General features: G+C 55.6%; 97 protein-coding genes and 4 tRNA genes. 39 read left to right on the plus strand and 62 right to left on the minus strand.

Translation table 11 applies throughout. The annotated features are described in order from the left end of the window. Positions 1-886, plus strand: an 886-nt coding sequence (fbp, locus tag ACI2JR_RS14180; RefSeq protein ID WP_462478812.1) for a class 1 fructose-bisphosphatase, incomplete at its 5' end; no start/stop codon positions are given. Between the two features lie 44 nt (positions 887-930). Here the strand turns inward: fbp and yjfF are convergent. The 4 genes from yjfF to ytfQ form a co-directional block, all read right to left on the minus strand. Further along, entirely contained in the window at positions 931-1,929 is a 999-nt protein-coding gene (yjfF, locus tag ACI2JR_RS14185; RefSeq protein ID WP_462478813.1) for a galactofuranose ABC transporter, permease protein YjfF, read from the minus strand. Beyond that, positions 1,916-2,941, minus strand: coding sequence for a galactofuranose ABC transporter, ATP-binding protein YtfT (ytfT, locus tag ACI2JR_RS14190; RefSeq protein ID WP_462478814.1), 1,026 nt, complete (start codon positions 2,939-2,941; stop codon positions 1,916-1,918). The genes yjfF and ytfT overlap by 14 nt, the downstream gene beginning before the upstream one ends. Positions 2,942-2,952: 11 nt before the next feature. Beyond that, positions 2,953-4,455, minus strand: a complete 1,503-nt coding sequence (gene ytfR / locus ACI2JR_RS14195) for a galactofuranose ABC transporter, ATP-binding protein YtfR (RefSeq protein ID WP_462478815.1) — start codon at positions 4,453-4,455, stop codon at positions 2,953-2,955. A gap of 79 nt (positions 4,456-4,534) precedes the next feature. Then, positions 4,535-5,491, minus strand: coding sequence for a galactofuranose ABC transporter, galactofuranose-binding protein YtfQ (gene ytfQ, locus ACI2JR_RS14200; RefSeq protein WP_462478816.1), 957 nt, complete (start codon positions 5,489-5,491; stop codon positions 4,535-4,537). A gap of 403 nt (positions 5,492-5,894) precedes the next feature. Between ytfQ and ppa the strand changes: the two genes are divergently transcribed. Continuing rightward, positions 5,895-6,425: an inorganic diphosphatase gene (ppa, locus tag ACI2JR_RS14205; protein ID WP_008460444.1), complete on the plus strand. Its 531-nt coding sequence runs from the start codon at positions 5,895-5,897 to the stop codon at positions 6,423-6,425. A 137-nt stretch (positions 6,426-6,562) separates the two neighbouring features. Here the strand turns inward: ppa and ACI2JR_RS14210 are convergent, their stop codons facing one another. From ACI2JR_RS14210 to tamA, 3 genes are read right to left on the minus strand one after another with little or no spacing between them, the layout of a single operon-like run. Next, on the minus strand, positions 6,563-6,907 hold the full coding sequence (locus tag ACI2JR_RS14210; RefSeq protein WP_004857174.1) for a gamma-glutamylcyclotransferase family protein: 345 nt from the start codon (positions 6,905-6,907) through the stop codon (positions 6,563-6,565). A 2-nt stretch (positions 6,908-6,909) separates the two neighbouring features. Further along, positions 6,910-10,686 carry an autotransporter assembly complex protein TamB gene (gene tamB, locus ACI2JR_RS14215; RefSeq protein WP_462478817.1) on the minus strand — a complete coding sequence of 1,259 codons (3,777 nt, stop codon included), beginning with the start codon at positions 10,684-10,686 and terminating at the stop codon, positions 6,910-6,912. After that, complete coding sequence (tamA, locus tag ACI2JR_RS14220) at positions 10,683-12,416, minus strand: autotransporter assembly complex protein TamA (RefSeq protein ID WP_132730170.1); 1,734 nt, start codon at positions 12,414-12,416, stop codon at positions 10,683-10,685. Before tamA ends, tamB begins: the two co-directional genes overlap by 4 nt. Before the next feature lie 210 nt (positions 12,417-12,626). Here tamA and msrA point away from each other — a divergent pair, with 210 nt between their 5' ends. Both msrA and ACI2JR_RS14230 read left to right on the plus strand, forming a co-directional pair. Next, on the plus strand, positions 12,627-13,265 hold the full coding sequence (gene msrA, locus ACI2JR_RS14225; RefSeq protein ID WP_132730171.1) for a peptide-methionine (S)-S-oxide reductase MsrA: 639 nt from the start codon (positions 12,627-12,629) through the stop codon (positions 13,263-13,265). A 171-nt stretch (positions 13,266-13,436) separates the two neighbouring features. After that, on the plus strand, positions 13,437-14,780 hold the full coding sequence (locus ACI2JR_RS14230) for a polyamine export protein PaeA (RefSeq protein ID WP_132730172.1): 1,344 nt from the start codon (positions 13,437-13,439) through the stop codon (positions 14,778-14,780). Between the two features lie 73 nt (positions 14,781-14,853). Here ACI2JR_RS14230 and ACI2JR_RS14235 read toward each other — a convergent pair whose 3' ends face one another. Beyond that, positions 14,854-15,060 (minus strand): DUF1107 domain-containing protein, encoded by a 207-nt coding sequence (locus ACI2JR_RS14235; RefSeq protein WP_004857160.1) that lies wholly within the window; start codon positions 15,058-15,060, stop codon positions 14,854-14,856. A gap of 318 nt (positions 15,061-15,378) precedes the next feature. Here ACI2JR_RS14235 and ACI2JR_RS14240 point away from each other — a divergent pair, with 318 nt between their 5' ends. After that, on the plus strand, positions 15,379-15,936 hold the full coding sequence (locus tag ACI2JR_RS14240) for a YtfJ family protein (RefSeq protein WP_132730173.1): 558 nt from the start codon (positions 15,379-15,381) through the stop codon (positions 15,934-15,936). Here the strand turns inward: ACI2JR_RS14240 and cysQ are convergent. Then, a complete protein-coding gene (gene cysQ, locus ACI2JR_RS14245; protein WP_132730174.1) occupies positions 15,926-16,669 on the minus strand; it encodes a 3'(2'),5'-bisphosphate nucleotidase CysQ in 744 nt (247 codons plus the stop codon). The two genes, ACI2JR_RS14240 and cysQ, sit on opposite strands and share 11 nt — an antisense overlap. Positions 16,670-16,859: 190 nt before the next feature. Here cysQ and ACI2JR_RS14250 point away from each other — a divergent pair, with 190 nt between their 5' ends. Next, complete coding sequence (locus ACI2JR_RS14250) at positions 16,860-18,803, plus strand: bifunctional 2',3'-cyclic-nucleotide 2'-phosphodiesterase/3'-nucleotidase (RefSeq protein ID WP_132730175.1); 1,944 nt, start codon at positions 16,860-16,862, stop codon at positions 18,801-18,803. A 108-nt stretch (positions 18,804-18,911) separates the two neighbouring features. Here ACI2JR_RS14250 and ACI2JR_RS14255 read toward each other — a convergent pair whose 3' ends face one another. After that, a complete protein-coding gene (locus ACI2JR_RS14255) occupies positions 18,912-19,292 on the minus strand; it encodes a winged helix-turn-helix transcriptional regulator (RefSeq protein WP_462478852.1) in 381 nt (126 codons plus the stop codon). A gap of 90 nt (positions 19,293-19,382) precedes the next feature. Between ACI2JR_RS14255 and ACI2JR_RS14260 the strand changes: the two genes are divergently transcribed. The 4 genes from ACI2JR_RS14260 to ytfE all read left to right on the plus strand — a co-directional run bounded on the left by ACI2JR_RS14260 (position 19,383) and on the right by ytfE (position 22,931). Continuing rightward, on the plus strand, positions 19,383-20,231 hold the full coding sequence (locus tag ACI2JR_RS14260) for an SDR family oxidoreductase (RefSeq protein WP_132730177.1): 849 nt from the start codon (positions 19,383-19,385) through the stop codon (positions 20,229-20,231). A gap of 80 nt (positions 20,232-20,311) precedes the next feature. After that, on the plus strand, positions 20,312-21,136 hold the full coding sequence (locus tag ACI2JR_RS14265; RefSeq protein WP_462478818.1) for an AraC family ligand binding domain-containing protein: 825 nt from the start codon (positions 20,312-20,314) through the stop codon (positions 21,134-21,136). 75 nt (positions 21,137-21,211) lie between these two features. Next, positions 21,212-22,186 (plus strand): DMT family transporter, encoded by a 975-nt coding sequence (locus ACI2JR_RS14270; protein WP_132730179.1) that lies wholly within the window; start codon positions 21,212-21,214, stop codon positions 22,184-22,186. Between the two features lie 82 nt (positions 22,187-22,268). Next, complete coding sequence (gene ytfE, locus ACI2JR_RS14275; RefSeq protein WP_462478819.1) at positions 22,269-22,931, plus strand: iron-sulfur cluster repair protein YtfE; 663 nt, start codon at positions 22,269-22,271, stop codon at positions 22,929-22,931. Between the two features lie 118 nt (positions 22,932-23,049). On the opposite strand, the gene cycA is transcribed toward ytfE, so the two are convergent. After that, positions 23,050-24,453 carry a D-serine/D-alanine/glycine transporter gene (cycA, locus tag ACI2JR_RS14280; protein ID WP_132730181.1) on the minus strand — a complete coding sequence of 468 codons (1,404 nt, stop codon included), beginning with the start codon at positions 24,451-24,453 and terminating at the stop codon, positions 23,050-23,052. Positions 24,454-24,759: 306 nt separating this feature from the next. Beyond that, positions 24,760-25,380 (minus strand): FKBP-type peptidyl-prolyl cis-trans isomerase, encoded by a 621-nt coding sequence (fklB, locus tag ACI2JR_RS14285; RefSeq protein ID WP_462478820.1) that lies wholly within the window; start codon positions 25,378-25,380, stop codon positions 24,760-24,762. 352 nt (positions 25,381-25,732) lie between these two features. Between fklB and ACI2JR_RS14290 the strand changes: the two genes are divergently transcribed. Continuing rightward, positions 25,733-26,395 (plus strand): LysM-like peptidoglycan-binding domain-containing protein, encoded by a 663-nt coding sequence (locus ACI2JR_RS14290; protein ID WP_462478821.1) that lies wholly within the window; start codon positions 25,733-25,735, stop codon positions 26,393-26,395. Here the strand turns inward: ACI2JR_RS14290 and ACI2JR_RS14295 are convergent. From ACI2JR_RS14295 to rpsF, 5 genes are all read right to left on the minus strand, one after another. After that, positions 26,379-26,546: a hypothetical protein gene (locus tag ACI2JR_RS14295; RefSeq protein ID WP_462478822.1), complete on the minus strand. Its 168-nt coding sequence runs from the start codon at positions 26,544-26,546 to the stop codon at positions 26,379-26,381. The genes ACI2JR_RS14290 and ACI2JR_RS14295 overlap by 17 nt on opposite strands. Positions 26,547-26,675: 129 nt before the next feature. Further along, positions 26,676-27,125, minus strand: coding sequence for a 50S ribosomal protein L9 (gene rplI / locus ACI2JR_RS14300; protein ID WP_132730183.1), 450 nt, complete (start codon positions 27,123-27,125; stop codon positions 26,676-26,678). Positions 27,126-27,166: 41 nt separating this feature from the next. Beyond that, a complete protein-coding gene (rpsR, locus tag ACI2JR_RS14305; protein WP_000135199.1) occupies positions 27,167-27,394 on the minus strand; it encodes a 30S ribosomal protein S18 in 228 nt (75 codons plus the stop codon). Between the two features lie 4 nt (positions 27,395-27,398). Next, complete coding sequence (priB, locus tag ACI2JR_RS14310) at positions 27,399-27,713, minus strand: primosomal replication protein N (protein WP_132730184.1); 315 nt, start codon at positions 27,711-27,713, stop codon at positions 27,399-27,401. 5 nt (positions 27,714-27,718) lie between these two features. Then, on the minus strand, positions 27,719-28,114 hold the full coding sequence (gene rpsF / locus ACI2JR_RS14315; protein WP_004098001.1) for a 30S ribosomal protein S6: 396 nt from the start codon (positions 28,112-28,114) through the stop codon (positions 27,719-27,721). A gap of 347 nt (positions 28,115-28,461) precedes the next feature. Between rpsF and ACI2JR_RS14320 the strand changes: the two genes are divergently transcribed. Beyond that, entirely contained in the window at positions 28,462-28,737 is a 276-nt protein-coding gene (locus tag ACI2JR_RS14320) for a YdgH/BhsA/McbA family protein (RefSeq protein ID WP_132730185.1), read from the plus strand. Between the two features lie 63 nt (positions 28,738-28,800). On the opposite strand, the gene yjfP is transcribed toward ACI2JR_RS14320, so the two are convergent. Next, positions 28,801-29,517: an esterase gene (gene yjfP / locus ACI2JR_RS14325; protein ID WP_462478823.1), complete on the minus strand. Its 717-nt coding sequence runs from the start codon at positions 29,515-29,517 to the stop codon at positions 28,801-28,803. Between the two features lie 212 nt (positions 29,518-29,729). On the opposite strand from yjfP, the gene bsmA reads away from it, so the two are divergent. Both bsmA and yjfN read left to right on the plus strand, forming a co-directional pair. Next, positions 29,730-30,038, plus strand: coding sequence for a biofilm peroxide resistance protein BsmA (bsmA, locus tag ACI2JR_RS14330; protein WP_243655227.1), 309 nt, complete (start codon positions 29,730-29,732; stop codon positions 30,036-30,038). Positions 30,039-30,179: 141 nt separating this feature from the next. Next, entirely contained in the window at positions 30,180-30,455 is a 276-nt protein-coding gene (yjfN, locus tag ACI2JR_RS14335; RefSeq protein ID WP_165905733.1) for a DUF1471 family protease activator YjfN, read from the plus strand. On the opposite strand, the gene ACI2JR_RS14340 is transcribed toward yjfN, so the two are convergent. Further along, the gene (locus ACI2JR_RS14340; RefSeq protein ID WP_132730189.1) at positions 30,446-32,083 is read right to left on the minus strand and encodes an isovaleryl-CoA dehydrogenase; all 1,638 of its coding nucleotides are present in this window, start codon (positions 32,081-32,083) and stop codon (positions 30,446-30,448) included. The genes yjfN and ACI2JR_RS14340 overlap by 10 nt on opposite strands. A 195-nt stretch (positions 32,084-32,278) precedes the next feature. Between ACI2JR_RS14340 and ACI2JR_RS14345 the strand changes: the two genes are divergently transcribed. Beyond that, positions 32,279-33,571: an MFS transporter gene (locus ACI2JR_RS14345; RefSeq protein ID WP_462478824.1), complete on the plus strand. Its 1,293-nt coding sequence runs from the start codon at positions 32,279-32,281 to the stop codon at positions 33,569-33,571. 30 nt (positions 33,572-33,601) lie between these two features. Here ACI2JR_RS14345 and rlmB read toward each other — a convergent pair whose 3' ends face one another. The 25 genes from rlmB to nnr form a co-directional block, all read right to left on the minus strand. Beyond that, positions 33,602-34,333, minus strand: a complete 732-nt coding sequence (gene rlmB / locus ACI2JR_RS14350; RefSeq protein WP_462478825.1) for a 23S rRNA (guanosine(2251)-2'-O)-methyltransferase RlmB — start codon at positions 34,331-34,333, stop codon at positions 33,602-33,604. A 106-nt stretch (positions 34,334-34,439) separates the two neighbouring features. Continuing rightward, entirely contained in the window at positions 34,440-35,240 is an 801-nt protein-coding gene (locus tag ACI2JR_RS14355) for an ABC transporter ATP-binding protein (RefSeq protein WP_132730191.1), read from the minus strand. Continuing rightward, positions 35,237-36,226 (minus strand): ABC transporter ATP-binding protein, encoded by a 990-nt coding sequence (locus ACI2JR_RS14360; RefSeq protein WP_462478826.1) that lies wholly within the window; start codon positions 36,224-36,226, stop codon positions 35,237-35,239. The genes ACI2JR_RS14355 and ACI2JR_RS14360 overlap by 4 nt, the downstream gene beginning before the upstream one ends. Then, on the minus strand, positions 36,219-37,079 hold the full coding sequence (locus ACI2JR_RS14365) for an ABC transporter permease (RefSeq protein ID WP_132730193.1): 861 nt from the start codon (positions 37,077-37,079) through the stop codon (positions 36,219-36,221). The genes ACI2JR_RS14360 and ACI2JR_RS14365 overlap by 8 nt, the downstream gene beginning before the upstream one ends. Beyond that, positions 37,076-38,032 carry an ABC transporter permease gene (locus tag ACI2JR_RS14370; RefSeq protein ID WP_462478827.1) on the minus strand — a complete coding sequence of 319 codons (957 nt, stop codon included), beginning with the start codon at positions 38,030-38,032 and terminating at the stop codon, positions 37,076-37,078. Before ACI2JR_RS14370 ends, ACI2JR_RS14365 begins: the two co-directional genes overlap by 4 nt. 12 nt (positions 38,033-38,044) lie before the next feature. After that, a complete protein-coding gene (locus tag ACI2JR_RS14375; RefSeq protein ID WP_462478828.1) occupies positions 38,045-39,607 on the minus strand; it encodes an ABC transporter substrate-binding protein in 1,563 nt (520 codons plus the stop codon). Positions 39,608-39,628: 21 nt separating this feature from the next. Then, a complete protein-coding gene (locus ACI2JR_RS14380; protein ID WP_132730195.1) occupies positions 39,629-40,846 on the minus strand; it encodes a M20 family metallopeptidase in 1,218 nt (405 codons plus the stop codon). Positions 40,847-40,899: 53 nt separating this feature from the next. After that, positions 40,900-41,676: an ABC transporter ATP-binding protein gene (locus ACI2JR_RS14385; RefSeq protein WP_132730196.1), complete on the minus strand. Its 777-nt coding sequence runs from the start codon at positions 41,674-41,676 to the stop codon at positions 40,900-40,902. Beyond that, positions 41,676-42,446, minus strand: coding sequence for an ABC transporter permease (locus tag ACI2JR_RS14390; protein WP_132730197.1), 771 nt, complete (start codon positions 42,444-42,446; stop codon positions 41,676-41,678). The genes ACI2JR_RS14385 and ACI2JR_RS14390 overlap by 1 nt, the downstream gene beginning before the upstream one ends. Continuing rightward, a complete protein-coding gene (locus ACI2JR_RS14395; protein WP_132730198.1) occupies positions 42,443-43,450 on the minus strand; it encodes a taurine ABC transporter substrate-binding protein in 1,008 nt (335 codons plus the stop codon). The genes ACI2JR_RS14390 and ACI2JR_RS14395 overlap by 4 nt, the downstream gene beginning before the upstream one ends. A gap of 74 nt (positions 43,451-43,524) precedes the next feature. Continuing rightward, complete coding sequence (locus ACI2JR_RS14400; RefSeq protein WP_462478829.1) at positions 43,525-44,232, minus strand: aspartate/glutamate racemase family protein; 708 nt, start codon at positions 44,230-44,232, stop codon at positions 43,525-43,527. Beyond that, positions 44,225-45,241 (minus strand): D-cysteate sulfo-lyase, encoded by a 1,017-nt coding sequence (locus tag ACI2JR_RS14405; RefSeq protein WP_132730200.1) that lies wholly within the window; start codon positions 45,239-45,241, stop codon positions 44,225-44,227. The genes ACI2JR_RS14400 and ACI2JR_RS14405 overlap by 8 nt, the downstream gene beginning before the upstream one ends. A 290-nt stretch (positions 45,242-45,531) precedes the next feature. Continuing rightward, complete coding sequence (gene rnr, locus ACI2JR_RS14410; RefSeq protein ID WP_132730201.1) at positions 45,532-47,976, minus strand: ribonuclease R; 2,445 nt, start codon at positions 47,974-47,976, stop codon at positions 45,532-45,534. 37 nt (positions 47,977-48,013) lie between these two features. Then, a complete protein-coding gene (gene nsrR, locus ACI2JR_RS14415; protein ID WP_132730347.1) occupies positions 48,014-48,439 on the minus strand; it encodes a nitric oxide-sensing transcriptional repressor NsrR in 426 nt (141 codons plus the stop codon). 228 nt (positions 48,440-48,667) lie between these two features. Then, entirely contained in the window at positions 48,668-49,966 is a 1,299-nt protein-coding gene (locus tag ACI2JR_RS14420) for an adenylosuccinate synthase (protein ID WP_132730202.1), read from the minus strand. Positions 49,967-50,068: 102 nt separating this feature from the next. Further along, on the minus strand, positions 50,069-50,266 hold the full coding sequence (locus tag ACI2JR_RS14425) for a DUF2065 domain-containing protein (RefSeq protein WP_132730203.1): 198 nt from the start codon (positions 50,264-50,266) through the stop codon (positions 50,069-50,071). A 220-nt stretch (positions 50,267-50,486) separates the two neighbouring features. Beyond that, positions 50,487-51,491 carry a protease modulator HflC gene (gene hflC / locus ACI2JR_RS14430; protein WP_132730204.1) on the minus strand — a complete coding sequence of 335 codons (1,005 nt, stop codon included), beginning with the start codon at positions 51,489-51,491 and terminating at the stop codon, positions 50,487-50,489. A 2-nt stretch (positions 51,492-51,493) separates the two neighbouring features. Continuing rightward, complete coding sequence (hflK, locus tag ACI2JR_RS14435) at positions 51,494-52,750, minus strand: FtsH protease activity modulator HflK (RefSeq protein WP_132730205.1); 1,257 nt, start codon at positions 52,748-52,750, stop codon at positions 51,494-51,496. Between the two features lie 65 nt (positions 52,751-52,815). Then, on the minus strand, positions 52,816-54,096 hold the full coding sequence (gene hflX / locus ACI2JR_RS14440) for a ribosome rescue GTPase HflX (RefSeq protein WP_132730206.1): 1,281 nt from the start codon (positions 54,094-54,096) through the stop codon (positions 52,816-52,818). Positions 54,097-54,351: 255 nt separating this feature from the next. Next, positions 54,352-54,660 (minus strand): RNA chaperone Hfq, encoded by a 309-nt coding sequence (gene hfq / locus ACI2JR_RS14445; protein WP_004857035.1) that lies wholly within the window; start codon positions 54,658-54,660, stop codon positions 54,352-54,354. A gap of 92 nt (positions 54,661-54,752) precedes the next feature. After that, positions 54,753-55,703: a tRNA (adenosine(37)-N6)-dimethylallyltransferase MiaA gene (gene miaA / locus ACI2JR_RS14450; RefSeq protein ID WP_132730207.1), complete on the minus strand. Its 951-nt coding sequence runs from the start codon at positions 55,701-55,703 to the stop codon at positions 54,753-54,755. Next, a complete protein-coding gene (gene mutL, locus ACI2JR_RS14455; protein ID WP_462478830.1) occupies positions 55,696-57,558 on the minus strand; it encodes a DNA mismatch repair endonuclease MutL in 1,863 nt (620 codons plus the stop codon). Before mutL ends, miaA begins: the two co-directional genes overlap by 8 nt. Positions 57,559-57,568: 10 nt before the next feature. After that, positions 57,569-58,906, minus strand: coding sequence for an N-acetylmuramoyl-L-alanine amidase AmiB (amiB, locus tag ACI2JR_RS14460; protein WP_462478831.1), 1,338 nt, complete (start codon positions 58,904-58,906; stop codon positions 57,569-57,571). Positions 58,907-58,917: 11 nt separating this feature from the next. Then, entirely contained in the window at positions 58,918-59,376 is a 459-nt protein-coding gene (gene tsaE / locus ACI2JR_RS14465; RefSeq protein WP_132730210.1) for a tRNA (adenosine(37)-N6)-threonylcarbamoyltransferase complex ATPase subunit type 1 TsaE, read from the minus strand. Beyond that, entirely contained in the window at positions 59,369-60,880 is a 1,512-nt protein-coding gene (nnr, locus tag ACI2JR_RS14470) for a bifunctional ADP-dependent NAD(P)H-hydrate dehydratase/NAD(P)H-hydrate epimerase (RefSeq protein ID WP_462478832.1), read from the minus strand. The genes tsaE and nnr overlap by 8 nt, the downstream gene beginning before the upstream one ends. Before the next feature lie 13 nt (positions 60,881-60,893). Between nnr and queG the strand changes: the two genes are divergently transcribed. Beyond that, a complete protein-coding gene (queG, locus tag ACI2JR_RS14475) occupies positions 60,894-62,033 on the plus strand; it encodes a tRNA epoxyqueuosine(34) reductase QueG (protein ID WP_132730212.1) in 1,140 nt (379 codons plus the stop codon). A gap of 270 nt (positions 62,034-62,303) precedes the next feature. On the opposite strand, the gene ACI2JR_RS14480 is transcribed toward queG, so the two are convergent. From ACI2JR_RS14480 to ACI2JR_RS14490, 3 genes are all read right to left on the minus strand, one after another. After that, a tRNA-Gly gene (locus ACI2JR_RS14480) sits at positions 62,304-62,379 on the minus strand. Positions 62,380-62,403: 24 nt separating this feature from the next. After that, positions 62,404-62,479 (minus strand) — tRNA-Gly (locus ACI2JR_RS14485). A 23-nt stretch (positions 62,480-62,502) separates the two neighbouring features. Continuing rightward, positions 62,503-62,578: transfer RNA gene (locus tag ACI2JR_RS14490), tRNA-Gly, on the minus strand. Between the two features lie 289 nt (positions 62,579-62,867). On the opposite strand from ACI2JR_RS14490, the gene ACI2JR_RS14495 reads away from it, so the two are divergent. After that, positions 62,868-63,599, plus strand: a complete 732-nt coding sequence (locus tag ACI2JR_RS14495; RefSeq protein WP_462478833.1) for an arginine ABC transporter substrate-binding protein — start codon at positions 62,868-62,870, stop codon at positions 63,597-63,599. Between the two features lie 38 nt (positions 63,600-63,637). Here ACI2JR_RS14495 and orn read toward each other — a convergent pair whose 3' ends face one another. Further along, positions 63,638-64,183 (minus strand): oligoribonuclease, encoded by a 546-nt coding sequence (gene orn, locus ACI2JR_RS14500; RefSeq protein ID WP_132730214.1) that lies wholly within the window; start codon positions 64,181-64,183, stop codon positions 63,638-63,640. A 160-nt stretch (positions 64,184-64,343) separates the two neighbouring features. On the opposite strand from orn, the gene rsgA reads away from it, so the two are divergent. From rsgA to mscM, 3 genes are all read left to right on the plus strand, one after another. Then, positions 64,344-65,405, plus strand: coding sequence for a small ribosomal subunit biogenesis GTPase RsgA (gene rsgA / locus ACI2JR_RS14505; protein ID WP_132730215.1), 1,062 nt, complete (start codon positions 64,344-64,346; stop codon positions 65,403-65,405). A 96-nt stretch (positions 65,406-65,501) separates the two neighbouring features. Continuing rightward, the gene (gene asd / locus ACI2JR_RS14510) at positions 65,502-66,428 is read left to right on the plus strand and encodes an archaetidylserine decarboxylase (protein WP_462478834.1); all 927 of its coding nucleotides are present in this window, start codon (positions 65,502-65,504) and stop codon (positions 66,426-66,428) included. Between the two features lie 23 nt (positions 66,429-66,451). Then, positions 66,452-69,778 carry a miniconductance mechanosensitive channel MscM gene (mscM, locus tag ACI2JR_RS14515; protein ID WP_462478835.1) on the plus strand — a complete coding sequence of 1,109 codons (3,327 nt, stop codon included), beginning with the start codon at positions 66,452-66,454 and terminating at the stop codon, positions 69,776-69,778. A gap of 86 nt (positions 69,779-69,864) precedes the next feature. Here the strand turns inward: mscM and epmA are convergent, their stop codons facing one another. Further along, positions 69,865-70,842 carry an elongation factor P--(R)-beta-lysine ligase gene (gene epmA, locus ACI2JR_RS14520; RefSeq protein WP_132730218.1) on the minus strand — a complete coding sequence of 326 codons (978 nt, stop codon included), beginning with the start codon at positions 70,840-70,842 and terminating at the stop codon, positions 69,865-69,867. 276 nt (positions 70,843-71,118) lie between these two features. Between epmA and frdA the strand changes: the two genes are divergently transcribed. The 5 genes from frdA to ACI2JR_RS14545 all read left to right on the plus strand — a co-directional run bounded on the left by frdA (position 71,119) and on the right by ACI2JR_RS14545 (position 75,059). After that, complete coding sequence (frdA, locus tag ACI2JR_RS14525) at positions 71,119-72,909, plus strand: fumarate reductase (quinol) flavoprotein subunit (protein ID WP_462478836.1); 1,791 nt, start codon at positions 71,119-71,121, stop codon at positions 72,907-72,909. Beyond that, positions 72,902-73,636 (plus strand): succinate dehydrogenase/fumarate reductase iron-sulfur subunit, encoded by a 735-nt coding sequence (locus tag ACI2JR_RS14530; protein ID WP_132730220.1) that lies wholly within the window; start codon positions 72,902-72,904, stop codon positions 73,634-73,636. Before frdA ends, ACI2JR_RS14530 begins: the two co-directional genes overlap by 8 nt. A gap of 10 nt (positions 73,637-73,646) precedes the next feature. Next, positions 73,647-74,042 carry a fumarate reductase subunit FrdC gene (frdC, locus tag ACI2JR_RS14535; RefSeq protein ID WP_132730349.1) on the plus strand — a complete coding sequence of 132 codons (396 nt, stop codon included), beginning with the start codon at positions 73,647-73,649 and terminating at the stop codon, positions 74,040-74,042. A gap of 10 nt (positions 74,043-74,052) precedes the next feature. Beyond that, entirely contained in the window at positions 74,053-74,412 is a 360-nt protein-coding gene (gene frdD / locus ACI2JR_RS14540) for a fumarate reductase subunit FrdD (RefSeq protein ID WP_462478837.1), read from the plus strand. Between the two features lie 113 nt (positions 74,413-74,525). Further along, positions 74,526-75,059, plus strand: a complete 534-nt coding sequence (locus ACI2JR_RS14545) for a lipocalin family protein (RefSeq protein WP_132730222.1) — start codon at positions 74,526-74,528, stop codon at positions 75,057-75,059. Positions 75,060-75,070: 11 nt separating this feature from the next. Here ACI2JR_RS14545 and sugE read toward each other — a convergent pair whose 3' ends face one another. The 4 genes from sugE to efp all read right to left on the minus strand — a co-directional run bounded on the left by sugE (position 75,071) and on the right by efp (position 76,607). Then, a complete protein-coding gene (gene sugE / locus ACI2JR_RS14550; RefSeq protein WP_462478838.1) occupies positions 75,071-75,388 on the minus strand; it encodes a quaternary ammonium compound efflux SMR transporter SugE in 318 nt (105 codons plus the stop codon). Between the two features lie 137 nt (positions 75,389-75,525). Further along, positions 75,526-75,672 carry a lipoprotein toxin entericidin B gene (ecnB, locus tag ACI2JR_RS14555; RefSeq protein ID WP_004097935.1) on the minus strand — a complete coding sequence of 49 codons (147 nt, stop codon included), beginning with the start codon at positions 75,670-75,672 and terminating at the stop codon, positions 75,526-75,528. Positions 75,673-75,847: 175 nt separating this feature from the next. Further along, on the minus strand, positions 75,848-75,979 hold the full coding sequence (locus tag ACI2JR_RS14560) for an entericidin A/B family lipoprotein (protein ID WP_132730224.1): 132 nt from the start codon (positions 75,977-75,979) through the stop codon (positions 75,848-75,850). A 61-nt stretch (positions 75,980-76,040) separates the two neighbouring features. Further along, positions 76,041-76,607, minus strand: coding sequence for an elongation factor P (gene efp, locus ACI2JR_RS14565; RefSeq protein ID WP_004856970.1), 567 nt, complete (start codon positions 76,605-76,607; stop codon positions 76,041-76,043). Positions 76,608-76,647: 40 nt separating this feature from the next. On the opposite strand from efp, the gene epmB reads away from it, so the two are divergent. Beyond that, a complete protein-coding gene (epmB, locus tag ACI2JR_RS14570; protein ID WP_462478839.1) occupies positions 76,648-77,679 on the plus strand; it encodes an EF-P beta-lysylation protein EpmB in 1,032 nt (343 codons plus the stop codon). Between the two features lie 108 nt (positions 77,680-77,787). On the opposite strand, the gene ACI2JR_RS14575 is transcribed toward epmB, so the two are convergent. The 5 genes from ACI2JR_RS14575 to ACI2JR_RS14595 all read right to left on the minus strand — a co-directional run bounded on the left by ACI2JR_RS14575 (position 77,788) and on the right by ACI2JR_RS14595 (position 83,845). Then, entirely contained in the window at positions 77,788-78,141 is a 354-nt protein-coding gene (locus ACI2JR_RS14575) for a DUF4156 domain-containing protein (protein ID WP_132730226.1), read from the minus strand. 259 nt (positions 78,142-78,400) lie between these two features. After that, positions 78,401-78,637 carry a hypothetical protein gene (locus tag ACI2JR_RS14580; protein ID WP_462478840.1) on the minus strand — a complete coding sequence of 79 codons (237 nt, stop codon included), beginning with the start codon at positions 78,635-78,637 and terminating at the stop codon, positions 78,401-78,403. Positions 78,638-79,053: 416 nt separating this feature from the next. Next, positions 79,054-80,751 carry a group II intron reverse transcriptase/maturase gene (ltrA, locus tag ACI2JR_RS14585; protein WP_462478841.1) on the minus strand — a complete coding sequence of 566 codons (1,698 nt, stop codon included), beginning with the start codon at positions 80,749-80,751 and terminating at the stop codon, positions 79,054-79,056. A gap of 1,114 nt (positions 80,752-81,865) precedes the next feature. Continuing rightward, a complete protein-coding gene (groL, locus tag ACI2JR_RS14590; RefSeq protein ID WP_462478842.1) occupies positions 81,866-83,512 on the minus strand; it encodes a chaperonin GroEL in 1,647 nt (548 codons plus the stop codon). 39 nt (positions 83,513-83,551) lie between these two features. Next, on the minus strand, positions 83,552-83,845 hold the full coding sequence (locus ACI2JR_RS14595) for a co-chaperone GroES (RefSeq protein ID WP_003855929.1): 294 nt from the start codon (positions 83,843-83,845) through the stop codon (positions 83,552-83,554). 231 nt (positions 83,846-84,076) lie between these two features. Here ACI2JR_RS14595 and yjeH point away from each other — a divergent pair, with 231 nt between their 5' ends. Further along, the gene (gene yjeH, locus ACI2JR_RS14600; protein ID WP_462478843.1) at positions 84,077-85,330 is read left to right on the plus strand and encodes an L-methionine/branched-chain amino acid transporter; all 1,254 of its coding nucleotides are present in this window, start codon (positions 84,077-84,079) and stop codon (positions 85,328-85,330) included. 58 nt (positions 85,331-85,388) lie between these two features. Here the strand turns inward: yjeH and ACI2JR_RS14605 are convergent, their stop codons facing one another. Beyond that, on the minus strand, positions 85,389-85,859 hold the full coding sequence (locus ACI2JR_RS14605) for an FxsA family protein (RefSeq protein WP_132730229.1): 471 nt from the start codon (positions 85,857-85,859) through the stop codon (positions 85,389-85,391). Between the two features lie 338 nt (positions 85,860-86,197). Between ACI2JR_RS14605 and aspA the strand changes: the two genes are divergently transcribed. The 12 genes from aspA to ACI2JR_RS14665 all read left to right on the plus strand — a co-directional run bounded on the left by aspA (position 86,198) and on the right by ACI2JR_RS14665 (position 103,480). Then, positions 86,198-87,634, plus strand: coding sequence for an aspartate ammonia-lyase (gene aspA / locus ACI2JR_RS14610; protein WP_132730231.1), 1,437 nt, complete (start codon positions 86,198-86,200; stop codon positions 87,632-87,634). Between the two features lie 117 nt (positions 87,635-87,751). Beyond that, entirely contained in the window at positions 87,752-89,053 is a 1,302-nt protein-coding gene (locus ACI2JR_RS14615) for an anaerobic C4-dicarboxylate transporter (protein WP_132730232.1), read from the plus strand. Positions 89,054-89,146: 93 nt separating this feature from the next. After that, positions 89,147-89,470, plus strand: a complete 324-nt coding sequence (cutA, locus tag ACI2JR_RS14620) for a divalent cation tolerance protein CutA (RefSeq protein ID WP_132730233.1) — start codon at positions 89,147-89,149, stop codon at positions 89,468-89,470. Then, positions 89,446-91,170: a protein-disulfide reductase DsbD gene (locus ACI2JR_RS14625; RefSeq protein ID WP_462478844.1), complete on the plus strand. Its 1,725-nt coding sequence runs from the start codon at positions 89,446-89,448 to the stop codon at positions 91,168-91,170. Before cutA ends, ACI2JR_RS14625 begins: the two co-directional genes overlap by 25 nt. 20 nt (positions 91,171-91,190) lie before the next feature. Then, entirely contained in the window at positions 91,191-91,781 is a 591-nt protein-coding gene (locus ACI2JR_RS14630) for a transcriptional regulator (protein WP_165905735.1), read from the plus strand. A gap of 180 nt (positions 91,782-91,961) precedes the next feature. Continuing rightward, positions 91,962-94,049: a DUF1176 domain-containing protein gene (locus tag ACI2JR_RS14635; RefSeq protein ID WP_462478845.1), complete on the plus strand. Its 2,088-nt coding sequence runs from the start codon at positions 91,962-91,964 to the stop codon at positions 94,047-94,049. A gap of 115 nt (positions 94,050-94,164) precedes the next feature. Continuing rightward, positions 94,165-94,240 (plus strand) — tRNA-Phe (locus tag ACI2JR_RS14640). Between the two features lie 195 nt (positions 94,241-94,435). Further along, positions 94,436-95,692: a tyrosine-type recombinase/integrase gene (locus ACI2JR_RS14645; protein WP_462478846.1), complete on the plus strand. Its 1,257-nt coding sequence runs from the start codon at positions 94,436-94,438 to the stop codon at positions 95,690-95,692. Positions 95,693-96,371: 679 nt separating this feature from the next. Beyond that, on the plus strand, positions 96,372-97,889 hold the full coding sequence (locus tag ACI2JR_RS14650) for a recombinase family protein (RefSeq protein ID WP_462478853.1): 1,518 nt from the start codon (positions 96,372-96,374) through the stop codon (positions 97,887-97,889). 1 nt (position 97,890) lies between these two features. Continuing rightward, positions 97,891-98,757, plus strand: coding sequence for a ParB/RepB/Spo0J family partition protein (locus ACI2JR_RS14655; RefSeq protein ID WP_462478847.1), 867 nt, complete (start codon positions 97,891-97,893; stop codon positions 98,755-98,757). A gap of 15 nt (positions 98,758-98,772) precedes the next feature. Beyond that, on the plus strand, positions 98,773-99,666 hold the full coding sequence (locus tag ACI2JR_RS14660; protein ID WP_462478848.1) for a plasmid partitioning protein RepB C-terminal domain-containing protein: 894 nt from the start codon (positions 98,773-98,775) through the stop codon (positions 99,664-99,666). Between the two features lie 610 nt (positions 99,667-100,276). Continuing rightward, positions 100,277-103,480, plus strand: a complete 3,204-nt coding sequence (locus tag ACI2JR_RS14665) for an Eco57I restriction-modification methylase domain-containing protein (RefSeq protein WP_462478849.1) — start codon at positions 100,277-100,279, stop codon at positions 103,478-103,480. A gap of 132 nt (positions 103,481-103,612) precedes the next feature. Here the strand turns inward: ACI2JR_RS14665 and ACI2JR_RS14670 are convergent, their stop codons facing one another. From ACI2JR_RS14670 to ACI2JR_RS14680, 3 genes are read right to left on the minus strand one after another with little or no spacing between them, the layout of a single operon-like run. Continuing rightward, the gene (locus tag ACI2JR_RS14670; RefSeq protein WP_462478850.1) at positions 103,613-105,946 is read right to left on the minus strand and encodes an AAA family ATPase; all 2,334 of its coding nucleotides are present in this window, start codon (positions 105,944-105,946) and stop codon (positions 103,613-103,615) included. Then, on the minus strand, positions 105,921-106,586 hold the full coding sequence (locus tag ACI2JR_RS14675) for an ABC-three component system middle component 1 (protein WP_280029513.1): 666 nt from the start codon (positions 106,584-106,586) through the stop codon (positions 105,921-105,923). Before ACI2JR_RS14675 ends, ACI2JR_RS14670 begins: the two co-directional genes overlap by 26 nt. Continuing rightward, entirely contained in the window at positions 106,567-107,799 is a 1,233-nt protein-coding gene (locus tag ACI2JR_RS14680; protein ID WP_462478851.1) for an ABC-three component system protein, read from the minus strand. Before ACI2JR_RS14680 ends, ACI2JR_RS14675 begins: the two co-directional genes overlap by 20 nt. Between the last annotated feature and the right edge of the window lie 172 nt (positions 107,800-107,971).

Raw genomic sequence — 107,971 nt, forward strand, 5'->3', positions numbered from 1 at the left:
CGATATCAACAAGGCCGGTCTGGTCGATATCCTGGGTGCCAGCGGTGCTGAGAACGTTCAGGGTGAGGTACAGCAAAAACTCGACCTGTTCGCCAATGAAAAATTGAAAGCTGCACTGCGAGCGCGCGATATCGTCGCCGGGATCGCCTCTGAAGAAGAAGATGAGATCGTCGTCTTTGAAGGCTGTGAACACGCGAAATACGTGGTGCTCATGGACCCTCTGGATGGTTCCTCTAACATCGACGTTAACGTCTCCGTGGGGACGATCTTCTCCATCTACCGTCGCATAACTCCGGTTGGCACACCGGTCACCGTTGAAGATTTCCTGCAACCGGGCAGTCAGCAGGTCGCCGCAGGCTACGTGGTTTACGGCTCCTCCACCATGCTGGTCTACACCACCGGCTGCGGGGTACACGCCTTTACCTACGATCCTTCACTCGGCGTGTTCTGCCTGTCCCAGGAGCGCATGCGCTTCCCGGAAAAGGGCAACACCTACTCGATCAACGAAGGCAACTACATCAAGTTCCCGCTGGGCGTGAAGAAGTACATCAAATTCTGTCAGGAAGAGGATACCGGAACCCAGCGCCCGTACACCTCGCGCTATATCGGCTCGCTGGTGGCGGATTTCCACCGCAACCTGCTGAAAGGCGGGATCTATCTGTATCCAAGCACCGCCAGCCACCCGGACGGTAAGCTGCGTCTGCTGTACGAATGCAACCCGATGGCGTTCCTTGCCGAACAGGCGGGCGGTAAAGCCAGCGACGGTAAAGAGCGTATTCTGGACATTATCCCGACCAGCCTGCACCAGCGCCGTTCTTTCTTCGTCGGCAACAACCACATGGTTGAAGACGTCGAAAACTTTATTAAAGAGTTCCCGGACGCGTAAGGCATCCCTGTTCCCCTCTCGCCTGGCGGGAGGGGTCTCTGCCGCTAACGGTGCGCCGTGTCGCTCACCCGCGTGACCGGCGAGTTCTGCCGATTCTCCCACAGCACCGTCAATCCGCGCTGCAGCGCGATAAAGATAAACAGCAGGATGCCGATGGCGATTTTCGTCCACCACGAACTGAGGGTCCCGTCGAAGTTGATGTAGGTCTGAATCAGCCCCTGAATCGCCACCCCGAACAGCGTTCCCAGCACCGTACCGACGCCGCCGCTCAGCAGCGTGCCGCCAATCACCACCGACGCAATCGCGTCCAGCTCGACGCCGACGCCGGCGAGGGCATAGCCGGCCTGGGTGTAAATCGAAAACACGATCCCCGCCAGCGTCGCCAGCCCGGTGGACAGCATATAGATCCGAATCGTGGTGCCGCGGGTCGAAATCCCCATCAGGTTAGCCGAAATCGCGCTGCCGCCGAGGGCATACACCTGGTTGCCGAAGCGGGTACGGTGGGCCATAAAAATGCCCGCCACCACCACCAGCAGCATCAGCAGCCCCATCGCGCTCAGGCGACCGCCGCCGGGAATCGTCCACGCCAGCCCGGACAGAGTGTCATACAGCGGGTGATCGATAGGAATCGACTCTTCGGACACCAGATAGCTGACGCCGCGCAGAAAAAACATGCCGGCGAGGGTAATGATGAAAGCCGGGATCTTCAGGGTATCGATGAGCCAGCCCATCAGCGCGCCGAAGACGCAGCCCATCGCCAGCACCAGCGGGAACGCCAGCAGCGGGTCGATCCCCCAGGTACCAATAGCTTTCGCCAGGAACACGCCGGTGAAGGCGATCACCGACCCCACCGACAGATCGATCCCGCCGGAGAGGATCACGAAGGTCATCCCCACCGCAATGATGCCGAGAAAGGCGTTATCGGTGAGAATATTGCAGATGACCCGCGTCGAAGCAAAGCCGGGAAACTGGGTTAAGCAGTAGAGATAGCCCAGCGCGAAGACGGCGAGGGTGATCATCAACGGTAAATTACGTTTTATCATGGCCGCGCACTCCTTTCAGTAAGCCGATAAAGCGCGGCGACTGGACGATCAACACGCACAGTACCACCACCGCCTTGACGACCTGGTTCAGCTCCGGCGGGAACCCCGACAGCAGGATCCCGGTATTCATCCCCTGGATGATCAGGGCCCCAACCACCGACAGCAGCAGGTTAAAGCGACCGCCCATCAGCGACCCGCCGCCGATCACCACCGCCAGGATGGCGTCGAGCTCCAGCCACAGACCGGCGTTGTTGGCATCGGCGCCGCGGATATCCGCCGTGACGATAACCCCGGCAATGGCTGCGCAAATCCCACTCAGCACATAGGCCAGCATCACCACAATCCGGGTATTAACCCCGGCGTTTTTCGCCGCCCGAATGTTGATCCCCACCGCTTCGATAAACATCCCGAGCGCCGTTTTACGGGTAAACAGCCAGAACAGCAGCAGCGTCATGGCGGCGATCAGCACCGGCATCGGCAGCAGCAGCAGCGAGCCGCTGCCGAGCCATGCCAGATGCGGCGAGTCAAAGGTGACAATTTGCCCGGAGGTGATCAGCTGGGCGACGCCGCGTCCGGCCACCATCAGGATCAGCGTGGCCACGAACGGCTGGATCTTCAGCACCGCCACCAGTACACCGTTCCATAGGCCGGCCAACGCTCCGGCCGCCAGCGCCGACAGCAGCACCACCGGCAGGCTGTGACTGGAGACGGTCATCGAGGCTGCGGTGGCGCCGGCAATCGCCATCACCGCGCCGACCGACAGGTCAATCCCGCCGGTGGCAATCACCAGCGTCATCCCCATCGCCAGCAGCGCTACCGGCGCGGCGCGATTGAGAATATCCACGGGGCTGCCGAACAGACGGCCATCCTGCAGCACAATCTGGAAGAAGTGCGGCGACACCAGGCTATCCACCACCAGCACCAGGATCAGGGCGATAAGTTGCGGCATGCCCTTCGGCCAGGTGAAGCGCCGTTTGGGCTGGCCGGTTTGCGGAAGAGATCGAGGCATCATGGTTTACTCCTTTATGCCGCAATAGCGTTCATGATCGCCGGCACGGAGAGCTCGGCGAGGGGGATCTCCGCCACCTGTTGGCGATCGCGCATGATAATCACCCGATCGGCATAGCCCACCAGCTCCTCCAGCTCCGAGGAGATCACCAGCAGCGCCAGGCCGTCGGCGCACAGGGTTTCAATCAGCCGGATGATCTCCGCATGCGCGCCGACGTCGATACCGCGCGTCGGCTCATCAAGGATCAGAAATTGCGGCCTGGTCAGCAGCCAGCGGGAGAGCAACACCTTCTGCTGGTTGCCGCCGGAGAGAAATTCAATCGGTTGTTCGCGGCTGGGGGTACGAATACCCAGCTGGCGGATAAAGCGATCGGCAATGTCATTTTGCTCGCGCCGGGGGATGGGGCGCAGCCAGCCGCGCTGGGCCTGCAGCGCCAGCACGATATTTTCCCGCACCGAGGCCGCGGCGATAATGCCGTCGGTCTTGCGATCCTCAGGGCAGAAACCGATTCCCAGGCTGGAGGCCTGATGTGGCGAGCGCAACGCCTGCTGTTTCCCTTTGATCCACGCTTTGCCGCTGTCGGCCGGTTTAATCCCGAAAATGACCTCCGCCGTTTCGGTACGCCCGGAGCCCAGCAGCCCCGCCAGGCCGACAATCTCGCCGGGGCGAACCTGCAGATCAAACGGGGCGATGGTGCCTTTCTTACCAAAACCGGCGAACGCCGCCACCGGTTTGTCGCTGAGCAAGGTACGGCCCGCACGATGCAGGGCATCATGCTCCAGCTCGCGGCCAAGCATCATTTTCACCAGCTCGATCTGCGGCAGCTCGGCGGTTTCCCGGCAGCCGACAAAACCGCCGTTGCGTAAAACGGTAATCCGGTCGCTGACGGCATACACCTGGTCAAGGAAATGGGTGACGAAAATCAGGCTGACGCCGTCATCGCGCAGCTGGCGCATCAGGGTGAAGAGCATCTCCACCTCCTGGGTATCCAGACTGGCGGTCGGCTCGTCGAGGATCAGCACTCTGGCCGAGAGGTCAATAGCCCGGCAGATGGCGACAATCTGCTGCATCGCCACCGAAAAGCGGTTAAGCGGTTCGCGGACGTCGAGGGAAAAACCGTAGGAGGCCATCAGCGCCGTCGCGCGCTTTTCCATCTCTTTGCGCCGCAGCAGGCCAAAGCGACGGGGTTCACGACCGATAAACAGATTGTCCGCCACCGACATGTTGGGCAGCAGATTCACCTCCTGATACACCGTGCCGATGCCCAGCTGCTGGGCATGAGCGGTATTTTTCGGCGATATTTGCTCTCCTTCCAGCCATATCGCCCCACGATCGGCATGATAGACGCCGGTGAGCGCTTTGATCAGCGTCGACTTGCCCGCCCCGTTTTCGCCCAGCAGGGCCATGATTTCGCCGCGCCGCAGGCTGAAATTGACGTTATCCAGCGCTTTAACGCCGGGGAAGAATTTGCTAAGTCCTTCCGTGCGAAGGATTTCCTGGCGTGCCTCGGCGTTCATATTCGCTCTCACCCTCCCAGTATTTCAGGCTAGCCCGGGCGGCGCAGCGCCCCGCCCGGCTATCGGTTTCGCACACCACTCAGTAGCCCATATTTTTCTTCTTCTCGAGCTCTTCTTGCGCCGTATCCGGCAGGTAGAGCATCGATTTGGTTAGGGTCAGCTTCTCAGGCACGGTGCCGCCTTTCTTATATTTCTCCAGCGCATCAAACGCCGGGCCGGCCATGTTCGGCGTCAGTTCGACGTTAGCGTTCGCCTCGCCCGCGATCATCGCTTTATAAATATCCGGTACGCCGTCAATCGAGCCGGTGAGGATATCTTTGCCCGGTTTCAGCCCCGCTTCTTTAATCGCCTGGATAGCGCCGATCGCCATGTCATCGTTATGGGCGTAAACCATGCAAATGTTCTTGCCGTTGTTTTCGGCTTTGATAAAGCTCTCCATCACCTCTTTCCCTTTGCTGCGGGTAAAGTCGCCGGACTGAGAGCGAATAATTTTGATGTTGGAGGCTTTGGCAATCGCGTCGGCAAAGCCTTTCTTACGGTCAATCGCCACGCTCGCCCCGACGGTCCCCTGCAGTTCCACCACGTTGCACGGCTTACCGGCGACGGTTTTCACCAGCCAGTCGCCAATCAGCTGGCCTTCCAGCACGTTGTTGGCGGTCACGGTGGTCATGTAGAGATCTTTGTCTTTCACCTCAATCGAGCGGTCGAGCAGGAACACCGGAATTTTGGCCTCTTTGGCCTCTTTCAGCACCGGCTCCCAGCCGGTGGCCACCACCGGAGCGATAAAGATGGCGTCGACGCCCTGAGCAATAAAGGAGCGGACGGCCTTAATCTGGTTTTCCTGTTTTTGCTGACCGTCGGCAATCTTCAGGGTGATACCGCGTTTAGCGGCCTCCTCCTTCGCGACGTTGGTTTCGGCCGCACGCCAGCCGGATTCAGATCCGACCTGCGAAAATCCTACGGTCAGAGGGGCAGCCATTGCCATAGACGACATAGCTGCGGAAACTGCTGTGACAAGAAGTAAGCGCTTCCACATAAAATGATCCTCGTCGGGTTGCTGTAAGTTAAATCGTCATCTGCGGACAAACTATAGACAACCCGTGATGTAACTGAATGCGTTACATCACACTTCGAAAAAGTAAATCAAATGTTAAGTTCCGCGATTTACTGTCGCTGAGAGCGGATAAGGCTTCGCGGCTCTCGCTGCCAATATCGTGTCAGTCAAAATTTTTCACCGGTTGTGATAGCAAACAGATGCAGTGTAAGCGATTACATTATTTTATTCAGGATGCGGCTATGTTTATGGATTTTCAGGTTGTTTTGCGCTGAAAAATTCAGACTTCTTCCCGGCGCCCGGAAGAAAAAGAAGCGAAGACATTCGATGTGAGTTGGCTATAATACCGGGCACTTGTTTGCCATACATTTTAAAGGAAACAGACATGAGCTTACTCAACGTACCTGCGGGTAAAGATCTGCCGGAAGATATCTACGTCGTGATCGAGATCCCGGCTAACGCGGACCCAATCAAATACGAAGTCGACAAAGAGAGCGGTGCACTGTTCGTCGATCGCTTCATGTCCACTGCGATGTTCTATCCGTGCAACTACGGCTATATCAACCACACCCTGTCTCTGGACGGCGACCCGGTTGACGTGCTGGTCCCGACGCCGTATCCGCTGGAGCCAGGTTCAGTGATCCGCTGCCGTCCGGTTGGCGTTCTGAAAATGACCGATGAGTCGGGTGAAGATGCGAAGCTGGTTGCGGTACCGCACACCAAGCTGAGCAAAGAGTACGATCACATCAAAGATGTGAACGACCTGCCGGAACTGCTGAAAGCTCAGATCACTCACTTCTTCGAGCACTACAAAGATCTGGAAAAAGGCAAGTGGGTGAAAGTTGACGGTTGGGACAATGCTGAAGCGGCGAAAGCTGAAATCATTGCTTCCTTCGAGCGCGCTGCGAAGAAATAAGTTCGCTTCTGCGTCACAACCCTGAACGCCGGTCTCCCGGTCAGTAGGGGTTTTTTTATGCCTGCGATTTACCTGCGCCGCGCCAATCCGCGATAGCCGCAAAAAAACAACGCCACCCGAGGGTGGCGTTGCCGTGGTTAATACTGGTCTCTGTCTAACCAGTTGCCGTTCTCTATCAGCGTGAAGCCCTCAACGGGGCGTTGATAGACATACATCCATGCGCTGCCATAAGGCGTCTGGATCAGGTGACGTGCGTATTCACCGCCTTTAGTGCGCAGGGCGTCCAGTTCGGCCAGCGTCGATGCGTCAATACGATACACTTCACCATGTACTGTGCCCTCACCCGGCACCGCGCCTGGATAGTGGCCCAGGCTGTACAGCTGATAATCGTTGACACTATGATCGCCCAGCCACTGAGCGTTAGTCATCCAGTGGCTGTTGCCTTGTTTGCGTCGTAAACTGCCGTAAACAAATATTCGCATTGCTAAAACTCAAACTGATAGAGCAAATCGAGAGCCTGGTCTACGCCAGACACCGCTTCCATATATAGCTTAGGCATCAGGCGATAGCGTAATGTCAGCGTCGCCAGGGAATCAAAGATACCGACCCCATATTTTACCTGCAGACCTGGCAGTACATAGCCGCTGACTACCACCTGGGAGGAGTCGCCTACTCCCTGGGTATCCAACGCCAAATTGCTTACGCCAAACGTCTCGCCGATTTTACCCACAACCTGACCACTTTGTGCAACCCCCATCCCAATAAGCATTGATGTCATTGCGGCACTATCGCTCTGTCCGCTGCTTAAACCCTGGCCACGCAGCAGGTAAGAAAGCGCTTCCTGTTGCGACATCGCCGGGTCGGAGAAGATTTCCGCCTTCGGCTGATCGGCAGACCCGGTCACCCGTACGCCGGCAATCACATCGTCCTCCGTCGAATCCGGGTTACGAATCGCTTCGATATTCAGCAATGGCTGATCCGGCGGGCCGGAGAACAGCAGCTCCCCTTTCCGTACGATCAGGTCCTGACCGTAAGCGTGGAAGCGGCCGTCCGGGATATTAATCTGCCCGTTCAGCCCCAGGCCCTGTTTATCCTGGGCGACCTTCAGATCGCCGGTCAGCCGCGCCTTCAGGCCAAAGGCGTCAAGACGGACGTTATTGCCGACGTGGATCGTCAGATTACTGTTAATCGGAATACCGGCGCTCTGCTTCTCGATCGGCTGCAGATTTTTATCCAGCATCACCTCATCTGAAGAGACCCCGACGGCGCTCTCCGGCACATCGTTAACGACAATACGCGCCCACGGTACATCCACGCTGCCATCGAGGCTGAACAGGCTCGGGGTGGCGGTAAAGACCACGTCCGGCGACACGTCCAGACGCACCATCGGCGGCACGGTAATCCGGACCCGATTGCCTTTGGCCGCCACCTGCGCGCGCCAGTTGTCGATCTGGGTCCAGTCGGCGTTGCCGCTCAGGCTAATTTGCCCCTGTCTGGTATTCACGGTGCCCTGGAGCGTCGAACGGGTGCCGGTGAAATTCATCGCCAGCTGGCTCGGCTGCATATCGAACGGCATAAAGTTACCGTCGATCTCCACGCCGTTGAGCTGCATCTGGCCATACAGCTGCGGGCTTTGCAGGTTGCCGCCGAGGCGCAGACGAGCGTTGAGCATCCCCGCCGCTTTTTCTCCCCGGGAGAAGATCGGGTTAATCATGGCCAGCGAGAAGTTACTGATGTTCACATTGCCGCCGAGGTTACGTCGGCCCTGCGGGTCGCTGATCTGCACCTGCCCATCCAGCTGTCCGTTGTTGGTCAGGCGGATCAGCCAGCCGAGCTGGGCGCGGTTGTTATGCAGATCGGCGGTGAGGTTCAGAGTATCAAAGGCCACCGGCAGCGGCGCATCGTTGACCGTCTGGGTCACTTTCACATTCCGCCCGCTCAGCGTCACCTTGCCCTGCGGCAGCCCCTCTTTGGTGGTGTCCCAGCTGACATCGGCATTACCGCTGAACACGCCGCTGGCCTGGGTCTCCTGCGGCATAAACGGCTTCAGCATCGCCAGATCAAAGCGGTTGAGATTGACGACCGCCCGCCCGGAGGCGCCGGCATCGATGGTTTGCGGCACGCACAGCTCGGCATTCGGGTTGCTCCAGCAATGCGGCCCGATACTGATTTTTTGCTCGCGGTTACGATAATCCAGCGCGATATTGCGCGTCAGGGAAAGCGGACCGACCGGCGTCTGGAAACGGGTGTTGCTCAGCGTCCCCTTCCAGCGCTCTTCTTTACGATCGAAGCTCCCCGCCAGCGACAGCTGCCCGGAGACCGGATCGCCCTGTACCTTCAGCTGCAGGTCGTGCTGTTTTTCGTTGCCTTTGGCGTTCAGCTGCACCAGGCTGATGTTCACGCCCGGCTGGCTGATACGATCGACGCGCACGTCGAGGTTGCCGCCAATCTGGTCGCTGGACTTCACGTCCCCTTTGACGTTGACCTGGGCGATGGTCAGCTCCTGCCAGCGCAGCGCTCGCGCGGTAATATCCGCCAGCAGCTGCGGCGCCTCGACGGTACCGCGAACTTTCAGCAGCCCCTTCGCCGTTCCGCCGAGACCCGGCAGCGCATTGTCCAGATTCGGCGCATCGATGGTGGCATCCAGATTCAGATCTTTAACCCCCAGCTCGCCCTTCACTTCGGCGCTGTTCTTACCGAGCGCCAGATGCAGCCCGGGGATTTTCCACTGCATGTAGCTGTTACCCTGCAGCGAACCGCTGACGTCGACCTTATTCTGTTTCACGTTACCGGCGATCTTCAGTTCCGGCACCGACATCTGCCAGCTCCCGCCGTACAGGCTGCCCTGCGTTTTAATCAACCCGTTCAGTTTCGACGGCCAGTCCGGTACCTCTTTCGCCGTATTGATGCCGTCGAGGGTCAGCTCGCCGCGCCAGCTAATCGCCTGCTGCCAGTCCAGCAGCGCCTTCAGCTCGGTTTTCCCTTCCAGCGCGGCGATAGTCAGCTTATCAAGATTGATCTGCTGTTCATTGCCCTTCGCATTAAGGGTAATTTTGGCCGGCGGCAGCGACTGCCCTTTTACCGCGGTGCTGAAGGCCATGGTGTAGTCGGTCATCTTGCCGCTAAATGTCAGATGCAAATCGTCGGCCTGGAACTGCTTTTCTCCGCTAAACGGCCAGTACAGCTGTTTGCTCTTCAGCGTCATATTCAGCGGCAGGCCGGCTTCCGCCAGCTGCGCTTCGGCACGCAATGTCATCGCCACGGAGCCGGCTAAATCAACGCCGACCTCCAGCTTTTTGCGCACCTCGCCGGCCACTTTCACCGTCACCTTCTCCCCCTTCAGCGGATCGATGTTCAGCGTGCTGTTGAGGGTGATATCGACCGGCCAGTTGTCCTGCAGCTGGGCGGTTCCCGAGGCGGTTACTTTACCCTGGTCAGAATCGATATCCAGCGTATCCAGCTTCATCTGTCCGTCGATGCTGCTGACTTTCAGCAGCATGTTATAGACGGTCATATCGGTGTCGCCGGTGACCCACAGCTGCTCGCCACGGAACTCCTGAATATTGAGGTTCAGCGGCAGGTGGACGTCGGCCATTTCCGGCAGTAACGGCTGCGAGAACAGCGCTTTCATCGTCTCGCCGAGCGGTTTTTCCTCCGGCTGCGGATTCTCGATCTTCGGCTCAACCACCTGCTCCTGCGCCACTTTCGCCACCTTCGGCAGGGCGATCAGCAGCCCCTGCAGCGACGTTGGCGTCAGAGTCAGGTTTTTTTCCTGCCACTGAAGGCCGGTGGCGAAGTCGCGGACCGAAACGGCGGTGTCATCGATTTTAACGTTCACGTTGTGCAGCGCGACGCGGCTCAGGGTGATGGGATACGGAGTTGCAAGGTTCAGCGGCTCCGCATCCTTCTCTTCCACCGGCGCCGCAGGCGGCATTTTGCTGGTATCGATCGCCACGTAGATATCGCGCAGCGAAATGTCGTTGACGCACAGGCTGCTGTCCCACAGGCACTGTACTTTGACCGCCAGATGGAACTGCCCGGCGGTGACCGCCACGCCAGGCTGAGCAAAACGCACGTTCTGTAGCGTCAGGTCACGCCAGCCGCCGGTTACCTTGCCAATTTCCAGACCGGGAACCCAGCGATCCGCCGCCTTCAGCACCAGATGCAGGCCGCTGGTGGTTCCGACCAGCAACGCCACCGTCCCCAGCAGCAGGACTAAAAAGACCAGTACCCCGAGGCTTATTTTCTTCCATAAACTCATAATTCAGGCCCCAGACCGATGTAAAACTGTAAACCGTGCTCTTCTTTGTCGCCGATCGGTGCGGCGATATCCAGCTTGATAGGCCCCACCGGCGACTGCCAGCGAACGCCGACGCCGGTGCCGGTTTTAAAATCGCTTTTGCGGATATCGCTGACCGCTTCGCCGCCGTCGATAAACACCGCGCCCCACCATTTCCCGCTGACGTTGTACTGATACTCCAGCGAGCCGGTTGCCAGCTTCGAGGCGCCAAGCAGCTTGCCATCGTCATCTTTTGGCGAGATGGATTTGTATTTATAGCCGCGAATACTGCGGTCCCCCCCGGCGAAGAAACGCAGGTCCGGCGGCACTTTGTTGAAGTCATCGGCCTCAATCCAGCCGAGGTTGCCGCGCACGACAAAGCGGTGGCGGTCGTAGAGGGTACGGATCCACACATCCTGCGCCTGGGCGACGACGAAGTTAATATCCGACCCCCACAGGGTGTTGGAATAGTCCACCGAGTAGCGCTGGGAGTCGCCCCAGGTCGGCATCAGGCCGCCCCGCGAGCGGGTGCGGTTCACCGAGACCCCGGGATAGATAAGCATGGTGGTGTTGGTGACGTTCGCCTGGGTAAAGTGGTCAAGGCTCCAGCGCAGGTTGATGGCGCGCTGCCAGCCGCTGGAGAGCTCCCAGTAACGCGAGACCGCCAGCGTCGAGGAGTCGGCTTTAGTATCGTTGAGATCCGTACGCTTAAAGCCGCCCTGCATCAGGTAATACTGTTCCAACGGGTTCTTCAGCAGCGGGACTTTATAGCTAAAATCGAGCTGTTGTTCGGGCGCGGAAAGGCTCAGGCTGGAAGTTAAGCTGTGGCCATAGGAGTTGATCCACGGTTTTTTCCACGTCGCTTTGACCCGCGGCCCGACGTCGGTCGAATAGCCGACCCCGGTTTCCACGGTGTTTTCTTTCCGCGGCGACACCACGCCATGCAGCGGCAACACCTTGGTTTGACGCGCTTGCGCAAACTCCGGCGCCACCACCACCGAACTGAACCAGCCGGTGGCCGACAGGCGGCGGTTCAGCTCCGCCAGATCCTCAGAGGTGTAGTAATCCCCCTGCTTAAAGGGCACCAGATTTTGCAGATACTCTTCGCGGATCTGCGAGCCGCTGAAGGAGACGGGGCCAAAGCGGTAGCGTTCGCCGCTGTTGTAATCGATATCCCAGAAGGCCTGATGGCGATCGAGAGAGACGCCGAGCTGGCTTTTATTGAATTCGCTGTCAAAATAGCCTTTGCGCAATGCGACGCGGGTAAGCGAACCCTTGAAGCCGTCATAATCGGCGTGATTCAGCACGGTGCCGATAGCCGGACGTTTTTTTAACAAATCCAGATAGTCGCGATCTGTACGCGCCCCGCCGCGCAGAATGACCTCCGTGCCGCCAATACGCACCGGTTCGCCGGGCGTGACTTTGGCAATCAGCACCTGACGGCCTTTTGCCGGTGGCGGACGTAAGTCGAAATCGATCGTCGGTTCGTAGTACCCCAGGGCTTTCAACCCTTCGCGGATGGCATCATCAACGCGCGCGCGAAAGCGTCGATCCGGCGTGACTTCATCGCTCTGGATCGTGGATAGCTGAGCCCGGACGTTTTTTTCCAGCTCCCCGGATAACCCCTCAACCTGCAAACGCACGCTCGCGGCGCTAGCGACCCCGCTGACCAGCAAAAGGCTGGTGACACATAACTGGCGGATTTGTAGCACGTTTTCTCCTGAATATCCTTGTTTCCCCCCGCAGGAAACGAAAGCGCCGTTCCACGGCTTAACAAAACCCCAACAACTTAGGGTTGAAAAAGTGACGCTAACCCAAATAATTCTTATGTTTAAATCTAGACGTATCGCGCGTGTTTATTGTGTTAAAAGACACGCTTCGTTACAACCTTAACCACGACTTATGTTTTTGAGAGGCCAACCGTGAGTCTATTTGATAAAACGCATCTTGTCGCCCAGGCCGATGCGCTGCCAGGACGCAACACTCCCATGCCGGTGGCAACACTCCACGCTGTCAATGGCCACTCCATGACCAACGTTCCGGCCGGGATGGAAGTTGCGCTGTTCGCCATGGGCTGCTTCTGGGGAGTCGAGCGCCTGTTCTGGCAGCTGCCCGGCGTTTACAGTACCGCCGCAGGCTATACCGGGGGCTACACGCCGAACCCGACCTACCGTGAGGTCTGTTCCGGCGAAACCGGGCATGCCGAAGCCGTACGCGTCGTGTACGATCCGCAGGTCATCAGCTACGATCAGCTGCTGCAGGTATTCTGGGAAAATCACGACCCGGCCCAGGGGATGCAGCAGGGCAATGACCATGGCACCCAGTACCGCTCTGCCATCTATCCGCTGACCCCGGAGCAGGACGAAGCGGCGAAGGCCAGCCTGGCGCGTTTCCAGGCGGCGATGCGCGATGCCAACGACCAGCGCGCGATCACCACCGAAATCGCCACCGCCAAGCCGTTCTACTATGCCGAAGATGACCATCAGCAGTACCTGCACAAAAACCCGTACGGCTACTGCGGTATCGGAGGGATTGGCGTCTGCCTGCCCCCACAGCCATAACAGGGATTATCGTCAGGTGAGTCATTAACGCTCTGGCGGCTTTACAGTCGCTTACGCTATACTACCCTGTGTTATAGCCGGTCCAGTGCCTTCGGACCGGTTTTTTATGTGTTCCACATGAGAGTTATCAACTTCCCTTCCGAGGATCTGGCCTCAACGGCTGGATAAACTATGTTAAATAGTATTTTAGTCATTCTTTGTCTGATTGCCGTCAGTGCGTTTTTTTCGATATCGGAGATCTCACTGGCAGCCTCACGTAAGATCAAACTCAAACTGCTGGCTGATGATGGCAACGTGAACGCTCAACGCGTTCTCAAAATGCAGGAAAACCCGGGCACTTTCTTTACCGTCGTGCAGATCGGCCTCAACGCCGTGGCAATTCTCGGTGGTATCGTCGGTGACGCGGCCTTCTCGCCGGCTTTCCACAGTCTGCTGAGCCAGTACATGTCTGCCGAGCTTTCAGAGCAATTGAGCTTTATCATCTCCTTTACCCTGGTCACCAGCCTGTTCATTCTGTTTGCTGACCTGACTCCGAAACGCATCGGTATGATTGCGCCAGAAGCGGTGGCTTTGCGTATCATCAACCCGATGCGCTTCTGCCTGCTGATCTTCCGCCCGCTGGTGTGGCTGTTCAACGGCATGGCGAACAACATCTTCCGCCTGTTCAAAATACCGATGGTGCGTAAGGACGATATCACTTCCGATGATATTTACGCCGTAGTGGAAGCCGGTGCGCTGGCCGGGGTGCTACGTAAGCAGGAGCATGAGCTGATCGAGAACGTTTTCGAGCTGGAGTCACGTACCGTTCCGTCCTCCATGACCTCACGCGAAAATATTATCTGGTTCGATCTGCACGAAGATGAGCAAAGCCTGAAGAACAAGGTAGCGGAGCACCCGCACTCCAAATTCCTGGTCTGTAACGAAGATATCGACCATATCATCGGCTATGTGGACTCTAAAGATCTGCTCAATCGCGTGCTGGCGAATCAAAGCCTGGTGCTGACCGGCGGCGTACAGATTCGCAATACGCTGATTGTTCCCGATACCCTGACGCTATCAGAAGCGCTGGAGAGCTTTAAAACCGCCGGTGAAGACTTCGCGGTGATCATGAACGAATATGCGCTGGTGGTGGGGATTATCACCCTTAACGACGTCATGACGACCCTGATGGGCGATCTGGTCGGCCAGGGGCTGGAAGAGCAGATCGTCGCGCGTGATGAAAACTCGTGGCTGATTGACGGCGGTACGCCGATTGACGACGTCATGCGCGTGCTGGATATCGACGAATTCCCGCAGTCCGGCAACTACGAGACCATCGGCGGTTTTATGATGTTTATGCTGCGTAAGATCCCGAAACGCACCGATGCGGTGAAATTCTCGGGCTACAAGTTCGAGGTGGTGGATATCGATAACTACCGTATCGACCAGCTGCTGGTGACGCGCATCGATAACAAACCAACGGTGCTGGTACCGAAGCAGCCGGGTGCCGCGGAAGATGAGCAAGGCGTGGCATAACGCTCAACGCTAAAAACACTAACGGCTCCCATCAGGAGCCGTTTTTTTACCGCATAGCTATATCACTTTCAGGTTAAGCCATCTCCGTTTGCAGACGCAAAACCTGACGATTGACTTCAGACATCACAGACAAATGCTGCTTGTCTTTGACCTTCGGGATAAGGATTTTGCCCTTATCAAACTCAAAAGCGCCAACGTCCTTGATATATAACCGTCCACGGAACAGGATCTTCACGTACTTCGCTACTTGTAGCGGATTGTAGCGTTGGAAAATTTTCATTGTTGTCTCCTGCCAGGGTTACGCTCTTGTGGTACCACATCCGGACCACGATTCGGGAGCGCAAATTTTAATGCCCTGAAACTATAGTCCAGAACTTCTGTAATACCCAGCATGCATAAGTTTATTTACCTTTTGATGACAATAATTAAGAACTTTCTTTTCAAACATACGTAGAAGCTAGTATAAGTCGCCGATTTCCTTCGATTATGTGCGTTAACACGCAAACTGGCACCCTGATTGCGTGTAATGCCGGTAAATCGCATTTATGCTTAAGCAAGACCAAGTGGTCGGATCACCTGCATAAAATAAGGACCCATCATGACCCTACGTAACCTACTGGCGGCTTCATGTCTGCTGTTGCCGCTGATGGCCTCAGCGCATAATTTTGTCGACGGCCAGCGCGTCGCGCCGGTTGGCATTGCCGACCGGGGAGAATTAATTCTGGATAATGATAAGTTTAGCTATAAAAACTGGAATAGCTCACAGCTGGCGGGAAAAGTACGCGTCGTGCAGCACATCGCCGGACGCACCTCGGCCAAAGAGAAAAACGCCACCCTGATAGAGGCGATCAAAGCCGCGAAATTACCGCACGATCGCTATCAGACCACCACCATCGTCAATACCGATGATGCCATCCCGGGTTCCGGGGTATTTGTGCGCAGCAGCATTGAAAACAACAAGCAGCTCTACCCGTGGTCGCAGTTTATTGTCGACAGCAACGGTGTGGCCCGCAAAGCCTGGGATCTGCAGGAAGAGAGCTCAGCCATTGTGGTACTGGATAAGGATGGACGCGTCCAGTGGGCGAAAGACGGGGCGCTCACCCAAGGGGAAGTGCAGCAGGTCGTCGCGCTGCTGCACAAGCTGCTTAGTAAATAGAGACCCGGAAGCCGGGGTTAAGGAACGATTCACGCGGCGTATAGTCCAGACTCCGCCCCTGCCAGTCATGAACGTGCGCCCCGGCGGCGACCGCAACGGCGTGGCCGGCGGCGGTATCCCAGGTACTGGTCGGCCCGAAGCGCGGGTAGAGCTGGGCCTGGCCTTCCGCCACCAGGCAGAATTTCAGCGACGAACCGATCGACGTCGTCTGGTGCTCGCCGATCTGTTGCAGATACTCCTCCAGCTCCGGATCGTTGCCGTGAGAGCGGCTGATCACCACCAGCGGCGGCCGGGCATCACGCACCTGAATCTGCTTACGCACCCCGCATTCGTCCTTCCACGCCTTGCCGCCTTCCGCGCTGTACAGCACCTTTAACACCGGCGCGTACACCACGCCCAGAACGGGTTTCCCTTGTTCAATCAACGCAATATTGACGGTAAATTCACCGTTACGTTTAATAAATTCTTTGGTGCCGTCCAGCGGGTCCACCAGCCAGTAGCGCTGCCAGTGCTGACGGACTTCCCATTCGGGAGGATCTTCTTCAGACAGCACCGGGATGTCGGGCGTCAGCGCCTGCAGGCCGCTCATAATCACTTTGTGTGCGGCGATATCCGCCGCGGTCACCGGAGAATCATCCTTCTTACTGGCCACCTCCAGCGGTTGCTTACCATCATAGACGTCCATGATGGCATCCCCTGCGGCTCGTGCCAGCTGACATACTTGTTCTAACATTCTCCACCTCGTCTGGTTACAGTGGCGTTAACTCGTTGTTTTAGTTATATCGCATCGCTGCGAGTTCCGCTATCTGTGATAGCGATGGCGGTTTCATAACTCATTTTTCTGGCATGATTCACACTTCTGTAAGCAACAGAATGTACATACATTTCCTTCTGTGCCATTGCTCATAAAAAGGACGCCTCTGATGATTAAGTTTAGCGCAACGTTACTGGCCACGCTGATCGCGGCCAGCGTGAATGCCGCGACGGTCGATTTGCGGATCATGGAAACCACCGATCTACACAGCAACATGATGGATTTCGACTATTACAAAGACGCCGCAACGGAAAAATTCGGCCTCGTGCGTACCGCCACGCTGATTGAAAAAGCCCGCCAGCAAGCCAAAAACAGCGTGCTGGTCGACAACGGCGACGTCATTCAGGGGAGCCCGCTGGGCGACTATATGGCGGCCAAAGGGCTCAAAAGCGGCGATGTGCACCCGGTGTATAAAGCGATGAACACCCTCGACTACGCGGTGGGCAACCTCGGTAACCACGAGTTCAACTACGGTCTCGATTTTCTGCACAAAGCGCTGGCCGGGGCGAAATTCCCCTACGTAAACGCCAATATTATCGATGCTAAAACCGGCAAACCGATGTTTACGCCGTACCTGATTAAAGAGACGATGGTAAAGGATAACGACGGCAAAACGCAGACGCTGCGCATCGGCTACATCGGGTTTGTGCCGCCGCAAATTATGACCTGGGATAAAGCCAATCTCAGCGGCAAAGTCACCGTCAACGACATTACGCAAACCGCCCGTCAGTACGTGCCGCAAATGCGCGAGGAAGGGGCCGATATCGTGGTGGTGGTCGCCCACTCCGGCCTTTCCGCTGACCCCTACCAGGCCATGGCGGAAAACTCAGTTTACTATTTAAGCCAGGTGCCGGGCGTGGATGCCATCATGTTTGGCCACGCGCATGCGGTGTTCCCGGGGAAAGATTTCGCCGACATTAAAGGCGCGGATATCGACAAAGGGACCCTTAACGGCGTTCCGGCCGTGATGCCCGGCATGTGGGGCGACCATCTCGGCATCGTCGATCTGGTACTGAACAACGATGGCGGAAAGTGGCAGGTCACCGGGGCCAAAGCCGAGGCGCGCCCGATCTATGACGCGGTAGCGAAGAAATCGCTGGCGGCGGAAGATACGCGGATGGTGCAGGTGCTGAAAGCCGACCATGAGGCCACCCGCGAGTTCGTCAGCCAGCCCATCGGCCAATCTTCAGACAACATGTATAGCTACCTGGCGCTGGTCCAGGACGACCCCACCGTGCAGGTGGTGAACATGGCGCAGAAAGCCTATGTTGAACACTTTATCCAGGGCGATCCGGATCTGGCGAAGCTGCCGGTGCTTTCCGCCGCCGCGCCGTTTAAAGTCGGCGGCCGTAAAAACGACCCGGCCAGCTTCGTTGAGGTGGAAAAAGGCCAGCTCACCTTCCGCAATGCCGCCGACCTGTATCTCTATCCCAACACCCTGGTGGTGGTGAAGGTCAGCGGTAAAGAGGTCAAGGAGTGGCTGGAGTGCTCCGCCGGGCAGTTTAATCAGATTGACCCTGAGAGCAGCAAACCGCAGTCCTTAATCAACTGGGACGGTTTCCGCACCTATAACTTTGATGTGATTGACGGGGTGAACTACCAGATTGATGTCAGCCAGCCGGCGCGCTACGACGGCGAATGCCAGATGATTCACCCGCAGGCGGAGCGGATTAAGGAACTGACCTTTAACGGCCAACCGATCGATCCTCAGGCCACCTTCCTCGTCGCCACCAATAACTACCGCGCCTACGGCGGTAAATTTGCCGGTACCGGCGATAGCCACATTGCTTTCGCCTCCCCGGACGAGAACCGCTCGGTGCTGGCGGCGTGGATCGGCGCGGAGTCGAAAAAAGCGGGCGCGATCCACCCGGCGGCCGACAACAACTGGCGGCTGGCCCCTATTCATAGCACAGCGCCGCTGGATATCCGCTTTGAGACCTCCCCGGGTGAAAAAGCGGCGGCGTTTATCAAAGAGAAAGCGCGGTATCCGATGCATCAGGTCGCCACCGATGATATCGGCTTCGCGATTTACCAGCTGGATTTGAGTAAATAACGAATTGCATTCCCCGCTCGCGCTGCGCTTCGCGGGGCTACAAAGCAGGAGTCCAACGCGCGGCGACAGGCCGGAGCAGGTACTGCCGCCGCGATCCGGCTTCTCGCGTCAGGCGACAGCCTGCTCGTGGTTCGCCAGAATCACGGGCAGATTCAGTTCAATCCAGTCGGCCAACGCCGCAACTTTCTCACTCACCTGCTCACCGAGCGGGGTCAGACTATACTCTACGTGCGGCGGCACCACCGGATACGCAACCCGGTTGATAAAGCCGTCCTGCTCCAGCGCCTGCAGCGACTGTGCCAGCATCTTTTCACTGACGCCGCCCATCTTGCGGCGTAAATCGCTGAAGCGGTGGGTTCCCGTACGCAGCGCGATCAGGATTAACACTCCCCAGCGGCTGGTCACATGTTTCAGCACGTCCCGTGATGGGCACTCTTCCGCAAACAGATTGCCATCGCGCATCTGTTCGCTCAGCGTCGGATTCGCCATTTTCATACTTACCTTTTTGTACGTACTTACTAAAAGTTAGCTAAGGTGTTAGCTTACCACAACTGCCACTCGACACGAAGGAGAATACTGATGATCGCTATTACCGGCGCGACCGGCCAGCTTGGCCACCTTGTCCTGCAGCATCTGTTAGAAACTGTCCCCGCCAGCCAGATTGTGGCGATTGTGCGTAATCCGGCAAAAGCCGAAGCGCTGAGCCAGCAGGGCGCGATCGTCCGCCAGGCCGATTACACTGACGAAGCGGCATTCACCGCGGCGCTACAGGGCGTCGACAAGCTCCTGCTGATCTCTTCCAGCGAAGTGGGCCAGCGGGCAGCGCAGCATCGTAACGTGATTAACGCCGCCAAAGCCGCCGGGGTGAAATTTATTGCCTACACCAGCCTGCTGCACGCCGATAAGTCGCCGCTAGGCCTGCACGTTGAGCATGTGGAAACCGAGCGAATGCTCGCCGACTCCGGCATTCCTTATGCTCTGCTGCGTAACGGCTGGTACACCGAGAACTATCTCGCCAGCGCCCCGCCGGCGCTTGAGCATGGCGTGTTTATCGGTGCCGCCGGTGACGGCAAAATCGCCTCGGCGACCCGCGCCGATTATGCCCAGGCCGCCGCCCGCGTCGTCGCGGAAGAGGGTCACGCCGGGAAGGTCTATGAGCTGGCCGGTGACGAGGCCTGGACGCTCAGCGAGCTGGCCGCCGAGCTAAGCAAGCAGAGCGGTAAAAACGTGGTCTATCAGAACCTCAGCGAAGCCGACTTCGCCGCGGCGTTGAAGGACGTTGGCCTGCCGGCTGGGCTGGCGGATATGCTCGCCGACTCGGATATCGGCGCGTCTAAAGGCGGTCTGTTTGACGACAGCCGTACCCTGAGCGCGCTGATTGGCCGCCCGACGACGCCGCTGGCTGAGAGCATCAAAGGCATCCTGTAACAGTTGCAAAAAGGTTAATTTTTGTAGCATCCCGGCGGGTCATCCCCAATAATGACAGGATGTCCGTCGGGAGTAATTTGATGCAGGGCGTACCGGAACAGTTCAACGATGAAAGAGACAGCGCGCGTTTTCGCCATCTGGCGCAGGTGCCCGGCGTTGAGCTGTATCATGCCCATATTTCCCGCTACGCCTTCGAACCGCATACCCATGAAGCCTTCGGTATTGGCGCGATAGAACTGGGGGCCGAGCGTTTTCGCTATCGCGGCAGCCTGCACGTGGCTGCGGCGAACTCCATCGTCACGATGAACCCGGACGAGCTGCACACCGGCGAAGCGGCCACCGCCGACGGCTGGCGCTATCGTATGGTCTATCTCGATCCCCGGATGCTGGAAGAGGTGACCGGCGTACGCCATTGGTGGTTCAGCGAAGTGGTACGACAGGATCCGCAGCGCTCGCAGCAGCTCTGCGGGCTTATTTATGGCCTCTGGCACACCGACGATCCGCTGGCCCAGCAGGGCCTGCTGCTCGATGTGATCGATACCTTCCGTCCGCTGGCGCACCACGCCCCCGTCCAGGCGGAAGCGGCTCACCGCTTTGAACGCGTGCGCGACTATCTGCACGACAACTATATGCGGGCAATTTCCCTCGATGAGCTGGCGCAGGTTGTCGCCCTGAGTCCATACCATTTTCAACGCCAGTTTAAGGCCCATTTCCACGTTACTCCCCACCAGATGCTGATGGCCATTCGTCTGTGGCGGGCGAAAGCGTTTCTCACCCACGGCATGCCCGCCGCCGAAGTCGCCGCGGCGACCGGCCTCACCGACCAGTCGCATCTGACCCGCGCCTTTACCCGCCGCTACGGCATCACCCCGGTGCGCTATCAAAAGCAGGTCGCCCGGCGCTAATGCGCAACCTCATACAATATTCCCGGCGTCGCCTCTTCTACACTTTCGCCAACGGAAACGAGTGTGGATGGCGTGATGATTAGTGGCGTGTTGTATGCCCTGCTGGCAGGGCTGATGTGGGGACTGATTTTCGTCGGCCCCTTGCTGGTGCCGGAATACCCGGCGCTACTGCAATCGATGGGACGCTATCTGGCGCTGGGACTGATCGCCCTGCCCCTGGCGTGGCTTGGCCGCGCGCGACTGCGGCAGCTTTCCGGGCGAGACTGGCGGACGGCGCTCGGGCTGACCATGATGGGCAACCTGATCTATTACGTGTGCCTCGCCAGCGCCATCCAGCGCACCGGCGCGCCGGTCTCCACCATGATTATCGGTACCCTGCCGGTGGTGCTGCCGGTGATGGCGAACCTGCTCTACAGTCAGCGCGACGGTAAACTGCCGTGGCGACGGCTGTTTCCGGCGCTGACCTGCATCGCCATCGGCCTGCTGTGCGTTAATATTGCCGAGCTTCGCCAGGGCCTGCCCAATTTTACGCTCTGGCGTTACTTTTCCGGCATTAGCCTGGCGCTGATCTCGGTAGCCTGCTGGGCGTGGTACGCCCTGCGCAATGCCCGCTGGCTGCGGGAGAACCCGGACAAACACCCGATGATGTGGGCGACGGCGCAGGCGCTGGTCACCCTCCCGGTGTCGCTGGCGGGCTACCTGGTGGCCTGCGGGTGGCTACATAGCCAGCAGGTCGACTTCCCCCTACCGTTTGGCCCACGCCCGGCGGTCTTCGTGACGCTGATGCTGGCGATTGCGGTCCTTTGCTCCTGGGTGGGCGCGCTGTGCTGGAACATCGCCAGTCAGAAACTCCCCACGGTGATCCTCGGGCCGCTTATCGTTTTCGAAACGCTGGCAGGCCTGCTGTATACCTTCCTGCTGCGCCACAGCATGCCGCCGCTGCTGACGCTCAGCGGCATCCTGCTGCTGGTCCTCGGCGTGGTCTCCGCGGTGCGCTCACGACCAGAAAAACCGCTGCTGCTGGAGCGGGTCTGCGACCACAAAAAATAGCCTGGTATCCGAAAGGGGTATTTCCTTGCCAATAAGATGCATTTAAAATACATTTTATGTTCTTCAAGACGAGGTATTCGCTATGGCTTTTCGTGACCAACCTTTAGGCGAGCTGGCGCTGACGATCCCCCGCGCCTCCGCGTTGTTCCGTAAATATGATATGGACTACTGCTGCGGCGGTAAACAGACGCTGGATCGTGCCGCATCGCGCAAGGAGCTGGACGTCGCGGTGATTGAAGCCGAGCTGGCCAGACTGGCGGAAGAGCCGGTCGAAAAGGACTGGCGCGTCGTGCCGTATGCGGAAATCATCGATCACATCATCGCTCGTTATCACGACCGCCACCGCGAGCAGTTGCCGGAGCTGATCCTGCAGGCGACCAAAGTTGAGCGCGTGCATGCCGGCAAAGCAGGCGTGCCGGCCGGCTTAACCAAATACCTGACCATGCTGCACCAGGAGCTCTCCAGCCATATGATGAAAGAGGAGCAGATCTTGTTCCCGATGATCAAACAGGGCATGGGCACCCACGCCGCCGGGCCCATCAGCGTCATGGAAAGCGAACACGACGAAGCGGGTGAACTGCTGGAAGTGATTAAGCATGTCACCAACAATGTGACGCCGCCGGCGGAAGCCTGCACCACGTGGAAAGCGATGTACAACGGCATTAACGAACTGATCGACGACCTGATGGAACACATCAGTCTGGAAAACAACGTTCTGTTCCCGCGTGCCCTCGCGGGAAAATAAATAAAAAAAAGGCGCCCGCAGGGCGCCCTCGATATTGTCAGTCTTATTGGCCACTTCGGTGGCCCTTTTTATGACGGGCCGTTGCAAACAACGTTAAACATCTCTCCCGAAGATTTTTTTATTGCGCCAGACGTTTCTTACCGGCGAGGAACCAGCCCGCCGCCAGCAAAATGAACCACAGCGGCGTGACGATCAGCGCTTCGCGCGTATCGCTTTCCAGGGTCAGCAGCACCAGAACGAAGACGAAGAACGCCATACAGACCCAGCACATCAGTTTACCCAGCGGCATCTTATATTTGGACTGCTCATGCAGATGCGGACGCTTTTTGCGGTAGACCAGGTACGAGCAGAGAATAATGGTCCAGACGAACATAAACAGAATGGCCGAGACCGTGGTAATCATGGTGAACGCCGCAATCACGCTCGGATTAACCATCAACATCACCACGCCGCCCAGCAGGCACATGCAGGAGAAGGTCAGTCCTTTCGCCGGTACCGCTCGTTTCGACAGTTTGGCGAACATCGACGGCGCCTGACCATCCTGCGCCAGACCGAACAGCATACGGCTGGTCGAGAACACGCCGCTGTTGGCGGAAGAGGCGGCCGAAGTCAGCACCACAAAGTTAATCAGGCTGGCGGCAGCCGGCAGGCCAACCAGTACGAACAGCTCGACGAACGGGCTTTTGCTCGGCACCACGGAGCTCCACGGCGTCACGGACATAATCACGATCAGCGCGAAGACGTAGAACATAATAATGCGCAGCGGGATAGAGTTAATCGCGCGCGGCAGGGATTTCTCCGGATCTTTGGTCTCCGCGGCGGTGGTCCCCACCAGCTCAATCCCGACGAATGCAAAGACCGCGATCTGGAAACCGGCAAAGAACCCGCTGATGCCTTTCGGGAACCAGCCGCCGTCATTCCACAGATGAGCGAAGGAAGCCTCGACGCCGGTCGGCGATTTGAAGTGCATCAACACCATCACCAGGCCGACGACAATCAGCGCCACGATAGCGACAATTTTGATCATCGCGAACCAGAATTCCATTTCACCAAACATTTTTACGGTGGCGAGGTTAAGGCTCAGCAGCAGCAGGATCACCGCCAGCGAGGCCACCCAGTCGGAAAGCCCGGGAAACCAGAACTGGGCGTAGGCGGTAATCGCCACCACGTCAGCCATCCCGGTCACCACCCAGCAGAACCAGTAGGTCCAGCCGGTAAAATATCCCGCCCACGGCCCCAGCAGATCGGCGGCGAAGTCGCTGAATGATTTATATTCCAGGTTCGACAGCAGCAATTCGCCCATCGCACGCATGACGAAAAACAGCATAAAGCCGATGATCATATAAACAAAAATAATGGATGGCCCGGCGAGGCTGATGGTTTTGCCGGAGCCCATAAATAGCCCGGTACCGATGGCGCCACCGATAGCAATAAGCTGAATATGCCGGTTCGTGAGATTTCGCCGTAGCGATTGTTCAGTCGGAGCCTGCTCTTCGGCAGCGACTTTGACCTGATCTACCATGTGATTTTCTTCCTGTTGTACCTGTCTGTGTTGTTCAGGCTCTGATGGCCCGTCATCTGTCATAACCCCGGAAAAGGGTTTATCGATATTAGGTAAGAATCGGAGGGATGAATACTATGATTTAGATATAATGTTAATTTTATGTTTAAAGTGAGTGTTATATCACTCCGGTTGCGCGAAACAGCTCACAAAAATACACCCAAAAAGCAGATATGCAATATAAAATTCCATCAAATTCTTGAGTTAAGGATTTTGCGCTACTTTTAGTCGCTCCCTCCCCCTTCAGGGAGAGGAAGCATCTGCTGATTAGATAATATCCAGCAGTTCAACTTCAAAAATCAGGGTGTTGAACGGAGGAATAGACGCCCCCGCGCCACGCTCGCCATAAGCCAGATTGTGCGGAATCGTCAGTTCCCATTTGGAACCTACCGGCATCAGGGTCAGCGCTTCAATCCAGCCGCCGATCACCCCGGTAACCGGGAATTCAGCCGGCTCGCCGCGGGCGACGGAGCTGTCAAATACGGTACCGTCAATCAGCTTACCGGTATAGTGCACACGTACGCGGTCGGTACGCGCCGGGATAGCGCCCTCACCCTGAGTCAGGACGCGGAACTGCAGGCCGGATTCGGTGCTGTTTACGCCTTCACGTTCGCGGTTTTCATCGAGGTATTTCTGCCCATCGGCCGCCATTTCCTGGAAACGCTCGCGGCGTACCGCATCGGCACGTTCGTGGATCTCACGCAGCGCGCGATGAACGGCTTCCACCGGCACCTGCGGCTGGTTACCTTCCAGCGCATCGGTAATGCCGGCAACCAGTGCTTCAGGCAGCAGCCCCTGCAGGCCGGATTCGCTCAGCTGTTGTCCAACCTGCAAGCCGATACCGTAACTTGCCTGCGCTTCAATAGTGTCAAAAGTCGGGGTTGCCATCTTCTTTCCTTATTTATCGGGGGAAAATTTCATACTCGCAGGATTTTGAATGGCCGAAGCGGGCAGGTTCATGGATTCCCGACAACCTGAGTCACGATGTGACCGCAGGCTGCGGGCGCAGCCTGCGCTCCAGCGACTCGAAAGACGACGAGTATAAAGTGGTGGGCAGCATATCAGCCATCGTCCGACGGGTAAAACTTTGTCGCAGAGATGATGACAAATCTGAGGGAAACAGAAACAATAGGAGATATCAGGTTAACCTCACGAAACATATCTTTGTCTCGGCCATCAGGAAGTTAGCCATCTATACTCTACGGAGCAGGATAAAAATATGCGGAGCAGGAGGAAAGCCATGCCCGGGCGCTTTGACATCACATCTACCCTGGCGAAGATCTGGCACGCCCCGGATCAGATTCGCATTATGGATCCGCTGCCGCCGATGCATCGCCGGGGCATTATTGCCGGCGCCTTGCTGGTGATTATCGGCATACTGCTCCCGTCTGAGGATAGCGGCAGCCCGGCGCAGAGCGCGCGTGAGGCTAACCTTGACCTGCGATCGCAGTCCCAGCCGTCATCCTCATCCCAGCAGGCCATGCCGCTGCCGCCCATTACCACCACGCCGACGGTCAATGATGCCGATCAGATGGCGCCGGTGGCGCCGGAGCCCGTCCAGGACGAGCCGGTGGAACAGAGCCAGAGCCAGGCCTACTCGCAACCGCAGCAGCAACAACAATCGACTCCGGGTATTGAACAACAGTGGCGCACTTACCGCATCGAAGCCGGCAAAACGCTGGCTCAGCTGTTCCGCGATCATAACCTGCCGCCGACCGACGTGTATGCCATGGCGCAGGTGGAAGGCCCCGGTAAACCTTTAAGCTCGCTGCAAACCGGGCAAACGGTGCAGATTCGCCAGAATGCGAACGGCGTGGTCACCGGCCTGACGATCGATACCGGCGGCGGGCAGCAGGTGCTGTTCACCCGTCAGTCAAACGGCAGCTTTATCCGCGCGCGATAGCCCGCCACATAACCCACGGCCAATGCCGGGTATCTCGCCCGGCCTGGCGGGACAGATTCATCCCCTCGCCTCCCTGCCCTCTGCGCATCAGTACGCCGCCCGTCGACCAGCGGATGTGTGACATCGCGACGCCAACGCGCGCTTTGAGCATGATGTTTTTACCGCCAGAGGCTTATCCGCCGTCGGCAACAGCGATTTTTCGGCAAGGTGCAAAGCGGGGAATGCAGAAAAGCAAAACGCCGGCACAAGGCCGGCGTCTCGACGCGAACGGAGTAAAAAATTACTCAGCTACAACGTTAACAACCAGTTTCGCGAAGACTTCGCTGTGAACCTGGAAGTCCACTTCGTGCTCACCGGTGGTGCGCAGAACGCCGTTCGGCAGACGAACTTCGCTCTTAGCGACGGCAACGCCAGCTGCAGTTACAGCGTCAGCGATGTCGCGGGTACCGATGGAACCGAACAGTTTACCTTCGTCGCCAGCTTTAGACGCGATGGTAACGGTGCCCAGTGCGTTGATTGCTTCAGCACGTGCGTTAGCAGCGGCCAGAACGTCAGCCAGTTTGGCTTCCAGTTCAGCACGGCGTGCTTCGAAGAATTCAACGTTTTTCTTGGTAGCAGGAACAGCTTTGCCCTGTGGTACCAGGAAGTTACGAGCATAGCCCGCTTTAACGTTAACCTGATCACCCAGGCTACCGAGGTTTGCTACTTTATCAAGCAGAATAACTTGCATTACCTTATCCTCTCAAAGTCGTATTAATGGACCGTGACCGATTACTGATGACGATCAGTGTACGGCAGCAGGGACAGGTAGCGAGCCCGTTTGATAGCGCGTGCCAGCTGACGCTGATATTTTGCACGGGTACCGGTGATACGGCTCGGGACAATCTTACCGCTTTCGGTGATGTAGTTTTTCAGCGTAGCGATATCTTTATAGTCGATCTCTTGAACGCCTTCCGCGGTGAAACGGCAGAACTTGCGACGACGGAAATAACGTGCCATATGGCTAGTCTCCAGAATCTATCAATTCAATCTGCTCGGCATGCAGAACCATTTTGCTCAAGCCGTTCTTTGCCTTGTGGCAAGAAATGAACCCTCGAACGGTTACTGCGCTACCGACCGTTATACTGTGAGTAATGGCCTGGTTCTGCTGTCCGCTAATAATAACGGGCATCTGACACCATGCCTGCCGGTGAAAACCGGCTTCCTCCTGCACTGAACGATGCTCAAGCACGAACTGGCAGTGTGGAATTCCTGACGGGCTGACCTTACGAAGTGGAGTCCTGCATACAATGCCGGACAGCTCCAGACGGTTGGTCATCAGGATTACTCTTCAGAATCCCCAGCTTCAGAATCATCTGCGGTTTCGTTAGCGAAATCTTCGCGACGCTCACGGCGCTCGTCTTTCGCTTTAACCATCGGAGATGCTTCGGTAACAGCGTGCTTAGTACGCATTACCATGCTGCGGATAACGGCGTCGTTGAAGCGGAAGTTAGTTTCCAGCTCATCGATCGCTTCCTGCGGAGCTTCAACGTTCAGCAGAACGTAGTGCGCTTTGTGCAGTTTGTTGATCGGGTAAGCCAGCTGACGGCGGCCCCAGTCTTCCAGACGGTGGATCGTACCTTCTGCTGCAGTGATTGCACCAGTGTAACGTTCGATCATACCCGGAACCTGTTCGCTCTGGTCAGGATGGACCATAAAAACGATTTCGTAATGACGCATCGAATTGCTCCTTACGGATTATTCAGCCTCCTGTCTGGGTCAGCCGCGGCCCATGGAGGCAAGGAACGTGTTAAAGGGCGGCCGAAAAATTGACGCGTCATTCTACTTTCGCCGCCCTGGGAAGACAAGCGAATTGCGCAAATAATTCGCACTAACCGCTAAGTCGCGCTAAGTCAGTGATTTAAAATTAATCAACGACAGCAGCGACACTTTTTTGAACAACTTCATCAGAAATGGTCGCGATGCACCCGCCAGGCAGCGATTACACTTAGATCAACACTATCGATAACCGAAGAGGAGCCTGAGTTAACGCCAGAATGGCCGGCTGAACGTAAGGAGCGTAGAGTATGAAATACATCATCATTGCCGTTATGGCTGCGCTTTTATTGAGCGCCAACGCGCTCGCAGCCATCAAGATCGATGGGCGCCAGGCACGAAACATGGACGATGTGCAGAGCCTGGGCGTGATCTATATCAACCACAACATGGCGACTGAACAAGAAGCCGATCAGGCGCTGAGTCAGCAAAGCGACGCTGAAGGCGCGAAATATTTCCAACCGATCCTGATTCACGAGCCGCAAAGCAACGGCGCGATCCACGCCAGCGCCGTAATTTATCGCTAACGGTCGCGTTTCCCGGCGCCTCCTGAGCGGGGCGCCCGCCTCGCGCGGCGTAAAACGTCGCGTTTACAGATGCTGCTGGAAGAAAGTCACCGTCGTCGCCAGTGCTTCCGGCGTGATCCGGTGGCGAACGCCTTTCTGCCAGACGCAGGTCAGGTTGTTCGCCAGCGCGTTTTGCCGCAGCGCCTGCTGCAGCCGGAACGTCTCTGCCGCTGGCACCACATCGTCCTCATCCCCATGCCACAGCAATAATGGCCGCTCGCCAAGCGTGCTGAGCTGCTCACTGACATCCCATTCCGCCAGCTGTTCGGCGCCGACCGCAGGCGAAGGAAACAGGCTCTGCGAGAGGTGCGTAAAGTAGCCGGAGCCCATCAGACAGGCCACGCTTTTCAGCTGCGGATGATGGGTCATGATCCCCAGCGCCGTCATTCCGCCCATCGATGCCCCCGCCACCGCCAGACGATCGCCGTCCACCCAGCCCTGCTGGATAGTGGCTGCACGCAGCGCAGGAAACTCGGCAAAATTTTGCAGCAAAATCGGCCAGAAGCGCTGCATCCGCCCGCGCTCATCGCCGTCGTAACGGGCGCCATGCTCCGCCGCATCGGGCATAACCACGCGAAATCCCGCTTCCGCCAACGCGACGGCAAAATAGCTGTAAACCATCTTCGACGAGGTAAATCCGTGATAAAAGATGATGCAGGGCAACGGTTTATCCAGCGCATTCTGCGGACAGGCGTGCAGGACTTCGCCCCCCGCGAGGCGACGTATCTCGAGTGCAATCATTGATCATCTCCTTTCACACTTTAGTGCTGGTATGCCATGGGCTAACATATTCCGCAAGCAAATAGGTCCCCCCATGATTCATAATGTTGAGAACTCGGTTACGCTTTCACGATATTTTCATTCGAAAATCGCGTCAGAGATAACACTTCGGGAACATTCCCCGGAAATGAGATTCAGGCTACCACTACACTATGACTATCAGGAAACGAGATATGGTTATGCGCAGGTTAACACCGTGGTTTCTGGCTATCGCGTTAAGCGGTTGTAGTGTCCTGCAGGGGACGCCAGAAGCACCGCCATCCGCGACCGATCATCCGCAAGAGATTCACCGTAACCAGACGAACGGGCTACAGAAAATGGGGACGGTGAGCGTGTTGATGTACGGTTCGCCAATGGATGTCGAAGCGGCGTTGAAAACCAAAGCAGAAGCGGCGAAAGCGGATTACTACGTCATCGTCATGATTGATGACACCCTGGTTCCCGGCCAGTGGTATTCGCAGGCGATTCTGTACCGTAAATAACGGTACACGGTCTTTAAGTCAGCTTTACACTGCTTTGCGTCCATTCACGTTCTCCTGTGCATAATAACGTTCGGCCAGCCAACCTGGCAGGACGTTAGCAACGGACTGCCCTCGGGACTACGTGAAATGGAGCTGACGACGATGAAACGATCTTTTAACTTACCAGGCCTGCTGCTAACCGCAGCGACGGCAAACACTTCTGCACAGTCAGCGGAATTCGCCAGTGCGGATTGCGTCACCGGTCTCAATGAAATCGGCCTGATTTCCGTCAATAATATTGCCGGCAGTCCGCAGGACGTTGAGCACGCCATCGCCGTCAAGGCCGATGAGCAGGGCGCGTCGTGGTATCGCATCGTCCAGATGTACGAGGAACAGCAGCCGGATAACTGGCGGGTACAGGCCATTCTCTACGCCTGAGGCGCCTGGCGCCCACGGCCCATGGCACGCAGCAGCAGATCGTCCAGCGTCGGCGCATCCAGGCGCATACCGCCGCGGGTGTCGAGCATCATGCGACACCAGGCTTCGGCCAGCGGCGGCGACGCGTAGCGCAGCACCTGCGCGCCGACGCCAAGCATATACACCCGTCGCGTAATTTCTCTGCCCAGCTCTTCCGCGGGCCGCCGCAGCAGCTGCTGGAGCTGTCGCCACGTACGGTCGAAATGCCGGTTGCGCCCTTTCACCTCCGCACACTCCGCCGCCAGCAGCTCCAGCGCCGCCGGATGTTTACTCAGCACCCGCATCACGTCCAGACACATAATATTGCCGGACCCTTCCCAGATGCTGTTGACCGGCATCTCGCGATACAGACGCGGCAGTTCGCTCTCCTCGCAATAGCCGATACCGCCCAGCACCTCCATCGCCTCAGCGACAAACGGAATGGCGGATTTGCAGATCGCAAACTTCGCCGCGGGGGTAAACAGGCGGGCCCACAGCGCCTCTTTGACATCATCGCGGCGATCCCACGCCCGCGCCAGGCGAAACAAAAAGGCGGTCTGCCCTTCAAGACGTAGCGCCATCTGCCCCAGCACCTGGCGCATCATCGGTTGATCGACCAGATTCTTACCGAAGACCTGCCGCTGTAGCGCATGATAGAGCGCCACAGAATAGCCGCGGCGCATCAGGGCGTGACTGCCCAATGCGCAGTCGAAGCGGGTCAGGCCGCCCATCTTCAGGATCTGCCGAACCCCGTCCCCCTCTTCGCCCACCAGCCAGCCGCAGGCCTCAAAGAACTCTACTTCACTGCTGGCATTGGAGCGGTTACCGAGCTTATCTTTCAACCGTTCAAGGTGCAGCGCATTGCGCTGGCCGTCAGGGAGAAGGCGCGGGACAAAAAAGCAGGAGAGACCGGCCGGCGCCTGCGCCAGCACGAGGTGCGCATCGCTTTGCGGCACCGAGAAAAACCACTTATGACCGACCAGATGATAACAGCCTTCGGCGGTTTTTTCCGCCCGGGTGGTGTTAATCAGCACGTCGGAGCCCCCCTGTTTTTCCGTCATCCCCATGCCGATCAGTAGCCCGCGCTTCTGATTCCCTGGCGCAAGGTGCGGATCGTAGCGATCGCTTAGCAACGGCGGCAGCCAGTCGCTGAACGGTTTGGGCAGCGAGCGCTGCAAGAGCGGCGTAGCGGCGAAAGTCATGGTTATTGGACACAGGGTGCCGGCCTCCACCTGCGCATGCAGCATAAAGCGGGCCGCGCGGGCGACAAAAGCTCCCGCCCGCGCCTCATCCTGCCAGGCGAGATTATGCACCCGGTTTGCGCACAGACCCTGCATCAGCAGATGCCAGGCGGGATGAAAGCGCACATCATCCAGCCGGGTCCCGGTCGCATCGTAGCGCAGCAGTTCCGGCGGGTTGCTGTTCGCCAGCCTCCCCAGCTCCAGCGATTCCGCCGTCCCCAGCTGCTGGCCGATACTGGCCAGCAAATCGCTATCCCAGCCCGCCCCTTCCCGCGTCACCGCCTCTCGCAGCGCGCTATCAGAGAGGAACAAATTGCTGTTCATCAGCGGCGCAGGCTGATTGAACACGGTATGCGTTTGCCAGTCCATGTTGTCTCCTTCCGTCATTGGCGTTGCTATTCAGTATGGCTACCCTTCTCCGACCTAGCCCGCGAATCCGGTCACAAAAAAACCGCTCTCCCTCCGTGAAGCCCATCACAGGCATAAGAATTTTAAATTTTATGATCTGAAATGTATGGAATAATTTATTCACCTGTGACTGTTTTGCGCACTTCGGGATGATTTATGCAGACCGCAACAATGACAATGGGCGCCCACAGGCGCGCGCTGATCGCCGGTTCTATCGGCAACTTTATTGAATGGTATGAGTTTGCCGTCTATGGTTTCCTGGCGACGGTCATCGCCCAAAACTTCTTCCAGCTGGCAGGGGAAGCCCCGCTAATCGGCCTGATCCTGACCTACGCCTCCTTCGCGATCGCTTTTTTCTTTCGTCCCCTGGGCGCCATCGTCTTTGGCCGGATCGGCGATCGTATCGGCCGTAAGCCGACGCTGATTATCGTGCTGGTGATGATGACGCTGGCGACGACGGCCATCGGCGTGGTGCCGACGTATGCCAGCATCGGTATCGCCGCCCCGCTGATATTAACGGGGCTGCGGATTTTGCAGGGGCTGTTTGCCGGCGGAGAATACGGCGGCGCGGTCTCGCTGATGACCGAGTTCGCCCCACGCGGCAAACGCGGATTGTATGGCGCATGGCAGTCCTTCACCGTGGCATTGGGCCTGCTGGCCGGAGCGGGCGTCGTCGCCCTGATTTCAGCCGTCCTGAGTCCGGAAGCGCTGCATGCCTGGGGCTGGCGTATTCCGTTCTTCCTTGCCATACCGATGGGGGTGGTAGCGCTCTGGCTGCGGATGAAAATGGAGGAGACGCCGGGGTTCCTGCGCCAGCAGAAGCAGCAACAACCGCAGGCCAGCGCAAACTTCAGCCATACGCTAAAAGCCATTATAACCGGCATTGGCCGCCTGATGGTCTGGTCCGCCGCCGGGTATACCTACCTGGTGATTATGCCCGCCTATCTGCAATCCTCGCTGCATACCGGGTTTAATCAGGCGCTGTTGATTGCGGTAATCTCCAATATCGGCTTCGCCATCACCATTCTGCCCGCCGGCATGCTCAGCGATAAATGGGGCCGTCGTAAGGTCATGGTACTGGCTGCCGTACTGCTGCTGGTGCTGGCGCTACCGCTGCTGAAAATTTTGCAGGCGGAATCCAGCACGCTGCTGGTGAAGGGAATCGTGGTGCTGATCGCCGGGGGACTGGTGGGGGTGCTGGCAGGACCGGGGCCGGCGATGCTGGCGGAAATGTTCCCGACGAGGGTGCGCTATACCGGGCTCGGGCTGGCCTACTCGCTCTCTAACGCCGTGTTCTCCGGCTGCGCCGGGCTGATTATTACCGGTCTGATCAAACAGACCGGTAATCTTGATATTCCGGCGTACTACGTCATGGCGACGGCGGTGGTGAGCATTGTCGCGCTGATGACGCTCAATAAAAACGATCATCTCCGCGCGCTGGACGAGTAGCCGCCATCCGCGGCGTGCGCCCGGCGTGAATTAGCTACGCTGGCGCACCGCTTCAAACAGGCAAATGCCGGTGGCCACGGAGACGTTCAGCGAAGAGACGCTGCCGGCCATCGGGATGCTGATCAGCTCATCGCAGTGTTCGCGGGTCAGGCGGCGCATGCCTTCGCCTTCAGCCCCCATCACCAGCGCCATCGGGCCGGTCATTTTGCTCTGGAACAGGGTGTGGTCCGCTTCGCCGGCGGTGCCGACGATCCAGACTTTCTCTTCCTGCAGCAGGCGCATGGTACGCGCGAGGTTGGTGACGCGGATAAGCGGGACGTTCTCTGCCGCGCCGCAGGCCACTTTTTTCGCCGTCGCGTTCAGCTGGGCGGAGCGGTCGCGCGGCACAATCACCGCGTGTACGCCGGCCGCGTCGGCGCTACGCAGGCAGGCGCCGAGGTTGTGCGGATCGGTGACGCCATCGAGGATCAGCAGGAACGGCTGTTCGAGTGAGGCAAGCAGGTCCGGGAGATCGTTCTCCTGATACTGGCGCCCCGGCTTCACGCGGGCAATAATCCCCTGATGCACGGCGCCTTCGCTTTTCTCATCGAGAAACTGGCGGTTAGCCACCTGAATCACCACGCCCTGCGCTTCAAGGGCGTGGATCAGCGGCAGCAGGCGTTTATCCTCGCGGCCTTTCAGAATATACACTTCCTGAAAACGCTCTGGAGCGCGCTCGAGCAGGGCCTGCACCGCGTGGATGCCGTAAATCATTTCACTCATTAAAGGTACTCATCTGGGGCGGTATGCGCCGGGTTAATTGGGCCGTGAACCACTTCACTTGCGCCTATTATAACCGACATGGCGTTCAAATCGACTCCTGTCCGCGTTAACCGTTGGCCAACGCGCGCCTCTCGCCCGCCGCCGCCGGATGGGCAGGTAAAATGGCGTTCAGTAAATAGCGCGTATAGTCATGCCCGGCATGGGTGAAAATACGTTCCGTCTCACCCTGCTCAACGATCTTGCCCCGGTACATCACCCCCACGCGGTCAGCAACGTGTCTGACCACGTTTAAGTCATGAGAGATAAACAGGTAAGCCAGCCCATATTCGCGCTGCAGCGCCATCAGTAAATTGAGTATCTGCGACTGGATCGACACATCTAAGGCCGAGACCGGTTCATCGCAGACAATCAGTTTCGGTTTGAGGATCAACGCTCTGGCAATGCCGATGCGCTGGCGCTGTCCCCCGGAAAACTCGTGCGGGTAGCGGGCGGCATCCTGCGGGCGCAGGCCAACCTGCTCCAGCATTTCGGCGACCCGCATTTTACGCTTGTCGATGCCGTGAATAATGAGCGGCTCTTCCAGGCTGTAGCCAATACGGCGCCGGGGATCGAGCGATGAGAGCGGATCCTGAAAAATCATCTGCATATCCCGGCGCACGCTGCGCCAGCCTGCGGCATTGAGCCCCATCAGCGAGCGCCCCTCAAACACCACGTCACCGGCGGTCGCCGGCGTTAACCCCAGAACCAGCCGCCCGGTGGTGCTTTTACCGCTGCCGGATTCCCCCACCAGCGCCCAGGTCTCGCCCGCATGGAGATTGAAGCTCACATTATCTACCGCACTCACCGCATCCCCGCGGCGCAGGAACGTCTTTGATAGCTGGTTGACTGTCAGCAACGGTGTCGTCATCGCCAAATACCTCCTTCTTCCGCTCGCCAGCAGCGAACCTGGTGTCCCTCACAGTCAACGGGGCGCAGCGCTGCTGCCTGCGTCCGGCATCGGGGCTGCGCCAGCGGACAGCGATCGGCATAGGCGCACCCGGCGGGCAACGCGTGCAAAGAAGGCACCTGCCCGCGAATTTCCGCCAGCGGCGTTTTCGGCGGATGATTTGCCGAAGGCCGCGCCGCCAGCAGCGCGCGGGTATACGGATGGCGCGGTCGCTCGAAGAGCGTGTACACATCCGCTTCCTCCACCACCTGCCCGGCATAGAGCACCACCACGCGCTGGCACAGTCGCGCCACCACGCTGAGATCGTGGGTGATAAAGATAATGCCCATCCCGGTCTGTTGTTTTATCTCATCGAGCAGATCGAGAATCTGCGCCTGAATCGTGGCGTCCAGCGCCGTGGTCGGTTCATCGGCAATCAGCAGCGAGGGAGAGGTCGCGATAGCCATCGCGATCATCACGCGCTGGCGCATCCCGCCGGAAAGCTCATGCGGCCAGGCGCTGGCGCAGCGCGCCGGCTCAGATATGCCGACCTGCGCCAGCAGACTGAGGATTTTCTCCCGCCGCTGCGCACGAGAAAGCGGCGTATGCAGTCGCAGGCTTTCATCAATCTGCAGCCCAATGGTCATCACCGGATTCAGGCTGGCCAGCGGGTCCTGAAAGATCATCGCCATCTCCCGACCGCTTATCTGTCGACGCGCCTTTGCCGGGAGCGAATGCAGCGCTTTACCTGCCAGCACAACCTCACCCTCGACGCGGCTGGTACGGGGGGATAACAGCCCCATCAACGCCTGGACGGTGACGCTTTTGCCACAGCCGGACTCGCCAATAATACCGAGCGTTTCATGAGCATTGACCTGAAACGACACCTCCCGCACGGGGGAAACCACCCCCTGATGGGTCGCGAAGCTGACGTCCAGCCTGTTAACACGCAGCAAAGTCTCAGCCATAACGCCCCCCTTGTTTCAACAACCGCAGTACCCGACTCGGCAAGGGCTTAAGCCCCGGATCGGCGCTGTCACGCAGATCGTCGCCAATGATATTCAGCCCCAGAATCAGCAGTACGATGGCTAATCCAGGGAAAAAGGTCATCCACCAGGCGCTAAAAATCACCGTCTTTCCCTCCAGCAGCAGGTTGCCGAGACTGGGCATCGGTGCTGGTACGCCGGAGCCGAGAAAGCTCAGCGCCGCCTCGGTGAGGATGGCGACCGAAAACACCCAACTGACCTGAACGATAAACGGTGAAATAACGTTGGGCAGCAGGTGCAGCCAGATAATGCGCGACGAGGTGGCTCCCTGCGCCCGCAGCGCTTCGATAAAATTTTTCTCTTTAATCACCATCGCCGCTCCGCGAATCACACGGGCAATCGACGGGACATACACCAGCGAAAGCGCCAGCACGACGTTGGCAATATTCGGTCCCAGTACGCCGACGATCGCAATCGCCAGCAGCAGAGAAGGAAAGGCGAACAGGCCGTCGCAAACGCGCATCAATACCCGGTCCAGCGGGCGATACCAGGCGCACAGCAGCCCGATGACCATCCCCGTCACCCCGGCAATAGCCGCCACGGCGGCCCCCACCGAAAGTGATACCTGAACCGCCAGCGCCACCCGGACGAACAGATCCCGACCGAAGTTATCGGTACCGAACCAGTGGGTGGCGGAAGGGGGTTTCAGGCGGCTTAGCGGATCGATGCTGTAGGGATCCCAGGGGCTGAGGGCGCTGGCGAAAAAGGAGAGCAGCACGATAGCCAGCAGCAGGCCGGGCCAGATTAGTCGCGCGGGATGCTTTATCACCATCATTTTTCCCCTTCATCGACGGAAAGACGCGGATCGGCCAAATAGCTCAACAGATCCCCCGCCAGATTGATCAACACATAGCAGACGGTGATCAGCAGCACGACGCCCTGGATCACCGTCACGTCCCGGCGTTCGATGGAATCCACGATCAGCGAGCCCACGCCAGGAATGCCAAATACGCTTTCAATCACAATCGTACCGGTGACCAACGAGGCGAACGATTCGCCGCAAATCGTCAGGATCGGGATCAGGCTGTTTTTCAGCGTGTGGCGCAGCAGTACCAGTCGCTCCGGCACCCCCTTCGCCCGTGCGGTGCTGATAAATGCTTCCTGCATTACATCCAGCATGACCGCACGGGTCATCCGCGCGATCAGCGCCGCAATGCGCAGGCCAAGCGCCACAGCGGGCAGCGTCAGATACCAGATGTTTAACCAGAAGGATGTATTGGTGGAACGATAGCCCACCACCGGGAACCAGCGCAGCTGCACGGCGAAAAAGAAAATCAGAAACAGGCCAAGCAAAAAACCCGGTACCGACATGCCAAAGGTCGCCAGCATACGAATAACGCGGTCCGTCGCGCTTCCGTGCTGCCAGGCGCTGATGACGCCGCCCGCCAGCCCCAGTGCCAGCGCCAGCGCCTGGGCATACAGTGCCAGCGCCAGCGTTGGCGTCAGGTGCTGTAAAAACAGGCTCATCACGCTGGTATTTAAAAACAGCGACTGCCCCAAATCGCCGGTAAGCACCTCGCCAGCCCAGCTGGCGAACTGGACCAGCAGTGGCCTGTCCAGCCCCATCTGCTGGCGCAGCGCGGCAATATCCTGCGGACTGGCGTCATTTCCCAGAATAACCAGCGCCGGATCGCCCGGCGCCAGGTGAATCAGACAAAACACCACCACCGCCACCACCGCCAGTACCGGCAGGAGCGCCAGCAGACGGTGAAACAGGTATCTTTTCATCGCCCTCTCCCGTCAGGGTGCGGTGACGCTAACGTTCCACAGGATCGGTCCAATCAAATCCTGGTAGCCTTTAACATTGTTTTTGATTGCCACGGCATCCGGCGTGGTGCGTCCCAGCACAATCACCGGCAGATATTGCCAACTCAGCTCGTTGAGTTTATCCACCAAGGGTTTCGCCGCCTGCAATGACGCGGCCTGTTTGATCTCATCGAGAACGGCGTCAATCTCCGAGCTGTTGCTCAACCCCGGGAACTTCGCACGGGAATCGAGGAAAGGATACTGGTGCAACACCTGGCGCATGGAGAACTCCAGCGCACAGAGATCGAAGTTTTTCGGATCCTGACGACGCTGCAGCACCGTTGGCCAGTCGTATACATCCAGGCGGGACTTCACGCCAATCTGCTTAAGAACCTGCTGGGCAACAATCGCCAGGTTATACAGCTCGGCATACTCTTTGGTGGCAATAATCACCACTTCCTCACCCTTATAGCCGGATGTTTTCACCAGCTCGCGCGCCTCATCCAGCTTGCGCTGGTTCCAGTAAGGTTTTCCGGCCTCGCTGTACCAGTCCACCTGTTCCGGAAAGCCCAGCGAGGGATCCTCTTTAAAGAAACGCGGGTCACTGTAGCCCGCCAGCAGCGTTTGATGTACGTCGAGCGCAAGGTTGAAGGCCTGACGCAGCTTCAGGTTGGCAAACGGCCCCTGATGTTTATTAAACAGATAGGTGATCAGCGATCCGCCGCTTTGCGGCTGGAACAGCGACAGATCCGGCGCGCGGCTCAGAGTTTCGATATTGTCTTTTGGCAGCTGGAAGACAAGGTCGTATTCTCCGGTCATCGCCCCCGCCAGACGGGTAGATTCATCGGTAATATAGCGGAACCAGATATCCTTCACGTCGGCCTTTTTCTGCCCGGACAACCCGCTTGCTGGTTCTGACCGCGACTGATACTGGTCATAGCGCGTTAAATGCAGATAGTCGCCAGGCTTAAACTCCGCCAGCTTGTAGGGGCCGGTGCCGATCAGTTCAGTCACCGGCTTCTTGCTGCCGTTCGCTTCATTGATAATGCGCGCGGGCATGATCGCGGCGATATTTTTCACATCCGCCAGCACATTGAGGGTAATCAGCGATGGGGCGGGTAGCGTGAACCGCACGGTTTTATCATCAACCCTGGTGAACTGAACGCCGGGCAGATTGGCTTTGCCCTGGGTGGATACCGCCAGCCAGCGGTTCATGGAGGCCACCACGTCGTCCGCCGTCAGCAGCTGCCCGTCATGGAAATGAATCCCCTCGCGCAGCACAAGCGTGTAGGTTTTACGGTCGTCGCTGAGGGTGTAGCTCTGCACCAGCTCGGGCACCGGCTCGAACTTTGCGTTAATCGTGAACAGCGTTTCGAAGATATGGCGGTCGACATCCGACGTGGCGTTATTAGTCGTCAGGTAGGGATCCAGCGTTCCCGGACGATTGCCATAGGCGATATTCAGGGTGGCATTGCGATCGACGCTTGCCGCCTGCGCGCTTCCCAGGGGTAAAACCGCCGCCAGCATCAGCGCGGCGGCAGAAAACAGCATTTTCATTATGATAGTACTCCGATGAGATCAGGCGGCCCGCGTGGCGGCTGTGCGCCCGGCAAACTCATTTTTGGCATCCGCCAGCAGCGCGGCGTCCGTCAGTAAACGCAGTCCGGTCCGCGCCAGCACCAGCGCCCCGGTGACCAGGGCATCGTATCCCTGAGACGAGTTAGCGGCTTCGCGAAAGGCCACGGTATGACCGATCAGATCGTCCGGGCCGATCTTGATATACGGATGCGCGGTGGGGACGGCGTGGCTGATATCGCCGGCGTCGGTGGAACCCAACCCCTCTTTCTCTTTCAGCTCGACGCTTTCGCCCGCAACGGTGAACTCTTCCAGCAGCACGCCGTTGAGGGTGTGATTGATATTGAAATCGCGCGGCCCCACCTGATGTTCAATTTTCACCGTGGTACCCGTCGCCAGCGCAACGCCTTCGGCGATGGCCCGAATACGCGGCTCCAGCGCAACCACCTCTTCACGCGTGTGGGCGCGGATGTAGTAGTGGGCGGAGGCGTACTCCGGAATGACGTTCGGTGCCTGCCCGCCGTTGGTGATAATACCGTGCACGCGGATGCCGTCCGGCAGCTGCTGGCGCAGTACGCTGATACCGTTGTACAACAGCACCAGCGCATCAAGGGCATTCACCCCCTTATGCGGCGAGCTGCCCGCATGGGACGGCTTGCCGTAGAAGTGAAAGTAGAGGTGGTTATTGGCCAGCGATGGGCCGGAGAGCCGGGTTTTACCCGCCGGATGAACCATCAGCGCGACATCCACATCCTCGAGGAAACCGTGCTCCACAAAGCGGGCTTTCACGTTGCCGTTCGGCCCGCCTTTACCGCGTAGCCCGCCCTCTTCCGCCGGGGTGCCCAGCACCACCACCTTGCCGCCGGTACGCTCCAGCGTTTCGCCGAGCGCCACGGCCGCGGCCACGCTGGTAACGCCGATAATATTGTGTCCGCAGGCGTGACCGATATCGATCAGCGCATCGTATTCCGCCAGATAGGCAATAGTCGGGCCCGGTTTACCACTCTCTTTAACCGCGAAAAACGCCGTTTCGTGCCCGGCGACGTTAGTGGTAACGGTAAAACCGTGTTTTTCCAGCAGCTGCGTCAGCAGACCGCTGGCGTAATACTCGTTATTGCCGGTTTCAGGATGGGCGTGAATATCTTTGGCTATCGCCACATACTCATCCCGGTGCTGGTGAATACTTGTTGCCAGACGGTCTCGTAATTCGCTTGTGCTCATTGCTTCCACCTCAGTCATCACAGTTGATCCATTCCCGCCGCCGGGAATTGCGTTTAACCTAAATGCCGTTTTGCCTCCAGGCGCACCCGGTGCAAAACGTGATGCTTAATCTCGCTATAGCGCGGGTGTTCCGCCAGGGTTTCGATGTCCCGCTCGCGGCCAAAGGGCAGGACGATCTCTTCGACGATTTTGCCCGGCTTCGCCGACATGATCAGAATGCGGTCGGCGAGGAACAGCGCCTCTTCGACATCGTGCGTCACAAACAGCAGCGTGGTGCCGGTCGAAAGCCAGGCCTCGCGCAGCAGCTCCTGCATCATCAGCCGGGTTTGCGCATCCAGCGCGCCGAACGGCTCATCCAGCAGCAGCACCTCCGGGCCGGGCAGCCAGGCGCGCGCCAGCGCCACCCGCTGTTTCATGCCACCGGAGAGCTGCCAGGGAGCGTGATGCTCAAACCCTTTCAGGCCCACGCGCCCCAGCCAGTCCAGCGCCCGCGCGTTGGTCTCTTGTTTGCGGTATTTGCCCAGCCGCGGGCCAAAGGTGACGTTCTCCAGCACCGACAGCCACGGGAACAGATTCGGCTGCTGGAAAATCATGCCGCGATCCGGCCCCGGCGCGCGTACCGGTTTGCCCCCCGCCGCCACGCGTCCCCGGTCCGGTTGGGTAAACCCGGCCACCAGGTTGAGAATGGTGGATTTCCCGCAGCCCGACGGGCCTAACAAGACGACAAATTCCCCTTTATTCAGCGACAGGCTGATATCCTCAAGCACCGTGAACGGCCGTGGCTTAGCCGCAAAGGAGAGCGAGACGTTTTCCAGCGTGATGGCACTCATTATTCTTTCCCCGCCCAGGGCACAAACAGGCGTTGCAGCCCCAGCAGCAATAAATCCAGCAGATAGCCAATGCCGCCCAGCAGCAGAATGCCGAGCATGACGATATCGGTACGCAGATAGGAGCTGGCGTTAATCACCATCCAGCCCAGGCCCGAACTGGCCGCCACCATCTCCGCCGCAATCAGCGAGGTCCAGCCGATACCGATCGACAGCCTGACGGTGGTGAAGAGATCGGGTAGCGCATCCGGCAACACCACCCGCAGGAAGATCTGCCGACGCGAAGCCCCGAGGGTTTGCGCCACGCGAATGCGCGATCGGCCGATGCGCTCGACGGCGGCAGAGGCCCCGACCACCACGCTTAAAAAGGTGGCGATAAATATCAGGAAGAATTTGGACGCTTCGCCGATCCCCAGCCAGACCACGGCCAGCGGGATCAGGGCGATTTTGGGCAGTGGGCGCAGGAACTGCACGAACGGGTTTAACACGGCGGCGAGGCCATCCGACAGCCCCATCAGCAGCCCCAGCGGAATGCCGATGATAATCGCGACCGCAAAGGCGCTGAGCGCGCGCGCGAGGCTCACCGCGATATGTTCCCACAGCGGCACCTGACGATAGCCATCCGCCAGCAGCTCTTCGGTGGTGAGGCCGATATCCGTTAGCGAAGGCAGCAGCAGCGGGTCGACCCACTGCCGCGTCGCCGCCACCTGCCAGACGATAAAGAAAACCGCCACCGAGACGATGCTGATGGCGATATGCTGGCTCAATCTCATTGCGCGGCTACCGCCGCATCGCGGATATAGCGTGAATTAATCGCGGCATCCCAGTTCGCCGGAATGTCGCGTTTACGGATTTCGCCAATCCCCGCGAGGAAGCCGGAGGTTTTGCTCAGCGCTTTGCCGATACCGCTGTCGGACGTTTGCGTCCCGTTCCCCAGCCATGCTGCCGTCCCCTGCTGGCTCAGCGTGGGATATTCCAGGCCGCCAAGCGTATTCGCCGCGGTGGTCACCGGGGCGCCAACCTCTTTCGCCACGATAGCCGCCGCGCGCTCCGGGTCTTGCTTAAATTCGTCAACCTTTTGCTGGTGAACGCGCAGGAAAGCGGTCACCACCTGCGGATATTGTTCGGCGAAGGCTTTACGCACCACGTAGTTGTTGTAAATCAGGTAGCCATCTTTTTGCAGATCTTTGGTGGCGAAGACCTGATGTCCGCCGGAGGACTCCAGCTCCTGGGCAAATGGTGCCCACACGTAGCCGGCATCAATATCACCGCGCTTCCAGGCGGCGACCATATCTGCCGGGCGCAGCGGCAGCAGGGTAATCTTGCTGCGATCCAGTTTGTTGACGTCGATGGCGGCTTCAAGGGCGTATTGCGCCGTCGAATTCGGTGGATAGGCCACGCGCTTGCCTTCGATATCTTTAATGCTGCTGATGCCCTCTTTGCCAATCAGCCGTTCATAGCTGGCAATAACGCCGGAGACGCCAATAATCTCCACCGGCAGTTTTCTGACGATCCCCGCCGCCGCCGGGCTGGATCCGAAGTTAGCAATATCAATCGCATTGCTGGCAAAATAATTTAACGCATCGGCGCCGGAGGCAAACTGCACCCACTTCACTTTACTGTTTAACGCTTTATCCAGAGAGCCGTCGGCCTTCGCCAGCATTAATACCTGGGAACCGCCGCTATAAGCCACCCGGACTTCAGCCGGCGTCTCTGCAAAGCTGGCGTTGGCCCATAAACTACCCGCTGCAAGGAATAAGCAGAGAATTTTTTTCATTATATTTACCCTTCGAAAGTTCGGAAATTTCACGCCCGGATAAATAACCGGACTCAATCGTATTCAGTGATCTCTTAACGGGCTTGCCATAATTGCGAACATCGCTCGGCCAGCGCCTGGGCCGGGTCGAACGTCAGGTCAGCAAACGGCGCCTTCACCGCCGCAAACGCAACGGGAACCTCGGTGCAGGCCAGAATCAGCTTTTGCGCGCCGCGTGCAAACAGCGCGTTGGCCTGGCGCATCAGCAGCTCGCCCCCTTCTTCCAGCGCGCCGCGTTTGACCGCATAACACCCGGGGACAAACCACCGGGCCAGCTCCTCCTCCGTCGGCTCAATAACCGCCCTCCCCTGCGCCGCCAGCTTGCGCTGATACCAGCCCGCCTCCAGCGTGCCTTGTGTGGCGATAATTCCCACCCGCTGAGGTTGATCCACCTGCTGCGCCAGCGCGGCTAGCGTCGCGTCAACGATGTGCAGAATCGGGGCTTCGCTCACCTGGCTGAGAGCGTCATACCAGTGATGCGCCGTATTACAGGGGATGGCGATATGGCTGGCCCCCGCCTGATTGAGCTGTGCAATACCATGGATAAGCTGCGGCAGCGGCGACGGCCCGCTTCCCGCCAGCGCCTTTTGCCGGTCCGCGATCTGCGGGACATTCCACACCACCGAGGGAAGCTGCTGCTGATCGTTCTGCGCCGGCGTGGCATCAAGCAGGCGCCGCTGAAAGTCCAGGGTGGCAAGCGGCCCCATCCCTCCCAGCACGCCGAGCAGAAACGGCTTACTCATGGCGGGTCTGCGCCTCCAGCAGCTGGCGGTAGCCGAACAGTCCCGCAGAGCCGCCGGTATGGATAAAGACCACGTTCTCATCCTGACGGAAGTGGCCCTGACGAATCAGATCGATAAGCCCGGCCATTCCTTTCGCGGAGTAGACAGGATCAAGCAGAATACCCTCGTGGCGCGCCAGCAGCGTCAGCGCCTCCAGCGTTCCCGCGGTTGGCAGACCGTAGCCCTCGCCGACGTAATCGCTATTGGCCACCACGGCGCTGCGCGGCAACTCGCCCGCCACGCCCAGCAGATTGAGGGTTCTCGACGCCAGGTTCCAGACGTTCTCTTCCTGCTTCGCCTTCGGCGCGCGCACGCTGATGCCCAGTACCGGAACGTGGCTGTTGGTCGCCGTAAAGCCCGCCACCAGCCCCGCCTGGGTACCGGTGCTGCCCGTGGCGTGAACCACATGGTCTATGCGCAGGCGTAACTGAGATGACTGATACAACAGCTCTTCGGCGCAGGCGACGTAGCCCAGCGCGCCGATGGGGTTAGAGCCGCCGCCGGGAATGATGTACGGATTGTGCCCTTGTTCACGCAGCGTGGCGGCATACTCCTCCATCGCCTGCTGCATATCGGTGCCGCCCGGCAGATGGGCAACGATCTCCCCGCCCAGCAGCTCATCCAGCAGCACGTTGCCGGAGCGTTGATAATCCTCGCCAAAATCCGTCACCCGCTGCTCCAGCAGCGCTTTGGCCTGCAGGCCAAGACGCGCGGCGCCGGCAATGGTCTGACGGACATGGTTAGACTGCGTGGCCCCCTGGGTAATCACCACGTCCGCGTTTTTCGCCAGCGCATCCGCCAGTAAAAACTCCAGCTTGCGGGTTTTATTCCCCCCGCTCGCCAGGCCGGTCGCATCATCGCGTTTTATCCATATTTTTGGCCCGCCTAATAATTTCGACAAATTATCCAGCGGCTCAAGCGGAGTCGGGAAATGACCAAGTGACACACGGGGAAAACGGGCCAGATGCATATATGCTCCTTGCACACATAAAGGGGGGATCAAAAGTAAAATCCACTATACACAGCGGAAAAATATGGCTAATCAAAAAGAATAAATAACGATTGCTGAAAATAGACTAAGCAGGAAATAGGCGGGGAAAGGAGCAATATCTATTCTGTTATGGAATGACTTACGGCAAAAAAGAATAACCCCCTCCGGCTGGAAGGGGTTATATACCCATCATACTGCGGGTTGCCGGTACGCTGGCGATGCGCATTTCCCCCTATAACCCAAATGATTGAGGGGCCGGAGGCGCTGACTTACTCCGCGACTTTTTTCTTCGCCGCGCGCTTCGCTTTGGTGGCGGCGGCGATTTTCTGCGTCTGCGCAGAGGGTTTTTTGGCGCTCTTCTCTTTCTTCGCCTTCGCCGGTTTCGCTTTACCATTATCACCGCGGAAAGCGCTGTCCGGCTCGAAATTCACCTTCTTGCCCGCCTGGCGACGACGGCCGGAAGGTTTACCTGCATTGCCGGTCTTCTTGCTCTTCTCGCGTGCGGTCTTACCCACGTTGCGCGGGCCGCGCTCGCTGGAGATCAGCGAGAAGTCGATTTTACGCTCGTCCATGTTGACCGCTTCGACGCGGACTTCCACGCGATCGCCCAGACGATACGTCTGGCCGCCGGATTCGCCGATCAGACGTTGCCCGACCTGATCGAAACGATAGTAGTCGTTATCCAGCGAGGAAACATGCACCAGCCCGTCGATAAACAGCTCGTCGAGGCGGACGAAGAAACCAAAACCGGTAACGCTGGCAATCACGCCTTTAAAGACGTTACCCACCTGATCGAGCATAAAGTCACACTTCAGCCAGTCAGAAACTTCGCGAGTGGCTTCATCGGCACGCCGTTCGGTCATCGAACAGTGCGCGCCCAGCTGCAGCATCTCATCCATGCTGTAGTGCCAGCCGCCGGTCTCGGTGCTGTTGCCTTTGTGCCCCTGCTCTTTCGCCAGCAGGTACTTGATAGCACGGTGCAGCGACAGATCCGGGTAACGACGAATCGGTGAAGTGAAGTGCGCGTAGGACTGCAGCGCCAGGCCAAAGTGGCCGCGGTTCTCCGGGTCGTATATCGCCTGCTTCATCGAACGCAGCAGCATGGTTTGCAGCATTTCATGATCCGGACGGTCGGCAATCGAGATCAGCAGCTCAGCGTAATCACGCGGCTCCGGCTTATTGCCGCCCGGCAGCTCCAGCCCCAGCTCCGCCAGTACCGAACGGAAGGCGGTGATGGCTTCGGTGGTCGGCTTATCGTGAATACGGAACAATGCCGGCTCCAGCGCCTTCTCAACGAAGCGTGCGGCGGAGATGTTCGCCAGAATCATGCACTCTTCAATCAGCTTGTGCGCGTCGTTACGCTGCGTCTGCTCAATGCGCTCGATGCGGCGTTCGGCGTTAAAGATGAACTTCGCCTCTTCGCTTTCAAACGAGATCCCACCGCGCTCTTCGCGGGCGCTGTCCAGCACCTTATAGAGCGTATGCAGCTCCTCAATATGCTTCACCAGCGGCGCATAGTGCTCACGCAGCTCCTGGTCACCCTGCAGCAGGTGCCACACTTTGGTGTAGGTCAGGCGCGCATGTGAACTCATCACCGCTTCATAGAACTTATAACCGGTCAGACGGCCCCTGGACGAGATGGTCATCTCGCAGACCATGCACAGGCGATCGACCTGCGGGTTCAGCGAGCACAGGCCGTTGGAGAGCACTTCCGGCAGCATCGGTACGACCTGGGAGGGGAAGTAGACCGAGGTTCCGCGGCTGCGCGCTTCAGCGTCCAGCGGCGTACCGGGACGGACATAGTAGCTGACGTCGGCAATGGCAACCCACAGGCGCCAGCCGCCACCGCGTTTCTTCTCGCAGTAAACCGCATCATCAAAGTCGCGGGCATCTTCGCCATCGATGGTCACCAGCGGCAGGTTGCGCAGGTCAACGCGGCCAACCTTCGCCTCTTCCGGCACCTGCTCTTTCAGTACAGAAACCTGCTTTTCGACCGCCGGCGGCCAGGTGTAAGGGATTTCATGGGTGCGCAGCGCCATATCGACCGCCATGCCGGTCCCCATATTATCGCCCAGCACTTCGACGATTTTACCGATCGCTTTAGTGCGACGGGTCGGGCGCTGGGTCAGTTCGACCACCACCACAAAGCCCATCCGCGCGCCCATCACCTCTTCAGGCGGGATTAAAATATCGAAGCTCAGGCGGCTGTCGTCCGGAACGACGAAGCCCACGCCGGCATCGGTGAAATAGCGGCCGACGATTTGGCTGGTTTTCGGCACCAGCACGCGGACGATACGCGCTTCGCGGCGGCCTTTACGATCGGCGCCCAGCGGTTGCGCCAGCACCTGGTCGCCGTGAATACAGGTTTTCATCTGCTCAGACGACAGATACAGGTCGTCTTTACGCCCTTCTACGCGCAGGAAGCCATAGCCGTCGCGGTGGCCGATGACGATACCTTTGAGCAGGTCGAGACGTTCCGGCAGCGCGTAGCACTGGCGGCGGGTAAAGACCAGCTGCCCATCGCGCTCCATGGCGCGCAGGCGACGGCGCAGACCTTCAAGTTGTTCTTCGCCTTCGATATTCAGTTCTATCGCCAGCTCATCGCGACTGGCCGGTTTTTCACGTTTTGCTAAATGATCGAGGATAAATTCCCGGCTCGGGATGGGGTTCGCGTACTTTTCTGCTTCGCGGTCCAGGAAAGGATCTTGTGACATGTCGGTTCCTCCGTTGTCATCTCTGGTGGAGTTTATGTCACTCCACCAGCAATAATTTATAAAGCGGTTGATTCTCTTCAACCAAATCAGCCAGCGTGTAGTTATCTAGTTCCTTGAGAAAACTTTGCGCAGCTTCAGCCAGCGCCTTTTTCAGGCGACAGGCGGGAGTAATGTGGCAAAATTCGCTACTGCAATTGACCAGCGATAGCGGCTCCAGATCGCGCACGACATCACCCACGCGAATGCTTTTCGCCGGCTTACCTAGCCGAATGCCCCCGTTCTTTCCCCGCACGGCCATCACGTAACCAGCACGACTTAACTGATTGATTATTTTTACCATATGATTACGGGAAACGCCGTAGACCTCCGTCACTTCGGAGATACTGGTCATTCTGCCATCCGGCAGCGACGCCATATAAATCAGCGCGCGTAATCCGTAATCCGTGAAACTCGTTAACTGCACATCAACCTCAGGGTAAGGGGAAAGCGGCGTACACCTCATGCTTCAGGCTGCTTCTGCGTTGACTGACCGGGCGCATCCTGAATGCTTTTGTGTCGTGATCCTCGGGTAATAACGATATTGATACTGTATTGATGATAAACCAGCCAGCGCTCAGGCCGCTAATTTATTTGAAATGGGGCGGGTGAACAGCAAAAACAAGGGGCGCCCTATCGGCGCCCCTGGAGATGATTATGCGTCAAACGGGTCGCGCAGAATCATGGTCTCGGAACGGTCAGGACCGGTAGAGATGATATCAACCGGTACGCCGGTCAGCTCTTCAATGCGAGCGATGTAGTTCAGAGCCGCCTGCGGCAGACCGCTACGCTCTTTCACACCGAAGGTGGTCTCAGACCAGCCCGGCATGGTTTCATAAATCGGCTCAATGCCTTGCCAGTTGTCGGCAGCCAGCGGGGTGGTTGTCACTTCACGGCCGTCCGGCAGACGGTAAGCGACGCAGAGTTTCACCTCTTTCAGGCCGTCCAGAACGTCCAGCTTGGTCAGGCAGAAGCCAGACAGGGAGTTGATCTGCACCGCGCGACGAATCGCGACGATGTCCAGCCAGCCGGTACGACGACGGCGGCCGGTCGTGGCGCCGAACTCGTTACCCTGCTTGCACAGGAATTCGCCGGTTTCATCAAACAGTTCGGTCGGGAACGGGCCTGCGCCGACGCGAGTCGAGTAGGCTTTGATGATCCCCAGAACATAGTCAACATAACGCGGACCCAGGCCGGAACCGGTCGCCACGCCACCGGCGGTGGTGTTGGACGAGGTCACGTACGGATAGGTGCCGTGGTCGATATCCAGCAGGGTACCCTGCGCGCCTTCGAACATCACGAAGTCGCCGCGCTGACGCGCCTGGTCCAGCAGATCGGACACATCAACCACCATCGCCGTCAGGATGTCGGCAATCGCCATCACATCATCCAGCACTTTCTGATAGTCAACCGCTTCTGCTTTGTAGAAGTTCACCAGCTGGAAGTTGTGATATTCCATCACTTCTTTCAGTTTGTCAGCGAAGGTTGCTTTATCAAACAGGTCACCAACGCGCAGACCGCGACGTGCCACTTTATCTTCGTAAGCCGGGCCGATGCCGCGACCGGTAGTACCGATAGCTTTCGCACCGCGTGCTTTTTCACGCGCCACATCCAGGGCGACGTGATAATCGAGGATAAGCGGGCAGGCTTCGGACAGCAGCAGACGCTCACGAACAGGGATACCACGGTCTTCCAGACCTTTCATCTCTTTCATCAGCGCGGCAGGAGACAGCACAACACCGTTACCGATGATGCTGATGACGTTCTCACGCAGAATACCTGATGGAATAAGATGGAGGACGGTTTTTTCACCGTTGATTACGAGAGTATGGCCTGCGTTGTGACCACCCTGGTAGCGCACAACATATTTAGCCCGTTCTGTCAGGAGATCGACGATCTTCCCTTTACCTTCGTCACCCCATTGGGTGCCCAGTACGACGACGTTGTTACCCATTTTTCAAAATCACCGTTTGCTTAAAAATGGATTCTACCATCGCTTTTTCAGAGTTACAGCACTTTTTGCACTCAATTCCAGGCAAGTCTGACCACTTTTTGATCAGCTCAGTGATTTCGTCAACATGTAGTAGATGACAAACCCGGCAACCACAAGACCCCCGCCGAAGCGGCGCAATAAATTATCCGGCAGCTGACTCATGGTCGCCACCATGCGACGCCAGGCGCGAGGATAAAGCAGCGGCCCAAGCCCTTCGAGTACTAAAACCAGCGCCAGCGCCAGCCAGATTGTTGCGTTCATTATTGACCCTTAGAGAGAAACGTCCTCACCGCCCCCGCAAGGCGTCAGTGGCAGACATGCGGATATTTAACCGTTGCGCGCATTGTCAGGCATTTCAGCGCTATTATGAACTTCTTTTGTGAGAAATAGTTCATAACCCGTTGTGTTTCGGGTTATTTATAAGCGGTGAGCGATAAAAAAAGGCGCCTTTCTCAAGGCGCCTGATGACTCACGACAGGACTTACTTGCGAACGGTGTCCGGTGACTTCATATAGCGGAAGAAATCGCTATCCGGGCTGAGCACCATCACATCCTGATTGCTCTGGAAGCTATTCTCGTAGGCGCGCAGGCTGCGGATAAAGGCGTAGAAGCCCGGATCCTGGCTAAACGCATCGGCAAACAGCTTCGCCGATTCGGCATCGCCTTCACCACGCATGATACGGCCCTGACGTTCCGCTTCAGCCAGCGTTTTGGTGACTTCATAGTCCGCCGTTGCCCGCAGCTTCTCAGCCTCTTCCTGACCCTGTGAACGGTGGCGACGAGCAACCGCTTCACGCTCGGCGCGCATACGGTTGTAAATCGCTTCCGACACTTCGGCCGGCAGGTTGATCTGCTTAATCCGCACGTCGACAACTTCAATACCCAGCGCCGCCATACTGTTCGGGTTAACGACCGGCACCTTACCGTTCGTTTCAGCGGAGACGCGCTCCGCCGCTTTGGCGATAGCATCGTCGGCAGCCGGGGTGCTGACTTCATCTTCCGTGCCCGCAGAGCCGGAGTTCAACGCATCGCGAACTTCCAGCGTCAGGCGCCCGCGGGAATCGGTGACGATATCTTTCACGTCCAGGCGACCAATTTCAGAACGCAGACGGTCAGAGAATTTACGCTTCAGCAGCACCTCGGCCTGGGAGACGTCGCCGCCGCCGGTAGCCAGGTAGTAGCGGCTGAAGTCGCTGATACGCCATTTGATGTAGGAGTCAACGATCAGGTCTTTCTTCTCTTTGGTGACAAAGCGATCGGCCTGGTTGTCCATGGTCTGGATACGCGCATCCAGCATTTTCACTGACTCAATGAACGGGATCTTGAAGTGCAGACCCGGCGCATACACCAGCGGTTTGTTTTCACTATCGCGCAGAACTTTACCAAAACGCAGCGTAATGCCGCGCTCGCCCTCTTTGACGACAAAGATAGACATGTAAAGCACTACCAGCACGATGACAATTATCGCAATAACAGATTTACGCATCGTTATTCCCCCTGACGCTGGTAGTCGTTACGCTGCGCGTTGGCGCGGCGTTGGTCCATAATGTTGCCGTCCGTAGCGGTCGGCGTGGTGCTGGCACTGCTTGAGCTGGATGCAGGCGGCAGGCGCAGCAAATCGTTCGCGCCACTGCTACCGCTCTTTGCCGCCGGGGCGCCAGCGCCTTTCAGCATCTGGTCCAGAGGCAGAACCATCAGGTTGCCGCCCTTATCGTTAACCAGCACTTTGCGGGTATGGCTCAGCACTTTTTCCATGCTTTCGATATACAGACGTTCACGGGTAATTTCCGGCGCCGCTTTATACTCCGGCAGGATCTTCGCAAAGCGCGCGACTTCACCCTGAGCTTCGAGGACGGTCTGAGTCTTATACGCACGCGCCTCTTCGAGGATACGCTGCGCCTGACCATTGGCGCGCGGCTGAACTTCGTTGGTATACGCTTCGGCTTCACGGATGTACTGCTGTTCGTTCTCACGAGCCGCAATCGCATCATCAAACGCCGCCTTCACTTCCTCCGGCGGACGCGCGGTCTGGAAGTTGACGTCCAGCAGGGTAATACCCATGTTGTACGGACGGATGGTCTCTTCCAGCTCACGCTGGGTATCGCTACGAATAACGGTACGACCTTCGGTCAGGATGCGGTCCATCGTGTACTTGCCGATCACGCCGCGCAGGGCGCTGTCGGTCGCCTGACGCAGGCTGTCGTCTGCGCTGGCTACACTAAACAGGTAGCGCTCCGGATCGGTCACGCGATACTGCACGTTCATCTCCACGCGCACGACGTTTTCATCAGACGTCAGCATGACGCCAGAAGCCGCCAGTTCACGTACCGATTCAACGTTTACCGCCTGCACGTTATCGATAAAGGTTGGCTTCCAGTTAAGACCAGGCTCAACCAGATGGCTGAATTTACCAAAGCGCGTGACCACACCGCGTTCCGCTTCCTTGATGGTATAGAACCCGCTGGCCGCCCAGATAATTACCGCGGCGACAGCGACGATGCCGACAATGCGTCCGCCCATCGGGCCACGCGGTCCCAGAGAGCCGCTACCGCTCCCCTGGCCCCCTTTGCCGCCACCGAGCCCGCCAAGTTTTTTACTTAACTTGCGGAAGATATCATCCAGATCGGGTGGCCCCTGCTCGCGACCACCTTTATTGCCATTTCCCCCAGAGTTGCCGCCTTGGTTATTGCTGCTTCCCCACGGGTCGCGGTCCTGTCCGTTATTACCGGGCTGATTCCACGCCATGTATATGCTCCATATTTGTTTTTGATATCCCCACAGGGGTTAATATCTTCAGGCAAGCTGCAAGGTCAAATCACGTAATCAACCAGCGCTGGCTCTTGTTTACAGAGGCGACGCCAGTCAACGATCGGCATGCGCACCTGCAGACCCACGCTGCCGTCATCCTCCAGCCACTCTTTTTCTATCGCCTGAAGCTGATAAAAACGACTTCTCAGCCGCCCTTCCCGTGGCGGTAGACGCAGCGTGTGCTGCGCTACTTCACCGGAAAGCCGCTCCGTCAAAGCCTGAAAAAGCAGCGGTACGCCAACTCCGGTCTGGGCGGAGAGCCAGACCCGAATCGGTTTATTCTCTTCATCTCGGTCGATACGCGGTTCAAAATCATCCAGCATGTCGATTTTGTTCATCACCAGCAGCATCGGGATCTCATCGGCCTCGATTTCAGCAAGAACCGTATTTACCGCGTCAATGTTTTCCTGCACACGGACATCGGCGGCATCAATCACGTGCAGCAGCAGCGTCGCCTCACGCGTCTCCTGCAAGGTGGCTTTAAACGCTGCCACCAGATCGTGCGGCAGATGGCGAATAAAGCCGACGGTATCCGCCAGCACTGTCTCGCCAACATCCGTCACATCAATGCGGCGCAGCGTCGGGTCCAGCGTCGCGAACAGCTGATTCGCCGCGTAGACCTCAGCTTCAGTTATCTGGTTGAACAGCGTAGATTTTCCGGCGTTGGTGTAACCCACCAGCGAGACGGTAGGAATATCGGCTTTGGCTCGTGACCGCCGTCCCTGTTCACGCTGCTTTGACACTTTCTCCAGCCGCGACAGGATCTGCATAATCCGATTGCGCAGTAGTCGACGGTCAGTTTCGAGCTGGGTTTCACCCGGGCCGCGCAAACCAATCCCGCCTTTCTGTCTTTCAAGGTGGGTCCAGCCGCGTACCAGGCGCGTGGCCATGTGACGCAGCTGTGCCAGCTCAACCTGCAGTTTCCCTTCATGGGTACGCGCGCGCTGGGCGAAAATATCTAAAATAAGACCGGTGCGATCGATAACCCGGCATTCGCATAAGCGTTCCAGATTACGTTCCTGAGCCGGGCTCAGAGCATGATCGAACAGCACGACTGACGCGCCGGTCGCTTTTACGGCTTCCGCAATTTCGACAGCCTTACCTTCACCAACAAAATATTTTGGGTGCGGTGCTTTACGGCTACCGGTAATCACCTGCATTGCTTCGACACCGGCAGAGGAGACCAGGGATTCAAACTCCTGAAGGTCTTCCATATCTTTGTCTTGCGAAAAATAGATGTGTACCAGCACCGCCTGCTCACCGGCATCATAACGGTCAAACAAGCGTAAACCCCTTCTAAAATACCAGCGGGGAACACAGTTACCCGTCGTCTTTCAGGTCGCATGGGCGTTGGCTTTCTTAGCCGGCCCTTAGCGAGCCGCCGCACGCGTCGTTCAAATCTGCACCTGGCAAATTTGTCTTTAGCCCCAGTCACTTACTTACGCAAATGACTGGGGTGTCACTCCGCGCCGCCATCCTGCAACCTGAAACTCAGAGAGTAAAAACGGGTTCCCCGGCATGGAAAAACAGCATCAACCTTATTCGGTGTCTTCGCTGTCTTGCTGCGGCGCAGAAGAACCCTGCGCGCTACCACCGTGGTGATAGTTGCTTGTACCGCCGCCAGCATTATTGCTGTGGTGAGACACCGGGCGAGACGGGACAACAGTAGAAATTGCGTGCTTGTAGACCATCTGGCTGACCGTGTTTTTCAACAGGATCACGAACTGATCGAAAGACTCAATTTGCCCTTGCAGCTTAATACCATTCACCAAATAAATAGAAACCGGAACGCGTTCCCGACGCAAAGCGTTCAGGAACGGATCTTGTAAAGATTGCCCCTTAGCCATTCTCTCTTTTCCTTATATGTATGCTTGTTTTGTACTCAGAACCTTGCGATTCTTAAAAAAAATTACGCACGATACGGTTTAATTGTACACGTTCAGTCCTGGCTCGCACCAACTACCTGTAATACTTTGTTGAGCGCCTGTTCAGGTTGTTCACTATCCAGCCAGTGAATACCTTCCCAACCGCGCAACCAGGTGACCTGACGTTTCGCTAACTGTCTCGTCGCGCAAACACCTCGATAAACCATTTCATCATACGGGATCTCGCCATCAAGATATGACCACATCTGGCGGTATCCGACACAACGAATGGAAGGCATATCCGTATGCAAATCTCCGCGGGCAAATAGCGCCCGTACTTCTGCTTCAAAACCCGAAGCCAACATCTGATGAAAACGCTGTTCTATGCGTTGATGGAGCAGTTCACGGCTCGCCGGGGCGATGGCGAACTGATGCACCTGGTACGGCAGAGCGTCTCCTGACGTTTGCGTCAGTTCCGTTAAAGTTTTACCCGAAATGAAAAAAACTTCCAGTGCTCGGGAAAGTCTTTGCGGATCATTTGGATGAATACGCGCGGCGGCTACGGGATCGATCTCCTGTAGCTGCCGATGCAGTGCGTGCCACCCCTGCTCAGCCGCCTGTTGCTCAATTTTGGCCCTGACCTGAGGATCCGCCGAAGGTAACGGCGACAACCCTTCCAGCAACGCTTTGAAATACAACATTGTTCCGCCAACCAGCAGCGGAATTCGCCCGGCAGCGACAATATCCGCCATCTCTGCCAGCGCATCGCGACGAAAGTCCGCCGCGGAATAGGCCTCTGCCGGGTCGCGAATATCCAGCAACCGATGCGGCGCAGCGCTCAGCTCCGCGGCATCCGGCTTGGCTGTGCCGATATCCATTCCTCGATAGATAAGGGCGGAATCCACACTAATCAACTCTACCGGTAAAATTTTACGCAAAGCGATCGCTAATGCGGTTTTGCCGGAGGCCGTTGGGCCCATTAAAAATATTGCCTTAGGCAGGCTCGCCTTCGTGACATCACTCATCTTTCAGGGCATTCATCGCCGAATGTAAATCAACAGGTTGTAACAGCCCACCCGGCGGCGCTTTGACCAGTTGCGGGCACAAACGTTCAACGTCTGCCAGCACGGCAATAGCCTGCGCCATATTCCACTGCGCATGTTCGCTCGCCAGATTACGCGCTATCCACTGCGCGATGTTGCCAACGTCGAATGCCTTTTGCTGCGCCAGGTAGCCTATCAGTTCAGGAATCAAGATTTGTAAATTTTGTTGTCTTAAGGGTAAAGGCACTGCGCGCACCGTCAAATGTTGGGCATCTGATTGCAGATCGATACCCAGCATGGCCAGCGCCGACTGCGCTTTACCCAGCGCCTCTTTCTCCGCGGCAGACGCTTTGAGCCGCAGCGGGATCAGCAGCGGCTGAGCACAAACCGGCTCGACCTCCGGCGTCAGCTGCGCCTGGCGCAACCAGCGCTCGGCCACCGGCAATGCCAGCAGCGCCAGCTTACCGTCACGTTCCAGCAGCGCGCAATCGCCCCCCACGAGGGTCAACACGCGACCAAAGCTTTGGCTATGGCCGGATAACCCTTCTGCGGCCGGCGTCGACGGCGGGCTTTTACGCTCAGCGGCCGGCGTTTCCAGCAGCTGGCGATACAACGCCCCCTGCTGTTTTTGATAACCCGGCTGCGCGTGCGGCCAGCTGGCGGAGCCCGCAGAAGCGGAGCCGGCCGATGGCCGCGGCGTGTCGCCGTGATAGCCCGGCGCGGCGGGTTCACGCACGGCGGCGGGCTGGGCAAACTGGTTGCCGCCCGCCGCAATACGGTTTTCCGGCACCTGCGGGCGCGCCGGTTGGTCCTCATCGGCCGCCAGCGGCGCGTTAAGCTGCTGCTGAAGCACGCTCAGGACGCCCTGATAGATAAAGTCATGCACCAGACGCGACTGATGGAAACGGACTTCGTGCTTAGCCGGATGGACGTTGACATCCACCTGGTGCGGATCGATCTGCAGATAAAGCACAAATGCGGGCTGCTGATCGGCCCCCAGCTTATCTTCGCAGGCCTGACGAATGGCGTGGTTGATTAAGCGATCACGCATCATGCGGCCGTTGACGTAGCAATACTGAATTTCCGCCAGCGTCGGGTTGGTATGCAGCGGATCGGCCACCCAGCCGCTGAGGGTTAGATCGCCATGCTGCCATTCAATGGCCAGCGCATGGTCGAGAAACGACGTGCCGCAGATCGCCCCTAACCGCCGCTCGCGCTGCCCGCCCTGGGGCACGGCCCGGTACTGACGCACCGCTTTACCGTTGTGGCTGAGGTTAATGGTGACATCGAAACGCGCCAGCGCGATACGCCTGACGATCTCGTCGATATGGCCAAACTCGGTCTTTTCGGTGCGCATAAACTTGCGCCGCGCCGGAGTGTTGTAGAACAGATCCAGCACTTCCAGCGTGGTGCCAACCGGGTGCGCCGCTGGCTTGACGGTCACCTCCTGATCGCGCCCTTCGGCATACGCCTGCCAGGCTTCCTGTTGCTCTGCCGTACGGGAGGTCAGGGTCAGCCTGGCAACCGAGCTAATACTGGCCAGCGCTTCGCCGCGAAAGCCGAGGCTGATGATCGCTTCCAGATCGTCAAGTGAGGCAATCTTACTGGTGGCGTGACGAGCCAACGCCAGCGCCAGCTCGTCTTTTTTGATTCCGCAGCCGTTGTCACGAATACGAATAAGCTTCGCCCCGCCGCGTTCGATATCAATATCAATTCGCGTGGCTCCCGCGTCGAGACTGTTTTCGACCAGCTCCTTGACCACCGACGCCGGACGTTCCACCACCTCACCTGCGGCAATCTGGTTGGCGAGCTGCGGCGGTAGAACCTGAATCGGCATGACTGACTCCTTAATTTATCAACATCTTGCCAGGCGAAGTCGCGCTGGCGGTTTGCGCGGGCTCACCGCGCGGTGCCGACTGCAGCGGATGCTGCATAAAATAGTTACGCAGGCCGTTATAAATGGCTTCGGCCACCTGCTGCTGGTAATTGTCGCTACCCAACAGGCGCTCTTCCCCGGTATTGCTGATAAACCCGGTTTCCACCAGAATCGATGGAATATCCGGTGAGCGCAATACGCCAAGGCTGGCGTGCTCCGGGCGGCGTTTGTGCAGATCGCCCACCCGCTGCAGCTGGCTCAATACGTTTGTCGCCACATCATAGCCAACGCGCTGTGAATGGCCGAACTGTAAATCCAGCACCGCCTGGCTCAGGTAAGGGTCTGACTGGCTGTTCGCCAGCACGTCGCCCGCGCCGCCGAGCAGCTCAGATTGTTTCTCATGCTGCTCAAGCCAGCCCGCCATCTCGCTGTTTGCACGGCGGTTGGACAGCACCCACACCGACGCCCCGGTCGCCTCGCGGTTCGGCGCCGCATCGGCGTGAATCGATACCAGGAAGTTGGCGTTCTGTTTACGCGCGACGTCCGAACGCCCCATCACCGAAATGAAATAGTCGCCATCGCGGGTCATCACCGGCCTGAACATCGGATCAGCGCTGAGCAAAGCGCGCAGCTTGCGGGCGATGGCGATGGTTACGTTCTTCTCTTTAGTGCCGTTCTGACCGATCGCGCCGGGATCCTGACCGCCGTGACCGGCGTCGATGGCGATAATCACCTTATCGTCCGTCGCCACCGCGCGGCTCACCGGGCGCGTCACGCTCTGGCTTTGGCTGCTGCTCATCGCCGTTTGCCGCTCGCTCCCCGATGATTTAAACGGATTACGGGCCGGTTCTGCCGGACGGGAAGGCAAACGCGGTTGCTCCACCCGTTTTGCGACAACCGGTGGCGGAGGAGGCGGCGGCGGGGCATCGGCATTAATGGTGAACACCACGGTATAGTTCGCGCCGTTTTGCTGCTTCACCGCCCGGGTTTTACCATCCTCGGTCAGATCGACCAGCAGGCGCAGAGACTGCGTATCCTGCGGCGTCCCCGCGCGAATGCTTTTCACCAGATTGCTGCCGCTAAACAACAGCGGCAGCCCCTGCAGCACGCCGGTCTGCTTAATATCCAGCGCCACGGTGCGCTTGCCCTGTGGGCTAAACGAGTATTCGGGATCGCCGATAAAACTAATGGTAATACGGGCTTGCTGATCTCCGTTTGAGACCTGGATATCGGATAAACTGGCCGCGGTGGCCTGAATGCTCAACAGCATCAGCGCGGCGGCCAGCCAACTGGTTATGCGATATATCATCCCGTTATCCTTCAGGCTAAACGCGTCAATAAAGACTCACCCAATGAGGAGACCGCCGTTACGCGCGCCTCACGCCCTTGTGCCTGATACGCAAGATGGATTTCGACATCCGGCTCAGGCAGCACACCCGCTCCTTGTTGTGGCCATTCCACCAGGCAGATGGCATCGTCAGCAAAATAATCGCGGATCCCCATAAATTCGAGCTCTTCGGGGTCCGCCAGGCGATAGAGATCGAAGTGATACACCATCAGGTTTTCGAGGGTGTAGGGCTCAACCAGGGTATAGGTCGGGCTTTTGACATTGCCGCGATGGCCCAGCGCCTGCAAAAAGCCACGGCTGAAGGTCGTTTTACCGGCGCCTAAATCGCCGTACAGATAGATGACCGTGGCGCCGGAACAGGCCTGCGCAATACGGTCGCCAAGGTCTAAAGTGGCCTGCTCGTCAGGTAAAGGAATCACTCGGTTAATCATGGTCCAGGTCTATCACATCCGGGTTAACAACACGCCTGAGCGTGGAAAAGAGATCGGTCGCCAGCATCCCGCGACTGCCATCGCGGGCAGCCAGCCGGTCAGCGGCTTCGCCGTGCGCCACGCAGCCGGCGCAGGCAGCATCATACGGCGTCAGGCGTTGCCCTAACAGCGCGGCGATAATGCCGGTCAGCACATCGCCCATTCCGCCGCTGGCCATACCCGCATTGCCGGCATCGATAATACCCATCTCACCTGCTTCGCTGGCCACCACCGTGCCCGCGCCCTTCAGCACGACCACGCCACCGTAACGTTTTACCAGACGCTGTGCAGAAAGTAAGCGATCGCTTTCAATTTCTGCCACGTTGCAGTTCAGCAGACGGGCGGCTTCACCGGGGTGCGGCGTCAGCACCCGATTGTGACGTTTATCGGGATTGATTGCCAGCAGGTTCAACGCATCCGCATCCCACACCATCGGTTTGCGAAAGTTCTCCACCTGACGCAGCGCCTGAGCCCCCCATTCGCTTTGCCCAAGACCCGGACCAATCGCCACCACATCCGCCCATTGCAGACTGTCCGCCAGGCTCTGTGCCGTCAGCTCATGAACCATCAGTTCGGGCCTGGCCGTGACGACAGGCGCAATATTTTCCTTGTGAGTAAGTACTCGCACTAAGCCTGCGCCGGCCCGCAGCGCCGCCTCGCCGGTCATGCGGATGGCGCCTGCGGTACCGCGATCGCCGCCGACGATCGCCAGTTTGCCGTGATCGCCTTTATGCGATGTCGGACGCCGCGGCGGGAGCCAGCCCGCCAGCTGCGAAGCCTCGAAACGTCTCAGCGGGATAGCCTGCCCCGCCAGCCAGCGCTCGAGGCCAAGTGCGTGATAATACAGATGGCCCACGACATCACGGGCTTTACCGGTCAGCAGCCCCGGCTTGAGGCCAATAAATGTCACCGTGCAGTCCGCATCCACCACCGCTCCCGGCGCGGCGCCGGTTTGGGCGTTGAGACCGGAGGGAATATCCAGCGCCACCACCGGCGCCGGATGGGCATTCACCCGCTCGATCAGGGCCGCAACGTGCTCCCGCGGGGCGCTGTGTAGCCCGGTACCGAGCAGCCCGTCAATAATTAACGCAATATCAGGCGGCCAGGGAATATCCGCCGCGTGGATGATGCCGCCCGCGTTCAGCCACTCCTCACGCGCGGCGCTGGCCTCTTCCGGTAGCGGTTTCTCGCCCTCCAGCGCCAGCAGCGTGACGGCGATACCTTCCGCCTGCGCCAGACGCGCCACGACATAACCGTCGCCGCCGTTATTGCCATGACCGCAGAGAATCAGCCAGTGCCGACGCTCGGGATAGTCGGCCCTCGCTCGTTGAAAAGCGGCATCGCCCGCCCGCCGCATCAGCTCAAACAGCGTCAGTCCGAGCGCGTCCGCCGCCTCTTTTTCCGCACGGCGCAGCGCATCCGCAGGCCAGATGAAGTGTGGTATACTGACAAGGTTTTTCGTCATTGTATGGTCCATCATGTCTCAGCCCCTCGATCTCAATAAGTTAGCGCAGCAAATCAAGCAATGGGGCACTGAACTGGGGTTCCAGCAGGTCGGCATCACCGATACCGATCTCAGCGCCAGCGAGCCTAAGCTGCAGGCATGGCTGGACAAACAGTACCATGGCGAAATGGAATGGATGGCGCGCCACGGGATGATGCGCGCGCGGCCGCATGAACTTCTGCCCGGTACGTTACGCGTGATTAGCGTGCGGATGAACTATCTCCCCGCCAACGCCGCTTTCGCCCGCACTCTGAAAGATCCCGCGCTGGGTTACGTCAGCCGTTATGCCCTTGGGCGTGATTATCATAAACTGTTACGTAACCGCCTGAAAAAACTCGGTGAGATGATTCAGGAACAGTGTGCTTCGCTCAATTTTAGACCGTTTGTCGATTCTGCGCCCATTCTGGAGCGCCCTTTGGCGGAAAAAGCCGGTCTGGGCTGGACCGGGAAGCACTCCCTGATTCTCAACCGCGATGCCGGATCGTTCTTTTTCCTCGGCGAACTGCTCATCGATATTCCGCTCCCCATCGACCAGCCGGTAACGGAAGAGTGCGGGCGCTGCGTCGCCTGCATGACGATCTGCCCCACCGGAGCGATCGTCGAGCCCTATACCGTCGATGCCCGCCGCTGCATCTCCTATCTGACCATTGAGCTGGAAGGCGCCATTCCGGAGGAGTTCCGCCCGCTGATCGGCAACCGTATCTATGGTTGCGATGACTGCCAGCTGATTTGCCCGTGGAACCGCTTCTCGCAGTTAACGGACGAAGAGGATTTCAGCCCGCGTAAAGCGCTGCACGCGCCGCCGCTGGTGGAACTGTTTGCGTGGAGTGAAGCCCATTTTCTCAAGGTCACGGAGGGGTCGGCGATTCGCCGCATCGGTCACCTGCGCTGGCTACGGAATATTGCCGTGGCGTTGGGCAATGCCGCCTGGGATGAAGCGAATCTTATCGCCCTGGAAAGTCGCCGAGGTGAGCACCCACTACTCGATGAACACATTGAGTGGGCGGTGGCGCAGCAAATCGACAAGCGCAATGCCAACGTGGTTGACGTGCAGTTGCCGAAAAAGCAGCGTCTGGTCAGGGTGATTGAGAAAGGGCTACCGCGGGATGCCTGATTCATTCACAGGCTGTGAATAAAAACAAAAACACATTGCGTTTCAACGCGCAGACGTACGTCAAGTGATCGCATTAACACTTTGAAATGAAATTTTATTGTTAAATTTCAATCAGATAAGTTGATATTATTCACATGATGAAGTTTTTCATCGTGAACTGTTCAGACTTTAACCTGTGGATAACTCTGTTCACAGTATTTTCCGTATGACAACGGAAAGCATCCCCGGCGCTGTTTGCACTGTGGATAAACTGAACTGAAGAAGAAATTTTGGAGCGGGAAACGAGACTCGAACTCGCGACCCCGACCTTGGCAAGGTCGTGCTCTACCAACTGAGCTATTCCCGCTTGGGTGTGGTGACTTTCAAATTTTGGAGCGGGAAACGAGACTCGAACTCGCGACCCCGACCTTGGCAAGGTCGTGCTCTACCAACTGAGCTATTCCCGCTTGGGTATGGTGCTTTCAAATTTTGGAGCGGGAAACGAGACTCGAACTCGCGACCCCGACCTTGGCAAGGTCGTGCTCTACCAACTGAGCTATTCCCGCGTACTTCTTTTGCCATATTTCCATGGCGCCGTGATGCGCATTTCTGCTTCGTCACGGGAGGCGCATTATACGAGAATTCGATTTACCTGCAACCCCCCTGCGAACACTTTTTTGCGTTTTTTGTCTGAGTGGACACTTTCTCGCCAGATACTCCAGCGAATTGTACAAATAAGCATCCGACAAGGCAAAATAACTTTTTCCAGCTGCGCTAAAGGCGCAAAATCGCTCAGATTTGTGGGTGCGCGATACCCGCTGACGGTCAACCACACTGACAAACAGGGAATTTTACATGAGAAGAGCGCTTTCCGTCCTGCTGCTGACCACTCTGGTCGCAGGAACAGCTGCGGCGACGACGCTGCACTTTGGCACCACGACGGCCAATCCGCCCTTTGAAACCGTTAATGCGAAAAACCAGCCCCTGGGTTTCGACATCGATCTGGCCCAGGCGCTGTGCAAACAGATGCAGGCCGAATGCAAATTTACGCCGCAGAACTTCAATACCCTGATACCGGCGCTGCGCTTTAAGAAATTTGACGCCATCATCGCCGGCATTGAGGTCATTCCGATGCGCGAAAAACAGGTGGCCTTCACCCAGCCCTATCGCCAGACGCTCTCCGGGGTGGTGGTGACCGCAAAAGACGCCGCCCACCGCTTTGCCGATCTGAAGGGCAAGAAGCTCGGCGTCGTCAAAGGCACCGTCCACCAGCACTATCTGCACGATAAACAAAAAGGCGTCAACGTCATCGTATACGACAATGACGCCAGCGCATTGGGCGCGCTGAAGGACGGGAGCGTGAATGGCGTGATGGGCGACCTGGCGACCCTCGACCCGTGGCTGCAGGACAATCCTGACTACGCCATGATGGATGAGCGGGCAACCGACCCCCGGTACTACGGCAAGCAATACGCAATTGCGGTGCGTAAAGACGACCCGGAGTTGCTCAATGCAATCAATGCCGCGCTGGCGGTGGTGAAAGTATCGCCGGAGTTCCAGGCGATGGAACAGAAGTGGTTTAAATAGCGCGTGACTGCCGGGGCCGACTCACCCCGGCGGGGCGATTACAGCTTGATAAAGTTCTCACGATAGTAAGCCAGTTCCGCAACCGACTCACGGATATCATCCATCGCCTGATGGGTGCCCTGCTTTTTGAAGCCCGCGAGGATTTCCGGCTTCCAGCGGCGCGCCAGCTCTTTCAGCGTGCTGACGTCGAGGTAGCGGTAGTGGAAATAGGCTTCCAGCTCCGGCATATATTTGAACAGGAAGCGGCGATCCTGACCAATGCTGTTACCGCAGATCGGCGATTTGCCCGCCGGTACCCACTGCTTAAGAAACTCCAGGGTCGCCAGCTCCGCTTCGCGATCGCCCAGGGTACTGGCCTTGACGCGTTCCACCAGCCCGCTCCCGGTATGGGTACGCACGTTCCACTCGTCCATCAGCGCCAGCTGCGCGTCCGACTGGTGTACCGCGATCGTCGGCCCTTCCGCCAGAATATTCAGGTGGGCATCGGTCACCAGGGTGGCGATTTCAATAATGCGATCGCGCTCCGGATCCAGCCCTGTCATTTCAAGATCGATCCAAATGAGGTTGTTTTCATCTGCACTCATGCTATTTTCCACCCATAATTTTACCATCCGGGCCCGTAAGATTTCACGATGCAGGCTGACCAACGCACCAGCATCTTGAAGGATGACGGGTCGATATTCATCTAAGATAGCGTGTATCATAGAGGTTTTGCCCACTTAGGGCGACCAGGAGCCAGTTCGATTGAGTAAAAATAAACTCTCCAAAGGCCAACAGCGCCGCGTGAAGGCCAACCATCAGCGCCGCCTGAAAACGACTTCGGAGAAGGCCGATTACGATGACAATCTGTTTGGTGAAACATCTGAAGGGATCGTCATCAGCCGCTTTGGCATGCATGCCGATGTCGAATCCGCCGATGGCAGCGTTCACCGCTGCAATATTCGCCGTACGATCCGTTCCCTAGTGACCGGCGATCGCGTCGTCTGGCGACCGGGCAAAGACGCCGCCGACGGCGTCAATGTAAAAGGGATTGTTGAAGCGGTACACGATCGGACCTCCGTTCTGACCCGCCCGGACTTTTACGATGGCGTCAAACCCATCGCCGCCAATATCAATCAAATCGTCATTGTTTCCGCGATTCTGCCGGAGCTGTCATTAAACATTATTGACCGCTACCTGGTGGCCTGCGAAACGCTGGACGTTGAGCCGCTGATTGTGCTCAACAAGACCGACCTGCTCGACGACGACGGCATGGCCTTTGTTAACGAGCAGATGGATATCTATCGTGAAATTGGCTATCACGTGCTGATGGTTTCCAGCCGCACTCAGGATGGCCTCAAACCGCTTGAAGAGGCGCTCACCGACCGTATCAGTATCTTTGCCGGGCAGTCCGGGGTGGGTAAATCCAGCCTGCTCAACGCGCTGCTGGGTCTGCATGAAGATCAGATCCTGACCAATGACGTCTCTGACAACTCCGGTCTCGGCCAGCACACCACCACCGCCGCTCGCCTCTATCACTTCCCGCACGGCGGCGATGTGATTGATTCCCCTGGGGTACGGGAATTCGGCCTCTGGCATCTGGATGCGGAACAAATCACCCACGGCTTTGTCGAATTCCATGATTATTTAGGCCGTTGCAAATATCGCGACTGCAAGCACGATACCGATCCGGGCTGTGCGATTCGTGAGGCGGTAGAAAACGGCAATATCGCCGAAAGCCGTTTTGAAAACTACCACCGCATTCTGGAAAGCATGACGCAGGTACAGGTAAAGACGCGTAAAAGCTTTTCATCATCCGATGACTGACATTTAAGCTGAGCATCGTTAGAATCGTCCCCCTTTTTTTCAGATCCCCGCTGATTTGCGGGGTCAGGAACGACAAATAATGGCCTGGAGGCTACCTTGTTAAACGATCTTAAACTTTCACTGCAATACATTCTGCCTAAACTGTGGCTCACCCGCCTCGCAGGCTGGGGTGCGAGCAAACGAGCGGGTTGGCTGACGAAGCTGGTCATCGATCTGTTCGTGAAATACTACAAGGTCGACATGAAAGAGGCGCAAAAGCCCGATACCGCCAGCTACCGCACCTTTAACGATTTCTTCGTCCGTCCGCTGCGCGACGAGGTGCGTCCGCTGAACACCGATCCCAACGTGCTGGTGATGCCTGCCGACGGGGTCATCAGTCAGCTTGGTGCCATCGAAGACGACAAAATTTTGCAGGCGAAAGGCCACAACTACACCCTGGAAGCGCTGCTGGCCGGTAACTACCAGATGGCCGACCTGTTCCGCAATGGCAGCTTCGCCACCACCTATCTGTCGCCGCGTGACTATCACCGCGTCCATATGCCGTGCAACGGCATCCTGCGCGAAATGATCTACGTTCCGGGGGATCTGTTCTCCGTTAACCATCTGACCGCGCAGAACGTGCCAAATCTGTTTGCCCGTAACGAGCGCGTGATCTGCCTGTTTGATACTGAATTTGGCCCGATGGTGCAAATTCTGGTGGGCGCGACCATTGTCGGCAGCATCGAGACCGTGTGGTCCGGTACCATTACCCCGCCGCGCGAAGGGGTGCTCAAGCGCTGGACCTGGCCGGCGGGCGACAGTGAAGGCTCTGTGGCGCTGCTGAAAGGCCAGGAGATGGGTCGCTTTAAGCTTGGTTCAACGGTGATCAACCTGTTTGCCCCGGGCAAGGTGAAACTGGTTGAACAGCTGCAAAGTCTCTCGCAAACCAAACTCGGCCAGCCGCTGGCGACCGCCGTTGAGACCCTGTCCACGGCAGCAGACGACGTCAGCCCGCTGAGCGGCGCGACACAAGATGAAGGTTAATTCCTGACAAAAAGGGTTATGCCGTGCGTCTGATATATATTTTCCTGCTGGCCTGGAGCCTCAGTCTGGGGGCGTACGCCGCGACAGCCCCCGATGCGAAACAGATAGCTCAGGAACTGGAACAGGCGAAGGCGGCAAAACCCGCCCAGCCTGGCACCGTTGAAGCTTTACAGTCGGCGCTGAACGCGCTTGAGGAGCGTAGCGCCTCCCTTGAGCGCGCCCGCCAGTATCAGCAGGTTATCGATAACTTCCCCAAACTGTTCCAGACCCTGCGCTCACAGATTAACAACCTGTCCGACGAACCACGCCAGGTCGCCACTAACCTCTCCTCAGATGCGCTGAACCAGGAGATCCTTCAGGTCAGCAGCCAGCTGCTTGAAGCCAGCCGCCAGGCGCAGCAGGAGCAGGAGCGCGCGCGCGATATTGCCGATTCGCTTAATCAGCTTCCTCAGCAGCAGACCGACGCGCGTCGTCAGCTGAACGACGTTGAGCGCCGCGTCGGCACGCAGACCAGCAATACCCCGCTGGCGCAGGCCCAGAATCTCGCCCTGCAGGCGGAATCAGCGCGTCTGAAAGCGCTGGTCAACGAGCTGGATTTGGCACAGCTTTCCGCCAACAACCGTCAGGAGCTGTCGCGGATGCGCGGCGATCTGGCGCAAAAGCAGGGCAAGCTGCTCGACGGTTACCTGCAGGCGTTACGCAATCAGCTCAACAGCCAGCGCCAGCGCGAAGCGGAAAAAGCGCTGGAGAGTACCGAGCTGCTGGCGGAGAACAGCGAAAACCTGCCGCCGGAAATCGTGGCGCAGTTCAAAGTCAACCGCGAGCTCTCGCAGGCGCTGAATCAGCAGGCCCAGCGGATGGATCTGGTCGCCTCCCAGCAACGTCAGGCGACCAGTCAGACGCTGCAGGTCCGCCAGGCGCTCAATACCCTGCGCGAGCAGTCCCAGTGGCTGGGGTCGTCCAACCTGCTGGGTGAGGCCCTACGCGCTCAGGTCGCCCGTCTGCCGGAAACGCCGAAACCGCAGCAGCTGGATACCGAAATGGCCCAGCTGCGGGTACAGCGCCTGCATTATGAGGATCTGCTCGGCAGCCAGCCGAAGCTGCGCTTGCTGCGCCAGGCGAACGGAGAGCCGCTGACCAGCGAACAGAACCGCATTCTTGAAGCTCAGCTGCGCACGCAAACCGAACTGCTCAACTCGCTACTGCAGGGCGGCGATACGCTGATTCTGGAGCTGACCAAGCTGAAAGTCTCCAATGGTCAACTTGAAGATGCCCTGAAAGAGATCAACGAAGCGACGCACCGCTATCTGTTCTGGACCTCGGATGTCAGCCCGATCGGCTTTTCATGGCCGTTGGAAATCGTCCGCGATCTGCGCCGCCTGGTATCTCTGGATACCGTCAGCCAGCTTGGCAAAGCCAGCGCCATGATGTTAACCAGCAAGGAGACGCTGCTGCCGCTGTTCGGCGCGCTGATTCTGGTTGGCTTCAGCATCAGCTCGCGCCGCCACTTCACCCGCTTCCTTGAGCGCTCCAGCGCCCGCGTCGGCAAAGTCACCCAGGATCACTTCTGGCTCACGCTCCGCACGGTGTTCTGGTCGATTCTGGTGGCCTCCCCGCTCCCGGTGCTGTGGATGACCCTGGGCTATGGCCTGCAATCTGCCTGGCCCTTCCCGTTGGCGGTGGCGATTGGCGAGAGCGTCACCGCCACGGTGCCGCTGCTATGGGTGGTGATGGTTTGCGCCACCTTCGCGCGCCCGAACGGTCTGTTTATCGCTCACTTCGGCTGGCCGCGAAACCGGGTCAGCAAAGCCATGCGCTACTATCTGATGAGCATCGGGCTGATCGTACCGCTGATTATCGCGCTGATTATGTTTGATAATCTTAACGATCGTGAGTTCTCCGCTTCGCTCGGCCGCCTGTGCTTCCTGCTGATTTGCGGGGCGCTGGCGCTGGTCACCTTAAGTCTGAAGCACGCTGGAATCCCGCTGTATCTCGATAAAGAAGGGAGCGGCAATAACATGGTGAACCGCATGCTGTGGAACCTGCTGCTGGGCGCGCCGTTAATCGCGATGCTGGCGGCGGCGATCGGCTATCTGGCCACCGCGCAGGCGCTGCTGGCAAGGCTGGAAACCTCGGTCGCCATCTGGTTCCTGCTGCTGGTGGTGTACCACATCATCCGCCGCTGGATGCTGATTCAGCGCCGTCGTCTGGCCTTCGATCGCGCGAAGCATCGCCGGGCGGAGATCCTTGCCCAGCGCGCCCGCGGCGAGGATGACGTCGCCCACGCCAGCAGCCCGGAAGGATCGGCGGAAACCGAAGTGAGCGAGATCGACCTCGATGCCATCAGCACCCAGTCCCTGCGCCTGGTGCGTTCGCTGCTGATGCTGATCGCGCTGGTGTCGGTGATCGTCCTGTGGTCAGAAATTCACTCGGCGTTCGGCTTCCTTGAGAATATCTCGCTGTGGGACGTCACCTCGACGGTTCAGGGCGTGGAAAGCCTTGAGCCTATTACCCTCGGCGCCGTGCTGATCGCTATCCTGGTGCTGATTATCACCACCCAGCTGGTGCGCAACCTTCCGGCGCTGCTGGAGCTGGCGATTCTGCAGCACCTCGATCTCACCCCGGGTACCGGGTACGCCATCACCACCATCACCAAATATTTGCTGATGCTGATTGGCGGCCTGATGGGCTTCTCGATGATCGGCATTGAATGGGCGAAACTGCAGTGGCTGGTCGCCGCGCTCGGCGTCGGTCTTGGTTTTGGTTTACAGGAGATCTTCGCCAACTTTATCTCCGGCCTGATTATCCTGTTTGAAAAACCGATTCGTATTGGCGACACGGTGACGATCCGCGATCTGACCGGTAGCGTCACCCGTATCAATACCCGCGCGACAACCATCAGCGACTGGGACCGCAAAGAGATTATCGTGCCTAACAAGGCCTTTATCACCGAGCAGTTCATCAACTGGTCGCTCTCTGACTCGGTGACCCGCGTGGTGTTAACCATCCCGGCCCCGGCGGATGCGAATACGGAAGAAGTGACGCAGATCCTGATTGCCGCCGCGCACCGCTGTTCACTGGTGATCGATACGCCGGCGCCAGAGGCTTTCCTCGTCGACCTGCAGCAGGGGATTCAGATTTTCGAGCTGCGTATCTACGCCGCCGAGATGGGACACCGTATGCCGCTGCGTCACGAGCTACACCAGCTGATTCTGGCAGGCTACCGCGAGCACGGTATTGATATGCCGTTCCCGCCGTTCCAGATGCGCCTGGAAAGCATTGATGGCAGAAAAAGCAGCAGAGCGCTGACGTCGGCAGGGAAATCCAGCCGCACGGCGGGAGGTCTGTAAGGCGGGTCACGCCAGCGAGGCGCGAACGCCATTCGCCAGCAATAACGCTTCCCCTGGCCAGCTGGCTAAGGGAAGCCGCTGAACGGTCAGGCGCGATCGACGGTAAAAGCGATCACGTCGCTGATACTTTCAGCGCCCAGCGCCAGCATCACCACCCGATCCACTCCCAGCGCCACGCCGGAGCAGTCCGGCAGGCCGGCCTGCAGCGCGCCCAGCAGGTTAGTGTCAATCGGCTGCTGCGGCAGGCCACGGGCCGCACGTTTGCGGTTATCCTGCTCGAAACGCTGCTGCTGTTCACGGGCGTCGGTCAGTTCGTGGAAACCATTCGCCAGCTCAATGCCCTTGTAATAGACCTCAAAGCGCTCCGCCACCCGGTGATCTTCGGTACTGATCTGCGCCAGCGAGGCCTGGCTTGCCGGGAAATGATAAACAAAGGTCGGACGATCTTTACCAATATGCGGCTCGACGCCCATAGTAAACAGCAGCTGCAGCAAAGTATCCCGGTCTTCTTCGCTATCGGCGATATTGCTCAGATCGAGCTTCGCCGCCGCTTCGCGCAGCTGCGTTTTATCTGCCGACAGGGGATCAAGCTCAAGGTGACGCTGGAAGGCCTGCTGATAGGAGAGGCTCTCCGCCGGCTGACACTCCAGAACCTGCTGGAGCAAATCATCCACTTCGTTGATCAGACGATACATGTCATAGCACGGACGATACCACTCCAGCATGGTGAATTCCGGGTTGTGGTGACGCCCCATCTCTTCATTGCGGAAGCTACGACATAGCTGGAACACCGGACCACAGCCGGCAGCTAGCAGCCGCTTCATATGGTATTCCGGGCTGGTCATCAGATAGAGATCCATCCCTTGCGAATAGCCCGGGCCGACGAAACGGGTTTGAAACGGGACCAGGTGAATATCTGTCACCGTTGCCTGACTCATGCAAGGCGTCTCCACCTCCAGTACGCCGCGGTCGCTAAAGAAACGGCGAATTTCCGCCATTATCGCCGCACGTTTTAACAGATTTGGAATGGACGCGCTCGGCTGCCAGGTTGCCGTCTCGCTCATGTTACTTTCTCCGATTTCATACAAGGGCACGAAGTCTACTCGTAACCGTCGGGTGAAACAAATTTTGTGCGAACCGTCCCCTCTCTGCCATTCATAAAATTTATTGGTGCCGTAGGTTCATCACCATTACTGATAAACAGGCGCACAGATTGATAAAAAAATCGAACACGTCAATTTTCCCCACTAACCCTGAGGCTATACTCCTTTACCTATAAAGGAGCAGTGCCACATTTTCGCCAGTCCGGCGGCGAAATAAACAAAAACTGGAGGAATGTCGTGCAAACTTTTCAAGCCGATCTTGCCGTAATTGGCGCTGGCGGAGCAGGTCTTCGTGCCGCAATCGCCGCGGCGCAGGCCAATCCAAATGCCAAAATAGCACTAATTTCAAAAGTCTATCCCATGCGTAGCCATACCGTGGCGGCAGAAGGCGGCTCGGCCGCCGTGGCGCAGGATCATGATAGCTTTGAGTACCATTTTCACGATACCGTCGCCGGCGGCGACTGGCTCTGCGAGCAGGATGTCGTCGACTATTTCGTCCATCATTGCCCCACGGAAATGACCCAGCTCGAACAGTGGGGCTGCCCGTGGAGCCGGCGCCCGGACGGCAGCGTCAACGTGCGCCGCTTCGGGGGGATGAAAATCGAACGCACGTGGTTCGCCGCCGATAAGACCGGTTTCCATATGCTGCACACCCTGTTCCAGACCGCCCTTCAGTTCCCGCAAATCCAACGCTTCGATGAACATTTCGTCCTCGATATTCTGGTCGACGACGGTCAGGCCCGCGGCCTGGTGGCGATGAATATGATGGAGGGTTCGCTGGTACAGATCCGCGCAAATGCGGTGGTACTGGCGACCGGCGGCGCAGGACGCGTCTATCGCTATAACACCAACGGCGGCATCGTCACCGGCGATGGTATGGGGATGGCGCTGCGCCACGGCGTGCCGCTGCGCGATATGGAGTTCGTCCAATATCACCCTACCGGGCTGCCGGGCTCCGGTATTCTGATGACCGAAGGCTGCCGCGGCGAAGGCGGTATCCTGGTCAATAAAAACGGCTACCGCTATCTGCAGGATTACGGCATGGGGCCGGAAACGCCGCTGGGCGAGCCGAAAAACAAATATATGGAGCTCGGTCCGCGCGACAAAGTCTCCCAGGCTTTCTGGCATGAATGGCGTAAAGGCAACACCATCCCGACGCCGCGCGGCGACGTGGTATACCTTGATTTACGCCATCTGGGCGAGAAAAAGCTGCTTGAGCGTCTGCCGTTTATCTGTGAGCTGGCGAAAGCCTACGTCGGCGTTGACCCGGTAAAAGAGCCGATTCCGGTACGCCCGACCGCGCACTACACCATGGGCGGCATTGAAACCGACCAGCAGTGCGAAACCCGTATTCAAGGTCTGTTCGCCGTGGGCGAATGCTCCTCCGTCGGCCTGCATGGCGCCAACCGTCTTGGTTCCAACTCGCTGGCAGAACTGGTGGTGTTTGGCCGTCTTGCCGGTGAACAGGCGATGACGCGCGCGGCGCAAGCCGGAGAGGCCAACGGCACGGCGCTGGATGCACAGGCGGCGGATGTCGAAAAACGCCTGAAAGACCTCATCAATCAGGACGGTAACGAGAACTGGGCGAAAATTCGCGATGAGATGGGTCTGGCGATGGAAGAAGGCTGCGGTATCTACCGCACGCCGGAACTGATGCAGAAAACCATCGATAAGCTGGCGGAGCTGCAGGAGCGCTTTAAGCGCGTGCGCATCACCGACAGCTCCAGCGTCTTCAACACCGACCTGCTCTACACCATCGAACTGGGCCACGGCCTGAACGTCGCCGAATGTATGGCGCACTCCGCTATTGCCCGCAAAGAGTCCCGCGGCGCGCATCAGCGCCTGGATGAAGGCTGCACCGAGCGTGATGATGTCAATTTCCTCAAACATACGCTCGCTTTCCGCGATACAGACGGCACCACTCACCTGGATTACGGCGAGGTGAAAATCACCACTCTGCCGCCGGCGAAACGCGTATATGGCGCAGAAGCGGAAGCGGCCGAGAAGAAGGAGACGGCAAATGGCTGAGATGAAAAACCTCAAAATCGAAGTGGTGCGCTACAACCCGGAAGTGGACACCGCCCCGCACAGCGCGTTCTATGAAGTCCCTTATGATGAGCAAACCTCGCTGCTCGACGCGCTGGGCTATATCAAAGATAACCTCGCGGCGGATCTCAGCTATCGCTGGTCCTGCCGCATGGCGATTTGCGGTTCCTGCGGGATGATGGTCAACAAAGTGCCGAAGCTGGCGTGTAAAACCTTCCTGCGGGAATACACCAAAGGCATTAAGGTCGAGGCGCTGGCCAACTTCCCGATTGAGCGCGATCTGGTGGTCGATATGACCCACTTTATCGAAAGTCTGGAGGCCATTAAGCCCTATATTATTGGCAATCCGCGCACCCCGGAGCAGGGGCCGAACAAGCAAACGCCGGCGCAGATGGCGAAATACCATCAGTTCTCCGGCTGCATCAACTGCGGACTGTGCTACGCCGCCTGCCCGCAGTTTGGCCTCAATCCGGAGTTTATCGGCCCGGCGGCCATCACCCTCGCCCATCGCTACAACGAAGACAGCCGCGATCGCGGTAAGAAGGAACGTATGGCGCAGCTTAACGGCAAGAACGGCGTCTGGACCTGCACCTTCGTGGGCTACTGCTCGGAAGTGTGTCCGAAGCACGTCGACCCGGCGGCCGCCATTCAGCAGGGCAAGGTAGAGAGTTCGAAAGACTTTCTTATCGCCACCCTGAAACCACGCTAAGGAGTGCATGATGACGACTAAACGCAAACCCTATGTGCGGCCGATGACGTCCACCTGGTGGAGAAAACTGCCGTTTTATCGCTTCTATATGGTGCGTGAAGGAACCGCAGTGCCCACGGTATGGTTCAGCATCGTGCTGATTTACGGGCTGTTTGCCCTCAAGCACGGGGCCGAAAGCTGGGCGGGTTACGTGGGTTTCCTACAAAACCCGATTGTGGTGATTCTGAACCTGATCACCCTTGCGGCAGCGCTGCTGCACAGTAAAACCTGGTTTGAGCTGGCGCCGAAAGCCGCCAATATCATTATCAAAGGCGAGAAAATGGGGCCAGGGCCGGTTATTAAAGGGCTTTGGGTGGTGACCGCGGTGGTGACCGTGGCGGTTCTGCTTGTCGCCCTGTTCTGGTAAGGAGGCTGAAATGATCGATCCCAATCCAAAACGTTCCGATGAACCGGTATTCTGGGGGCTGTTTGGCGCAGGCGGTATGTGGGGCGCGATTGTCGCGCCGGTGATAGTGCTGCTGGTCGGCATCCTGCTGCCGTTAGGTCTGGCGCCAGGCGACGCGTTCAGCTACGAACGCGTGCTGGGCTTTGCCCAAAGCTTTGTCGGCCGCACCTTCCTCTTCCTGATGATCGTCCTGCCGCTGTGGTGCGGGCTCCACCGTATCCATCACGCGATGCATGACCTGAAAATTCATGTGCCGAACGGGAAATGGGTCTTCTACGGGCTGGCCGCGATCCTGACCGTGGTGACCCTGGTCGGCGTGTTATTTATTTAATCGCCCTGATGCCCGGTAACATTCTGCTACCGGGCTCTCCTTTGCAGAAAATATCCCCCCGCTTTTTCCCGGCAGAATCTACACTTAGCTAAAAAGCCCGCAAGGAAAATGCTATGCGTACGCTGCCAATTATTGCGGTTATTGCCGCCTCGTTTCTGGTCGTAGCCTGTAGCACTCCGACACCGCCACAAGGCGTCACGGTGGTAAGCCCTTTTGACACCCAGCGCTATCTCGGCACCTGGTATGAAATCGCTCGCTTCGATCATCGCTTTGAAAGTGGTCTGGAAAAAGTGACCACCACCTACGGTCTGCGCGGCGACGGCGGGCTGGATGTGGTGAACAAAGGCTATAACCCCGATCGGGGCATATGGCAGAAAACCGATGGCGTGGCGTACTTCACCGGTCAGCCCACCCGGGCGGCGATGAAGGTCTCTTTTTTTGGCCCTTTCTACGGCGGCTACAACGTGATCGCCCTGGATAAGGAGTATCGCTACGCGCTGGTTTGCGGACCGGATCGCGATTATCTCTGGCTGCTGGCGCGCACGCCGAAGATCTCACCAGAGGTCAAACAGCAGATGCTGGACATTGCCACCCGGCAGGGCTTCGACGTGAGCAAGTTCATCTGGGTCAATCAGCGCTATGAGTGAGCGCGCGGTGGTTAGTGCGCGCTGATCTTCAGGCCGATAATACCGACCACGATACACGCCAGGCTGGCAATGCGCATCGCGCTGGCTGATTCACCCAGCAGGACGATGCCGGTGATGGCTGCGCCAACCGCGCCAATCCCCGTCCAGACGGCATAGGCGGTCCCCACCGGCAGGGTTTTCATCGCCCACGACAGCAGCGCCATACTGAGCACCATCGCGATGATGGTGATCGCGCTGGGTAGCAGGCGGCTAAAACCGTGGGTGTATTTCAGGCCAACCGCCCAGACCACTTCCAGCAGGCCGGCGATAAACAAAACGAACCAGGACATACGACTCCTTGATGGGGCCGTCCCCGGATGCGATGCGCTTACGGGTCGTCCCGCAAGGTGGATGAAAAACGCAGGGATTATAAACAACGTGCCTGAAGATGGGAAGAACGGTACGGCCGGTGACCGTACCGTCAGGTCTATTGCTGGGCTTTCGTCGCCGCACCGGAAATGGCACTGCCGCCTTCTGAAATATCCTGACCAACACCACGCGTCGTGTTGCATGCGGTCAACACTGAAGAAAGGGCCAAAACCGTAAAGAACGCTGCAATCGCTTTTTTCACCATAATATCATCCTTATTACCAGTTTTAGTTATCGTGCCCTATAAGCATAGACAACCTGGCCCGGGATGAAGGGATCTCAGCGTTTTTTAAGAGAAAAAGAGGTATCAAACGGCTGATTTAAGCGAAACGGCGCCGCGAGAGGAGATGATGAAGCAAAAGGAGCGGATAACAGGGCGTTTAACTGACGGCGCGCGAAATCGCATGCCCCAGTCCCTGAACGTCTTCGCCAAAGCCGCGGGCGGTATTACAGCCAGTCAGCAAAACAGCGCTCAGCAACAGCAATGCCAGAAGCCAGGTCGTGTTGTTCATTCTTCCTTGCCTGCAGTAGCAGGCGCAGCACGCTGCTGCGCCAACCATCTTATGACATGAATTACTTCACGCGGGATACGTATTCGCCAGAGCGGGTATCCACTTTGATGACTTCGCCAATCTGGACAAACAGCGGAACTTTCACCACTGCGCCAGTTGACAGCGTTGCCGGTTTACCGCCGGTACCTGCGGTGTCACCTTTCAGACCCGGATCGGTTTCAACGATTTCCAGTTCAACAAAGTTCGGCGGGGTGACGGAGATCGGCTGGCCGTTCCACAGAGTCACGATGCACTCCGCCTGATCCAGCAGCCATTTCGCGTTATCGCCTACGGCTTTCGCATCGGCAGCCAGCTGCTCAAACGTGGAGTTGTTCATGAAGTGATAGAACTCACCGTCGTTGTACAGGTAAGTCAGGTTCATATCAACAACGTCCGCGCCTTCCGCAGAGTCGGTAGATTTGAAGGTTTTTTCAACACGGGTACCGGTCAGCAGGCGGCGCAGCTTAACGCGCGCGAAAGCCTGGCCTTTACCTGGTTTCACGAATTCACTCGCTTCAACGGCGTAAGGTTCGCCGTCCATCATGATTTTAAGACCGGCACGAAAATCGTTGCTATAGTAAGTCGCCATAAGGCCCTCTAAATTTGTTAATTGGTAGCTAAGCCACAAAATGGCGCATATTGTAACCCTAAATACCCCATCCAGAGAAGATTGGTTAACGCAACTTGCAGATGTTGTGACCAGTCCTGACGAACTGCTGCATCTTTTAAATGTAGACAATGATGCGAACCTGCTGGCGGGACGCGACGCAAAACGTCTCTTCGCCCTGCGCGTGCCGCGGGCGTTTATCGCCCGCATGGAGCCGGGAAACCCCAACGATCCTCTTCTTCGTCAGGTACTTACCTCACAAGAAGAGTTTATTGCGGCCCCGGGTTTTTCTACCGATCCGCTGGAAGAACAGCACAGCGTGGTACCGGGTCTGCTGCATAAATACCGCAACCGGGCGCTGCTGCTGGTCAAGGGCGGCTGCGCGGTAAATTGCCGCTATTGTTTCCGCCGACACTTCCCGTACGCCGAAAATCAGGGCAATAAGCGCAACTGGCAGGCGGCGCTGCAGTATATTGCCGCACATCCGCAGCTCGATGAGATTATTTTTTCCGGCGGCGACCCGCTGATGGCGAAAGATCATGAACTGGACTGGCTGCTCACGCAGCTGGAAGCCATCCCGCACGTCAAACGCCTGCGCATCCACAGCCGCCTGCCGGTGGTCATCCCGGCGCGGATTACCGACGCGCTGGTCTCGCGCCTTGCCGGCTCGTCGTTGCAGGTGCTGCTGGTCAATCACAGCAACCATGCCAATGAAATCGATGCCGATTTCCGCGCGGCGATGATGCGCTTACGCACGGCAGGCGTGACGCTGCTCAATCAAAGCGTGCTTCTGCGCGGCGTTAACGATAATGCGCAAACGCTGGCCGATTTGAGCAATGCCCTGTTCGACGCCGGGGTGATGCCCTACTACCTGCACGTTCTGGATAAAGTCCAGGGCGCGGCCCATTTTATGGTCGAAGATGAAGAGGCCCGGGCCATCATGCGTGAGCTGCTGACGCTGGTTTCAGGGTATATGGTGCCGAGGCTGGCGCGAGAAATCGGCGGTGAGCCCAGCAAGACGCCGCTGGATTTAGGCTTGAAACAACATTCGTGAAAAGGCCCGCCGGGGAAATACTGGCAGACCCTCGATTGACAGACTGACCTGAACGCGCGGAGATCGCCGGGCCTCTCTTACCGTCGACGGGAGAGGCCCGGAATCACATCAGTTCGGGCACTTATAGACCTGACCGTTCATTTCACTGTCGGTCGGCACAAAGCTCGACAGCAGGTTCTGCGTCGGGCTGCTGACGCCATAAATCACGTTGCCGCCCATCGCGGCGGCCTGGTTGCGCAGTGCGTTAGCGGCGCCACGCATGGATCCGCCTTCATCACCGTTCTGACCGGACAGCCAGTTGCTCTGCTTACCCGTCGCGGTCCCCAGCAGCTGGCAATCCGCACCCGGCTTCTCTTCAACAAAGCGTACGCCCTGTCCGCCTGAGCTCAGTTCGTTGCTGGAACTGCACCCCGCCAACAATAATGCTGCGCCGACAATCCCTGCTAAATATCTTACCTGCATGTTATTCCCCATGATCAATGAGCTGGACGCGCCGGCCCGGATGTACACCTTATACTAAAAAGATGAGAAAAAGAAAAACCCCCGAGCATTTCTGCCCGGGGGTTTCTTTATTTCTATGGGGTATCGCGCACGATGTCGGGTAGCAGCAGCACATTACTGTGCCGCCGCCCCCTAAGAACCGTACATGCAAGTTTCCCCGCATACGGCTCAAGCCTTTATAAGCCCAAACTACTGTTTTGGACCGACAACGTTAGTTTCTTTATGAGGCTTGGTCGCTTTTGAGAGTGAAACGAATAGATCCATCAAGATTAACCCCTTTAAGACCTTCCATGTAACCTAAAAGTTTGCAAGGTATATCAAGAGAGTAGATCTCTTCATCGTCTATTCTGGATACAGGTTTACCTTGTACCCTAATAAACTCATCACCATCAATCGAGCCTAAAGGGTTTCCATCTTGATCATGCACGGTGTAATCGTTGCCGTATACGAACGCCATTGTTGCCTCCGGTTAGAAAGTTACCCATTAAACTTAGCTTTAACTCAGAAGAATTAAAAGCGACTCAATTTGGTTAAAACAGAGTAAAAACATCTTATGTTCAATCCGTTATTAAAGAATTGACACTAGCAATAGCTGGTCTAAAATCTCCCCAGTTTCGATGCCCCAGTGTGTGGTTGGAAAAGTTGTGCTATCAGGCCATATCTGCCTAGCACATTAGTTCCCTTAGCGAATGAGTTAGTGGTCATGCCTGTAAAGGCCAGACCTTAAATCCTCGCTAACGAACTGAAATAAAACGGATTCCGTTTATATTTCTTACTTTTACCCTTCCAACATAAGGAGCACCTATGACTATCACGTTAAAAGTCGAAATCGACCCCGTGATTATCATTCTGGCGATGAAAATCGCTATTATGCTAATCCGGTAAGTCCGAGGAGGGGGATTGGCCCCCCAACTCACCCTTGCCATGATGATGTATTGCTCTGTGACAGTTAGGATGCAACATCATTAAATTATCGATTCCGTCCCCCCCTCCATCTACCCGTCTGATAACATGATGGATATCCCAATCATCGTTATCTCGGAATAATTGGTGACAGATCGGACACCGATGGCCCTGTCGCTCCCATATCAATCGCAGTTTCCCTCGCTGCATTTTTCCCTCTTTCCAGCGCCTGATTTGCCGCTGTTCGAAGTACAACTCATCGACCGGATCGTATGGATTAGCTTCGGACCTGATTTTAATGTGACGTTTAATCGGGATATCTTTGCACGACACCAACCTTTGCAGGCCGTTATCAACATCGATACTCTGGAACACCCAGTTATCGCCACCGAGTGAATGAAAGTACTTCTGTTTCACCCAGTACTTGTTGCGATTACCGTGCCGACGGCATGACCAGCGCCAGAGCAACTTCCAGACGCGATAGTCGATATAGCTAAACGTTTCTTTGGCAACAATATGACAATGATAATTTGCCCAACCCCGAAGTACCGGATTAAGTTGCCTTATCAGGTCGCCCTGTTTTGATGCCGCATTGCGTTTCACTATTTGCCGGACTTTCTGAAGATGATTACGCAGTCCCTTGGCAGCAGGCTTTATCAGCATTTTGCCATGGTACTTGCGCACGTTCTGCCCCAGAAAATCAAACCCTTCGGAGATATGCGTTATCACCGTTTTTTCAGGTGATAATTGCAGCCCTCGCTCCGCCATAAAGGCCTCGACAAGGGGTTTGACTTCATTTTCCAGCAACTCCTGAGAGATGCCAGTGATGATGAAATCATCTGCATAGCGCACATAATTGACCTTGGTTTTGTAACTAGCTTTGGTGTTTTTCTTCCCAAAATGGGTTTCTAACACCGCTTCCAGCCCATCCAGTGCCATATTCGCCAGTACAGGGGAAATAATACCTCCCTGTGGTGTACCAGCCTCCGTTGGGTGTAACCGACCGGACTCCATGAATCCCGCTTTAAGCCATTTCCCAAGTACCTGTTTGTCCAACGGAATGTTGGCAAGTAACCAGTTATGGCTGATATTGTCAAAACACCCTTTTATATCGCCTTCCAGTACCCATTCAGCAGAGCTTTTACGACTGAGATTAACAAAACACTGCTCAATCGCATCTGCCGCTGAACGTGCCGGACGGAATCCATAGCTGTTGCGATCTGCCGTAGTTTCAGATATGGGGTCAAGTGCCAGCAGATATAATGCCTGCATCGCTCTGTCCTTCATCGTCGGTATGCCCAGAGGACGGCGTTTACCGTTGCTCTTGGGAATGTAAACACGCCTTAACGGAGACGGTTTGTAACCCATCCGTTTTAGCTGGTCGATCGCCTGCCACTTACTTCCGGGAGTGTTCCACAACTGGCGATCCACTCCGGCTGTCTTTTTGCCTCGATTTTCGGTAACTCGCCTGACAGCCAGTGCTTTAGCTGCAAACGAGCGCGTCAGCATTCTTTGCAGGGCTTTCACCCTACGCCAGCGCTTCTGCTCCGTTGCCTTTGCGATTCGTATCTGTAGCCCTCTGACCTGACGGTGTACCTGACGCCAGTTAATCTGGTGCCAATTTTCCGCCCTGCCGGAAAGCGCAGATACTTTTATTAACGTACTCAACTTGCTACCCTCCTCAGTGCTTTTTGGTTAGAAAGCCCCGAGCGAATAGCAGACGGACAACCCCCTTACGGGAGTTATCTTATGCTCCCGCAAGGGCCTGATTAGGGTGGGTATGAACCACCTTAACCAGCTTTCTGCCACGTTAGATTGCTTTACAGTACTGCACACAATTAAAGACCAGTCGGAAGTCTGCCCCGTTTCCGGTGGAGGAACATTTAACCCCCTATCCATTCCATTACAGAATGGCATTCGCTTTCTCCAACCTCCTCTACCCGCACCCTCAACAGCTTGTCTTGCGACTCACCTGCCACATTGTGGCGAAGATACGGGCTTACCGAGTTCCGTACTCATGACACGAATCACTTAGGTTCTGCCTATACACCGAAGGTCTGTTGGTAACGTATTCCCAGATGTAAAAGGAATAACCGACCTTGTACCTTTTGGTCACAGCATATCAGTAGCTTTTGCTGCTTGCGGCTGACGGTGCTTGCGGACAGTTCACTTAACGTTAACCCTATGATCCAGCCTAGCCTCTCATTTGCCTGCTACTGGCAAAATCCACTGCTTATCTCACGATAAGACAGCACCCAGACATCGGGGAGTACATTGTCAGAGCGCTCTCACACCTCACCATTACTGGCGACGCGCTGCTCCTAGGCTACTGCTAGTTACATAACAGGTCTGGCTCTGTATCAAACAGCAATACAGTCAGACAATCATGCGTACAGCTTCACACCGGTAGGTGCTAGCGTACATAATATTAATAAAGACGATGTTTTCCCCGCTACATCACAAGTCAAAACAGCAACTTGCTTCAGCGTGAATCTATTGAGACGTTACAATAGTTATAAAAGTTAATATATTTGATAAATTTCAAATAGTTATAACAGTTAATACATTTGTAAGTTTTAAGGGACTCTGACTTTAAAGCCATATCCGGAAGTTAGGGCTTCGCTAAGCGAAGCGCCGATGTTCCGGAGGCATTTAAAGTCCGGAACATCGGACATTTATTACATTTATGCTACTTAATGCGGGATATAGTGAACACAACCGAAGTTAGTGTTCACTATCGACGTAGCCCGCTAGGCTAGCTACCTACGCGACTCTCGTCGCACTACATCATGCCGCCCATACCGCCCATGCCGCCCATACCGCCAGCAGCACCTAAATCAGGCGCATCGCTTTTCGGCAGGTCGGTCACCATGCACTCGGTGGTAATCATCAGACCAGCAACGGATGCCGCGTACTGCAGAGCAGAACGGGTCACTTTAGTTGGGTCCAGGATACCGAAGTCGATCATGTTGCCGTATTCTTCAGTTGCCGCGTTGTAACCGTAGTTGCCTTCGCCCGCTTTCACGTTGTTAGCCACTACAGACGGCTCTTCGCCGGCGTTGGAAACGATCTGACGCAGCGGCGCTTCCATTGCGCGCAGCGCAACTTTGATACCGACGTTCTGATCTTCGTTCTGTGCGGTCAGGCTAGCCAGTTTAGCCGCGACGCGAACCAGCGCAACGCCACCACCAGCAACAACGCCTTCTTCTACCGCAGCGCGGGTGGCGTGCAGCGCATCGTCAACGCGCGCTTTCTTCTCTTTCATTTCAACTTCGGTCGCTGCGCCGACTTTGATTACCGCAACACCGCCAGCCAGCTTCGCTACGCGCTCCTGCAGTTTTTCACGGTCGTAGTCAGAAGTCGCTTCTTCGATCTGCTTACGGATCTGAGTCACGCGGCCCTGAATGGCGCTTTCTTCACCCACGCCATCAATGATGGTGGTGGTGTCTTTGTTGATAACAACGCGTTTCGCCTGACCCAGGTCTTCCAGCGTCGCTTTTTCCAGTTCCATACCGATCTCTTCAGAGATAACGGTACCGCCAGTCAGCGTCGCGATATCCTGCAGCATCGCTTTACGACGATCGCCGAAGCCCGGAGCTTTCACCGCGGCCACTTTCACGATGCCGCGCATGGTGTTAACCACCAGCGTGGCCAGCGCTTCGCCTTCAACGTCTTCAGCGATGATAACCAGCGGTTTGCCTGCTTTCGCCACGGCTTCCAGAACCGGCAGCATTTCGCGGATGTTGGAGACTTTCTTGTCTGCCAGCAGGATGAACGGGCTTTCCAGTTCAACAGCGCCGGTTTCCGGCTTGTTGATGAAGTACGGGGACAGGTAGCCGCGGTCGAACTGCATACCTTCAACCACGTCCAGTTCGTCTTCCAGACCAGTACCGTCTTCAACGGTGATCACGCCTTCTTTACCGACTTTATCCATCGCTTCAGCGATCAGTTTACCGACGGTTTCGTCGGAGTTAGCGGAGATGGTACCCACCTGAGCGATGGCTTTAGAGTCGGAGCACGGTACAGACAGCGTTTTCAGTTCTTCAACCGCAGCAACGACAGCTTTGTCGATACCACGTTTCAGATCCATCGGGTTCATGCCAGCAGCAACGGCTTTCAGACCTTCTGCGATGATAGCCTGAGCCAGTACGGTTGCGGTGGTGGTACCGTCGCCTGCAGCGTCGTTCGCTTTAGAGGCAACTTCTTTCACCATCTGTGCGCCCATGTTTTCGAACTTGTCTTCCAGCTCGATTTCACGTGCTACGGAAACACCGTCTTTAGTGATGGTCGGGGCACCGAAGGATTTGTCCAGTACCACGTTACGGCCTTTCGGGCCCAGGGTCACTTTCACTGCATCTGCCAGTACGTTCACGCCGCGCAGCATTTTTACACGAGCGTCGTTACCGAATTTTACGTCTTTAGCTGCCATTTTTTCTATTCCTCAAATTCGTTCAGTTTCGCGCGCGAATTACGCTTCAACAATTGCCAGAATGTCGCTTTCAGACATGATCAGCACTTCTTCATTGTCGATTTTTTCAGATTTCACACCGTAGCCATCGTTGAAAATAACGATATCGCCAACTTTAACGTCCAGCGGCTGCACAGTTCCGTTTTCCAGGATGCGGCCCTTACCGACAGCGATGATTTCGCCACGAGTTGATTTGGCTGCCGCAGAACCGGTCAGAACGATGCCGCCTGCAGATTTGGTTTCAACTTCTTTACGTTTGACGATCACACGATCATGTAACGGACGAATACTCATTGATAGCTCTCCTTTGAGAAGGTCATTATCAGTTATGGGTGACACCGGCCCGTATACGGTTTTCCGGCTAGTGCCCTGAGAGATGGGGGTAGGTTTTCCCGCTTCAAGGGGAAACTTAAAAAAAAATTTTTTCGCGTGCGCTGACGCACACAAAATAGCGGCGGGCGGTCATCGTCATAAGTAAAAACGATTGTGCTACCATCCATTCTTTGTCGGTGACAGGATTGCAACATGAGTGGGTTGAAACAGGAGTTAGGTCTGGCTCAGGGAGTGGGGCTGCTTTCCACGTCGCTACTCGGCACCGGCGTCTTTGCCGTGCCGGCGTTGGCCGCGCTGGTCGCGGGAGATAACAGTCTGTGGGCCTGGCCGGCGCTGATCCTGCTGGTCTTTCCGATCGCCATCGTCTTTGCCGTACTCGGTCGCCATTTCCCCAGCGCGGGCGGCGTGGCGCACTTCGTCAACATGGCCTTTGGCTCCCGTATGGAACGCGTCACCGGCTGGCTGTTCCTGTCGGTCATTCCGGTCGGATTGCCCGCCGCGCTGCACATCGCCACCGGATTCGGCCAGGCGCTGTTTGGCTGGCACGATACCCAGCTGCTGCTGGCTGAGCTGGGCACGCTGGCTATCGTCTGGTGGGTCGGGTCGCGGGGCGCCAGCTCCAGCGCTAACCTGCAAACGCTGGTCGCGATCCTGATCGTGGCGCTGATCGTCGTCGTCTGGTGGCGCGGTGGAATTAGCCCGACGCAGATCCCCTTTCCGGCACCGACCGATATCGACCAGTCACAGCTTTTTGCCGCTTTGTCGGTGATGTTCTGGTGCTTTGTCGGTCTTGAAGCCTTCGCTCATCTGGCAGCGGAATTTAAACGCCCGGAGCGTGATTTCCCCCGTGCGTTAATGATCGGCTTATTGCTGGCGGGGTCGGTGTACTGGGCCTGTACCGTGCTGGTGCTGCATTTTCATGCCTTTGGCGCGGGGATGGCCGCCGCCGCATCGTTACCCAATATCGTGGTGCGCTTATTCGGCGTGCAGGCGCTGTGGGTCGCCTGCGTGATTGGCTATCTCGCCTGTTTCGCCAGCCTCAATATCTATATCCAAAGCTTCGCCCGCCTGGTGTGGTCGCAGGCGCAGTACAGGCCGGGTAGCTATCTCGCCCGCCTGTCGCCGCAGCAAATCCCCCGCAACGCGCTCAATGCGGTGCTCGGCTGCTGCGTCATCAGCACGCTGTGTATCTACTGGCTTGATATCAACCTCGACGCGCTGATCGTCTATGCCAACGGCATTTTTATTATGATTTACCTGCTGTGCATGCTGGCGGGATGTCGGTTATTGCCGGGGCGCTATCGGGCGCTGGCGGTCATCGGCAGCGTGCTGTGCCTGCTGCTGCTGGCGATGGTCGGCTGGAAAAGCCTGTACGCGCTGGCGGTGATGGCGGCGCTGTGGCTGTGGCTGCCCAAACGCCACTCGCCGGTCCGCCCGACCGCATAAAAAAGCCGGATAGCGCAACGCGTATCCGGCCAGTTTATCATCCGCCCGACGGGCTGAATTAACGGTCGTCTTTATGATCCAGACGGTCGCGCTCTTCATCTTTACGCTGGTATTCGCCGTCAAAGGTCTCACCGCCTCCGCTGCCCGCGCTAAACCCGCCGCCGGGCATCCGGCTAAAGCGTAAGTGCGGCATCAGCTTCAGGGTCAGGTGTTTCTGTACCGGCGGCAGCAGGAGCAGCAGGCCGAGGAAATCGGTAAAGAACCCCGGCAGCAACAGCAGCAGACCGGCGATGATCAGCGACACGCTTTTAATCATTTCTGCGGCCGGGCTCTCACCTGCCGCCATTTTCTGCTGCATCAGCATCAGGTTTTTAAAGCCCTGATTGCGCACCAGCGACATACCGACCACCGAGCTGAAGATCACCAAAATCAGCGTCAGCAGGACGCCGAGCACGTGGGCCACCTGGATGAAGATCGATATCTCAATGTAAACGTATAAAAAAATGGCAATTAACGGAATCCAACGCACTGGCGTCTCCTTCATTCGCAGCCGCCACTATCGGCCACCGCGGTCATCGATGTGCTTTTCGCATCAGATCGATATTGGGCTAAAACGCCACATTTCAATCGGCAGAATCGCTTATTTTTTGCAGAAATGGCAAAGCGGTGACTCATTTCACAGATTAATAATTCTTATACCTTCCGCGACATAATAAGTGATCAAGGTTACGGACATTCGCTATCATCAGCATATGATCGTGGGCACCGGGCCGATTAAGGAAATAATCTTCGGCAAGAAAATACGCTAAACCCCATAAATTCTGCGTATTTGGTGAATTCATTGGCAGATTGAAAAAGAAGGTTCACATGTTAAACAACATTCGTATCGAAGAAGATCTGTTGGGTACCAGGGAAGTTCCAGCTGACGCCTACTACGGCGTTCATACTCTGAGAGCGATTGAAAACTTCTATATCAGCAACAGCAAAATCAGCGATATCCCTGAGTTCGTGCGCGGCATGGTGATGGTCAAAAAGGCCGCCGCGATGGCCAACAAGGAACTGCAAACCATACCTAAAGGTATCGCGAACACCATTATTGCCGCCTGTGATGAAGTGCTGAATAACGGTAAATGTATGGACCAGTTCCCGATCGATGTGTTCCAGGGCGGTGCCGGTACCTCCGTCAACATGAACACCAACGAGGTGCTGGCGAATATTGGCCTTGAGCTGATGGGCCACCAGAAAGGCGAATATCAGTATCTGAACCCGAACGACCACGTTAACAAATGCCAGTCCACCAACGATGCCTACCCGACCGGTTTCCGCATTGCGGTTTATGCCTCGCTGCTGAAATTAACGGATGCCATCAACCAGCTGGGCGAAGGCTTCCAGCATAAAGCCGTCGAGTTCCAGGATATCCTTAAAATGGGTCGTACCCAGCTGCAGGACGCGGTACCGATGACCCTTGGCCAGGAGTTCCACGCTTTTAACGTGCTGCTGAATGAAGAGACCAAATGCATTCTGCGTACCGCGGAGCTGCTGCTGGAAGTCAACCTCGGCGCGACCGCGATCGGTACCCGCCTGAATACTCCGGATGGCTATCAACAGCTGGCGGTACAAAAACTGGCGGAAGTCAGCAGCCTGCCGGTCGTTCCGGCGGAAGACCTGATCGAAGCCACCTCCGACTGCGGCGCCTACGTCATGGTCCACAGCTCGCTGAAGCGCCTGGCGGTAAAACTGTCCAAAATCTGTAACGATCTGCGCCTGCTCTCTTCCGGGCCGCGCGCGGGCCTGAATGAAATCAACCTGCCGGAGCTGCAGGCGGGCTCCTCGATCATGCCGGCTAAAGTTAACCCGGTGGTGCCAGAAGTGGTCAACCAGGTCTGCTTCAAGGTCATCGGCAACGACACCACGGTGACCATGGCGTCAGAAGCCGGTCAGCTGCAGCTGAACGTGATGGAGCCGGTTATCGGCCAGGCAATGTTTGAATCCATCCATATCCTGACCAACGCCTGCTACAACCTGCTGGAAAAATGCGTTAACGGCATCACCGCCAACAAAGCGGTGTGCGAAGGGTATGTGTATAACTCCATCGGGATTGTCACCTACCTCAACCCGTTCATCGGCCACCACAATGGCGATATCGTCGGCAAGATTTGCGCCGAAACCGGCAAGAGCGTGCGCGACGTTGTTCTCGAGCGCGGATTACTCACCGAAGCGGAGCTCGACGACATTTTCTCCGCGCAAAACCTGATGCATCCGGCCTATAAAGCAAAGCGTTACACTGATGAAAGCGAACAGTAAGCTTTCAGGTTAAACTAGCCAAAGGCATGTCAGCAATGACATGCCTTTTTTGCTTTTTTAGGTTTACTAAATCACAACAATTCAATATCAACTTGTTAAAAAACAAGGAAGGCGTATATGTTTGGTGCAGAACTCGTGATTGTCCTGCTGGCTATTTATCTGGGAGCCAGGCTCGGCGGTATCGGCATCGGCTTTGCCGGTGGCCTGGGCGTTCTCGTCCTGACGCTTTTATTTCAAATTAAACCTGGGGCGATTCCCTTTGACGTCATTGAAATCATCATGGCGGTTATCGCCGCGATTGCCGCCATGCAGGTTGCCGGAGGCATGGATTATCTGGTCAGCCTGGCCGAACGCATGCTGAGACGCCATCCGAAATACATCACCTTTCTTGCCCCGCTGGTGACCTGGTTTATGACCGTGCTGGCGGGAACCGGCCATACCGCGTTCTCCACCCTGCCGGTGATTACCGAAGTCGCGAAAGAGCAGGGCATTCGCCCGTCCCGCCCGCTGTCTATCGCCGTCGTCGCTTCGCAGATCGCGATTACCGCCTCGCCGATCTCCGCCGCCGTGGTCTTTTTTGCCGGCATTCTGGAGCCGCTGGGCGTCAGCTACCTGACGCTGCTGGCGATCTGCATTCCGGTCACGTTGATTGCCGTGATGATCACCGCCGTGGTATGTAACTTCCTCGGCTGCGAGCTGAAAGACGATCCTATTTATCAGGAGCGTCTGGCTAAAGGTGAAGTGAAGCTCCGTGGGAGCCAGGTCTTCGATCTCAAGCCACACGCGAAGCGCTCTGTCCTGCTGTTTCTGGTCGGTATCGTCGCGGTGATGTTTTATGCCACCGCCATCAGCGACACCGTAGGACTGATTCAGAACCCGGTGTTGCCGCGTAACGAAGCGATCGTGGTGTTCATGCTAACCATCGCGACGCTAATCAGCATCACCTGTAAAATCGATACCAGTGAAGTACTCAACGCCAGCACCTTTAAATCCGGGATGAGCGCCTGCGTCTGCGTACTGGGCGTCGCCTGGCTGGGTGATACCTTCGTCAAAGCGCATATCACCGACATTCAGACCATCGCCGGCGATCTGCTGCATAACTACCCGTGGCTGCTGGCGGTGGTCCTGTTCTTCGCCGCCACCCTGCTCTACTCCCAGGCCGCGACCACCAAAGCCCTGATGCCGGCGGCGCTGATGCTCGGCGTGAGCCCGCTGACCGCCATCGCCTCGTTTGCCGCAGTCTCGGCGCTGTTCGTGCTGCCTACCTACCCTACGCTGCTGGCGGCGGTTGAGATGGACGACACCGGATCGACGCGCATTGGCAAATATGTCTTTAACCACGCGTTCCTGATCCCCGGAGTGATCGCCATTACCCTGTGCGTCATTCTGGGTTTCATCATTGGCGGCATCATGCTGTAAATCTGCTTAAATTCGGGCCAGTTGCTGGCCCGTTTCATTAATCCCCTCACCTTGCGTGCTATAGTGCCTCTTTTCGCTGATACGAGGTTCACGATGACTACGCCTGATGCTGTTGTTGTTCTCTGTACCGCGCCGGATGAAGCTACCGCCCAGGATCTGGCGGCCAAAGCGCTGGCAGACAAGCTCGCCGCCTGCGCCACCATCCTGCCTGGGGCGACCTCCCTCTACTACTGGGAAGGCAAGCTGGAGCAGGAATACGAAGTGCAGATGCTGCTGAAAACCGACCTGGCCCATCAGCAGGCGTTACTGGACTGTCTGAAGGCCCATCACCCGTATCAAACCCCCGAATTACTGGTTCTACCCGTCACTCATGGAGACACTGATTACCTCTCATGGCTCAACGCATCATTACGCTGATTCTGCTGCTGTGCAGTACCTCCGCATTCGCCGGGCTCTTTGATGCCCCCGGGCGCACCCATTTTGTGCCCGCCGATCGGGCGTTTGCCTTTGATTTTCAGCAGAACCAACACAACGTCAATCTGACCTGGCAAATCAAGGAGGGTTACTACCTCTATCGCCAGCAGATCAAACTGACGCCTGCCGATGCCACCCTTGTCGAGCCTTCGCTGCCGCCGGGGACATGGCACGAAGATGAGTTCTACGGTAAAAGCGAGATTTATCGCCAGCGCCTGAGCGTGCCGGTGACGCTTAGCCAGGCGGCAAAAGGCGCAACGCTCACCGTCACCTACCAGGGCTGTGCCGACGCCGGTTTTTGTTATCCGCCGGAGAGCAAAGTCGTGCCGCTCAGCGCGGTGCTGGCGGCGGAAGCCCCCGCGGCAGGGGCCAGCGCGGTCCCGCCGGTCTCTTCACCTCCTGCGCTGGCGAGCAGCGGTCAGGCGCGCGGCGAGCTGCCCTTTTCCGCGCTTTGGGCGCTGCTGATCGGTATCGGCATCGCCTTTACGCCCTGCGTGTTGCCGATGTATCCGCTGATCTCTGGCATCGTGCTTGGCGGCCGGCAGCGGCTGCCCACCGCCCGGGCCCTACTGCTGGCGTTTATCTATGTTCAGGGGATGGCGCTGACCTACACCGCGCTGGGGCTGGTGGTTGCCGCCGCCGGTATGCAGTTTCAGGCGGCGTTGCAACATCCTTACGTCCTGATAGGCCTGTCGGCGGTCTTTATCCTGCTGGCGCTGTCGATGTTCGGCCTGTTTACGCTGCAGCTCCCCTCATCTTTGCAGACCCGTTTGGCGCTGATGAGTAATCAGCGCCAGGGCGGTTCCCCCGGCGGCGTGTTGGCGATGGGCGCCATCGCCGGACTGATCTGTTCGCCCTGCACCACCGCACCGTTGAGCGCCATCCTGCTGTATATTGCCCAGAGCGGTAATCTGTGGCTCGGCGGCGGCACGCTCTATCTCTACGCGCTGGGTATGGGGCTGCCGCTGATGGTGGTCACCGTATTTGGCAACCGCCTGCTGCCGAAGAGCGGCCCGTGGATGAGCCACGTGAAGACCGCCTTCGGTTTTGCGATCCTCGCGCTGCCGGTCTTTTTACTGGAGCGGATCGTCGGCGACCCCTGGGGTCTGCGGCTGTGGTCGCTGCTTGGCGTGTCCTTCTTTAGCTGGGCCTTTATCACCTTGCTCGGAGCAACCCGCCCGTGGCTGCGGCTCGTACAAATCGTTATGCTGGGCGCCGCGCTGATCAGCGCACGTCCGCTGCAGGACTGGGCTTTCGCCGCGCCGGCCGCCCGGCAGCAGGCGCATCTCGAATTTACCCGGGTCAGCGGCGTTACGCAGCTCAACCGCGCGCTGGCGCAGGCGCAGGGTAAACCGGTGATGCTCGATTTGTACGCCGACTGGTGCGTGGCCTGTAAAGAGTTCGAAAAATACACCTTTAGCTCGGCGCAGGTGCGCCAGGCCCTGAAAGGTACCGTTCTGTTGCAGGCCGATGTGACCAGCAACAGCGCTGAGGATGTCGCGCTGCTGAAGCACCTGAAGGTGCTCGGCCTGCCGACGATTCTGTTCTTTAATGCGCAGGGAGAAGAACAGCCCGCGCAGCGCGTCACCGGGTTTATGGATGCCGCGACATTCAGCGCCCATTTGCACGATTGGCAACCGTGAACGACACTTTAGGAGGAAAAATGGAGGAGAAGACCGTGCAACGTGAAGATGTCCTGGGTGAAGCCATACAAATTCTCGAAGTCGAAGGTATAGCCAACACCACGCTGGAAATGGTCGCCGAACGCGTCTCTTACCCGCTCGATGACCTCAAACGTTTCTGGCCCGATCGCGAAGCGCTGCTTTACGATGCGCTGCGCTACCTCAGCCATCAGGTTGATGCCTGGCGTCGTCAGCTGCTGCTCGACGAGACGCTCACGCCGGAGCAGAAGCTGCTGGCGCGCTATGGCGCATTGACCCGCTGCGTGAGCAACCACCGCTATCCCGGCTGTCTGTTTATCGCCGCCTGCACCTTTTACCCGGATGCGCAGCATCCTATTCATCAACTGGCGGAGCAACAAAAGCAGGCCTCGCTGGCGAATACCCACGAGCTGCTGACCCAACTGGAAGTGGACGACCCGGCGATGGTGGCCAAACAGATGGAGCTGATTGTCGAAGGTTGCCTGAGCCGCCTGCTGGTCAAACGCAGCCAGGCCGATGTCGACACCGCCCAGCGTCTGGCGGAAGATATTCTGCGCTTTGCCCAATGCCGCACGGGCGGCGCGTTAACCTGATCTCGCCACCCTCACCGGCAGGACGCGCATTCCGACCCGACATCGCGCCGCATCAAGGTCGCCACTCAGCACAGCCCCGGGAGCGTATCCGCCATACCTCACCGGGGTCAGCCAACAAAGATGCAACCTGGAGTATGAAGGGTATAATTCCCCCACTCCGATACGTCTACAGGGATTTCTATGCGTTCTCTCCTTTGGGCTGCCATCATAGGGCTATGCCCGGCATCGCTGCTGGCCGCGCCGGTTCAGGGTTTTTCTTTCGCGCATAAAGACTGGGAAGTGGCCTGCGATAATACCGGCACCTGCCGGGCTGCGGGTTATGGCGTCAAGATGGGGGAAATCAGCGTCCTGCTGACCCGCAACGCCGGCGCCGGGCAGCGCGTCAGCGGCCAGGTGACCTTCGCCCAAATCGATCATGATATTCCTGCCGATGCCACGGTTGACCTGCTGATCGATGACCAGGATCGCGGCACGCTGGACGCTAAAGACGATAGCCATTTCCGCTTTGATAGCACCCAGACCGCCGCGCTGATCCAGGCGCTGGAACATGACGCCAAAATCGAGATCTCGCTCAACGGCCTGCGCAAGCGGCTCTCCAGCGCGGGCAGCAGCGCTGTATTTCTTAAAATTGATGAGTTTCAGCAGCGTCAGGGCACCGCGGATGCGCTGGTACGTCAAGGCGACGCCGACGATGACAGCACGCTCGCAGCCGCACCGGCGCCGGAAATTATCGCCGCTCCGGTGATCCACAATGCCCCGGGCGAACCGCTGACGGCAAAACAGCGCCAGAAGCTGCTTCCGGCGCTGATCCCGCAGTTGAACAGCCACTGTGATGACTGGCAAAACAGCGCGATTCCCGCCCAGGAACGGCAGATCACCGCCACGCCGCTCGATAAAACCCATTCGCTGATCCAGGCCCTGTGCTGGCGCGCCGCCTATAACGACGGCTACGCGATATGGGTGGTGGACAACACCTCGCTGGCCAGACCGCAGCCGATCGCCACCGATGCCTCCAGCTATGCCGATGGCGTCATCACCTTCTTCAACAAAGGCCGCGGCATCGCCGATTGCGTCAACGGCGAGGAGCGGGTCTGGGACGGGAAGACGTTTGTTCAGAGTCTGAAATACACCACCGGTATGTGCCGTGAAATCACCTCCGGCGGCACCTGGATGCTGCCTACCTTCGTCAGCCAGGTGCGGCCAAAGCAGGAGAAGGATGCCGATAACGCCGCGCTCAAAGCGCTGTATAACGCGGTACTGAAAGAGCAAAAAAGCGACCCGGAACTGACGTTGAAGAAAGTTGCCGCGCAGTTCCCGCTTACCGGGCACGTGACCAGCTTTACGCTGACCTACGCAGACGATTCGCTGGTGTCGACCGCTAAACCCGCGGTCGATATCAGCGACGATGAATGGCAGGCATTTCTCCACTCGGATATCAGCGCCGACTCGGAAAATGGCAAGGTCAGCTTTACGCTGGTCGATCTGGATAACGACGGCAGGCGCGATTTAATCATCGACAGCTATATCGGCGGGACCGGGCTCTTCAGCTACACCGGCGTGTTAAAACGTGGCGATAACACCTTTGATACCGTCAATCATAACGAGAGCGATGACGACGATGATTTTGACGCCGGCGTGCCCGGGGCGCTGTTTTCGCTCAACGGGCGCGGGGCCAATCAGTGGAACCAGTGGGTGAGAATTAACGGCCAGGTGTATGCCCTGTGGTACAACGGTCAGTTTGGCGAAGACAATCTTTATCTGCTGCGTCCTTTCAGCCCGACGGACAGAACGCCTGCCGTGACGATTCGCTATCGCTATGCGCTGGAGACGCTCAGCTCCCCGGAAAAAGACCAGCCTCTGACGCCGGCGCTCAATGCGCAGGACCAGGCGGATCTCCTCAAATCACTGACGCTGATGCAAAGCCATCTGTTGAAAGACCAAAACGATCAGGCCGGGGATGCGCCAATTTGCCCCATTCCCCCGGGGACCTCCGCTGATGAAGCGGATAACTACTATAGCGGCGTCGCCTCTTACTACGTCTATGAAACGGTGGCGTATATTCCGGTGTGGATCGGTGGAAAGTGCTTTATCGGCACCGTGATCAGTCACCACGGCGCCTACCGTCACGGCGTGGATGCGGAAATCATGATCAGCTCGCCGCGCGAGGACGAGGACGTTATCGGCGGCTATGCTATTTCGGGATTGCGCCACGTCATCTCGGCGGTCAGCGGCTGGAAAATCCGCGCAGGCGACAACGGGATGATGTGATAAGTCAGCAAAACGGCCCTTTTGCGGCAGAACTGCCGCAAAGTTAAGCAATCAGCAGGTAAATCAAGAAATTTGGTTGACGCGCCGGGTGGATTACGGTTTAATGCGCCCCGTTGCCCGGATAGCTCAGTCGGTAGAGCAGGGGATTGAAAATCCCCGTGTCCTTGGTTCGATTCCGAGTCCGGGCACCAAATTCATATCAACGGACCTCCACGGAGGTCCGTTTTTGCATTCTGAGCCCGCAAAAATCAACACTTCTACAATCCCTTAACTCCACCCAACTCAATCAACTTCAACCCGCATCAAGTCCCTTGCGAGGGTACAACTGAGGGTATAGTCTGATTCGATAAAATTTATACCCCTTTTACTATCAGGAGATACCGCCAATGGCGCTCACTGACGCTAAAATCCGTGCAACTAAACCGGATGAAAAACCTTATAAACTTGCAGACAGCGGCAACATGTTTTTGCTCGTTCACCCTAACGGCTCGCGCTACTGGCGGCTCCGCTACCGGTTTCTGGGCAAAGAGAAAACGCTCGCTCTGGGTATCTATCCTGAAGTCTCGTTATCAGAAGCAAGGGAAAAACGCGATACGGCGAGGAAGCTGATAGCTGAGGGAACTGACCCGTGCGAACAGAAACGGATCAAAAAGTCGGTCCCCGAAACAGCTCAGACATTTGAAGGTATCGCAAGACAGTGGCATAAGAGCAACAAAAAATGGTCAGAGTCACATAGCGAGAAGATACTGAAAAGCCTCGAAACTCATGTGTTTCCCTTTATCGGCTCCCGAGATATTACCACCCTCAGAACGCCTGATTTGCTTGTCCCCGTCAAAGCGGCCGAAGCCAAAGAGATATACGAGATTGCAGCCCGTCTTCAGCAACGTATCACTGCAATCATGCGCTATGCCGCTCAGTCCGGCATTATCAGCTATAACCCTGCCGTGGATATGGCTGGTGCTTTAACGACGGTAAAACGCCAGCACCGCCCTGCCCTCGCCTTAAATCGCATTTCAGAGCTTCTTGAACGACTGGATACCTACAGAGGACAACCTCTTACACGACTGGCAACTAAACTCACCCTGCTTATCTTCATCCGTTCCAGTGAACTACGCTTTGCCAGGTGGTCTGAGATCGACTTTAAGAAAGCCATGTGGACCATTCCTCCTGAGCGGAAACCTATTGAAGGGGTCAAGTATTCCCATCGTGGTTCAAAAATGCGAACAGAGCATCTTGTACCGCTCTCTACTCAGGCGCTGGATATTCTGCAACAGATAGATACCATCAGCGGAGAACATGAACTGATTTTCACCGGCGATCATAATCCATGGAAACCCATGAGTGAAAATACGGTAAATAACGCACTACGCCTGATGGGCTACGATACAAAGGTCGAAGTCTGTGGTCACGGTTTCAGAGCAATGGCGTGTAGTTCGTTGATCGAGTCAGGATTATGGTCCAGGGATGCTGTTGAACGTCAGATGAGTCATCAGGAGCGAAATGGCGTACGTGCGGCTTATATCCATAAAGCGGAGTTTCTGGATGAACGCAGACTGATGCTGCAGTGGTGGGCTGATTTTCTGGATGCAAATGAGGAAAAAACAGTGAGCCCGTTTGACTTCGCAAAACTCCATTCTCGATAGCAGCCCGCATCAAAACCAATCAGGAAAATGCTGGATTCAAAACACGTGAATCGAGATGCAACTCGCTCACATGGATAAAAAAAGCATTCTCAGAACCTGCAACCAAGCACAATATCTGGACAGACGGCGGGAAATGATGCAATCGTACGCTGATTATATTGACAAGCTTCTCAGTTCATCGACAAACAGTTAGTGGTTGTTCTCCGCACCTCAAGGTGCGGAGAACACCATTCTTTAATTTTTTGTTCTATCGCCTTCAGGCATATTTACCGCACTGCATGGACTTTAGCCTGAAGCGATCCAGCGGGAAACATTTCCAAAAATTTACACTCCGTATAACTTTCCAACTCATTCCCTACAGCATTGTCATGTCCGCAATGAAGCACAACACTATCACTCTTTACGAAAGTAATATTTCAGCAATAAAAAGCTTCACGTACTGATTACTTCCACCTTTTCAAATATGTACTAGCCTAAAATTTCGCGGTAACAGCAGCTATATTGACAATGTTTTCCTCAATCAGTTTCAAAACGTTTAAAGCTATAAAACCTAAAGTTGATAAAGAGCATTAAATGCGGGAATTTGATAAATAAACATTGAAATAAGGAAAAGCCAAAATAATTATTAACGAGATGCTTTGTTTTCTGGGGTAATGATTTGTCGATAAAAGCAAAAAATATGATATACGCAGCCGAATACATGAGGATGTCAACTGACCACCAAAAATATTCGCTAGATAATCAATCTGGATACATAAGGGAGTATGCAAAAAAACATAATATTACGATAATCAAATCATACAATGATGCTGGTAAAAGTGGGTTGAATCTTTCAGGCAGACCAGGTCTGAAAGCGTTAATTGATGATGTTTTAGAGCATCGTATCTCTATATCATTAATTCTTGTTTACGATGTCAGTCGTTTTGGTCGATTCCAGGATACTGACGAAGCAGGCCATTATTCGCACCTTCTTAAATTAAGAGGGGTCAAAATTATTTATTGTGCAGAGCATTTCTCTGAGGCTCAGCCTGAAATGTTCACTCTGGGTCTGGCGTTATCACGACATGGCGCAGCAAGTTTCAGTCGAAACCAGTCTGAGAAAGTTTTTCTGGGCCAGGTAAACCTTATTAAAAAAGGTTACCACCAGGGGGGGCTTGCAGGTTATGGGCTCAGGCGTCTTTTAATTGATGAAAATCATAACCCTAAGGGAGAACTGAAACACGGGCAACGCAAAAGTATTCAGACCGATCGGGTCATTCTGACGCCCGGTCCCAGGGAAGAGATCAGCCTCGTTAATCGCATCTTCGATATGTTCAATGACGAAGGTAAACCAGAATTAGTCATCGCCTCTGAATTGAATCGCAGGCAGATCCTTGCTGAAAATGGAAGTTGCTGGAGCAGAGCAAAAGTACATCAAATCCTGACCAGTGAAAAATATATAGGAAACAGCATTTATAACAAAACATCTTTCAAGCTAAAACAACAGTATGTTACCAATCCAGAAGAGGGCTGGATACGTTATGATGGAGCTTACACCCCCATTGTTTCGGTTGAAAAATTTAATCGGGCTAACGAAATTATCAGAGCACGTGCCGCACGGCTATCTGAGGATGAATTGCTGGAGAAATTACGAGTTCTGTTGAGAAAAAAAGGAAGATTATCAGGCATTATCATTGATGAAGAAGAACTTCTTCCATCCAGCAGTATTTATCGCTCTCGTTTTGGGAGTCTCTTACGTGTATATCAATTAATCGGCTACACTCCAGAGACTGATTACACATGGTTAAAAACCAAAAAATTGGTTAACGAGTTTAACGACAGGTCAACAAAAAAAATTATCGATAACATCAGTCATGAAGGGGGGTGGGTAAGCGATACACCAGCACCAGGAATACTTCACATTAATGATGAATTTACTCTTGCTATACAGTCTGCACGCTGTCAGCGCATCAGCCCACAAAGACTACGGTGGAAAATAAAATTCAGGACTATGTTCTCACCTGATATCAGTATTGCCGTGAGAATGGACAGTTCAAATCAGTCTGCCGTTGACTATTATATATTTCCCGCGATAGATATTCTCTCCGAGAAAATATCATTAGAGGAAAGCAATCCTTATCAACTAGACCTGTACCGCTTTGATAACCTAGCCCCTTTTTACCGGCTAATAAGAAGAGCAAAATTAAAGGACTCATGACATGTCTGATGAAAAAGTTGTACTTATCGAAACAAACAAAATACTAGTCGTTAACCCTCGCCAACGAGATAAGTTCATACATAAAGAGATTAAAGAGAACATTCGTCAAATTGGCCTAAAACGCCCTGTCACCGTTCGTAGAATTGTTCACAACGAATATGAATTTGCTTTAATCTGTGGCCAGGGGAGGCTTGAAGCTTACATCCATTATCAGGAAGCATACATCCCTGCGATCGTAAAAGACGTCAGTGAAGAAACAGGCCACCTGATGAGCCTCACAGAAAATATTGCCAGACGGAAACCACGGGCAACCGAGCTTCTGGACAGTGTAAGGCAGTTAAAGAAGCAGGGATTGACTGACAAGGAGATTGGCGAGCGACTGGGATACGTAGTAAGTTGGGTCCAGGGCGTAAGTAGCCTTCTTGAGAAAGGTGAGAAAAAATTATTGGCTGCCTTTGAGGCCGGTAATATTCCCCTGTACCTTGCGGTAGAGATTTCCCGGGCGACCGATGAGTCGATTCAGGACTCCCTGACAGAGGCATTACTGAACGGTACTATCAAAGGTAAACAAATTAACATTATCAAGCGAATTATTGATAATCGAAAAAATGGAAATAAAGGTTCAACTAATAAGACATTCTCAACGAAGCGAATTCAAAAAAAATACTCTGCAGAAGAACTTGCTTCAATGTATCAAAAAAGTTCAGATGAACACAAAGAAATCCAGGCTAAAGCACGGTACTCCCGTGAAACTCTCATGCTGGTAAAAGAAATATTCAGGCAACTTACTCAGGATAGTCATTTTTGTGAATTATTGAATAAAAACAACATTACTGACATGCCTGAAATATTATCCCCTGCACGATAAAAAGATAGCAATGAAATGATTAAACAATGTTTTAACAACTATTTTCACCTGTATCCTATCGCGAACTTGTTGCCATCGAGATCTATTCCGGTTAATGTTAGGGCCAGTAATAAGTACCAACAAATACTGACATCAATAGCTGAAATAGGTTTAATTGAGCCTGTTATGATTTTTATTACAGAAAACGGGGAACATAAAATCCTCGACGGACATTTACGTATCGAAGCTTTAAAAGACCTGGAAATTACACATGCACATTGCCTCATATCACCGGTTGAAGATACATATTCATATAACAAAAGGGTAAATCATTTAACCATACTTCAGGAGCAAAGGATGCTCCAGAAAGCGGTTGAATCTGGCGTATCGGTGGAAAAATTGTGTGCCGTTCTTGGATTATCTCAGGGAATAATTAACACCAGACTCCGTATTTCCGAAGGAATTTCGAAGGAAGCACTCGCGTTACTGGCTGATAAAAACGCATCGCAAAACGTATTCGATGTTCTTAAAAAAATAAAACTCCACAAACAGATAGATTTTGTGTCAACAATGGTGACATTGAATAATTTTACTAAAAAATTCGCTCTATCTATGTTACATGCCTTACCTGCTGAGTATTTGGTCAGAAAGCCAGATAATGCTCCTGATGATAAAGATATGATCAAAACGCTTGCACGACTTGAAAAGGAAATGGCCGCGCTTCAAGTTGAAACGCAAGATATCGAGAATGAATTTGCAGAAAACAATCTCAACCTGATGGTTGCGAGATCGTACATTGCAAAACTTCTCAGTAAGAATGAGATTATTCATTGGTTATATGATAACAAAAGTGAGTATCTTGACGTCCTGAAGAAGGTGCTGGGGGTTAAACATCTGAACGAGATTCAGCCTAGCCAGCGTTCTGTCTGAAAGAAAACCAGTGACATAAACATATCTAATCTGTCATTCGTAATCCCGCCACATACTCATCACAGATGATATAAGGGTATCTATAGCAGGATGCCCGCTTTTAGACGGTTTGGGGGAATCAGCATGAACACGACCGTTCAAAATAGCATTTGCAGCACATACAGCCATGCAAAGTATCTGGATGGTCGGCGAAAAAAAGATGCTTTGGTATGCCTCCTACATTGACAGTCTTTACGGCCCATTAAAAATGGGCAACCGATAGCATATATAGATGAATTAAACCAACTCAGCCATGAAGGCTGGGTTGCCCTTTTTATCAACTATTAACAAAATGAGACATTTCTTTCTGAGTAACGCAACAACGTGCTCTCGCCTGATTCGTCATACAACCAAAAAAATTGCCTTACGTAGGTCTGTCTAGGTTGTCGCATAACTCACTTGAGTGTAAGCGTAAAAGTAACTTTCAGCTAAAGGGAAAGAATATCTGCGAAATACCACCTAACTAATTGCCATATCGAGAATTTTTATCTACAAAACCCCTTGATTTAGAATCGTACAGCTAGCATAATGCGCGGTTGCATATATTCCTTTTGCTACCAGGCCTTACCACATGAAGCAATCCGCTTACACCGCCATTCAAGAAAAACGTCTACAGCCCTGGAAGGGTGAAGAAGAAGTACGGTTTGCCTGGAATAAAGCGTTAGAAGACGCAACGGGATTGCATATTTATGCAGAGCGTGAACGTAATGATGCAAGTTACAACCACGTCATAATTGAATATAAAGCGCCCGGGCTCTTCAACGGAAAAAAAAGTAGTCCTGCGTTTCTGAATGCAACCACTGAAAGACTACTACCGTACATTGTTAAAAAAGCGTCACAAACAAAAATTCCTGAATCCGATTTCATTGGCATTGCTATTGATGGCGAGCATATTTGTTTTGCTCAGGTAATTGATGGACATATCATAACTCAACATCTGATGCCATTTACTCCTGAATCCGTTCAGATGGTCGTTGATGCGCTTCGTTCGGATACCCGCAAAGGTTTAACTACAGAAAATCTGTTGGCTGATTTTGGGCATGGCTCTGCAAATGCCAGGGCTTTCATGCAACAACTCTCTAATGGTTTATGGCAACAACTCGCTGACAGTAGTAATAACAAAATTAAAATGCTCTTTGCTGAGTGGCGAACGCTATATGGTCAGGTTGCCGATCTTTCAGTTCTTCAAGCAGAGGCCATCACCAAAGAACTAAAATTTACCTGGCCCGGCTCACCATCTGACTCGATTTCTGCACGGCTTTTTGTACTTCATACTTACAACTCAATGCTTATAAAGCTACTTGCAGCTGAGATTGTATCAGCGCATGGGCTTACTTCAATCGCTCACCCAGCTCAAAGCATGGCAGCATTGATGGACGATACACAGATGTTGGAATTTATCGATTCAGCCATTGAGCGCTCTGCAATTTTCCAGGAAGCGGGAATCAATGGTTTTGTTGAAGAAGCCATTTTCAGTTGGTACCTCGATGTTGCCAGCATGCATACTGTTCCTGAACTACTTCCCACTTTAAGACGGCTACTTTCTGTTATGTCGCTCTATCGCTTGGATCAACTATCACAGACACGCGATGTATTACGCGATCTGTATCAAGGCCTTGTGCCAGGCAAATTACGACAGAGCTTAGGCGAATTTTATACGCCAGATTGGCTGGTTGATTTTACACTGGAAAAAGTCAGCACTCCGGAACTTCTTACTCACAGAGTCCTCGACCCAACCTGCGGTTCAGGTGCGTTTCTTCTGGCTGTAATTCGCAAGAAACGCCAATTAGCAAAGGCAAAAAATCTCAGTGCAAAAGAAACCCTAGAACTTCTTTGTAAAAGTGTGTGGGGTTTTGACCTTAACCCACTGGCAGTGCAGACAGCGAGGGTAAATTTCCTTATCGAAGTAGCTGATCTACTATCACAATGCCCTGGTCAGGATTTGGAAGTACCGGTTCTAATGGCTGATGCGATTTATTCACCTGCAGCTACCCCAGATACATTTGAACCAGTAATTAAGTATCGAATTGGCAGTCAGGTTGCAAAACTGGACATTCACTTACCTGCAGCACTGGCACTCGATCGTGTCAGCCTTGATTACATGTTTAATCGCATGGGTAAAGACGTCGAAATGGATATCGAGTTTGATGAGTGTATGGAAAAGATCCGCAAGGATAAATTCTTCACTGAAGGTCTGCCTGATGAATGGGATAAACCCCTGCGCTATACGTATAACCAAATCCTGACGCTACATCGCCAGAATTGGAACGGAATATGGTTCCGGATCGTCCGAAACTTTTTCTGGTCGGCAACTGCTGGAGAGTTTGATCTGGTCATTGGTAATCCACCATGGGTAAGGTGGTCAAAATTACCCGACCTGTATCGGGAGCGAGTAAAACCGACCTGTGAGCAGTATGGGATTTTTTCAAAAACTCGTATGCACGGCGGCAATGAGCTCGATATATCAGCAATGATTACATACACGGTTGCAGATAAATGGTTAAAAACTGACGGTCGATTAGTGTTTGTCATCACTGGCACGCTATTCAAAAATCCTTCATCAGCGGGCTTTAGAACATTCAAGATTGAACCTTCTCGAGAGGATTCTTTTTTCCTTCAACCAGAATCTGTTGATGACATGAAAGGCCTAAAGCCTTTTGAAGATGCAAGCAATCATACAACAATAGCTGTATTCAAAAAGTCAGAACACGAGCCATATTATCCAGTTCCATATCGTGTGTGGAGTCCAGGCATAGGCCATAAACGAGCCATTAAAGCCTCTCAGACTCTTGAGGCCGTCATGGATACTATCCGGTATGACGAAAAAGAAGCTTTCCCAGTAAATGAAGCGGGTTCACCTTGGGCGATCCTTACGCCAGAACGTTTCGATACCATTAAATATTTGTCTCGCCAATGTTCCTGGACCAAGGGACGCAAGGGGATCACTACTGATCTTAATGGCGTATTCTTCGTTCCCATCCTAAATGTCAATGATAAGTACGTTCAGATTAGAAGCCGGCCAGAGGCGGGTAAAAAAGACATTGGTCCGGTAAAGCAAGCCTGGGTAGAGCCTGAAGATCTATATCCCCTGATTAAGGGAGCGAGCGATTTTGAAGAATGCTATCTAAAAATCAGCGCACCAGGAATAAATAATGAAGCTCGCCTGTACACGTTCGTGCCGAATTCCGGGATCTCTAATGCTGATTACATCGAATCAGCAGAGCGTATGAACCGACATGACCACAAGAAAACCGCAGCCTGGTTTGATTCATTTGAACCGTTGCTGCAGGCACGCTCTACATACCGACGACAAATGAAAGGCGCTCCCTTTCATGCAGTTTATAACGTAGGAGAGTACACATTTAAACCGTGGAAAGTAATCTGGCCCGAGATATCTCCATCCTTCTACGCTGCAGTAGCCGGAAGTGCTGATGTCCCCTTGGCAGGTACGCGCGTTTATGTCCCTGATCATAAGGTGTATTTTTCTGCATTTGATGATCGTGAGACAGCGTGTTACTTATGCGGACTATTGAATTCAGCAACAGTGCAAGAATGGATTAACGCACACAATGTGTCTATTCAGGTCGCAGACGTATTCAAGCATTTAGATTTACCAAAGTTTAATCAGAATTCCAGTCAGCATGTTCTGCTGGCAGAGAAAGTGCTATCTGCTCATCTGGAACACGATGAGAAGGCTCGCAAACTTATAGTTAAAGAAGTGAAAAGATTAGCTGAAGATATTTTGACTAATTGGAGTAAGCAGTTCTCCGGCTAAACGGTCAATAGTTGGCAGTTTATTTATGGACTGCCCCCACGACAGTAGATAAATTCTGTCCTCACCACGAGGCCTATCGGAAGGCCTCTGGAGTGGTGCCACCCAGCTCTACCAGATGGCCATGAGTCGCGTTTACGAAGCTTCTTTCGCCAAAAGCTGCATGTTGAGCGAACTTGTTGCCAAACCTGCTCTGTCGAACCGGTAGCGCATATAAGCTGAGATATCGTCCTCGTGGGAGGAGACTACCAACTGACAATGCTTGAGCTCACAACGGAGTAGATCGGTCAGGGATGCAACGTTGACTTCATCCAGGGATTGAGACGGGTCATCAATCAGGATTAGAGGCACCTGTGAATAGACTTTGTTGAGCGAGAGGAAGAAGGCTAGGCTGAGGGCGGACACTTGCCCAGAACTCATGGACATCACTGCATCGTGCTCAGACTTCTCGGCAGTCAGGAACCTTAATTGCGTACCTTCTCTGCTCTCGATAAACAGGCCCAGGCCACGCTGGTAGTTTTGGATCAGACGGCCACTGTAGATGTGGAATATGAACTCAATAGCCGAAATTGTCTGGTCGGTATAACTTTGCTCTGTCTTCTTCAGTATACTGCGGAGGTTTTCGATTTTATCTTGTGCTTTTTGGGCTGCCTTAGTTTCCTTTTCGATAACTTTAAGCTCGGTAATACAGGTTTGGAGCCTGGAATTTTGTGCCTCACTAGCTTTAATCGATATGTACTTCTCTTTGTCCTTCAGATCTTCAACCGTGACTATATAGAAGTCCTGTAAGTCTTTGAAAGCGCGATTTATGATTTCTCGCCAGTCCTCCGGCAGCGCTAAGGCATCAGCTTCAACCTGTTTTTTATTTCTTAGAATTTCCTTAAGCTTTTCAAATCGTTCATCTACTACGTCATCAATTTCCGTGAATGCATAAGTAAATTGAATATTTTCGCTTTGCAGCTTCTCCAGTAGCTGGATAATTGCCCGGAGCCGAAGCTTAATTCTGCTCAGCGCCACATGAAGATTTGGTTCAAAGGTAGGCGTAAGAAGTTTCAGGCGGTCTTGTATATGGGTGTTGATGAGTTTCAGCTCAGCGTCCATAGCAGCGATAAGGATAACTAAGTTTTTACCGTCCTGCCCTAGCGAATCAGAGATCTGCTTAGTTTTTGCTTCAATGGCATCTACCATTGATTTGTGATCTTCCCAGTCAGCGCCACAGAGGGGGCACATCTTATCGTTGGGATAGGACTTTTTATGTTCCTCAAGCAGTTGCTTTTTCAGATGTTCCAATTCGGCTACGACATTCGCGTTGGTGCTGCTTTTTTCCGCTAGTCTGTTTCGGGATTCAATTTGTAACTCAAACCACTCAAGGCGCCCATCGTTCCAGTTTGGTAGTGACCGGGCTTCTTCGACCTTGATGACCTTAGCACCGCGTTTGATGATGTTTGCTGAACGCTCTAATTCATCAATCTCCTGCTTGATAGCTTCAAGCCCATCAAGCTTGCCAAGGTCATTACCGAACCTAGCCAGGTTTCTCAGTGATTCCTCATTACGCTCGATGGCAGCATCGATTGTCTCGTTGTGAATCCTGGTTTTTATCGTGGCTTTGAGTGGCAGAAGGGCAATAAGCTTACGAACTGATTCCAGGTAGGCAGCATGGTCTAGCGCAGAATACGATGAGAACAGTATCTCTTTGTCCCACCCAGGTTGGACATCAGTCGTCGAGAGCTTCTTGTACTCAATGATCCCAGCCTCTGCCTGCAAAGTGTCTTTTAGGGTGACTATCTCTTCTTTAAGTGATACAGCTTTTGCCGTGCGTTCTGCATTGTTGATGTACCTTGTAAGTTTAGTGTATATAGTGTTGCAGCTTTCGATCTCGGCTTCGATATCGCTGATGTTAAAGAGGTTTCCAAGTTTCTCCTTACGATCGTCTACCCGAGTGTGTAAAAGCCGGTTTTGGCCTTGCTCGAGATAGTTAAGAAAAGAGAAGTTTTCCCTGAAATTTTTTCCGAAAATTTCGTCAAGGAAACTATTATCGCGGAAATTGTTCTTAGTGAATTCAGATGATTCGAATTCTGGTAGCTCGTAAAGCCTGAAGTTTCCATATTTGTCTGCACGATTGTTTGCTGGTTTTTTGAATATCTCTGCAGGGCAATGTCTGGCTAAAACAAGTGTTCGACCATCATTAATGAATTCAATCTTGATGCAGAGATCGTTATATCCAGAACGACTGTTCCAGAAAAGATTGTCTGCATAGTCTCTCTTGTTTCTGGTTAATAATGTATTGAATAGATTTTGTATTCGATTGATCTGGCCAGTAAGCAGTAGCTCGATGGCATCGAAAATACTTGTTTTGCCATAACCATTTGGGCCGTCAAGAGTTAGTAATGACGCCCCGCCAAGATCCAGCAAAATATGTTTGAATGCTTTGAAACTAGAGACTTCAATCCTGGATATTTGCCATTTCATTACGAATCATTTCCTTGATAAAATCGTCAGCATTTTTATCTGTGAATTGCTGGATAGTCGAATATATATCGTTTAGGTCGGCTTCGGCTACAGCTTCAGTTGCCTGCAACCTCAAGGACACAAGGTTCCCTTGATGACTAGGTAGCTCTAAGAATGGAAGCTTGATAAAGGTCTTCGCAGCAAAACTGTATTGTGTTGCAACAAGAGGGTTTTCTTTATATTCAAGAAATTCCTTTTTGTCAGCAATTACAGATACCAGTTTCTCGTAGGTGAAATTGGTAAGTGCACTTTCCTCCGCAACACTGTAATAGAGGACATATTTTTTATAAAAGTGCGGATCTTCCTCAATTGCGAAGATTTCTTCCTCGTGATCCTTAAACCTGGCCAGAACATCAAGACGATAAATACAAATCAAATCGCAGTTTTTCTTAAAGCTTGGGTTTCTGAGAAATTCGTCAGGAGCAAGATGATTGATTCTGTTATTCAGTTCGGCAGGATCAGGGAGATCATCAAGATTATGTAGGACTGCGAACCTGATAGCAGATCCAGACTCGCGAATATAAAAACTTGTGTTGTCAAGGTCGAGTTTACAGACAAAGTCATGGGCCACAAGTGCTTCATTAATGAGTTGTTTTATCATTCAGTCGTTCCTCCGCGTCGTCTTTTGTTATGACGCTAATGCATAGCGACTTAGTGATATTGCTCTCAATCTTTTCAGAGGTCTTCTTGTTGTCGAAGTTATCCGAGTTCGTGAATTTTGTATTAAAGGTGAATGAAGCTTCCGCTTTACTGGCGATTAAATGGTTGTACTCAAAAAGCAGTCTCAGCAGATCCCCGTTGTTTTTCATTTCATGGATCATATCAAATTCACACTCTTCGCTTTCATCCACGTCAAGAGCGGTAGGTACGTAGAACCGATTTTCGCTGTCAAGATAGTGCGGAAGATGGTTGAATATAGGTTCCATCGAAATAGCCTGTATCAGCTTGGTGTATCGCCTGATGTCGTTCTTCTGAACGTCTTGAAACCGCTCGGATGGTTTCATCATCTGGCATAGGGTTTTTAATTCGTTGAAGTGCGTTTTGCGAATATGCTCACTCAGAAGTCTGGCTCTCTCATAAGTCGCATCGCTCATTGTTGGTAACTCCTGATCCAATCTTTCTTCTAAATGGGTTTGGAGCCTGGCCTTTAATTCAACTGCATAGTAATCCCTATTCTGATAGGGGTTTTCAGCCAGCAGTTCCTCTAAAATACTCCTGGCCATGATACGACCTTCGTATGCGGCTTTGTCTTCAGAGATCCCGTCAACTTGATTTAATTTATGGTTGTGTATTGCCTTAGAACTAATTTTTTCTGACAGTAGGCAGTAGTTAAAATTGATAAGGTTATCACTGACAGTGATGGACTGTTTCTCACATAATTTTTTTATGAGTTCTTTAGTCAGTCCTTCAATTTCACCCAGGCCACAATAGTAGTTGTCTCCATAGCGGTAGAATTTTACTGTTTCTCCGTTAGTGCCTCTGTAATCGCCAGTCTCATCTAGTGGGACAGATACATGGAAGTAACGCGTTGTCCCCTTGATTTTGTCGTGTTCGATTAATGTAGACTGTTCCAGCGCTTTGGTGTAACCACTTAGATATTTACTTATCTTAGCTTTGACTTGATGGGCGGTATGTAGTTTTTCGTTTTTATAAATAGCGAAGTCGTCACTACTATCCAGTTGAAGCTCGAAGTCCAAGTCGCCATTATGAATCAGTTTAAGGGAATGATATAATGCAATTTTCCCTTGATAAACGAAGCCGCTCCACGAGGAGATGGCGCTGGCAGGATACTTCTCATCATCTTCTTGGCTCACATGATCTCCTTTTATCGTTAGCGAGCAACCAGTTAGCATAATGATATTACTGCTTTTCAAGACGTATGCGTATTTCTAATGTCAACGACGGTTAAAAAGTGATCCACTTACATCTCCACCGACGGTCTAATATTGATCCACCGTTTTACTCAGGATTAGCTTCAGCGATAAC

It is taken from the genome of Klebsiella sp. NPDC088457 (assembly GCF_044900465.1).
Lineage (GTDB): Bacteria > Pseudomonadota > Gammaproteobacteria > Enterobacterales > Enterobacteriaceae > Klebsiella.

What these genes read in the sequence shown, in the direction of transcription:
- ytfR (WP_462478815.1), bottom strand. Translation starts at nt 4,455, where the DNA reads ATGAACGCCGAGGCACGCCAGGAAATCCTTCGCACGGAAGGACTTAGC.
- ytfE (WP_462478819.1), top strand. Translation starts at nt 22,269, where the DNA reads ATGGCTTTTCGTGACCAACCTTTAGGCGAGCTGGCGCTGACGATCCCC.
- ACI2JR_RS14660 (WP_462478848.1), top strand. Translation starts at nt 98,773, where the DNA reads ATGATTAAACAATGTTTTAACAACTATTTTCACCTGTATCCTATCGCG.
- ACI2JR_RS14380 (WP_132730195.1), bottom strand. Translation starts at nt 40,846, where the DNA reads ATGAGCACAAGCGAATTACGAGACCGTCTGGCAACAAGTATTCACCAG.
- ACI2JR_RS14355 (WP_132730191.1), bottom strand. Translation starts at nt 35,240, where the DNA reads ATGACGACACCGTTGCTGACAGTCAACCAGCTATCAAAGACGTTCCTG.
- yjfN (WP_165905733.1), top strand. Translation starts at nt 30,180, where the DNA reads ATGAAACGATCTTTTAACTTACCAGGCCTGCTGCTAACCGCAGCGACG.
- epmB (WP_462478839.1), top strand. Translation starts at nt 76,648, where the DNA reads ATGGCGCATATTGTAACCCTAAATACCCCATCCAGAGAAGATTGGTTA.
- ppa (WP_008460444.1), top strand. Translation starts at nt 5,895, where the DNA reads ATGAGCTTACTCAACGTACCTGCGGGTAAAGATCTGCCGGAAGATATC.
- ACI2JR_RS14405 (WP_132730200.1), bottom strand. Translation starts at nt 45,241, where the DNA reads ATGCATCTGGCCCGTTTTCCCCGTGTGTCACTTGGTCATTTCCCGACT.
- ACI2JR_RS14340 (WP_132730189.1), bottom strand. Translation starts at nt 32,083, where the DNA reads ATGGACTGGCAAACGCATACCGTGTTCAATCAGCCTGCGCCGCTGATG.
- ACI2JR_RS14655 (WP_462478847.1), top strand. Translation starts at nt 97,891, where the DNA reads ATGTCTGATGAAAAAGTTGTACTTATCGAAACAAACAAAATACTAGTC.
- rplI (WP_132730183.1), bottom strand. Translation starts at nt 27,125, where the DNA reads ATGCAAGTTATTCTGCTTGATAAAGTAGCAAACCTCGGTAGCCTGGGT.
- cutA (WP_132730233.1), top strand. Translation starts at nt 89,147, where the DNA reads ATGACTACGCCTGATGCTGTTGTTGTTCTCTGTACCGCGCCGGATGAA.
- ACI2JR_RS14235 (WP_004857160.1), bottom strand. Translation starts at nt 15,060, where the DNA reads ATGAAAATTTTCCAACGCTACAATCCGCTACAAGTAGCGAAGTACGTG.
- tamB (WP_462478817.1), bottom strand. Translation starts at nt 10,686, where the DNA reads ATGAGTTTATGGAAGAAAATAAGCCTCGGGGTACTGGTCTTTTTAGTC.
- ACI2JR_RS14595 (WP_003855929.1), bottom strand. Translation starts at nt 83,845, where the DNA reads ATGAGTATTCGTCCGTTACATGATCGTGTGATCGTCAAACGTAAAGAA.
- aspA (WP_132730231.1), top strand. Translation starts at nt 86,198, where the DNA reads ATGTTAAACAACATTCGTATCGAAGAAGATCTGTTGGGTACCAGGGAA.
- ACI2JR_RS14370 (WP_462478827.1), bottom strand. Translation starts at nt 38,032, where the DNA reads ATGAAAAGATACCTGTTTCACCGTCTGCTGGCGCTCCTGCCGGTACTG.
- ACI2JR_RS14320 (WP_132730185.1), top strand. Translation starts at nt 28,462, where the DNA reads ATGAAATACATCATCATTGCCGTTATGGCTGCGCTTTTATTGAGCGCC.
- ACI2JR_RS14255 (WP_462478852.1), bottom strand. Translation starts at nt 19,292, where the DNA reads ATGGCGAATCCGACGCTGAGCGAACAGATGCGCGATGGCAATCTGTTT.
- rnr (WP_132730201.1), bottom strand. Translation starts at nt 47,976, where the DNA reads ATGTCACAAGATCCTTTCCTGGACCGCGAAGCAGAAAAGTACGCGAAC.
- ACI2JR_RS14210 (WP_004857174.1), bottom strand. Translation starts at nt 6,907, where the DNA reads ATGCGAATATTTGTTTACGGCAGTTTACGACGCAAACAAGGCAACAGC.
- ACI2JR_RS14385 (WP_132730196.1), bottom strand. Translation starts at nt 41,676, where the DNA reads ATGAGTGCCATCACGCTGGAAAACGTCTCGCTCTCCTTTGCGGCTAAG.
- ACI2JR_RS14265 (WP_462478818.1), top strand. Translation starts at nt 20,312, where the DNA reads ATGCAGGGCGTACCGGAACAGTTCAACGATGAAAGAGACAGCGCGCGT.
- ACI2JR_RS14250 (WP_132730175.1), top strand. Translation starts at nt 16,860, where the DNA reads ATGATTAAGTTTAGCGCAACGTTACTGGCCACGCTGATCGCGGCCAGC.
- rpsF (WP_004098001.1), bottom strand. Translation starts at nt 28,114, where the DNA reads ATGCGTCATTACGAAATCGTTTTTATGGTCCATCCTGACCAGAGCGAA.
- queG (WP_132730212.1), top strand. Translation starts at nt 60,894, where the DNA reads ATGTCTCAGCCCCTCGATCTCAATAAGTTAGCGCAGCAAATCAAGCAA.
- ACI2JR_RS14290 (WP_462478821.1), top strand. Translation starts at nt 25,733, where the DNA reads ATGCCCGGGCGCTTTGACATCACATCTACCCTGGCGAAGATCTGGCAC.
- miaA (WP_132730207.1), bottom strand. Translation starts at nt 55,703, where the DNA reads ATGAGTGATGTCACGAAGGCGAGCCTGCCTAAGGCAATATTTTTAATG.
- rpsR (WP_000135199.1), bottom strand. Translation starts at nt 27,394, where the DNA reads ATGGCACGTTATTTCCGTCGTCGCAAGTTCTGCCGTTTCACCGCGGAA.
- ACI2JR_RS14260 (WP_132730177.1), top strand. Translation starts at nt 19,383, where the DNA reads ATGATCGCTATTACCGGCGCGACCGGCCAGCTTGGCCACCTTGTCCTG.
- ACI2JR_RS14625 (WP_462478844.1), top strand. Translation starts at nt 89,446, where the DNA reads ATGGCTCAACGCATCATTACGCTGATTCTGCTGCTGTGCAGTACCTCC.
- cycA (WP_132730181.1), bottom strand. Translation starts at nt 24,453, where the DNA reads ATGGTAGATCAGGTCAAAGTCGCTGCCGAAGAGCAGGCTCCGACTGAA.
- ACI2JR_RS14420 (WP_132730202.1), bottom strand. Translation starts at nt 49,966, where the DNA reads ATGGGTAACAACGTCGTCGTACTGGGCACCCAATGGGGTGACGAAGGT.
- ACI2JR_RS14675 (WP_280029513.1), bottom strand. Translation starts at nt 106,586, where the DNA reads ATGATAAAACAACTCATTAATGAAGCACTTGTGGCCCATGACTTTGTC.
- ACI2JR_RS14545 (WP_132730222.1), top strand. Translation starts at nt 74,526, where the DNA reads ATGCGTACGCTGCCAATTATTGCGGTTATTGCCGCCTCGTTTCTGGTC.
- frdD (WP_462478837.1), top strand. Translation starts at nt 74,053, where the DNA reads ATGATCGATCCCAATCCAAAACGTTCCGATGAACCGGTATTCTGGGGG.
- ACI2JR_RS14295 (WP_462478822.1), bottom strand. Translation starts at nt 26,546, where the DNA reads ATGCTCAAAGCGCGCGTTGGCGTCGCGATGTCACACATCCGCTGGTCG.
- ACI2JR_RS14650 (WP_462478853.1), top strand. Translation starts at nt 96,372, where the DNA reads ATGATATACGCAGCCGAATACATGAGGATGTCAACTGACCACCAAAAA.
- nnr (WP_462478832.1), bottom strand. Translation starts at nt 60,880, where the DNA reads ATGACGAAAAACCTTGTCAGTATACCACACTTCATCTGGCCTGCGGAT.
- ACI2JR_RS14395 (WP_132730198.1), bottom strand. Translation starts at nt 43,450, where the DNA reads ATGAAAAAAATTCTCTGCTTATTCCTTGCAGCGGGTAGTTTATGGGCC.
- hfq (WP_004857035.1), bottom strand. Translation starts at nt 54,660, where the DNA reads ATGGCTAAGGGGCAATCTTTACAAGATCCGTTCCTGAACGCTTTGCGT.
- ACI2JR_RS14425 (WP_132730203.1), bottom strand. Translation starts at nt 50,266, where the DNA reads ATGAACGCAACAATCTGGCTGGCGCTGGCGCTGGTTTTAGTACTCGAA.
- ACI2JR_RS14230 (WP_132730172.1), top strand. Translation starts at nt 13,437, where the DNA reads ATGTTAAATAGTATTTTAGTCATTCTTTGTCTGATTGCCGTCAGTGCG.
- yjfF (WP_462478813.1), bottom strand. Translation starts at nt 1,929, where the DNA reads ATGATAAAACGTAATTTACCGTTGATGATCACCCTCGCCGTCTTCGCG.
- groL (WP_462478842.1), bottom strand. Translation starts at nt 83,512, where the DNA reads ATGGCAGCTAAAGACGTAAAATTCGGTAACGACGCTCGTGTAAAAATG.
- ACI2JR_RS14635 (WP_462478845.1), top strand. Translation starts at nt 91,962, where the DNA reads ATGCGTTCTCTCCTTTGGGCTGCCATCATAGGGCTATGCCCGGCATCG.
- frdC (WP_132730349.1), top strand. Translation starts at nt 73,647, where the DNA reads ATGACGACTAAACGCAAACCCTATGTGCGGCCGATGACGTCCACCTGG.
- ytfQ (WP_462478816.1), bottom strand. Translation starts at nt 5,491, where the DNA reads ATGTGGAAGCGCTTACTTCTTGTCACAGCAGTTTCCGCAGCTATGTCG.
- ACI2JR_RS14345 (WP_462478824.1), top strand. Translation starts at nt 32,279, where the DNA reads ATGCAGACCGCAACAATGACAATGGGCGCCCACAGGCGCGCGCTGATC.
- amiB (WP_462478831.1), bottom strand. Translation starts at nt 58,906, where the DNA reads ATGATATATCGCATAACCAGTTGGCTGGCCGCCGCGCTGATGCTGTTG.
- ACI2JR_RS14575 (WP_132730226.1), bottom strand. Translation starts at nt 78,141, where the DNA reads ATGCAGGTAAGATATTTAGCAGGGATTGTCGGCGCAGCATTATTGTTG.
- cysQ (WP_132730174.1), bottom strand. Translation starts at nt 16,669, where the DNA reads ATGTTAGAACAAGTATGTCAGCTGGCACGAGCCGCAGGGGATGCCATC.
- ytfT (WP_462478814.1), bottom strand. Translation starts at nt 2,941, where the DNA reads ATGATGCCTCGATCTCTTCCGCAAACCGGCCAGCCCAAACGGCGCTTC.
- ACI2JR_RS14495 (WP_462478833.1), top strand. Translation starts at nt 62,868, where the DNA reads ATGAGAAGAGCGCTTTCCGTCCTGCTGCTGACCACTCTGGTCGCAGGA.
- ACI2JR_RS14390 (WP_132730197.1), bottom strand. Translation starts at nt 42,446, where the DNA reads ATGAGATTGAGCCAGCATATCGCCATCAGCATCGTCTCGGTGGCGGTT.
- yjeH (WP_462478843.1), top strand. Translation starts at nt 84,077, where the DNA reads ATGAGTGGGTTGAAACAGGAGTTAGGTCTGGCTCAGGGAGTGGGGCTG.
- ACI2JR_RS14365 (WP_132730193.1), bottom strand. Translation starts at nt 37,079, where the DNA reads ATGATGGTGATAAAGCATCCCGCGCGACTAATCTGGCCCGGCCTGCTG.
- ACI2JR_RS14615 (WP_132730232.1), top strand. Translation starts at nt 87,752, where the DNA reads ATGTTTGGTGCAGAACTCGTGATTGTCCTGCTGGCTATTTATCTGGGA.
- ACI2JR_RS14360 (WP_462478826.1), bottom strand. Translation starts at nt 36,226, where the DNA reads ATGGCTGAGACTTTGCTGCGTGTTAACAGGCTGGACGTCAGCTTCGCG.
- bsmA (WP_243655227.1), top strand. Translation starts at nt 29,730, where the DNA reads ATGGTTATGCGCAGGTTAACACCGTGGTTTCTGGCTATCGCGTTAAGC.
- yjfP (WP_462478823.1), bottom strand. Translation starts at nt 29,517, where the DNA reads ATGATTGCACTCGAGATACGTCGCCTCGCGGGGGGCGAAGTCCTGCAC.
- ACI2JR_RS14530 (WP_132730220.1), top strand. Translation starts at nt 72,902, where the DNA reads ATGGCTGAGATGAAAAACCTCAAAATCGAAGTGGTGCGCTACAACCCG.
- ACI2JR_RS14630 (WP_165905735.1), top strand. Translation starts at nt 91,191, where the DNA reads ATGGAGGAGAAGACCGTGCAACGTGAAGATGTCCTGGGTGAAGCCATA.
- ACI2JR_RS14665 (WP_462478849.1), top strand. Translation starts at nt 100,277, where the DNA reads ATGAAGCAATCCGCTTACACCGCCATTCAAGAAAAACGTCTACAGCCC.
- ACI2JR_RS14240 (WP_132730173.1), top strand. Translation starts at nt 15,379, where the DNA reads ATGACCCTACGTAACCTACTGGCGGCTTCATGTCTGCTGTTGCCGCTG.
- mutL (WP_462478830.1), bottom strand. Translation starts at nt 57,558, where the DNA reads ATGCCGATTCAGGTTCTACCGCCGCAGCTCGCCAACCAGATTGCCGCA.
- sugE (WP_462478838.1), bottom strand. Translation starts at nt 75,388, where the DNA reads ATGTCCTGGTTCGTTTTGTTTATCGCCGGCCTGCTGGAAGTGGTCTGG.
- fklB (WP_462478820.1), bottom strand. Translation starts at nt 25,380, where the DNA reads ATGGCAACCCCGACTTTTGACACTATTGAAGCGCAGGCAAGTTACGGT.
- ecnB (WP_004097935.1), bottom strand. Translation starts at nt 75,672, where the DNA reads ATGGTGAAAAAAGCGATTGCAGCGTTCTTTACGGTTTTGGCCCTTTCT.
- rlmB (WP_462478825.1), bottom strand. Translation starts at nt 34,333, where the DNA reads ATGAGTGAAATGATTTACGGCATCCACGCGGTGCAGGCCCTGCTCGAG.
- tsaE (WP_132730210.1), bottom strand. Translation starts at nt 59,376, where the DNA reads ATGATTAACCGAGTGATTCCTTTACCTGACGAGCAGGCCACTTTAGAC.
- orn (WP_132730214.1), bottom strand. Translation starts at nt 64,183, where the DNA reads ATGAGTGCAGATGAAAACAACCTCATTTGGATCGATCTTGAAATGACA.
- ACI2JR_RS14270 (WP_132730179.1), top strand. Translation starts at nt 21,212, where the DNA reads ATGATTAGTGGCGTGTTGTATGCCCTGCTGGCAGGGCTGATGTGGGGA.
- ACI2JR_RS14400 (WP_462478829.1), bottom strand. Translation starts at nt 44,232, where the DNA reads ATGAGTAAGCCGTTTCTGCTCGGCGTGCTGGGAGGGATGGGGCCGCTT.
- ACI2JR_RS14645 (WP_462478846.1), top strand. Translation starts at nt 94,436, where the DNA reads ATGGCGCTCACTGACGCTAAAATCCGTGCAACTAAACCGGATGAAAAA.
- ACI2JR_RS14580 (WP_462478840.1), bottom strand. Translation starts at nt 78,637, where the DNA reads ATGGCGTTCGTATACGGCAACGATTACACCGTGCATGATCAAGATGGA.
- hflK (WP_132730205.1), bottom strand. Translation starts at nt 52,750, where the DNA reads ATGGCGTGGAATCAGCCCGGTAATAACGGACAGGACCGCGACCCGTGG.
- efp (WP_004856970.1), bottom strand. Translation starts at nt 76,607, where the DNA reads ATGGCGACTTACTATAGCAACGATTTTCGTGCCGGTCTTAAAATCATG.
- ACI2JR_RS14670 (WP_462478850.1), bottom strand. Translation starts at nt 105,946, where the DNA reads ATGAAATGGCAAATATCCAGGATTGAAGTCTCTAGTTTCAAAGCATTC.
- epmA (WP_132730218.1), bottom strand. Translation starts at nt 70,842, where the DNA reads ATGAGCGAGACGGCAACCTGGCAGCCGAGCGCGTCCATTCCAAATCTG.
- ACI2JR_RS14560 (WP_132730224.1), bottom strand. Translation starts at nt 75,979, where the DNA reads ATGAACAACACGACCTGGCTTCTGGCATTGCTGTTGCTGAGCGCTGTT.
- ACI2JR_RS14375 (WP_462478828.1), bottom strand. Translation starts at nt 39,607, where the DNA reads ATGAAAATGCTGTTTTCTGCCGCCGCGCTGATGCTGGCGGCGGTTTTA.
- priB (WP_132730184.1), bottom strand. Translation starts at nt 27,713, where the DNA reads ATGACCAACCGTCTGGAGCTGTCCGGCATTGTATGCAGGACTCCACTT.
- hflC (WP_132730204.1), bottom strand. Translation starts at nt 51,491, where the DNA reads ATGCGTAAATCTGTTATTGCGATAATTGTCATCGTGCTGGTAGTGCTT.